The organism is Rhodococcus sp. UFZ-B548 (assembly GCF_903819475.1).
Classification (GTDB): Bacteria; Actinomycetota; Actinomycetes; order Mycobacteriales; family Mycobacteriaceae; genus Rhodococcus_F; species Rhodococcus_F erythropolis.
On the sequence record NZ_CAIJDS010000013.1, the window covers coordinates 56,088 to 140,099 of the forward strand.

The following is an 84,012-nucleotide window of genomic DNA, read 5'->3' on the forward strand; positions in this document are numbered from 1 at the left end:
GGACCGAGCAGCATCGGGATACCGAGAACTGCCATGACACGACCGACACGGTCCGGACCGGCGGCCCGGGTCATGATCGTCATACCGAGCGGCATCAACATGCCGCCGCCGAGACCCTGGAGCACGCGGAAGCCGATGAGCGAGGTGATGTCCCACGCCATCGCACAAGCGACCGAACCGAGCACGAACAGCACCAGGGCCGTCATGTACAGGCGCTTGGTGCCGAAACGGTCGGCAGCCCAACCGGTAACCGGAATGACCGTCGCCAAGGCGAGCGTGTAGGCCGTCATCGTCCACGCGACGGTGGCGTACGAAGTTTCGAAGTCCTCGGCAAAAGTGGTGAGCGCGACGCTCACCACGGTTACGTCGAGAATCGACATGATGGCGCCGAGCACCACCACGGAAGCGATCTTGAGGACCGCCCCGTCAAGTTTGTCGGACGCCGGTGCCGGCGTGTTCGGCGATGTCATCGCGAAGTCTCCTGGTTAAGTGCTCGCAGATAGTCACCCGCGAGAATGGGCTTGAGAGCCTCGAACAAACGAATCCGCTCTGGCTCAGGAACACGCGACGCGAATTCGCGAAGCTGGCCGCGCTTGCACTCGATGTGGTTGGTCGTCACCTTACGACCGGCCTCCGACAAGGAAACCCGCTTGACGCGTCGGTCCCGCTCGTCTTCACGGCGATCGACCAGACCCATGTTCACGAGCTGATCGATGTTCCGCCCCGTAGCTGCCACCGAGAGCCGAAGCTCGTCGGCAACCTCGTTGATCGGGATCGCCGCATCACGTTGTGCAAGTACGAACAGCACACGCACCTGAGAGAACGAGAGATCCAGTTCGATCAACGCATCGATCGACTCCGAATCACCGGCGCTCATCAGGCGAGTGAACAACTCGTCGAGTGCTCCATACAGGTCATCAGAATCGGAAGCGATCACCTGGCAAATGGTAGTGCGGTTGCAACTATTGCCCAAATGAAAACATGTTGCAACTTATTATTTGGTGAGCACCATCACGTTGCGAAGAATCATTCCTGCAGCAAGATGGCCTTTCCGAGAACTTTGCCGCTTTCGAGATCAGCCAGGGCAACTGCTGCGTCGGCAAGCGGATACCGTGCCTTGACCAGCGGACGCAAGCCGTTCCGGACGTGTTCTACCAGCGATGCATGCACCTCGGCTACCGCTTCGGGATTGGTGCGCGTGAACTCGCCCCACGCCGCGCCGACAATGCTGATATTGCGGAACAGCACCCGGTTCACCTTGACCTGAGGAATGCCGCCGCCGGCAAAACCGATAACCACAAGACGCCCCTCCGGCGCCAGAACCCGGACCGCGTCGTCGAACGCATCCCCGCCTACCGGATCTACCACGATCTGAGCGCCGACGCCGTCGGTCAGTTCCCGAATCCGCTCTCCCCATCCCGGAGCCAGCGCGACAACCTCGTCGGCACCGAGCTCACGCAAGAAGTCCTCGACGCCTTCGCGTCGTACCACGGCGATCACCCGAGCGCCGTGCGCCTTGGCCAGCTGGATGGTTGCCGTTCCGACTCCGCCCGCAGCGCCGAGCACGACGACCGTCTCCCCCGCGACGATCTTCGCGCGACGAGCCAGCGCGAACTCCATCGTCTGATAGTTGATGATCAGAGAGGCCGCCTCGTCGAAGGCGAGTCCGTCCGGAATTCGGAGTACCTGCGCCGGGTTGACGGCAATCCGCTCTGCATAGCCGCCCAGATACGCGGCCGCGAGAACACGATCGCCCGGAGCGAAACCCGACCCTTCCGGCGCGGAGACCACGACGCCCGAGATCTCCGCGCCGGGAATGAACGGCGGTTCCGGGCGGATCTGATACTTGCCGTAGGTGATGAGTAGGTCCGGAAAGCAGACGCCACTGGCCTTCACATCGATGAGAACAAGACCTTCGGCTGCGGGCTCGGGAACCTCCTGCGCGACAATTCCTTCGGGACCGGACAGTTCCGTAACCACCATGGCGCGCACAGAAAGCTCCTCTTCGGGACATCTGAAGTCTGGACCGGTAACCCGGTTTTCTCGACTTTAACCCGGTACTCACGTCAGATCATCGTTCGCTCCCGATGTGCAGACGTTCGAGTCCGTCGAGAATCAGATCAAGACCGAAAGCGAATTCGGCGGCGTAGCTGTATCCCGGAGCTAGGACGTGCTCGGTGGTCAGCTCGGCCAGGTGCGGATACTGACCGCTCTCGAACGAGCCCATGATCGCCTTCGCCAGTTCCGTCGTTTCCTGCGCTGTTTCGAACGGCAAGCTCACCTCTTGCAGCACGAAGCCGTAGATGTACGCATCCATGATCGAAAAGGCATGCGCAGCAAGGGCGACCGGAAAGTCGGCAGCGCGTAGTGTTCCGATGACGGCGTCGTGGTGGCGCAGGGTCGCGGGACCAGGCGTCGTTCGGGACTCCATCAACGGAGTTGCCCACGGGTGCCTCCCCAGCACCTCCCGAGTCGATACCGCTCGCGCGTGAACTTCCGTTCGCCACGGCAGTCCCGGCGTCGGAAGATCGATCTCCGCAAAGACCGCGTCGACCATTCCGTCGAGCAGATCCCCCTTGTCCGAAACATGGTTGTACAGAGACATCGCCTCGACGCCAAGTTCGGTCCCCAGCTTCCGCATGGTCATCGAATCGATTCCGACGGAATCTGCAAGCGCCACGGCAGCGCGTACAACGTGATCTCGGGTCAATCTTGTGCGCTTCTCCACATTGACAGAACTTACAGCGTAAGTGCAATACTTACGGTGTAAGCATTCGACGAACGGAGACTCGCATGCCGCAGGAACTGATGACCGCCGTCGTACAGGATCGCTACGGCGAAGCCGACGTTCTCTACCTCGACCACATTCCGCGCCCCACTGTCGCCGACAACGAAGTGCTGATTCGCGTCGAGGCCGCGTCCGTCGACCGCGGGGCATGGCATCTCATGGCCGGACTGCCATATCCGTTGCGCCTCGCGGGATTTGGACTGCGCAGACCTGAGAACCGGGTCCGCGGACTGGACGTGTCCGGCCGAGTCGAGGCCGTCGGCAGTTCGGTGACCCGCGTGGCAGTCGGCCAGGAGGTATACGGGATCGCGGTCGGTTCGTTTGCGGAGTACGCGTGCGCACTCGAGACGAAGATTGCCGCAAAACCTGCCCGGTTGTCGTTCGCACAAGCAGCAGCGGTGCCGGTCTCCGCCCTCACAGCGCTGCAAGCCGTGCGCGACCACGGCCGTGTGCAGGCGGGGCAATCCGTCCTCGTTCTCGGTGCATCCGGTGGCGTCGGGATCTACGCGGTGCAGGTGGCAAAAGCCATGGGCGCGCTCGTCACCGGCGTATGCAGCACCTCGAAAACCGATACCGTCCGCTCCCTCGGTGCCGACGAGGTTCTCGACTACCGCTTCGACGACGCCACCGACGGATCGCATCGGTACGACGTCATCATCGACACCGGCGGCAACCGCCGACTGCGAGATCTTCGACGGGCGCTCACACGCACCGGAAGGCTCGTGATCGTGGGCGGCGAGAACGGCGGACGGTGGCTCGGCGGAATCGATCGCCAAATCCGCGCACTGTGCTTGTCTCCGTTCGTATCTCAGAAGCTCGGGTCTTTGATGGCTTCGGAGAACGCCGAGGATCTGGAGGTGCTGACGGCAATGATCGACGCAGGTGTCATCACCCCGGTGATCGACTCCGTTCATCCCCTTGCCGACACCGCCGTCGCCGTGGCACGAATGGTCGACGGTTCCGGCTGCGGAAAGCAGATAATCGCCACTCGCTGAAAAGCCTGACAGAATCGGCTCACTCCAGCGAACAGGAATCTCACGTGAACCCAGATCTCACGCTCGCGCCGCAGCCAGACAGAGGACCGATCTTCGTCAAGTCCCGCCCGGTCCGTACCGGCGACATCGACGTCGCCAAGCAGGTCAGGCTCGACGCCGTCGCCCGTTATCTGCAGGACATCGGCAACGACAACATCGAAGCCGCCGACGCCATCGACACTCATCCGCTCTGGATAGTGCGTCGTACGGTCGTCGATGTCGTACGCCCGGCGATCTGGCCGGAAGAGTTGACGATGACTCGCTGGTGCTCCGGCTTCTCCACGAGATGGGCGAACATGCGCGTGCGCTTCGACGGCAGCAACGGCGCGCTGATGGAAACCGAAGGCTTCTGGATCAACATCAGCGCCGAGTCAGGCATGCCCACCAGGATGAGCGACGACTTCATGCGGCCGTTGGAAGAATCCACCGACGAGCATCGCCTGAAGTGGAAGCGTGTCCTCGCCGAGAACGCACCGGAGGCAGACGACGCGGGTGTTCTGGACACGCCGTTCGCTCTGCGCGCCACGGATATCGACCCGTTCGACCACGTGAACAACGCCGTCTACTGGCAGGCAGTCGAAGAGGTCCTCAGCGCGCGCACCGAACTGCGTACAGTTCCGCATCGAGCACTGATCGAGTACCTCTCCCCCATCGTCTCCAGTGACGACGTCGTCCTGCGCAGCCGCGTCGACGACAAGACCGTCACGGTCTGGTTCCTGGTCGGCGAAGCGCTCCGCGCAGTTGCGCAGGTGAGCGCCCTCTAACGCAGTTTCTGGGTCGCGACAGCCGCGACACCGAACACCAACGCAAGAAGAATCGCGGCCCAGAAACCGAAGAGCCACCACACCACGCCGAACACGACCACTGCCGGGGCAACGGTGATGAAAGCGATGGTGGGGCTTTCGCGTACCACCTCGAGTGCAGTTCGGGCATTAGTTCGATCGAGCTTCTTACCGGCCATCGAAACCTCCTTCAAGGTCCTGACCATCCAGAGTAACCGGACTGACGGGCACAAAGCGGATACCGTGAACGCATGGCCGACCACCGCACCCTCGTCCTCATGCGACACGGCAAGTCCAGCTACCCCGAGGGCATCCGTGATCACGAGCGTCCGCTCGCCGAACGGGGCCTGCGCGAGGCCCGCATCGGCGGCGAATGGATCCGCGAAAACGTCCCGCCCGTAGACGCCGTTCTGTGCTCCACCTCCCGGCGGACCGTCGAAACCCTTGCCTCGACGGGAATCGAAGCTCCCGCCGGATTCGAGAAGTCCATCTACGGCGGCTCACCCGCAGACGTCATTGCAGCTGCGCGAACCACGTCCGACCACGTCAAGACGCTCCTGATCGTCGGACACGAACCCGGAATTCCCTGGACTGCACTCGATCTCGCGTCGAACGAAAACTCCGAAGCGGCCCAACGTATCCGCGACAAGTTCCCGACTTCGGCGATCGCCGTCCTCTCCGTACCGGTGCCGTGGACCGAACTCGACGACTCCGTCGCCACTCTGCTCGAGTTTCACGTGCCCCGTTAGATCAACCACACCGCTAAAGCACCTCACGTAGCAGGCGGTCCGAAAGTGCAAGCGTGTCACGGTCGTACGTCGACGTCGACGCCAGCACTTCGTCGGCACCGGTCCGCTCGGCGAGATCGTGAAGCTGTTGTTTCACCTCGACAGGTGTGCCGTGCAGCGCCGACGCCATGAACGACTCGATACGCCTGGCATTTCGATCACTGCGCGGGGCGCACCTGATCTCGTCCAGCGACGCGAGCGGCGGAAACTCCCCCGTCCGTGACGATTCTGCGAGCGCGTATGCCTCCGGGATCAGCAACTCACGCGCCGCGTCGGTGGTATCGGCAACCGCCACTTCGAGAGAAACCACCACATAGGGTTCGGGATGAGCGTCGGTGGCCCGGAAAGCTCGGCGGTACTCGTCCAATGCCTCCACCCGGTCGGTGCTCCCGATTCCGAGTATCGGCCCACCCACGACCACCGGAAGCCCGAGCTGCGCTGCCACTTTCAGACCTGTACGCGTCGCGAGCACGAAGATCGGCACCCCGGTCTCCGACGCCGGCCGTGCCGTCACTGCCGCGGATCCGTCCAGGTAGCGCCTCACCTCTTCGAGATCTGACGCAAACGTGTCCGAAGCATCCTTGCTGCGTCGTAGTGCCTGACGAACAGGCTCCGTGAATCCCAGCGATCGGCCGAGGCCGAGATCGATTCGCCCCGGGTACAGAGCCTCCAGCATCAAGAACTGCTCGGCGACGATCAGCGGTTGGTGATTCGGCAGCATGACCCCACCGCTCCCGAGTCTGATATCGCGCGTATGCGCGCCGATCGCGGCAAGCAGCACTGCCGGTGACCCGCTCCCGATCCCGGGCACCGCGTGATGCTCGGCCACCCAGAACCGGTGGTAGCCGAGAGCGTCGGCGTGCGCGGCGCGTTCGACGGAATGCGTCAGAGCTGCGGAGTCGGGGTATCCGCTCCTGGTTCGGGATCGGTCGAGCAGTGAGAGAAGCACTCTCGGAGCAACAAGGAATTCGGAAAGTTTCATCCGGACGCCTAATGAGGACCGTTTCTGACCGCAATACCCGCAACACTGGACCTGTCGCCGGAATCCACCATCACATGAAGGGCACGTCATGGACATCAAGCTCGAACTGGTCGCCATTCCCGTCACCGACATCGACCGCGCCAAGGACTTCTACGTCCGCCTCGGCTTCAACGCCGACCACGATCACACGGTCAGCGAGGACCTGCGCTTCGTCCAGCTGACCCCACCCGGTTCGGCCTGCTCGATCTGCATCGGCAAGGGAATCACCGACGCCGAGCCCGGTTCCGTCGTCGGCATGCAGGTAGTGGTCAAGGACATCGAAGAGGCTGAGCGCGAGTTCAAGGGCCGCGGCATCGACATCAGCCCGATCGACGACCAGGCTTGGGGCAGATTCATCTACTTCGCCGACCCCGACGGCAACAAGTGGGCTGTCCAGGAGATCGTCATCCCGGACCTCAGCGGCAGCAACTCCTGAAACGAGCGACATGAAAAATCCCCCCACCTCTTTCGAGGTGGGGGGATTTTCTACGAACTAACGCTTAGCGGTAGTCGTTGCTGAAGCCGTAGTCGTCCAGCGGAACTGCAGCACCGGTGTTCTGGCCGAAGCCGTCCGGGCTGTAGTACTGGTCGTCGTACGACGGCACTGCGTAAGCAGCGGCGCGTGCCTCTTCGGTGGGCTGAACCTGGATGTTGCGGTAACGGTTGATACCGGTACCGGCAGGGATCAGCTTACCGATGATGACATTTTCCTTCAGACCGATCAGCTTGTCCGAGCGGCAGTTGATAGCCGCGTCGGTCAAGACACGAGTGGTCTCCTGGAACGATGCCGCGGACAGCCACGAATCCGTCGCGAGCGACGCCTTCGTGATACCCATGAGCACCGGACGGCCGGCTGCGGGCTCGCCACCCTCGGCGACAACGCGGCGGTTTGCCGACTCGAACTCGGCGCGCTCGGTGAGCGAACCGGGCAGGAACTCGGTGGCACCGGAATCGATGATCGTCACGCGACGAAGCATCTGGCGCACGATGACCTCGATGTGCTTGTCGTGGATCGACACACCCTGGCTCCGGTACACCTCCTGGACCTCGTTGACCAAGTGGATCTGAACCTGACGCGGACCCATGACTCGCAGGACCTCGTGGGGATCGGCAGCACCTTCCATGAGCTGCTGTCCGACCTCGACGTGGTCACCGTCAGCCAAGAGGCTTTCGCGACCATCGGCATGCTTGAAGACGCGCAGACGCTGACGCTTGCTGAGCTTGTCGTAGACAACCTCTTCGCCGCCGTCGTCCGGAACGATGGTGATCTTGTAGAAACGATCGCCGTCTTCGAGCTGTACCCGACCGGTGACGTCCGCGATAGGAGCCTTGCCCTTGGGCACACGTGCCTCGAACAGCTCCTGGACACGCGGCAGACCGCCGGTGATGTCATCTCCTGCGACACCACCCTGGTGGAAGGTACGCATGGTCAGCTGGGTACCGGGCTCACCGATCGACTGTGCGGCGACGATACCGACAGCCTCACCGATGTCGACCAGCTTGCCGGTGGCCATCGAACGGCCGTAGCAAGTGGCGCAAACGCCGGTGCCGGTGGTGCAGGTCAGGACCGAGCGGACCTTGACCGTCGTGATGCCGGCTTCGAGCAGAGCATCGATCGCGGGGTCACCGAGATCGTGGCCACGCTCGACGATGACGGTGCCGTTCGCGTCGACTGCATCGGCCGCCAAGGTACGGGCGTACGTGCTGGTCTCCACGTGAGCATCGCGGATCATCGTGCCGTCGGCCTGCTTCTCGGCGATCGTGGTGACGATGCCGCGCTCAGTTCCACAGTCGACCTCGCGGACGATGACGTCCTGCGATACGTCCACCAGACGACGGGTCAGGTAACCCGAGTCGGCGGTGCGGAGTGCGGTATCGGCCAGACCCTTACGAGCACCGTGCGTGTTGATGAAGTACTCGAGAACGGTCAGGCCTTCCTTGAAGGAAGACTTGATCGGACGCGGGATGAACTCACCCTTCGGGTTTGTCACCAGACCCTTCATACCGGCGAGCGAACGAACCTGAGTCATGTTGCCGGCTGCGCCGGACTTCACGATCATCGGGATCGGGTTGCTGTCGGGGAAGTGAGCCTCCATGGCCTTGCCGACCTTGTCGGTCGCTTCCTGCCAAATGGTGACCAGAGCGCTGTTGCGCTCCTTCTTGTCCAGAGCACCACGCTGGTACTGCTTCTCGATCTTGTCGGCCTGAGCCTCGAAGTCCTCGATGATGGCAGGCTTCTCCGGCGGCACGAGCACGTCGGAAATCGAGACCGTGACACCCGAACGGGTGGCCCAGTAGAACCCGACGTCCTTGAGCTTGTCGACGGTCTGAGCAACCACGATCATCGGGTACCGCTCGGCGAGATCGTTGATGATCGTCGCCTGGCGCTTCTTCGGCATCTGCTCGTTGACGAACGGGTAGTCCGCCGGAAGCAGCTCGTTGAAGAGCACACGGCCGAGTGTCGTGGTGGCGGTCCAGCCGTCACCGTATTTCCAGCCCTCGGGGAACAGTTCGTTCTCGAGGTCGCGCGGCGGACGCTGCTGCGTCAGACGCACCTTGATCTGAGCCTGAACCGAGAGCGCGCCGCGGTCGACTGCCATCTGAGCCTCGGCGGGCGAGGAGTACACGCCCTGCTCTGCCTCGTCGTTGGTCGGAGCAACGAGCTCACCGGTGACACCCTCGTCGAGACGGGTCAGGTGGAACAGACCCGTGACCATGTCCAGACGCGGCATGGCGAGCGGGCGACCCGAAGCAGGCGAGAGGATGTTGTTCGAGGACAGCATCAGGATGCGGGCCTCGGCCTGAGCCTCTGCCGACAGCGGGAGGTGAACAGCCATCTGGTCACCGTCGAAGTCGGCGTTGAAGGCCTCACACACCAGCGGGTGGAGCTGAATGGCCTTGCCCTCGACGAGCTGCGGCTCGAATGCCTGGATACCCAGACGGTGCAGCGTAGGTGCACGGTTGAGCAGCACGGGGTGCTCGGCGATGACCTCTTCGAGGACGTCCCACACCTGGACGCGCTTGCGCTCGACCATGCGCTTGGCCGACTTGATGTTCTGCGCGTGGTTGAGATCGACCAGACGCTTCATCACGAACGGCTTGAACAGCTCGAGAGCCATCAGCTTGGGCAGACCACACTGGTGCAGCTTGAGCTGAGGACCGACGACGATCACGGAACGACCCGAGTAGTCGACGCGCTTACCGAGCAGGTTCTGACGGAAACGACCCTGCTTGCCCTTGAGCAGATCGCTCAGGGACTTCAGCGGGCGGTTACCCGGTCCGGTGACCGGACGTCCACGACGACCGTTGTCGAACAGGGCGTCGACCGACTCCTGCAGCATCCGCTTCTCGTTGTTGACGATGATCTCGGGAGCACCGAGGTCGATCAGTCGCTTGAGGCGGTTGTTGCGGTTGATGACGCGGCGGTACAGGTCGTTGAGGTCGGACGTCGCGAAACGTCCACCGTCGAGCTGAACCATCGGGCGAAGCTCCGGCGGGATCACCGGAACAGCGTTGAGGACCATGCCCATCGGCGAGTTGCCGTTGGTCTGGAATGCCGCAACCACCTTGAGGCGCTTGAGTGCACGCAGCTTCTTCTGGCCCTTGCCGCTGCGGATGGTCTCACGGAGAGACTCTGCCTCGGCGTCGAGGTCGAAGTTCTGCATCAGGATCTGGATGGACTCTGCGCCCATCGCACCCGTGAAGTACTCGCCGTAACGGTCGACCAGCTCGCGGTACAGGAGCTCGTCGATGATGAGCTGCTTGACGCTCAGCTTGGTGAAGGTGGTCCAGATCTCGTCGAGACGATCCAGCTCACGCTGCGCGCGGTCACGGAGCTGACGCATTTCGCGCTCGCCGCCGTCCTTGACCTTGCGGCGGACATCGGACTTCGCGCCCTCTGCCTCGAGCTCGGCGATGTCGGCTTCGAGCTTCTGCGCACGTGCCTCGAGATCGGCGTCGCGCTGATCTGCGACGGTCTTCTTCTCGACCTGCATCTCGGCTTCGAGAGTGGACAGCTCGTTGTGACGGAGCTCCTCGTCGACGCCGACGATGACGTAGGCAGCGAAGTAGATGATCTTTTCGAGATCCTTCGGAGCCAGGTCGAGCAGGTAACCGAGACGGCTCGGAACACCCTTGAAGTACCAGATGTGCGTGACCGGTGCGGCCAGTTCGATGTGACCCATACGCTCACGACGAACCTTGGCGCGAGTGACCTCGACGCCACAGCGCTCACAGATGATGCCCTTGAAGCGGACACGCTTGTACTTACCGCAGTAGCACTCCCAGTCCCGGGTGGGGCCGAAGATCTTCTCGCAGAAGAGGCCGTCCTTCTCGGGCTTGAGCGTGCGGTAGTTGATGGTCTCCGGCTTCTTGACCTCGCCGTAGGACCAATTGCGGATGTCCTCTGCACTGGCCAAGCCAATGCGGAGTTCATCGAAGAAGTTGACGTCGAGCACGTAACTTCCTTTCCCCGTTGGGGTTACGGTTGCCGGTCACCCGGCAACCTGACTGCCAATTCAAATGTGAACTACGCCCCCGGGCCGCTCTTTCAAGAGCAACCCGGGGACCGAAACCTAGTTCGCGAGGTCGTCGACCGTCGCAGCTTCGTTCCTGGACAGGTTGATGCCCAGGTTCGCTGCGGCCCGCTCCAAGTCCTCGTCGTCGCCGTCCGCCATCGTGATGGCCGCGCCGTCCGAGGACAGCACCTCCACGTTGAGGCAGAGCGACTGGAGCTCCTTGAGGAGCACCTTGAACGACTCGGGGATGCCGGGTTCGGGGATGTTCTCGCCCTTGACGATGGCTTCGTACACCTTGACTCGACCGACCACGTCGTCCGACTTGATGGTCAGCAGTTCCTGCAGCGTGTAAGCCGCGCCGTAGGCCTGCATCGCCCAGCACTCCATCTCACCGAAGCGCTGGCCACCGAACTGGGCCTTACCACCGAGAGGCTGCTGCGTGATCATCGAGTACGGACCGGTCGAACGAGCGTGGATCTTGTCGTCGACCAAGTGGTGCAGCTTGATGATGTACATGTAACCGACCGAGACCGGGTACGGGAACGGCTCGCCGGAGCGGCCGTCGAACAAGGTGGCCTTTCCGTCGGGTCCGACCATCTGCTCGCCGTCACGGTTAGGCAGCGTCGCGCCGAGGAGACCGGTGAGCTCGTCTTCCTTCGCACCGTCGAACACCGGGGTGGCGATGTTCGAGTCGGCCGGAGCGGACAGCATCTCTTCCGGCAGGGTCGCAGCCCAGTCGGGACGAGTGCCGTCGGACGCGATCTGAATGTTCCAGCCGGTCTTGCCGATCCACCCGAGGTGGGTCTCCAAGACCTGACCGATGTTCATACGACGCGGGACACCGTGCGTGTTCAAGATGATGTCGACAGGCGTGCCGTCCGAGAGGAACGGCATGTCTTCCTGCGGCAGGATCTTGCCGATGACGCCCTTGTTACCGTGGCGGCCGGCGAGCTTGTCGCCGTCCTGGATCTTGCGCTTCTGTGCCACGTAGACGCGGACCAACTCGTTGACACCGGGAGGCAGATCGTCGTCTTCGTCACGTGAGAACACGCGGATTCCGATGACCTTGCCGGTCTCACCGTGAGGAACCTTGAGGGACGTGTCACGAACCTCGCGAGCCTTCTCACCGAAGATGGCGCGAAGGAGGCGCTCTTCGGGGGTCAGCTCGGTCTCGCCCTTCGGCGTGACCTTTCCGACCAGCACGTCGCCGTCACGAACCTCGGCACCGATACGGATGATGCCGCGCTCGTCGAGGTCGGCGAGGACCTCGTCGGAGACGTTCGGGATGTCGCGAGTGATTTCCTCGGCACCGAGCTTGGTGTCGCGGGCATCGATCTCGTGCTCCTCGATGTGAATCGAGGTCAGGACGTCCTCTTCCACGAGACGCTGCGACAGAATGATCGCGTCCTCGTAGTTGTGGCCTTCCCACGGCATGATCGCGACGAGCAAGTTCTTGCCCAGCGCCATCTCACCGTTCTCGGTGCAAGGGCCGTCGGCCAGAACCTGGCCGGCCTCGACACGCTGTCCCTCGTCCACGATCGGACGCTGGTTGGCGCACGTGCCCTGGTTGGAACGCGCGAACTTGCGCATCCGGTACGTCTTGCGGCTTCCGTCGTCAGCCATCACCGTGACGTAGTCCGCGGAGATCTCCTCCACGACACCGGTCTTCTCGGTGATGATGACGTCGCCGGCATCCACAGCTGCACGCAGCTCCATGCCGGTTCCGACGAGAGGTGCCTCGCTGCGAACCAGCGGGACAGCCTGACGCTGCATGTTCGCGCCCATCAGGGCACGGTTTGCATCGTCGTGCTCGAGGAACGGAATCATCGCGGTTGCGACGGACACCATCTGACGCGGCGAAACGTCCATGTAGTCGATGTCGGAGGACGCGACGAACTCGACCTCGCCACCCTTACGGCGGACGAGAATCTTCGAGTCGGTGAAGCGACCCTCGCGGTCGATGGCCGAGTTGGCCTGCGCGACTACGTGGCGGTCTTCTTCGTCAGCGGTCAGGTAGTCGACCTCGTCGGTCACCTGTCCGTCGACGACGCGACGGTACGGGGTCTCGATGAAACCGAACGGGTTGACGCGGGCGTAGACCGACAGCGAACCGATCAGGCCGATGTTCGGGCCTTCCGGGGTCTCGATCGGGCACATGCGGCCGTAGTGCGACGGGTGAACGTCGCGAACCTCGAGGCCGGCGCGCTCACGGGACAGACCACCCGGGCCGAGGGCGGACAGACGACGCTTGTGCGTCAGCCCCGACAGCGGGTTGTTCTGGTCCATGAACTGCGACAGCTGGGAGGTTCCGAAGAACTCCCTGATCGCAGCGACGACGGGACGGATGTTGATCAGCGTCTGAGGCGTGATTGCCTCGACGTCCTGCGTGGTCATGCGCTCACGAACCACACGCTCCATGCGGGACAGGCCCACGCGGATCTGGTTCTGGATGAGCTCGCCGACGGTACGCAGACGACGGTTGCCGAAGTGGTCGATGTCGTCGACCTCGACGGGAACCTCGACGCCGCCCGGAGCCGTCATCGAGGTGTCACCTGCGTGCAGACGCACGAGGTACTCGACGGTGGCGACGATGTCTTCTTCGGTGAGCGTGGATGCAACGATCGGCTGACCCGCGTTCAGGCCGAGCTTCTTGTTGATCTTGTAACGACCCACGCGAGCGAGGTCGTAGCGCTTGTCCTTGAAGAACAGGTTCTCCAGCAGGGTCTGCGCGCTCTCCTTGGTGGGGGGCTCGCCCGGACGCAGCTTGCGGTAGATGTCGAGCAACGCCTCATCGGTGCCGGCGGTGTTGTCCTTCTCCAGCGTGGCCATGAGGATCTCGGAGAAGCCGAAGCGCTCCGTGATCTGCTCGGTGGTCCAGCCGAGTGCCTTGAGCAGGACGGTGACAGGCTGACGACGCTTGCGGTCGATACGGACACCAACGGTGTCGCGCTTGTCGACGTCGAACTCGAGCCATGCGCCGCGACCCGGGATCACCTTGACGCTGTGCAGATCCTTCTCGGTGCTCTTGTCGACGCTCATGTCGAAGTACACACCGGGGGAACGCACGAGCTGCGAGACGACCACACGCTCGGTGCCGTTGATGATGAAGGTGCCCTTGTCGGTCATCATCGGGAAATCTCCCATGAAGACCGTCTGGCTCTTGATCTCACCAGTGTTGTTGTTGATGAACTCCGCGGTGACGAACAACGGCGCCGCGTAGGTCATGTCCTTGTCTTTGCACTCGTCCGTCGAGGCCTTGACCTCGTCGAATCGAGGGTCGGAGAAGGACAGCGACATAGTGCCGTTGAAATCCTCGATCGGAGAAAGCTCCGCGAGGATGTCCTCGAGACCACCGGACACTGCATTGTCGCCGAGTGCCGCTGCTCGTTCACGCCAACTCTGCGCGCCGATCAGCCACTCGAACGAATCTGTCTGTACGTCAAGAAGCCCGGGAACTTCGAGGGGTTCGCGAACTTTCGCGAACGAAACCCTCTTCGGGGCTCCGGGGATTCCGGAAACTGCCTTGGTCTGGCTAGAGACTGCCAAGATGCGTCCTTCCAGCACCTCACGCGGGCCGCTCCGTGCTGTTGCGACCGCCGCTGTATCTGCTTCGAATTTCGCTGGTTACAACCCGAACGAAACCCGTCGCAGAAAGCAAGAAGTACTTGACTTCGCAGCGGTTGAGACGAGGGGTGGACAGGAGGCAGCCAGCGCAACGTCCAAAAGTACACCCTTACTCTGGAAATGTCGAGTCGGGTGTAACTGAGGGTCGAATTCAGATACTGACGTGAGACTGCCGATCACTCGTCCGTGCATGTTCACCGATCAGAGTGGACCTTGCGGACCGCTCCGTCAAGGGCGAGAGCGCGTGTCGCAGCATTCGAACATTCGTGACGAGCATTCGAACACTGCCACCGGAAGTGTAGCCAGCAACGGCGTCACATACGAAAAATCTGGACCGACATCGTGCGTCGGTCCAGATCTTCGCGCTGGTACTGGTCGCGAATCTCCGAGCTACTGGTCGCGAATCTCCGAGATCAGCCAGTTTCCGTCCTGCTTCTCCAGACTCACGATGACCATTCCGGAGCGAGAGTCTGCCGCCACGCCGTTCTGCGTCGAGCTGACGTTCAGTTGGGCGAGCAACTGCGCCCGGTCCTTCTCGAGTCGTGTGATCCCGATCAGCGGGACATCAGCGGTCGTTGCCGTCTGAGTTTGTTCGACGCCGGCCTTCTGCGTGTCCTTGTACTGGGTCAGCTGATCGCGCATCGACTGGTTCAGGCCCTGGACACCCTTGTCGAAATCGGCGTCGAACGTGTCGGGCGAGAACGTGAAGACTGCAGCCAACGCCGACGGCGTCACACGAAGAACCTCAGCCGTGGCGCCTTCGTCCACCCAGGCGATGTCGTCCGTCTTCGCGCCGACTTTGAAGAAGGCGATGCCGGCGAGGATCGCGACGATGACCGCTGCGGCCCCCAGGATCGCGACCAGGCGCCAACCGGCCTTGGATTGTGTAGGTGTTGTCGCCGACTCCCCCGCGCCCGTCTCCGGGGTAGCAGGGGCCTTGGGCTCGTCTGCGTCGGTTTTCGCCGGTTTGGTCAGATCGGGGCCTGGTGTGGATTCCGGAGCGTCGGTTTCCGTCTTCGGCGGCTCGATGTCTCCGGACTCGGCCTTCGTGAGCGTCGGCTTCGCAACCTCCGGCTTCGCAACCTCCGGCTTCACAGCCTCCTGTGTCTCTTCTTCCGGCTGTTCGATCGTGGGCTCGACCGGGTCCGAATCGGACGTCCCCGCGGGGACGTTGAGCGAACGAGCGCTTCCAGCGATCTTCGGCCGACGGTTCTGTGGGGAGGACGGTCCGCCGGTACGACGTTTGGGTGGCATTACGCGCTTCTCCTTCGAGGGATGTCGGTGTGCAGGTTCGACGAACTACTGGCCACCGGAATCACCACCCTCGGTTGTCGGTGCAGGAGCACCGGATGCAGGTGCTTCGGTCCCCGAACCGGGTGCGGGCGTTGCGTCAGGAGCAGGCGTGGAGCCGTCGGCAGCCGGCAGAGTGCCCGAGCCGAGATCGAGCCGCGATCCGATCGGATCAGCGGACTGCGCCTTCCAGACCCCGTCGACCTCGACCATGCCCAGCCGCATGCCGAGCTGATTCTTGACGAACTGGTTGCCCTGGGTCGTGGTGACTCGAACGACGACCAGTGCCGTGGCGGTCCGGTCATCGGTATTGAGCTCGGTCAGCGCGGACTGCACAACTTCGGTGTCAGCCTTCGAACCCGAGTTACGCAACTCGTCGGTGATCGAATCCTGAACGGTCTGCAGATACGTCGTCATCTCGTCACCGGTCACCGAAGAACGCATGTTCTCGATCGACTGGTCGAGATTGGCCGAATCCGCGTTGTTGAGGTTGATCGCGACTTGCTGCGCACCGATCAGCGCGTCGTCACGCATCTCGGCTGTGGTGCGGTCGGTGGTGAGCGCCCGAACGTACGGGACGCCGAACACACCGAGCGCAACCACTGCCGCCAGAAGCAAGACACCGACCGCAATCAGAGACGCTGTCAGCCCCTTCGGTCTACCGGTTGTCGGCGCTCCCGATTCGACTTGCTCGGGCCCGCCGGACTGCGGGGAACTGTTTCTCTGAATCACACTCACTACCCTACTTACCTGTTTTGCCCAGCCTCTGGCCGCGAATCGTCAACTGCCACAACTCAGTAGCCTGAACTGCACAAACTCGACCACATTCGGATCGGTCTACTTCGGTGTCACTCCGAGCAACGGCGCCAACTGCGTCGCGATCGGGTTGAGGTTCAACTTGTCCGGATCGACCTTCGGCTTGAAGTCCCAAGGCTGGATCGTGTCGGGATCGGCGTACACCACGCGGTTGGCACTGCGGACGCCCGTCTCGCTGCCCAGCGGCGTCTCACACGACGCGGCGGTGTTGAGCGGGAAGTCCTGCTGGGTGTCGTCGAAATTGGGATTCTGACGCTTCATCTCGTCCAGGATCGCCATGGTGCCTTCGTAACCCACCGTGCACGAGAGCGGATTGTTGGTCTCGAGCACCAAGCCCTGATGGACCGTTCCGTCGCCGGGAGCAACCGTCGGTGCGGCAGCGGCCAGGCCGGGAAGGAAGATCAGGAACGGCTGCAGCGCGATCGTTCGGGGTGCAAGCGTCTTGGTGGTCGCGGCAAGATTGGTCAGGTCAGTCGTCAGGCTCGGGCCCGCCTCGTTGATGAGGGCACCGATCTGATCGCTGGCCGGGATGCCGTTGTCGATCAAGCGACGGATGTCCGGATCGCTGGTCCGCAACTGCGCCGTGACAGCATCGAGATCGGTACTGAACTGCTTGATCGCGGAGGACTGATCCGACTGCGTCGTCAGTACCGTCTCACTGTTCCGAATCAGCGCGAGCGTCTGAGGCAGAGTGTCGAGCCCGGACTGCGAGAGACCGGACAGCGAATCGGCCAGGACCTGAATGTCCTCGCCCTTGCCGTTGAATGCGGCACCGAGTTCGACGGCGACGGTGTGGAGCGCGTCGACCGGCACGGACTTGACCAAGCCGTTGGCGCTGGTCAGCACATCCTCGATCGGGATCGGAGTTGTGGTGTCCCCCACCGCGATCACCGAGCCGTCCGCGAGGAACGGTCCCTGATCGGTATCGGGCTGAAGGTCGACGTACTGCTCACCGATGGCGGAGCGGTTGGCCACGACTGCACGGGCCGACGCGGGAATCTCCGGAGCACTGTTGTCGATCTTCAGGTCGACCTGAATTCCGTCCTCGGTCAACGACATGTCGCCCACTCGACCGACCGGCACACCGCGATACGTCACCTCGGCGTTGGTGAAAATTCCACCGGACGTGGCCAATTCGGTCTTGACCGTGTACTGACCGAACCCCATGAGGTTGTCCAGACGCACGTACTTGGCGCCGACGTAGATGAGACCCAGAAGCGCGACCACCACGAAGCCGACGAGCTGCCATCTGACCAGAGCTGATCTCACTGTCCATCACCACCGATTCCGAACTGTTCCAGCATTCCCTGGATGGGGTTGAGTGGGTCCGCTGCCGGAGCCGGTGTTGCCGGGTCACCGGCGGTGGTGGCGGGTAGACCGGCGACGACGGGGATCTGCGGCAGGATCGGAGCGATCGGCAGCAGCGACACCGTCGGCCAACCCGGCCGCGGTCCGTTTCCGTTGTAGTACGGGTTGGACGGATCGACTACCGGCTTGGGATTGCCGAACTTCGGCTGACGGTATTCCGGTTCACCCTGTCCGACACCGAGACCCGAGAGAGTGTTGCCGATCTGCAAGTCGACGCTCAGGAAGAGGTTCACGGAACCACCCTGCGCAATCTTCTCGACACCGTCCGGGAACGGGAACGTCGGAAGGAAAGGAAGTGCCCCGACGAAGTCGTCACCGGAGTCTGCGAGCGCCTGCAGCGTTGGACGCAGAGCCTGAAGATCAGCGATCAGATCGTCCTTGGACTGCGTGAGGACGTCGGTTCCCACTGTTCCGAGTCGATCCACCTGAGCAAGCATCTGCGTCAGCTGCGGGCGCTGCTCGTTGAGAACCTGTGTCGCAACGGGGAGTTCCTCGAGAATCTTCCCGATCTTCTCGTTCTGATCGTTGACGCGGGTCGAGAGCACATCCAGGCCGTCGAGCGCGCGGGTGATGTCGTCACGCTGTTCGTTGAGTCCACCGATGAGTGTGTTCGCCTGCTCCAGAAGACTTCTCGTCTTGCCCTCGCGACCGTCGAATGCGGCCCCGAGTTCTTCGACGATGGGTTGCAACTGGCCCACACCGCCGCCGTTGAGCAGCAGCGACAATGCGCCGAGAACCTGCTCGATCTCCGTGGCGTGGCGAGTGCGATCGAGCGGAATCAGGTCTCCGTCGGCCAGCTTCGCAGAGTCCGGTCCGGACGGCGGGGCCGACAACTGGATGAACTTCTCGCCGAGCAGGTTGGTCTGCTCGACCGCGGCAATTGCGTTGGCGGGTAGATCAACCGACGAGTCGAGGATGATTCCGACGTCCGCGGTCCATCCGTCCGGTCCGACCGACACGTCGTCGACTCGACCGACCGGAACACCGTCGACCTTCACAGCGGACTGCGGAACAAGGTCCAAGACATCGTCGAACTGAATGGTCAAGTGCATCGGATCAGAACCCACATCGGGACCGCCGGGAAGCGGAACCGCGTAGATTCCCTCGGACGAGCAGGCTGTTGCCGAGATCAGGACGGCGCACAAGCCGGCGCCGACTATCAATGAACGCTTCACTCGCCCTCCCCGTTTCCACTGGTCAGTCGCGGTGACACGACGCCGGGCACAGTGCCCGGAACTACCTGCATCTGTCGTTCGGAACCGGCAAGGATGCCGAAGGGAAGGTTCAGGCCTGCAGCCTGATTGGCTGCGTCGGTCATCGCCGCGACGTTTGCGCACTGGTCGATAGCCGGTTGCATCTGCCTTCCCAATGCCTCGAACCGAGGATCACCGGGCAACAGCTTGCCGAGGTCCATCAACTTGCAGAGCACGCCGGCCGGGTTCTGAAGATCAGGGAACGCCAGACGTGAAGCCAGCACACCTGATTCGGCGTCGTACGAGTTGACCAGGTTGGAGATCGCCAACGGAAGCATGGTGAGCGTGTTGGCCAGGGCTTCCTTGTTGTTCGCCAATGTCTGTGTCGGTTCGACGAGACCCTCGGTTGTCTGGACCAGTTGATCACGGTTGTCTGCCACGAACTTCGCGACGTCGCCGAGAGCAATCGAGAGCTGGTTCAGAGCGGCACCGAGATCGTCGCGCTCACCTGCCAAGAATCCGGTCAGGTCCGACAGCTGGGTGTTGAACTGACGCACCTGCTGATCGTTGGCCGCGAGAGCGCCCACGAAAGTATCCAGGTTCTTGATGGTGAGCGAGATGTTGTCACGCGAATCATTGAGCGTCCGTGCGGCATCCGAGAGGTTGGTGATGCTGTCTCCCAACGCTTCACCGTTGCCCTCGAGGTTGGCCGCACCCGTCTCGACGAAATCGGACAGCGCGCCGTTCTTGTTGGCACCTTCGGGACCGAGCGCCGACGCGAGTTCGTCGATGCTGGAGTACAACTGGTCGACCTCGACGGGCGTCGCAGTCTTCTCGATCGGAATGACTGCACCGCTGGCCATCTTGTCGCCGCCGGTGAAGACCGGTGTCAGCTGGATGTAGCGGTCGGCAACCACCGAAGGCGTGATCTGAGCGGCACTGGCACCGGCGGGGATGTCGATCCCACGATCGACGCGCAACTCGACCTTGACCTGATCTCCCTGAGGTTCGACGGATTCGACGGTGCCGACCTTGACACCGAGAACACGAACGTCGGAACCGTCGTAGATACCCACCGACTTGTCGAAGTAGGCGGTGATCTTGGTGGTACCGGCGCGAGTGAACACCCACCACAGCGCGCCACCGATTACGAGTAACCCGATCAGAACAGCGGCGATGATCGCGACCGAGCGCTTCTTGGAGCCGCTTCCGGCTTCGGCAGTATCAGCCATCAGTTGCCTCCCAACGTACGAACGGGGTCACGGTAGCCCGGAATATCCGGCAGACCCGGCGGAAGGAGGTTCACGACGACCTGGTCGAACCAACGGCCGTTGCCGACCACGTTGGCGTACAAGCGAATGAAGGGTTCGTAGAGCTTCAGTGCCTTGTCCAAGTTCTCGTTGTTGGCCTTCAAGATGTCGATGACGCCGTTGAGCTGCGTCAGCGCCGGCCCGATTGCCGCCTCGTTGTCACGAACGAGACCGGTGAGCTGCTGAGAGACGCGCTGAGTTCCGGTGAGCAGCTGCGAAATCGCTTGCTGGCGATTGTTGAGTTCCTGCACCAGAAGTCCGCCGTCACGGATCAGCTGGGTGAATTCCTTGTTGCGATCCGCAAGAATCTGCGACGTCTTCCCGGTGGCGGCGAAGAGCTTCTGCAGGTCCTGATCGCGGCTCGCGATCGTCTGCGACAGCCGGCTGACACCGTCGAGCGAAGCGCGGACATCGCCAGGTGTCTCGGAGAATGCCTGGGACAACGTCTCCATGCTCTTCGCCAACTGGTCGGTGTCGATGTCGCCGACGGTGTCCGCCGCTGCCGAGAAGGCCTGAACGACGTCGTACGGAGAGGTGGTGCGCTCGAGCGGAATCCGGTCCTTGGGATCGAGGTTGTCGGTTCCGCGCGGATCGAGTGCGAGGTACTTCTGTCCCAGAATCGTCTTGATCTGAATGGACGCAGAGGTTTGATCTCCCACCCACGCGTCACTGACCTTGAAGTCGACGAGAACACGGTCACCGTCGAGATCGACGGAAGTGACCTTGCCGACCTTCACGCCGGCGATACGAACCTCGTTGCCAGGCTTGAGACCCGCAGCTTCGGAGAACTCGGCGGAGTAGGACGAGCCTGCTCCCACGAACGGAAGCGAATCGAGGAAGAACGCGGACAAAGTGGCCAACAGCACCACGAAGATACCGATGGCTCCGGCCATTGCCGGACTGCGACGTTTACTCATCGACCTTGCAACTCCCTCATACCGTCTTGAGTGCATCGCGTGGCCGCGTTGGTGTAAATCGGCTGATTGACCGTCGGCAGGCCGGTGGGCAGATTCAGCGAGGCAGACTGTCCTGGACCGGCAACGATGTCGATTCCGCACAGGTAGAACTGGAACCAGGAACCGTAACTGGCTACGCGAGCGAGCTTGTCGAGCTTGACCGGCAAGGTCTCGAGCACCGCGTTCACGTCGTCACTACGACGGTTGAGTGTGGTCGCCAGCGTGTTGAGCGCCGTGATCGAGCCCTGAATCGACGGCCGCGTCGGCTCGAGCAGATCTGCCGTGGCATCGGTCAACCCGGCGAGTGAGGTGACGGCCGAACCGACGACACCGCGCTCGTTGGCCAACCCGGTGACGAGTTGCTGGGTGTTGACGATCAGCGAATCGAGGTTCTTGTCGTTCGCGTTGACGGTGTCGAGAACGTCGTTGAGGTTCTTGATCACCGCCCCGATGACGGCGTCCTTGTCCGCGACGGTGTTGGTCAAACTCGCTGTGTTGCGGACGAGTTCGCTGATGGTGCCGGACTCCCCCTGGAAGACCTGGATGATCTGGTAGGACAGCTTGTTGACGTCGTCAGCGCTCAGGGTGGTGAAGAGCGGCTTGAATCCGTTGAACAGCGTCGTGAGATTGACTGCCGGGCGAGTCTGCGCCAACGGCAGGGTATCGCCGCCGGTGATCTTCTGTCCCTGGCTGCCTTCACCTTGCGAGAGCGAAATGTATCGCTGCCCGACCAGGTTGCGGAACCGGATCGTGGCGATGGAACTGGCAGGCAACCAATCACGGTCGGACACCGAGAACTGCACCTCGGCCTGGTTGTCGTTGACGATCGCGATCTTCTCGACCTGTCCGACACGAACACCGGCGATGCGCACCTCGTCACCCTCGTTCAGCGAAGTGACGTCGGAGAAGACGGCGTTGAACTTGGTGCCTCCGCCGCCGCCGAGGTTGGCGATGCTGGCGGCCAGCAATCCTGTTGCCAGGACGGTGACCACCACGAAGATGATGAGCTTTGTCAGTGGAGCTGCGAGTCCTCTCATTGGACGCTCACCTCCGCACCGGAAAATGCCGGAGCACTGACCATCGTGGTCCACGCCGGAACATCGTCCGGCGCAACACCGTTGGCCTGTCCGTAGATCACCTTCAACGTATCCTCTTCGAGTTTCGAGCCCGCGTAGCCGGCCTGCTGAGCAGGGCCGCTGTTGTTGGTCGAGAACAACTGAGGTCCTGAGCCCTCGGGTGCAGGCAGGAATTCCATGGTGGCGGGACCGGGATTGCGGGAAGGAACCTGGTAGGAACCGTCACCGTACGAACCACCGGGGTACTGCGGGAACGGACGACCTGGCTCGGTGACGTTGTCGTAGCAAACCGGGCCGCGGTTGTCGACGAGCCGTGGCTCGTCCTGGTTGGGCAGGTAGCGACCCTTGGGGTTCACGATCTGAATACTCGCACGCACACCAGGATTGGGCGCGTCGGTGGACAGGATCTTGGCAGCTTCCGGGGCGGTGTCCGAGAAGCCCTTGAACGTGCACCCGAACGTCGGTGAGTACTGAGCCAGAAGCTGGAGAGCTTCCTTCGAATCCGCAGCGAGCGTGATGATCGAGGACGAGTTCGCTTCGAGGAAGGCTGCGGTGTCCGACGATGTCACGGTGAGCGACGCCAGCAGAGTCCGCAACTGGTCCTGCTTCTGAACCACCGTGTTACCCGTGGTCCGCAGATTGTCGAGAGCGTTGATCAGATCGGGCGCAGCGTCCGAGTACGTCTGGGAGAAGTCCGCGAACTTGCGCAGATCCTCTTGCACCGCGGGCAGCTCGGTGTTGACGCCGCGGAAGATCTCCTCGAGACGATCGACCGTCAGACCGAGCTCAGCGCCGCGTCCCGTCAGACCCTGCGCGAGAGAACCGAGAGTGTTCGCCAGATCCTGCGGCGGAATCGCCTGCAGAAGTGGGAGCAGTCCGTCCAGAACGTCGCCGACCTCGACAGCGTTTCCGCTCTTGTCCTGCTGGATCACCGTTCCCGCGGAAATCGGCGCAGCGGTGGTTCCCTCCGGAATGATCAGGGAGACGTATCGCTCACCGAAAAGCGTCTTCGGGAGCAGACGTGCCGTCACGTTCGACGGAATCAGATCAGCCTTGTCCGGTTCGATCGCGAGGACCGAGGTGACCTGGCCGTCTTTTGTCGACGCGGATCGCACCTCGCCGACCAGCAGACCACGAACCTTGACGTCCGCGTTGGGTGGCAATGCATTTCCGACGGTGTCGGTGACGAGGTCGATCTTCACGACGTCCTTGAACGTCTTGTTGAAGGTTCCGATGGTGAAGGCCAGGAACAGTGCCAACACCACGAAGAACACGAGTCCGAGCACACGGCGGCGCAGGACTGACGGAGCCTCGATCATCCGGCCACCCTCACTGTCGTCGTGGTGCCCCAGATTGCGAGGCTGAGGAAGAAGTCGAGAACGGCGATCGTGACGATTGCGGCGCGAACAGCGCGGCCGACGGCCACGCCGACGCCTGCGGGACCACCCGAGGCATGGAACCCGTAGTAGCAGTGGATCAGAATCAGCACGAAGGCGAAGACCAGGACTTTCGCAAACGAATACAGCACGTCCTGCGGTGGCAGGAACAGATTGAAGTAGTGGTCGTACGAGCCCGTCGACTGCCCGTTGAACACGGTACTGATCACTCGCGACGCGAGGTACGCCGCAAGCAGACCCACGATGTACAGCGGGATGACGGCGACGAAGCCGGCGATCATGCGGGTCGTGACCAGGAACGGCACTGACGGAACTGCCATGACCTCCAGTGCGTCGATCTCTTCGGAGATTCGCATGGCACCGAGTTGAGCGGTGAAACCACAACCCACCGTCGCCGAGAGCGCAAGAGCCGCAACGATCGGAGCGATCTCACGGGTGTTGACGTATGCGGACAGGAAGCCGGTCAGGACCGAGCTACCCAACTGCTCCAGAGCGGCGAAGCCCTGCAGACCGACGACGACACCGGTGAATCCCGACATCATCGCGATGACACCGATCGTTCCGCCGATGACTGCGAGCGCACCGCTACCGAAGGTCACTTCGGCGAGCAGCCGAAGCGTCTCCTTCCGGTACCGATGCAGGGTGCGCGGGGTCCATGCGATGGCGCGCGCGTAGAACGACATCTGCTCGCCCGCGCGGTCCAACGCGTTCACTGGAATTCTGGCAATTTTGCGGCTCTTCAGCAGGAACTGATCGCCGCGGCCTCGTGCGATGGTCATTTAGGTCAAGATCCCTTCGCCGGCACGATCTGGAGGTACACCATCGTCAGAATCAGATTGGCGAAGAACAACAGCAGGAACGTGATGACGACGGCCTGGTTCACCGCCTCACCGACGCCCTTCGGGCCACCGGATGGGTGGAGTCCCTTGTACGCGGAGATCACACCGGCGATGACACCGAACACCGCGGCTTTGATCTCACCGCTCCAAATGTCCGGTAGCTGCGCAAAAGCTGAGAACGACGAGATGTAGGCACCGGGGTTACCGCCCTGCAGGATCACGTTGAAGAAGTAACCACCCGCGATACCGACGACGGACACCAGTCCGTTGAGCAGCACAGCGATCAGCACCATCGCGAGTACACGCGGAACCACCAGGCGCTGAATCGGATTGATTCCGAGGACTTCCATCGCGTCGATCTCTTCGCGAATGGTTCGTGAACCGAGGTCGGCCGTCACGGCCGATCCGGCCGCACCGGCGACCAACAATGCTGTCACCAGAGGGCTACCCTGCTGGATCACCGCCAGGACGCTGGCAGCGCCGGTGAACGATTCTGCACCCAACTGCTTGATCAGCGAACCGGTCTGCAGTGAGACGACGGCGCCGAAAGGGATGGCTACCAATGCCGTCGGCAAAATTGTCACGCTGGCGATGAACCAGGCCTGCTCGATGAACTCACGGAACTGAAATGGACGCCGGAACGTATTCCTGACGACGTCGACAAACAGTTCGACGATGTTTCCGGCCTGAGTTAATGCTCCGTTGACCGGACTCAGAACCGAGTTGCGGGTAACCCCCATCCGATATGCCTACCCTTGCCCGTGTGTCGTGTTTCCGTAGGGATCGCCCTCGTATGCAGGAATGACCTGCGTGTCTTGCGAGTTGTCGTTCCACTCCCCCTGATAGCCGCTCGCGTCGGCGTACTGGGGAGCGTACTGCCCAGTTCCGTCAACCTCGTCGAGGCTGTCCTGAATTGCCGCCTGAGCGTTAGCTGGGAGGGTGTGCATGATCTGGCGGACGCGCTCCTGGCGACGACGAACAGCCTGACGCTCCGGGTTTCCGGGGGTGGCCTTCATCTGCGGCACGATGCCCTCGACGTCGTCGACACCACCGGCGTGGTGACCGGCGTCGACGAGCGCCTGCTCGTGCGCCATCTGAGCCTCGTCCTTTTCCTCCGACATACCGATCGGACCGATCATCGTTCCGTTGAGGAACTGCTTGACGACGGGCTCGTCAGAGGTGAGCAGCACCTCACGAGGACCGAACATCACCAACTGACGACGGAAGAGCATGCCGATGTTGTCCGGCACCGTGCGTGCGAGGTTGATGTTGTGCGAGACGATCAGAATCGTCGCGTCCGACTGGGCGTTGATGTCGATCAGCGTCTGGCTGATGTACGTCGTACGCACCGGATCCAGACCGGAGTCAGGCTCGTCGACGAGGATGATCTCGGGATCGAGAACGAGTGCACGCGCAAGACCGGCACGCTTGCGCATACCGCCGGAGATCTCACCGGGAAGCTTGTCCTCGGCGCCGACCAGACCCGTGAGATCGAGCTTCTCCATCACGATCTTGCGGATATCGGATTCCGACTTCTTGGTGTGCTCACGAAGCGGGAATGCGATGTTGTCGTACAAGTTCATCGAGCCGAACAGTGCGCCGTCCTGGAACAGAACGCCGAACAGCTTGCGGATCTCGTAGAGCTCCTTGGAGGAGCACTGCAGGATGTCCGTGCCGTCGATGACAATGGAGCCTTGTTCAGGGCGGAGCAGTCCGATCAGGGACTTCAGGAACACCGACTTACCGGTACCCGAAGGCCCGAGCAGTGCGCTGACCTCACCCGCGGGAAGTGTCAACGACACGTCCTGCCAAATCCTCTGCGACCCGAAAGACTTTGTCAGTCCTTGTACCGCTACCTCGACTCCCACCATTACCTCCGCGACGTCCGTTGCATGCATGCACCCGTGTGGGTTGGGTCACTCTATCGCATGGGAGTGGTACCCGTGACTGCGAATACTACTAACGAGTAGGGAAGAAGCATAATTCAGGTCACAGCCTAGTTCGGGCACCCCTCCCACCTGCATGGATTCCGACATATCACCCGCGAAAAAAGTTCAAAAAAGAGGGCCACTCCCCGTGGGGAGTGGCCCTCTTCGTTACTACTCGCGAAGAGCAGCGGGAAAACCGTCTTACTTGATGACGATCTTTGCGCCGGCAGCTTCGAGCTTTTCCTTGGCAGCCTCTGCGGCGTCCTTGGCAACCTTCTCGAGGATGGCCTTCGGAGCGCTCTCGACGAGGTCCTTGGCTTCCTTCAGGCCGAGGCCGGAAACGACCTCACGGACGACCTTGATGACCTGGATCTTCTTGTCGCCAGCCGACTCGAGGACGACGTCGAACTCGTCCTGCTCTTCAGCAGCTTCTGCGCCGGCAGCCGGTGCGCCTGCAGCGGCGACGGCGACGGGAGCAGCAGCGGTGACCTCGAAGGTCTCCTCGAATGCCTTAACGAACTCCGAGAGCTCGAGGAGGGTGAGCTCCTTGAACTGGTCCAACAACTCTTCGGTGCTGAGCTTCGCCATTGTGGCGGTCCTTCCTGTAAGTCCCATGTCGCTGATCCGCGACCGGGCGGGGTTATAGCAGTGATGCGCGGGTGCGGATCAGCTTTCGGCTTCGGCCTCGGCCGGAGCCTCGGTGGCAGCCTCTGCGGCTCCGCCTTCTGCGGCCTTCTTCTCCTGCAGGGCAGCGGCCAAACGGGCCATCTGCGAAGCGGGAGCATTGAACAGGCCTGCGGCCTTTGCCAAGTTGCCCTTCATCGCGCCGGCAAGCTTTGCCAACAGGATTTCGCGGGATTCGAGATCCGCGATCTTGTTGACCTCTTCCACGGACAGCGCAGCGCCGTCCATGTAGCCGCCCTTGATGATGAGCGCCTTGTTGTCCTTAGCGAAGTTCTTCAGAGCCTTCGCAGCGTCGACCGGTTCGCCCTTGATGAATGCAATGGCGGTCGGACCAACGAACAGGTCATCAAGGCCCTCGATGCCAGCCTCTGCGGCGGCACGCTTGACCAGGGTGTTCTTGGCGACGGAGTAGGTGGCACCTTCTCCGAGAGCGCGTCGCAGTGTCGTGATGTTGCCAACCGAAAGGCCACGGTATTCCGTGACCACAGCGGCGGTCGAACCCTTGAACTGCTCGGTGATTTCCGCAACTGCGGAAACCTTCTCAGGCTTTGCCATACTTCGCCTCCTCTCGTGACAGTCGTTGTCCCACTCAGGAACCGCTGCACCTCATCGGGTGAACCCGAGAAGACACAGTCCGCGACATGCAAAACGCCCCGGCGCAAGCGCACGGGGCGTACAGAGGAAACATGAAGAAGAGGCTTACGAATCAGCGTAACGATGCAACGCAAAGCAGTGCATAACCAGGCAAACTGTAGAACCACTACATCAAGCTATCCCCCTACCTCGTTCACCTACGTGGGCCGCCGGGCACTCCCGGACTTTCAACCACACTCATTACTGAGTGCAATCACCAACGGTCTTGGGTAGAACATGATTTTGGGGTGAAGTTCATATCCAGCACTGAACTCCGCGTCGAAGACTACCTGACTACTCGCTGCATAACCAAATCGGCCTCGTCACGCAGCTGGTTTCTTCACGCACCGATGGCCCTGGCGATCTTGTGTTCGATCTCTGCCCGAGCTCGGTCCGGCAGCACCAGCAGCCCGTCGAGTTCCTTGTGAGCCTTCCGATACGCACTCTGACGTTCCTGTGGCGTCGCGCCATCGTCCATGGCCAGGCGCAGCAGACGTTGCGCCCTTACCAGGCGCTCTTGTTCGTCGAGGGTGAATCCGCTCCGTCGGCGACGCTTCGCCTCCGCTTCCGCGATCTCGAAGGCGATCGAGTAAGTGTGCACCGCCTCGCGGTACTCGGTTTGCGCCTGCTGGTTGCCGATCATCGTCTCCGGATTGCCTGGACGGAGCAGATCGGCACGATATTTGGCTCGATGAAAATCGGCCGTCAAAGGCTCACGCATGTCCGTCATCATCGGAGTGTCGAGCAGTGTGACCGGATCGAGCTCGTACGAGAACCATCGGGCGTCGACCGCATCGTGCTGCTCGATGGCCTTGGCCAGCTCTCGGCGCTGCGTTTCTTCGTCGGCGTGATGTTGTGCGTTGGCCTGCGCGACGGCGACCTTGGTCTGCTGTTTGAGCCGGAAGCGCTCTTGCCGGCGCTCGATCCGCCTTTCGTTGGCAACCGCGACACCTTTCAGCGCCCCACCGATGGTGCCGCCGAAAACGAAGATCAGCCACCAAAAGTTTCCGAGGAACTGGAACGCTTCGTGCATACCCCGATGATGCCACCGTTAGATCGATACCACCGTTGGATCGATACCCCCGTTGGACCGATACCACCGGCAGGGATCACCCTCTCCCGAAACAGACAAGAAGGCCGGCAGGGAGTGATCCCTGCCGGCCTTCTTGTTCGTATGCGGACTGCTTACGCGTCTGCAGCATCCTCGAGGAGGTTGCGAGTACGGTTCGGATCCACCGGGATGCCCGGACCGGTGGTGGTCGAGACCGTGATCTTCTTCACGTAGCGACCCTTGGCCGACGAGGGCTTCGCACGCAGGATCTCGTCCAGGGCTGCGCCGTAGTTCTCCACCAGCTTCTCATCGTCGAACGATGCCTTGCCGATGACGAAGTGCAGGTTGGCCTGCTTGTCGACGCGGAAGTTGATCTTTCCGCCCTTGATGTCGTTGACAGCCTTGGTGACATCCGCCGTGACGGTGCCCGTCTTCGGGTTCGGCATCAGGCCACGCGGTCCGAGGACACGGGCGATGCGGCCGACCTTGGCCATCTGATCAGGAGTCGCGATTGCGGCGTCGAAATCGACCCATCCACCCTGGATGCGCTCGATCAGGTCTTCTGCACCGACTACGTCAGCGCCTGCAGCCTCGGCTTCTGCTGCCTTCTCGCCAACAGCGAACACGATGACGCGAGCGGTCTTACCGGTGCCGTGGGGCAGGTTGACCGTTCCGCGGACCATCTGGTCAGCCTTACGGGGGTCGACGCCCAGACGAACTGCAACCTCAACGGTTGCATCCATCTTGGTGGACGACGTCTCCTTGGCGAGCTTTGCAGCCTGAAGCGGGCTGTAGAGCTTGTCTGCGTCGATCTTCTCAGCGGCGGCGAGGTACGCCTTGCTGCGCTTTGCCATTTGTTCTGTCCTTACTTATCACTGCAGCGAATTACCTGTGCAGTGGTGAATGGTTCAGTTGTGGTCGGGGCCTGGCCGGCCCTCCCACGTAGTGCTGTGGAGCGGACTATTAGCCCTGGACCGTGATGCCCATGGAACGAGCGGTGCCGGCGATGATCTTCGCGGCCTGCTCGATGTCATTGGCATTGAGGTCTTCAGCCTTGGTCTTCGCGATTTCGCGCACCTGATCCATGGTCACCGAGGCAACCTTGGTCTTGTGCGGTTCGCCGGAGCCCTTGGCGACGCCGGCTGCCTTGAGGAGCAGCTTGGCGGCGGGAGGGGTCTTCAGCTTGAAATCGAAGGTCCGGTCTTCGTAGACCGAGATCTCGACCGGCACAACGTTGCCGCGCTGGGACTCAGTCGCCGCGTTGTAGGCCTTGCAGAACTCCATGATGTTCACGCCGTGCTGACCGAGCGCGGGACCCACGGGAGGTGCAGGGTTAGCCTGACCTGCCTGGATCTGCAGCTTGATGAGCCCGGCGAGCTTCTTCTTCTTTGGGGGCATCTCTAGTTCCTAGTTTCTAGCTTGGGTGTGTGTCTTGCGTCGAACAAATTGCAAGTTTTGGGGTGGTCAGATCTTCGCGACCTGGTTGAAGTTGAGCTCAACCGGGGTTTCACGACCGAAGATCGACACGAGAACCTTGAGCTTCTGCTGCTCGCCGTTGACCTCGCTGATGCTGGCCGGAAGGGTTGCGAACGGGCCGTCCATGACGGTGACCGACTCGCCGACCTCGAAGTCGACCTCGATGAGGGGCTTGCCGAAGGACTCGGACGGTGCCTCGCCTGCTGCGACGGCGGCCGCTGCAGCCTGCTGCTTCTTCTGCTCCTGCTGCGGGAGCAGGAACTTGACGACCTCGTTGAGGGTCAGCGGCGAGGGACGCGACGTGGCACCGACAAAACCGGTGACGCCAGGCGTGTTGCGCACTGCGCCCCACGACTCGTCGTTGAGCTCCATGCGAACGAGGATGTATCCGGGCAGAACCTTGCGATTGACCTGCTTGCGCTGGCCGTTCTTGATCTCGGTGACCTCTTCGGTGGGAACTTCCACCTGGAAGATGTAGTCACCGACGTCGAGGTTCTGAACGCGAGTCTCGAGGTTGGTCTTGACCTTGTTCTCGTAACCGGCGTACGAGTGGATGACGTACCAGTCACCCGGGGCGCGACGCAGCGCAGCCTTGAGTTCGGCAACGGGATCCTCGACCTCGAGCTCGGCGGCGGGAGCGGCCTCGTCGGAGTTCTCGGCCTCGTCGGAGATGACGTCCTCGGTCGCTGCAGCGTCTGCATCAGTGCCTTCGGCAACGTCTGCATCGGTGCCTTCGGCAACCACGACGTCTACTTCGGCTGCCGCCTCGGCAGAAACACGCTCTTCGGCCAAAGCCTCATTCGTGTCGTTCTCGGGGGTGCTCACTGGGGCACTCGCTTCCTCTCGTTACTCGGACCCGGGTCGGGTCTTGTCGCGCTCGCAGGCAAAGACGCCCGACTGCTACGGCGATCAGCCGAACAGCCAGGTGACACCCTTGATCACAGCGATATCGACGCCGCTGATGAAAGCGACCATGAAGACCACGAACGTCAGCACGACGCTGGTGTAGGTGATCATCTGCTTGCGGTTCGGCCAGATGACCTTACGGAGTTCTGCGATGACCTCGCGGAAGAATTTGCGCAGGCGCTTGAAGATGTTGTCCTTCTTCGCCTTGGGCTTCTTGCCGGGGTTCGTTGCAGTCGGCTTGGCCGAAGATGTCCGGGATGCCGTCCGGGCCGGAGTCTTCACGGTGGACGCGCTGACCGAGGCGCCGCGTGCAGCGCGCTTGCCGGTCGGCTTGTTGGAAACCCCACTGGATGCGGAGGGAGCCTTCTCGGCACCGTCCTTGTCCAACGACAGATCGGAACGCGTAGTCGCGTCAGCTGCAGTGTCGTCGACACCGGTCGAATCGGCAGACGTTGAAGTCTCCGCATCCGAAGTGTCGGCGTCGCGCTTGGCGCGCTCCTCGCTCACGTCGTTCCTCTCAGTCGCTGGCATCCGGGGGCAGGGGCGACAGGACTTGAACCTGCAACCTGCGGTTTTGGAGACCGCTGCTCTGCCAGTTGAGCTACGCCCCTTTGGTTGACATCGACAGGTGGACCCTGCCTGAATCAACCGTTCTGCGATCACACAACATACGCGCTACCCGAGGTGAATGTCTTGCAACATTCAGGGCAGCGCGCAGCGCTGAGGAATCCCAGAAATCTCAGTGTACTTCAAAGCCCCGGAACAAACACAATCCGCCCTGCGATCAGGCTAGACGGATCGTGGCGGTGGCACGACCGAAGATCTTCTTACCTTCGGACTTGGCCACGATTGCCAGTACTGCGGTCTTGCTTTCTTCGTCGATCGACTTCACCTTGGCGGTGAACTCGATCTCGGCAGCCTTGTCGGCTGCCACGATCACCGGGCTCGTGAACCGTACGTTGTACTCGGTCACTGCACCCGGATCCCCCAGCCATTCGGTGACGTAGCCGGCACCGATGCCCATGGAGAGCATGCCGTGCGCGACGACGTCCGGCAAGCCGGCAAGTCGTGCGACCTCGTCACTGAAGTGAATCGGATTGGGATCTCCCGAAACACCCGCGTAGTTGGCGAGGTTTCCACGCGTCAGGGTGACGGACTTCTCGGGGAGAAGTTCGCCGACACTCACGTCGGAAAATTTACGAAGCGACATGCATCATCACGTCCTTGACTGCGTGGGCAATGTTCTCGTCCACTTCCCCACCCGTTCGAGCAACAAGCGTTGTCCACGTGGTGACAACTGCTTCGTCGTTCTGATCGGTGATGATGTTCTTGGTCACGATGATGTCGCTACCTGCGGCCTGCCTGAACGAATCCAGGAAAACATCGCAGAAGAGTCGGTCACCGACCTGCATGGGCTTGTGCAGCACCAGTCGCTGATCGGTCTGAAGAATCTGACTCAAGTCGTAGCCGGTGACGATCTCTTCGAACAGACGTCGCTGAGCAATGGCACCCACGATGGCGACGAACGTAATGGGAGCAATCAGGCCGTCGTATCCGAGGCCTTTGGCTGCCGATTCGTCGTAGTGCGCAGGATGCGCGTCCTGGACGGCGCGAGCGAACTCGCGCACCTTCTCGCGTCCGACCTCGTAGAAGTCTTCGACACGATAGTGGTGACCGACCATCTGGACGGCATGAGCGGCCGGGTCCGTAGGGACCTCGGCCGCTGCCTGGTTCTCTTGCAAATCTGTCACGCGGTGAGACTCTCTTCTAGCTAGGACCCGAAGACGCAGGCCCAGAGAGGGTCTTCCGCGAAAATCGTCGTCCTGTTAAGGACTTACTACTTCGACTCGCGATGCGACTGGTGGGTTCCGCAGTTGGGGCAGAACTTCTTGAGCTCCAGGCGATCGGGGTCGTTGCGCCGATTCTTCTTGGTGATGTAGTTGCGATGCTTGCATACCTCGCAGGCCAAGGTGATCTTGGGCCGAACGTCGGTCGAGGAGGCCACGGGATGCCTTCTTTCGGGTGTATCTGATTACGAGCAATCAGGGTGGATCATGCATATTGTGTAGCGGTGACCGGACTTGAACCGGCGACGCAACGATTATGAGTCGTTTGCTCTACCAACTGAGCTACACCGCCTCGGTGTCGAGTGTCGCGCGGAAAGCACGGCACCACAATCCAGCGAGCCCCCTAACGGAATCGAACCGTTGACCTTTTCCTTACCATGGAAACGCTCTACCGACTGAGCTAAGGGGGCGTGGCTCAGGAGTGCGTTGCCGCTCTCTTGAAGCCTCCGAAAGATTACACACGAACGAGCGCCAGCACCAAATCCGCTGGTCATCGGGGCAAAAATGGTGCCGGAGCCCATTGTTGCACCGATCGGGGCCGCTGGCGAGGGCTTTGCGGGAACCAACTTGACCCCGCACTCCCCCGAAGCCATCCCAAGAAGCACTCCCGAGACCCCTGAGCCGCAGCCGATGCCGGCGTCACCAACGCGCACCCGACCTCGGAACAAGCACAAAAAAGTCAGCCCCGACTCTCTAAAAGAGAATCGGGGCTGACTTGGTGTGGCAGATGTAGGATTCGAACCTACGTAGGCATAAGCCGACGGATTTACAGTCCGCTCCCATTGGCCGCTCGGGCAATCTGCCGTGCTTGCACCAGGCTTCGATCCGGCGCATTCGCAAGTATATCGCGACGTGCGGCGGCCGAAAACGGCTTCCTCGGTGCGGTGAGAAGAATACAACGAACACACCCCCATTTTGCAAACCGGGTGGTAACGGGCGGTGCCGACCCGATAACGTCGAGGTGTCCACCGGTATGGAAGGTGGGCAGAACTCGATGTTCGTGAACTACCGGAAAGCGGGAGTGTGAAGTGGCTGATTCGTCCTTCGACGTGGTGAGCAAGGTTGACCGTCAAGAGGTGGACAACGCCCTGCATCAGGCTGCCAAGGAGTTGACCACGCGTTTCGACTTCCGAAACACGGGAGCGTCGATCGAGTGGTCTGGTGAAGAGACGATCACGTTGAACGCCGACACCGAGGAGCGACTGCTGGCCGCCCTCGACGTGTTCAAGGAGAAGTTGATCCGTCGTGACATCTCGCTGAAGGCATTCGATGCCGGCGAGCCGGCGCAGTCCGGAAAGATCTACAAGCTGTCCGGAACCTTGGTCCAGGGCATCAGCAGCGAGAACGCGAAGAAGATCACCAAGAAGATTCGCGACGAGGGCCCCAAGGGCGTCAAGGCGCAGATCCAGGGTGAGGAACTTCGTGTGAGCAGCAAGAAGCGCGACGACCTCCAGGGCGTCATCTCCCTGCTCAAGGGTGAGGACTTCGGGATCGCCCTGCAGTTCGTGAACTACCGGTAGTAGGGGCTGCGCCCCTGTGCGCGGTTAAGGAGTCCTGGGACTACCTAACCGCGCACAGGGGCCGACGGCCCTACATCCCGGCCATCTTCTCCAAACGCTCGATCCGGTCCGCCATGGGCGGATGCGTCGAGAACAGCTTGCTCACCTTGTCCCCCGCCCTGAAGGGGTTGGCAATCATCAGGTGGGACTGCGCCGCGAGCTTGGGCTCAGGCGGCAACGGCGCGGCTGCCACGCCCGACTCGAGCTTGCGCAGCGCCGACGCCAACGCCAGCGGGTCACCGGTGAGCTCGGCTCCCGATTGATCAGCCTGATACTCGCGAGAGCGCGAGACGGCCAGCTTGACCACGGTTGCCGCGATCGGTCCCAGTAGGGAGACGAGCAGCAAGGCGATCGGATTACTTCCCTGCCCGTTCCCTCGGCCACCGAAGATGCTCGCGTACATCGCGAAGTTGGCCAGGCCAGAGATGACGCTGGCCATCGCGCCGGCCACGGACGAGATCAAAATGTCCCGGTTGTAGACGTGGGAGAGTTCGTGCCCGAGTACGGCGCGCAGTTCGCGTTCGTTCAGGATCTGCATGATGCCGCTGGTCACGCACACCGCGGCGTGCCGAGGGCTACGACCGGTGGCAAACGCGTTCGGGGCGTTCGTGGGGCTGACGTACAGCCTGGGCATCGGTTGGTGCGCCGTCGTGGCGAGTTCGCGCACGATCCGGTAGATCGCCGGTGCCTCGACCTCGGTGATGGGCTGGGCGCGCATCGATCGAAGCGCCAGCTTGTCGCTGTTGAAGTACACGTAGGCATTCATGCCGACGGCAAACAGAACGGATCCCCACAGAAGGAACGGGCTGTTGAACAGCGAGCCGATGAAGACGATCAGCGCCGACATCCCCACCAACAACCCGAATGTCTTCGCACCGTTCGCGTAGCCGTGCAAACTGCTCACCTCTTGCCTCGCTGGAGCCGAAGGGCTCACCCGAACTCCCGGCGTATGCACCGGTTCTGTTCGGTCAACGAAGGACAGGGTCATCAGGGTTCCCACCCAGGGTCGTCAGGGTTTCACCCCAGGTGTGTCAGCCGACTCGTTCGATCGTGTAGTCCACGAGGCGCACGAGCGCTTCGTTCGCCGGTCCCTGCGGGAGCTCGGCCAACTGGGCCTTTGCCGAGACTGCGTACTCGCCCAGCTTTGCCTTCGCCTTGACCATGCCCGGCGAACGCTCGAGCAGTTCGAGAGCTTCTTCTACCAGTGCGTCTTCGGTGACCGGGCCCGCGAGCAGCTCCCGCAGGCGATCTGCGTCGGCTCCTTCTTCGCGGAACGCGTACAGGACGGGCAGGGTGTGGACACCCTCGCGCAGGTCGGTGCCCGGAGTCTTGCCGGACTGCGCCGATACGGAGGAGATGTCGATGATGTCGTCGGAGATCTGGAACGCGGTGCCGACGGCGTCACCCAGGCGCTCGAGGCGCTCGATGTGAGCTGCGTCGGCGCCGGAGAAGGTGCCGCCGAATCGTCCGGATGCAGCGATGAGCGAACCGGTCTTCTCCCACACGACCTTGAGGTAATGCTCGACCGGATCCTGTTCCTTCTTGACGCCGATCGTCTCGCGCATCTGGCCGGTGACCAGCTCGGCGAAGGTTTCGGCGATGATCCGAACGGCTTCAGGTCCGAGCGTCGATACCAGGCGTGATGCGTGCGCGAACAGATAGTCGCCGGCCAGGATCGCCACGCTGTTTCCCCAGCGGGCGTTGGCGCTGGGTGCTCCGCGCCGCATGGACGCCTCGTCCATGACGTCGTCGTGATAGAGCGTCGCCAGGTGAACGAGTTCGGTGACAGTCGCTGCGGTGATGATCGACGGATCGTTCGGCACCGGTCCGAGTTGCGCGGTCAGGATCGTGAACAACGGACGGAAGCGCTTTCCCCCGGCTCGCGCGAGATGCAGCGCGGCCTCGGTGAGGAAGTCTTCGCCGTCGGACAGCTCGCTGACCAACAACTCCTCGACATCGGAGAGTCCACCACGCACTACTGCGGCGAGCTGTTCGTCGCCCAGGTCGATGCCTGCAACGACGGTGCTCGATGCGGTTGCGTCGGCAGCAGTCTTTTCGGTGCTCACGATGTCAGTACCCATTCCTGTCGTCAGTGACGGCTCGGTTCCCACGGTAGTGAACCTAGCGGTTCGCACTCGGGACGGCCTCGCCACGGTGGCGATCGCGAGCCTGGGAAGATGTGAGTGTGTCCGTAGAAGAGCAGTCCCCCGTCGTCGATTCGCTTCCGACCGAAACCGACATTGTGGTCATCGGCGCAGGTCCCGCGGGTTCTTCGGCCGCGGCATGGGCCGCCCGCAGCGGCCGAGACGTCGTGCTGGTGGACGCTGCCGTGTTCCCGCGAGACAAGACTTGTGGTGATGGACTCACTCCGCGCGCCGTGGCCGAACTGGATCTCCTCGGCCTCGGCGAGTGGGTTCGGTCACATACGACGAACAAGGGCCTGCGGTTGTCCGGCTTCGGCCAAGAACTCGAACTCGAGTGGCCAGGGACGTCGTTCCCGCCGATCGGCAGTGCGATCCCCCGGACCGAACTCGACGACGCCATTCGCCGGTGCGCCGTCGAATCCGGCGCGGTCATGGTCGAGGGCACCAAGGCCGTCGACGTCGAACTCGACGGTGATCGAGTAGCCGCCGTCGTACTCGCCGGCCCCTCGGGACGCAGCACTCTTCGTTGCCGGACGCTGATCATCGCCGACGGCGTTCGCTCGACGCTCGGCAAGAAGCTGGGACGGCAGTGGCACCGGGACACCGCGTACGGCGTCGCGGCACGCGCTTACGTCGCGACGCCGCGCAGCGCCGACCCGTGGATCACCTCGCATCTGGAACTGCGGGACGCCGAGGGCACGTTGCAGGCGGGGTACGGCTGGATCTTCCCGCTCGGCACCGGCGAGGTGAACATCGGCGTCGGGACACTGGCGACGTCCAAGCGCCCGGCGCCGGGTGCTCTGCGTCCCTTGCTCGACTTGTACACCGACCAGCGCCGAACCGAGTGGCAGTGGAGCAGCGAAATTCATTCCGTCGCTTCGGCTTTGCTACCCATGGGCGGCGCCGTCTCCAACATCGCCGGACGCAACTGGGCCGTGATCGGCGACGCCGCAGCGTGCGTGAACCCGCTCAACGGTGAGGGCATCGACTACGGCCTCGAAGGCGGACGTCTGGTGGTCGAACAGCTCGGCGCCGACGACCTCACGGAGCTGTGGCCGACCGTGCTTCGGGAGCATTACGGGCAGGCGTTCTCGGTCGCGCGCCGACTCGCAGGCCTGCTGACGGTTCCGCAATTCCTGCCCGCCTCGGGCCCGATCGCGATGCGCTCACGGGCACTGATGACGGTCGCCGTTCGGGTGATGGGGAACCTCGTCACCGACGCCGACGCCGATCTGACGGCGAAGGCATGGCGTGCGTCGGGGGCCGCGTCGAGAAAGATCGACTCCCGACCGCTGTTCGGCTGAGCAACTGCTGTGCGCCTTTATTAACCGCCGGGGGTTAATAAAGGCGCACAGCAGTTCAGGCAGTGGCGTAATGCAGCGCCACGATGCCGCCGGTGAGGTTGCGCCACTTGACGTTCTTCCACCCGGCAGCCTCGATCTTGCGAGCCAACTCTTCCTGGGTCGGCCAGGCACGGATCGATTCCGCGAGGTAGACGTAGGCGTCGGGGTTGCTGCTGACGGTGCGTGCGACCTGCGGGAGCGCCTTCATGAGGTACTCCATGTAGACCGTGCGGAAGGGCCCGAAGACGGGCGTCGAGAACTCGCTGACGACGAGACGTCCGCCCGGCTTGGTGACGCGGGCGATCTCGCGCAGTCCGGCTTCGAAGTCGGAGACGTTGCGCAGGCCGAAGGAAATCGTCGCGGCATCGAACACGTTGTCGGCATAGGGCAGGTACATCGCGTCACCTGCGACCATCGGAACTTTGCGCGAGATTCCGGCCTTGAGCATTCCCTTGGAGAAGTCGGTGGCGACGCACCAGGCACCGGATCGCCCCAGTTCGACGGTCGAGACTCCGGTTCCGGCGGCGAGGTCGAGTACCTTCTCGCCCGGCTTGAGGTCGAGGGCTTCGCGGGTGGCCTTGCGCCAACCCTTGTCCTGGCCGAAGGACAGCACGGTGTTGGTGAGGTCGTATCGCTCCGCGACGTCGTCGAACATCGACGCGACTTCGTGCGGTTGCTTCTCGAGAGTTGCTCGGGTTCCGTGTGTAGTGGCCACACCCGAAACGCTACCAACCCTCGGGCAGCGAAGGCGTTCAGGCTGCTCTGGCACCCGTTCGCCGCCCGAGGCCCTGCACGTCCTCGTAGTGACGGAGCAACTCTTCGCAGATTGCCGGCCAGGTCCGGTGCAGCACCGAGCGCCTCGCCGCGGAGCCGAACTGCACCCGCAGATCACGCTGACGAAGTGCGTCGACGGCGCTTGGCAGGAGTTCGGTGAACCTGTCCGTCGGCAGGAGGTAGCCGTTGCGGCAATGCGAGATCAGGTCACGCGGGCCACCGGCGTCCGGTCCGACGACAGGTACACCGCTCGCGAGGGCTTCCTGAACCGCCTGGCAGAAAGTTTCGTGCTCGCCGGGGTGAACGAATACGTCCAGGCTCGCATAGGCGTCGGCCAGCGCGGTACCGCCGAGTTGTCCGGTGAAGATCGCATCCGGCATCAGTCGTCGTAGGTTCTCGCGATCCGGGCCGTCTCCGACGATCACGATCTGCACGCTGGGATCGGCCGCCAGCACGGCCAGTCGCTCGACATGCTTTTCGGGCGCGAGGCGACCGACGAAGCCGACCACCAACCTGTCGCTGTCGCCGATCCAGGACTGCCGCAACGCCGAGCTACGACGCGAAGGCGCGAATCGTTGTGCGTCGACGCCGCGGGCCCATCGGTGCACGCGCGGAATGCCGTGCTCTTCGAGGGCGTCGACTGCCGACGTGGAGGGTGCAAGGGTCCTGTTGCAGCTCTTGTGGATTCGACGGGTCCACGCCCACGCGGCGCGACTGGTGACGCCGAGACCGTAGCTTTCGGCAAATCCGGCGACGTCGGTCTGGTAAACCGCGACGGTGGGTATCGCGAGCCGCTTGGCGACGGCCACTCCCCCGGCGCCGAGCAGGAACGGCGACGCCAGATGGACGACGTCGGGCGCGAAGGTCCGCACGGCCGTCGTCAGACGCGGTTGTGGCAGGCCGACGGGGAGTGAACTGACTTTGGGCACCATGACGGCGGGCACCCGAACCACCTGAACACCTTCGTGTTCGGTGGCGGCAGAGGTGTCGGATCCGACAGTGTCCGGCGCAATGACCATGGCGTCGTGGCCAGTGCGATCGAGGTGTTCGAGCACGCGTAGTACCGAGTTGGTGACGCCGTTCATGTTGGGCAGGAATGACTCCGCAACGATGGCTACTCTCACACCGAGAACGGTGACAGGGCCAGGAAAAGTCCACGTCATGTTCGTGTGAAGTTCCGGCGAAGCGCGAACTAACTCGAAGCGACCGACGCCGATCCCGGAGCTCCCGCTTCCCGCTTGCGCAGGTACCAGATCGACGGTCCAGCCAGGAGCCACGTCACGACGATCACCGATCCCGCCGGGATCAGCGCCACCGTCGCGTTGCGTCCCGCTACCCGGACCAAATCAGGGTCGGCTTTGGAGTACTCCACCTCGATGCGTTGTCCCACAGTCAGATTGGTGGGGTAGAGCACGCCGAGTTCAGGGTTGTGATTCGCGCCGTCTGGTGTCACGAAGCTGATCGCCGAACGTAGCGAGCCTGCCGAGAGCACCTCGGCGGTTGCGGTCCCCATGTTCGATTCGATGGTCCGATCGTTGCGCCAGGCACCGAGAACCAGGATCACCGCGAGCACCGAAATGCCGACCGCAACCACGAGTACGCCGATGCGGAAGCGCCGCAGAACCGTTTGCGTCACAACTGTGCTCGCACGGAAGCGTGGAGTTCGCGCAGTCCACTGCGATCTGTCGCGACTTCGAGCACACGAATGCCGTTTGCGGGTTGCGCCAGCGTCGTTGCCAGGGCGTCGACGGTGACGGCTGCGTGCGGCACGCGGTAGGCCGCGCACAGCGCAGCGAGGTCCATGCCGTGCGGTGTTCCGAACACTCGCTCGAAGACACCGGCGTACTGCGGGTCGCCTTGTTCGAGGAGTTCGAAGATGCCGCCGCCGTCGTCGTTGGCCACGACGATGGTGAGGTCGCTCGGCCTCGGCTCACCGGTCCCGATCAGCAGCCCGGACGCGTCGTGCAGGAAGGTCAGGTCGCCCATGAGCGCGACGGTCCGGCCGCCCTCGTATGCCAGTGCGGCACCGACCGCCGCCGAGACGGTGCCGTCGATACCTGCGACCCCGCGATTGGACAGCACCCGCACGGCGGGCTTGGGATAGCTCACGAGGGCCGCGTCGCGAACGGGGTTGGACGCGCCGAGCAGAAGCTGGTCGCCGTCCGCGAGTGCATCCATCACGGCAGCTGCCACGTGCAGACCAGTGGCTTTGGGGTGGGCGTCGAGTTGCTTGCGGACGGCAGTTTCGGCGTGTTCGGTCAGCGCGGCGCATCGAGCAATCCAGGCGGGATCGGGCGTCCCGGTGACCACTGCCCTGGTTCCCGTGGCGAGCACGTTGCCGGATACGTCGGGCCAGCGCGGCCCGGTGGTCAGCGCGTAGACGTCGACGCTCGGATCGGCCAAAACCTTCGAGACCTGACGATGCAACGTCGGGCGGCCGGTGATGATCGCCTGCTTGGGCTTGAGTTGCGAGAGCGCGAGTGGATGCAGTGCGATCCCGTGCATCGGAGCCGTCGGCTCGGCCACCGTCGGCAGGCCGGCCAGCTCAGGCCGAAGTGCGCTGCCGTGTCCGGAAATGACCACAGTATCTGCGGTGAGGTCCAGATCGACCGGAACATCGAGCGTCGCGTTCTGCGTGGTGGTCCAGGCTGCACCGCCGGGACGGCCCTCCGGAACCGGGCCATGGACGTGCACGTCCGGCACCAGCGGCTCACGGAGCGGGATGTCGAAATGCACCGGACCCGCGTTTCCGGATCTGGTTCCGCGGGCAGCGGCGAGGACCCGGCAGACCGCCGAGCGCCACTGGCTGTTCTGCGTCGAATCGTCCTCGGCCAATCCCAGGCTGATGGTTGCGCGAACTTGACTGCCGAAGAGCCCGAGCTGCTCGACGGTCTGGTTGGCGCCGGTGCCGAGCATCTCGTACGGCCGGTTGGCGCTCAGGACCACCAGCGGCACTCGCGCGTAGTTCGCCTCGAGGACAGCCGGTCCGAGGTTTGCGACGGCGGTCCCGGAGGTCATCACGATGGGGACCGGTCGTTTCCCGGCGATTGCCAGTCCGAGTGCCAGAAAGCCTGCTGTCCGCTCGTCGATCCGCATGTGCAGACGCAACCGGCCGTCGAGATCGGCGGCCTGGAGGGCAAATGCGAGGGGCGCGTTGCGAGAGCCTGGACACAGCACGACTTCACGCACGCCACCACGAACCAGTTCGTCGACGACGGCTGTGGCTTGTGCAGTGGACGGATTCACGCCTTCAAGAGTGTCAGATGTTCGGGTGCAAGCATGCCCAGGGGCGGGGACAGCGGCATTATGTGTGGGTGCGCACACTCTTCGATCCAGCCGAGCTCGAACCCCGCCGGTTCTATCAGTTACTCACCGCTTCGGTGGTCCCCCGGCCGATTGCCTGGGTGTCCACCCTGTCGGCGGACGGCGTCGGCAATCTGGCTCCGTACAGCTTTTTCACCGTGGCAAGTTCGGCGCCGCCGATCGTGCAGTTCACGTCGGTCGGACGCAAGGACAGTCTGCGCAACATCGAAGCGACCGGCGAATTCGTGATCAACCTGGCGACCGCCACGCTCGCAGACGTGGTGAACAAGAGTTCGGCCTTCTACGACGCCGAGGCCGACGAATTTCTCGAGTTGAACATCCGTAGCGAACCGAGCGAGCGGGTTCGCCCCGTCCGGGTCGCCGACTCCCCGATCGCCATCGAATGCACGCTTCACCAGGTCATCGAGGTCGGTAATTCATTTGTCGTGATGGGAAATGTGGTCGCGGTCGCAGTACGTCCCGAGGCTGTCGCCGACGACGGGTTACCGGACTTCGCGGCAATCGCACCGATGAGCCGACTTGGCCGAGCGCAGTGGGGTCTTCCTCCCGAAGTCGTCGAAAAGGACAGACCCACCACTCCACACCGGCCGTAAATCAGGTTAGGGTTACCTGATTAGGTACGAGTAACAGCTAATCAGGGAGCAACCAGTCATGGCCAAGCGCGCCAAGTTCGTGAAACCGGCCTCACGCAGCATCGTGTCGGCGCAGGTCGTGGCGAACAAACGAATCAGCCCGAGCTTCATCCGGGTGACCATTGCCGGCGAAGAGCTGTCCACCATCGCACCGATGGGTGCCGATCAGTGGTTCCGCATGTTCATCCCGCAGGTCGGCCAGAGCGAACTCCGGTTGCCGAGCGCGGCAAGCAATCTCTGGTACGCGCAGTACCTGTTGATGTCCAAGGACACGCGACCCGTCGTGCGCAACTACACGATTCGCGCCTACCGTGCTGCCGGATCCGGTCTCTTCGGCGAGACCACGGAGATCGACATCGACTTCGCTTATCACGGCGACATCGGCCCGGCATCCGCGTGGGCGGACACCGCGTCGACCGGCGACAATGTCGCCCTCCTCGACGAAGGCTGCATCTACAACCCCACACCCGAGGCCAAGTGGCAACTGCTCGTCGGCGACGAGAGCGCACTTCCGGCGATCATCGGCATTCTGGAAACCGCGCCGGCAGACCTGCGTGCCGAGGTCTTCGTCGAGATTCCGAACATCGAAGACAAGCAAGACATTCCGGAGTTGGCGAACGTCAACGTGCATTGGCTCGTTCGCGAGGACGAACACGCAACGCCGGGTGTTCTGACCCTCGAGACCGTCCGCGCCGCCGAACTGCCCGAGGGGCCGTCCTACACGTTTGTCGCCGGCGAACAGGCACTCACCACCGGGCTGCGTCGGCATCTCGTGAACGACCGAAAGTTCGCCAAGACGGACATCACCTTCACCGGCTTCTGGCGCCACGGACATTCGGCTCACTGACAAACGAATGCAAAAAAACGAGCGGCCCGGGAGAAACTCCCGGGCCGCTCGTTGTCTTACGTTCGCTTATGCAGCGTGCTTCTGGATCACATCGCCCAGACGCGGCAGAGCTGCAGTCACATGCTTCTTGGCCGAACCGCGCAGCTTCGAGTACATCGACTTGACGACGGCCTTGTCGCTACCTTCGATACGCTCGTCCGTCACCTCGAGGAGGGAATCGGCAACCGCGTCACCGCGGGCGCTGATGAAATCGGCGAAGCTGCCTTCACCGGAAGCCGAGAATTCCTGCCAGTACGGCTCGAGCTTTGCCACGAAAGCCGGCAGAAGCGCGGTGACGGCGTCCGGCACGATGGACGGGCTCACCTTCTTGACCGCGCCGTAGCCACCCTTGAGAGCCAGCCCTGAGGCCCCCGACTTATCCGAAACCTCTGCGTCGATCAAGGTCTGCACGTCCGCGACGACCGCGGGAACCCGTGATTCCTCGAGCAGGGTTTCGTTCAGAGCTGCAACCACTTTCGATCCCTTCATTCTTCACTGATGTTCATCAGGTCGCGCCCGAGACTATACGAAATTCGGCAGGTCTCTACTGCCGAGTATCCGATGGCAGCGCCTGGCCCTCTCCAACCACCAGTCGCGCCGGTCCGCGGGCGCGGCCAGCGTCTCGAGCAGAACCGGATCAGGCTCGACGGCACCAACGGACAAAGCGCCATCGACGGCTGCTCCGGTGACCGCGACATCCCGGACGAACAGGCCACCCGTGCCGAGTCCGCAGGCAAACGGAAGCGTGGGCAAGGCTGCCGCGGCCGCCAGTCCCGCGGACATCCCCACAGCCGTGTCCAGCGCACTCGAGACCACCACCGGCACCCCGTAGTCCGCCAGCTGCGCCGACAGCGCCACCACAGCACGCATTCCGCCCAGCGGCGGCACCTTCACGACGGCTACGTCCGCTCCCCCGGCTCGTACGACGCGCAACGGGTCCTCGGCACGGCGAATGCTCTCGTCGGCAGCGATCCGCACACCGGTCCCCGCGGTGCGGACGCTGACCAGTTCCTCGACGCTTGCACACGGCTGCTCCGCGTATTCGAGTTCACCGTCTTCGGTGATCGCTCGCAAAGCCGTGATCGCCTCGTCCACACTCCACCCGCCGTTGGCGTCGACGCGCACGTTCGGGATGTGCCGACGCACCTCGTTCACCCGGGCGACGTCCTGCGCCAACGACTGCCCCTTCTCGGCGACCTTGACCTTGGCGGTCCGGGCCCCGGGGAAGCGCTCCAACAATTGCGGAACGGCCGAGGCGTCGATCGCCGGCACGGTGGCGTTGACGGGAACGGCGTGACGAAGCGCAGGCGGCGGACCCAGCCACGCCGCCTCGATCCCGGCGAGCAGCCACTGCGACGCCTCGTCGTCGTCGTACTCGACGAAGGGTGCGAATTCTCCCCACCCGGCCGGGCCACGAACGAGCAGAGCCTCACGAGTCATGATGCCGCGAAAGCGAACTCGCATCGGCAGCGCGAGCACCACGGCGTCCGAGATCAGATCGTCGAACGAGGGGAACATGTCAGGGCTGTCCTGGAAGCAGTTCGATCATGAGCGCCTCACCGTCGGCGAGGAGCTTGCCGTCGAGGTCGGTCAGGCGTGCGCTGACAAAGGTCTTGCGACCCTCGACCCGATCCACCTTCCCTTCGATCACCAGTTGCGTGTTGAGCGGAGTGATCGCGCGGTAGTTGATGTGGAGGTAGCCGGTCCGGGAAATCGGACGACCACCCGCGTGGACCGTCATCCCGAAGACGTCGTCGAACAGCAAGGGCAGGACACCGCCGTGAGCGGCACCGTTGCCGCCCAGGTGGTAGCGGCGGAAGACGCCGGTACTGCGGACTCCTTCGGTGTCGAACTTCTCGACCATCCACGGGAGCATGAGGAGGCTGCCGCGTCCGGGCAGTTGGATGTTCGAGCCCGCGGGCGACTTGCCCTCCGGCACCTCGTACGGAGTCAACCGATCGGCAAGCTCCTCGGCCTGCGTAGCGATGTCTGCGAGTACGTCGTCGGGAACATTGGTCGAGACGGCAAGGTCCTGCAACCTGCGCATCGCTTCGACGAAGCGGCCGAAGTCCGGACCTGCGGGAGTGTGCCGGAACCGTGGAAATCCGCCCCGCTTCTCACCGTCTGTGACGATCTCCGTGCCGTCTGCGGTTTGTTCGCTCATGACCTGCACGTTAGCGCGCCCGGGAACGTGTTCTACCTCAGGCATCCGTTAGACACGCAAGGCGTGCCTCTATCGTGACTGAGGTGACCTTCAACCCGCAGCTCTGGCGCCCTGTTCCCGGATTCGAGAACCTCACCGACATCACGTACCACCGGCACGTCAGTCAAGGCACCGTTCGCGTCGCCTTCGACCGACCGGAAGTACGTAATGCGTTCCGCCCGCACACCGTCGACGAGTTGTACCGCGCGCTCGATCACGCCCGTATGACCTCCGACGTGGGAGCGGTCCTGCTCACCGGCAACGGACCGAGCGAGAAGGACGGCGGCTGGGCGTTCTGCTCGGGCGGAGACCAGCGCATCCGTGGCCGCAGCGGCTACCAGTACGCCGAAGGTGAAACGGCGGACACCGTCGACAAAGCACGCGCCGGACGCCTTCACATCCTCGAGGTCCAGCGCCTGATCCGCTTCATGCCGAAGGTCGTAATCTGCCTGGTCAACGGTTGGGCTGCGGGCGGCGGTCACAGCCTGCACGTGGTGTGCGACCTGACGCTCGCCAGCCGCGAGCACGCACGGTTCAAGCAGACCGACGCCGACGTCGGAAGCTTCGACGGCGGCTACGGCAGCGCCTATCTGGCAAAGATGGTGGGCCAGAAGTTCGCTCGCGAGATCTTCTTCCTGGGTGAGACGTACACCGCCGAGGAAATGCATCAGATGGGCGCGGTCAACAAGGTTGTCGACCACGCGGAACTCGAAAACGTCGCGATCGACTGGGCAGGCAAGATCAACGGCAAGTCGCCGCAGGCACAGCGGATGCTCAAGTACGCGTTCAACCTGCAGGACGACGGGTTGGTCGGCCAGCAGCTGTTCGCCGGTGAGGCAACACGTTTGGCGTACATGACCGACGAGGCCGTCGAGGGTCGCGACTCGTTCCTCGAAAAGCGTGATCCCGATTGGTCACCATATCCCTGGTACTTCTGAGACAGTAGGTGCGAGAGGGAGGTCGGACGTGGAGATTCTGAGTAGCCGTACGATATTGCGCCCGAGCGAGTACGAACGAACGCTGAGCTTCTACCGAGACACCCTCGGTCTGGCGATCGCTCGTGAATATCCCGGCGGCACAGTCTTCTTCGCCGGCCAAGGGCTGATCGAAGTCGCTGCGCACGGCGGCACCGGCGAAGGTGGCTTTCGCGGCGCGATCTGGCTGCAGGTCCGTGACCTCACTGCCGCTCAGACCGAACTGGTTCTCGCCGGAGTCAAGATCGCCCGCGAGGCCAGGCAAGAACCGTGGGGTCTGCACGAGATGTGGATCGCCGACCCCGACGGGACACCGATCGTGATGGTGCAGATCCCGGAGGACCATCCGATCCGACGCGATTCCCGGCCACCGTCCGCGTAGTCGAGACACAGCTGTAGCCGAGCAGTGACAGATGCCCGCCACGACTTTCGTGGCGGGCATCTGTCGGTTCTTCGCAGAGATCAGTTGCGCGTGCTCAGCGCCTGAGAGATCTGATCTGTCTGGGCCTGACCCTCGAGCAGTTGGCGAACCAACCACAGCCGCAGCACCTTTGCCACCGATGCGGCCAGGAAGAGTGCGGCACCGACCACTGTCAGGGCGAGGAAAACCACGGTGAGGATCTGGTACGACACCAGATCCCGCAGGTCCGAGAGCGTCAGCGAAGAGATGTAGACGACGAAGGCGCCGACCACACCGACGACCATGAGCACCAGGCCGGCGATGCGCGTCGCAGCGTCGCCGCCTGCCTGCTTCTTGTCCAGCTTCAACTCTGCGATGTTCTTCTTGAATTCCTCACGGCGATCTTCGGCGAGAGTAGTCATCGTCATCCTCCTAGATAACTGGTAGAAAGTTCGTTTTCGATGTCGAGGGGATCGCCGGTCTTCACGACGCGTCCCTGCAACATCAGTGCGGCCGAGGTCGCGATGGGCAGTACCGCTCGTGCGAACTGCTCGGCGACGAGAATGGAAATGCCTTCGGCTGCAAGCGAGCCGACGACGTCGTACATCTGCGAGACGATTCGCGGTGCGAGACCCATCGACAGCTCGTCGAGCAGGAGCACCGTCGGGTGAGTGCCGAGCGCCCGTGACAGCGCCAGCATCTGCTGCTCGCCGCCGGACATCGATCCGGCCAACTGCCCGCGCCGCTCCCCCAGGATCGGGAACCTGCTGTACGCAACCTCTTCGAGTTCGGCCAACCCGACGCCCGTTCCCGTGGCGATCCACAGATTTTCGCGCACGGTCAGGTTTGCGAAGATCCCGCGTCCCTCGGGGATGGAGCAGACGCCCAGCCTCGCCAACTCCGAAGGCTCGACGCCGTTCACGACCTGGCCCGCGAGCCGGAACTCGCCGCGGGTGACCGGCAGGACGCCTGAGCAGATCTTGAGCGTCGACGTCTTGCCACCACCGTTGGGTCCGAGCAGCGCCACCACTGCGCCCGGTTCGAGTACCAGATCCACCCCGTGCAGAACCTCGATGGATCCGTAACCGGCACGGACACCGGACAGTTCGAGCAACGGTTCGGCGCGGTCGGGGCCGCGTATGCCCTCGTCGATTTTCGCCTCGCCAATTTTCGCTGAAGTCATACCGCCTCCTCCTCGGTCCCGATGTAGGCCGCGATCACTTCCGGATCCGTCCGGATCTTCTCCGGATCGCCCGATGCGAGGACTGCGCCGTAGTCGAGCACGTGAATGGTCGAGCACACCTTCATCACCAGCGGAATGTCGTGCTCCACCAGACAGATTCCGAGTCCACCCGCCGCCAGCTCGGTGAGCATCTCGGCAAAGACCTCGGTTTCCTGCTCGGTCTGGCCCGAGGCCGGTTCGTCGAGCAGCAGCACTCGCGGGTCGGTCATGAGCGCCCGTGCAACTTCGACTACGCGGGCGCGTCCGGTGGGGATGTCCGCGACGTCCTTGTCCGCGACATCCGTCAGCCCGGTCAGCTCCAGCAGACGATCCGTCTCGCTGTCCACGTCGATCTTGTTGCGGCCGTTCGCCTTGTGGATGTCTCCCGCGACACGCAGGTTGTCACGCACCGACAGCGAGACGAACAGTTCGAGCCGCTGGAAGGTACGCGCAAGCCCGCGACCTGCCCGCTTGTGCGGCGGCAGCTTCGTCACGTCGACGCCGCCGAGGAACACCTGACCGGACGTGGGTTTCTGCAGCCCGGTGATGGTGTTGAAGAGCGTCGTCTTGCCCGCACCATTCGGTCCGATCAGTCCCGTCACGGTTCCGGGTTGCACGGTGAGCGAAACGTCCTTGACCGCGACGTGCCCACCGAAACGAACGCTCACACCGCGTGTTTCGAGAAGAGGTGCATCAGACATGGGCGGTCAACTCCTTCGGCGAGCCGCCCTGGTACTGAGGAATCCCCAGTTCGCGGTCGATCTCGTCACGGATCTCGGGGCTGTACGGGACGTCGATCCCGACGTCTTCGGGAACGACTGTCGCCTTGGCTGCCAATTCTTCCGGAGTGAGAACCGCACGGGGCATGACCATCTCGCCGATCACGGGCAGCATGAACACCACCGCGATCGTGATGGATGCGAACCACCAGTTGCCGAGTACGCCGGTCAGAGCAAGGACGTAGGTCAGCAGAACGACTGCGGCGCCGCCGATCAGAACCGGCCTGGCATCGGAGAGTCGACGGTATCCCTCGATCACGCTGTGCACGGTGCCACTGGGGTTCGCGCCGACACCGATGCCGATCAGGGCCGGGCTGACGGCCGCGATGTTGCCCAGCAGCAGCCACATTCCCTCCAACTCCGGTTGCGCCGAAGCCAGATTGGTGAACGAGACCATGATGACGGCAAAGCCGATTCCGGCCATGAGGCCACCGAACAGCGCGCCGGTGACGTATCCGATGCCCGCGACGACGGTCAGCATGAGCAGCGAGAGGCTGACCATGATGGCAAAGCTCTCACCCGAGACCGAACCCATCGCGCTCGACATCAGAATGCCGCCGAGACCGGCGATCCCCGAAGAGATCATGAAGACGCTCAGCTTGAGCCGAACCAGGCTCTGGCCGAGCATGGCCGAACCGGCCGGGCTGTCCTTCATCGCAGCGAGACGGCGCCCGTAGCCGCTGTTACGCAACGCGATGACGCCGACGCCGAGTACCGAGAACAGCGCGGTCACGGTCATCAGGAACACCGTTTCGTTGCTCAGATCGAGCGGGCCGATCTTCAGCGGCGGGAGGGCGATGTTGCCGTCTTTGAACAGCGAATACTTCATGCCGAACATCTCGTGTTCGGTGGTGTCGCGAAGGACCATGTTGGAGAGGAACACTCCGAATGCCATGGTCGCAAGCGCGAGATACAGCCCTCTGAGCCGCAGCGCCGGCAGGGCGACGAGGCCACCGATCACTGCGGTGACGAGGACTCCGACGACGATGCCCCACAGGTTGAGGTGCGCAGCCAACCCGGAACCTGAGATCCCGAAGTGGAAGGCCACGATGGTCGCGATAGCGCCGAAAGATACCGGCGCCAAGTTCAATTCACCCGCGTAGCCGGTGAGGAGCGTGAGCGAGAGTGCGATGATCGCGAAAGTCATTCCGATGGTCAGTGTCGTGACCGCCGACGTCACCATCAGCAGACGGATCAGGTACACGATGACGATCAGTGCCACGCCCCAGACGACGGCCTTGCGTACGCTCGGAACGTGGTACCGCTCGCGAGTGCGAGTGACCGCGCCGCGCAGGCGGTCCTGAGGTAGGACGATGAGTACGACGAACAGCGCGATCATCGGCAGGGAGACACGGAAATTCGACGTCCAACTCCAACTGGTCGGGAAGTACGCCAATACGTACGTACCGGCAAGCCCGAGAACCACGGCGCCGACAAACGTGCGTGGGATGCTGCGCAACCGACCGAACATGGCCGCGGCAAACGCGTCGATCACCAAGAGCGTCAACATGTTCGCCTCGAGTGTGCCGCCACTGATCGGGGTGATCAGGATGCCGGCCAGGACTGCGAGCGTCGAACCCATCGCCCAGGACAGTGCCGCGAGACGCTCCGGATTGTGGCCGTTGAGGCGCAGTAGTTCCGGATCGTCGACGACGCCGCGCATCGCAACACCGGCACGGGTGCGCGTGAAAAGAATACGCAGACCGACGGCGATAGCGATCGCAACGAGGATGCAGATCAGCTCGTGGTAGCGGATGCTCGCGCCGAACACCGTGATCTTGGACTGGTCACCGAAGAACATCTGCATCGTTCGGGCGGTCTCGGGATGCCAGAACCAGTGAGAAATCGAGAGCATTCCGAGCAGGATCGATACCGTCACAACGATTTTGGTGACCTCGGCGGTATCGCGTAGCCCCTTCATGATCAGGACGTAGAGGCCGAGACCCATCAGCGGACCGACCAGGACCAACGAGATCAGCAAGGCAACGACAGTGGGAAGTTCCCAGCCGTAGCGCAACTGCCAGTAGATGAACGCACCGAGCATTGCCTGTGCACCGTGCGCGAAGTTGAAGATGCCTGACGTGTTGTACGTGAGTACAAGCCCGGAGGCGGCGATCGCGTACACCGATCCCAGGACCAGGCCCAGGATCGTGAAAGTGACAAAAGTGTTCATGGCTGAACCCTCGTTAGGGACTCGGACGGCGGTTGGCGCTCGCCGCCCGAGTCGGAAGAATCAGGACTGCGGCTTGATGACGTTGGCGTTCTGGTACTTCGTCGAGACGCGGTCAGCGCCGAGCTCGGTTCCCCAGGTGCTCTTGTCGGTCGCGACGAGGTACTTGGGGTCGCACTTGAATTCGCCCGCGGTGGACGGGAACGCCTGCGAGTAGGTACTGCCCTTCAGCGAGGTCATGAGTCCGCAGGTGGCCGGCATGTTCTTGCCGGGATCGGTGGCGGCATGCAATCCGCCGCCGTCCCACTCGTGAATGTTCGAGAGTTCGTCGACCATGCACTGACGCGTCAGATCGCTGCCGCACTCGTCCGCGGCGGCCGCCCACAGCAGGAACGACGACGCCGCCTGCATACCGAGAAGCGCAGTCTTGCCACCCTGCTCGGAAACCAGATCCACGTACTTCTTCACTGCGGGCACCTTGTCCGCGTTCTCGAGCATCTGGAAGGTCATGCCCGCGTTGAGGTTGTCGAGCAGTCCGGTGTCCTTGTTCCAATCGGAGACGGTCGCGCCGTACCAGGTGGCTTCACCGAAGAAGATGGGATCGATCCCGACCTGGTCGAGGGCCTTCACGAAGTTCAGCTCCGACGGGCTTGCCGATCGTGACGTCCAGATACCCTTCGCACCGCACTCCTTGTACTTCTCGGCAAACGGCACGTAGCTCGATTCGCCCTCGTAGTTGAGTGTGACGCCGCAATCCTTGAGCTTGAAGCCCGCAGCCTCGGCGATCGAACGAATCTTCGTGGTGGAGCTGATGATCGTGGGCATCGTGCTGTTGACGACGTCGAAGTCGTTCACCAAGTCGGGATGCATCTCGGCCATCTGGAACCACTGCGAACCGTTCGCGTAGTCGACGGGGAACGGAACTCCCTGGAACGTCATGGGTCCGTTCGCGGCGTCCGGCGAGACGGTGAAGCCTGGCACTGACACCAGGTTGCACGCGACACGCGTCTGCTCGGCGGTCTGATCCATCGCGAAGCCGTAGCCGACCATCATGAACTGACTCGCGCACGCTTCCTGCATGACCGAGTTGGCCTGCGTCATCGCGGCGTCGTAGTCGGTACCGACAACCTTGCGGCCGTTGATACCGCCTTGATCGTTGCACCACGAGATGAGCGCGTTCACCGCATCGCTCATTTCCTTGTTCAGCCCGGGAGACTTCACGTACCCGCGGTCGTCACCGAACCCGATCTTGATCTCGGTGTCGCTGACGCCTTGATCGGTTGCGCCGGTGGCATCGCCTTCGCCACACGGCGAATCGAGGGTGCCGAACTTCGCGTCGGATGTGCTCGACGCAAGATCGGCGCTGACGCCTGATCCGCCGACAGCGACGGCGTAGGGATCGTCACCACGATTCGATGCGCAGGCTGATGCCAGAACGGCGGTCGCTGCGAGTGCCACGATCAGCTTCGTGGACTTGTTGGGCTTCACGGTCGGAGCTCTCCTTCTCACTGACAGACACCGAGATACAGAGGTGAAACCCCTGTTCCGGTGCGCTCGGTGCCCGTAGGTAATCAGCGTTTAAAACGGTCCGAATGTGCCTTCCCGGTGAGTGAGACCAAAAAGTGAGGTCCCACACAGGGTTCGGATTTCGTGGCGCTGAACACATCGCGAACGGCAGCGCCGCAGCCCACGCGCGGGGACGTACTCCACGGAGGCCCTGTTCGCATCCCGTTCGCTGTACTTTTACGCGTTCGATACGCACAATTCACGTTGTGACCGCAGAGCTCGTAATCCTCCTGGTGGTAGTTGTCACCGCCCTCGCGTTCGATTTCACGAATGGTTTTCACGACACGGGTAACGCAATGGCCACCTCCATCGCGACCGGTGCACTCAAGCCCAAAGTTGCGGTCACACTTTCCGCGATCCTGAACCTGGTCGGTGCGTTCCTGTCCGTCGAGGTTGCCGCGACGGTAGCCAAAGGTGTCGTCAACCTGGGCGCCGTCAGTGGGCAGGATCTGCTGCTGATCGTGTTCGCCGGTCTTGTCGGCGGAATCATCTGGAACCTGGCGACCTGGCTGCTCGGATTGCCGTCGAGCTCCTCGCACGCGCTGTTCGGCGGATTGATCGGCGCCGCGATCGCCTCCATCGGTATGGGCGGAGTCGAGTGGGGCGGAGTGCTGACCAAGGTCGTCGTCCCCGCAATCCTCGCGCCGGTCGTCGCTGCTCTGGTCGCGGGCGTCGGCACCAAGCTCGTGTACCGCATCACCGCATCCGTCAAGGAAGACGAGCGCGAGCGCGGTTTCCGTTTCGGCCAGATCGGCACCGCCTCCCTGATCTCACTTGCACACGGCACCAATGACGCCCAGAAGACGATGGGCGTCATCTTTTTGGCCCTGGTCGCTCACGGCACCATCACCGCCGAGACCGAGATGCCGTTCTGGGTGAAGTTCACCTGTGCCGTCGCGATCGCCCTCGGCACCTACCTCGGCGGTTGGCGCATCATCCGCACCCTGGGCAAGGGTCTTGTCGAGATTGCCGCGCCGCAGGGTCTGGCAGCCGAAGCGTCGTCCGCCGCCATCATCCTCACGTCGAGCCACCTCGGACTCCCCCTCTCGACCACCCACGTCGCCACCGGCTCGATCCTCGGTACGGGTATCGGTCGCAAGGGCGCCGAGGTCCGTTGGGGTGTCGCCGGCCGAATGGCCGCAGCCTGGCTGATCACATTGCCGTCGGCTGCCGTCGTCGGAGCTATCTGCTGGGCTCTTGCGCATCTGGTCGGCGGACTCGCCGGCGTGCTCGTCGTCTTCGCCGCGCTCATCGCCTTCGCGATCTTCATGTACATACGCTCGCGTAAGGAACCCGTGGACGCGGCGAACGTCACCGCCGAATGGGACGAGAATTCAGATGCGGCAATTGCCGAGATCCCGGCAGCCGAACCCACGCCGTCCACCGAAGCCACCCGCAACTCCTGAAAGGGGCGCAAGAGAATGCATCTACTCACCGATACCCTCGATTCGCTCTGGCAGGTAGTGGCAGTAGGACTGCTCTTCGGAGCGGGACTGCCGGCGATCTTCGCATTCGGCCTCAAGTCGCTGAGCCTGCCGAATCCCGACGGCACCGAAGGACCGACCACCCTGGGTAAAATGGGTGCGTACCTCTGTTTTGCGATCGTGCTCGTCACGATCTTCGCCGGAATTCTGTTGTTGATGAAGAACTTCTTGGCCAGCACGTTCGGAATCCACGTCTTCTGAGTGGTCGTCGCTGCACACCACTGAAACCACCGAAACGAAAATGAGGCCGAGGATTTGAGCAAGTATTCATTGCGCAGCGTGCTCGACTGGCTACGCGCCGGGTACCCCGAGGGCATCCCGGACAAGGATCATTTCGCCCTGCTCGCGGTTCTCCGTCGACGTCTGACCGACGAGGAGATCGAGCAGGTCGTTTCGATGTCCATCGAGTCCGCGCACGAGGTACCGGACCGCCACGTCGACTACGACACGATTCGCGCCATCATCGAGGGGATCCTCAACGAGGAGCCGTCCGAGGACGACGTCGATCGTGTCACCGAAAGACTGCGCGCAGGTGGGTGGCCGGTTATCGAGGACGTGGACGCCGACAACGAAGTTCGAGATGTGAGCTGACGTCATGGCTCTTCCGCCCTTCCTCACGTCGATAGTCGGCTGGTTGCGGGCCGGCTATCCCAATGGCGTCCCCGAACAGGACTACATCCCGCTCTTCGCACTCCTCACTCGCAGACTTTCCGAAGCCGAGGTCGACGCCGTCGCCGACGCGTTGATCGAGGACGGCGATCTGCCCATCGAGAAGACCGACATCCAGGTCCTCATCACGAAGATCACCAACGAGATGCCTCTCGAAACCGACGTCGACCGCGTGCGAAACCATCTGGCTGACGGTGGTTGGCCCCTTGCCGGGCCGGACATCCGGTGAACGTTCTTCGCACACTCGCGGTTCCGCAGGGCGAGGCGGCTTTCGAGGTATTGCCTGCCGTCGCGCAGATCCTGGGCGGCGAGCACGACGCCGTGCTCCCCGTCCCGGCTGCCGACGCACGCGAGACGGCCCGACTGAGCGACGCTCTGCACCCCGATCAGCCCATCGACGACGGCATCTCGCTGGTGGTCGCCACGTCGGGAACCACGGGAACGCCGAAGGGCGCGATGCTCGGTGCTGATGCCCTGCGTGCCAGCGGCGACGCGACCCACGAACGCCTCGGCGGCACAGGATCCTGGTTGCTCGTTCTCCCTCCGCACCACATCGCCGGGATGCAAGTTCTGTTGCGCAGTGTCCTCGCCGGAACACAACCGGTGATCGTCGACGTCAGTGCGGGTTTCGACCCGGCAGCGCTTCCGGGCGCCGTCGCCGCGATGAGCGGACCGCGCCGCTACACCTCCTTGGTGCCGACGCAGTTGGTCAAGGCGCTCGGTGATCGCGCCGCGGTCGAGGCGCTGGCGTCACTCGACGCGGTTCTGCTCGGCGGCGCTGCGACTCCCGCGCCGGTACTCGCGCAGGCAACCGAAGCGGGCATCACCGTCGTCCGTACCTACGGGATGAGTGAAACCTCCGGCGGTTGCGTCTACGACGGAATCCCGTTGTCCGGAGCGCAGATTCGTATCGACGACGGGCGAGTGCTGCTGGGCGGGCCGATGCTCGCGTCCGGGTACCGCGGGCTTCCCGACCACCCCGCTTTCGCCGAACCCGGATGGTTCCGGACCGACGACGCCGGAGCTGTGGTCGACGGAGTCCTGCGCATCAGCGGCCGGTTGGACGAGGCAATCTCCACCGGCGGGCTGACCGTCGTACCGCAGGTGGTCGAGGCCGCGCTGGCCGATCACCCCGCCGTTCGCGAGTGCGCGGTGATCGGCGTCGAGGACCAGCGGCTGGGGCAGCGGGTGGTGGCCGTGGTCGTACCCGAGGGCAAAGCTCCGACGCTCGACGAACTACGCACACATGCTCAGCGGACACTCGACGTGACCGCGGCGCCGCGCGAGCTGTTCGTCGTGGACGCACTGCCGCTCCGGGGGCCGGGCAAGCTCGACCGCGCCGCCCTGGTGGCTCGGTTCAGCTAGCAGCCGCAGCCCGATTGTTCAGCCGCAGGCCTGATCAGCGCCGCGGCTGCACAATCAGCGCGCGGCTCCGCGGAGGCAAGTCCGCTCGAACCTTTCGCGGACACGTTCGAAGTCGCGAAGATCCGCCCATACCCACCGGAACACCTCGAACCCCGCGTCCCGGATCGCGTCCTCCCGCAGTTTCTCGCGCTCTACCGCCCTCCCCGGATTGTCGCCGCGATACTTGACCATCCCGTCGAACTCGCCCACCACACCGTGCTCTTTCCAGAAGAAATCGACTCTCCCGATGAACCGGCCACCGTGACGGATCTCGTGCTGCAGGGTCGGCATCGGCCAACCGTCGTCGCGCATGCGTACCCGGCTGATGGACTCCCCCGGACTCTCGGCACCTGGTTCGATGAACGTCGCCGCCACTCGAGCGCGACTCATTCCCAGCCGTCCGCGCGCATGATCGAGCGAAGCGTCGACGTTCTCACGCCTCATCCCACGTCGCAGGGCGCAATCACCGATCACCACGGCGGTCTCGAACGGCGTCGTCCGTGCGAGGTCGACGAACGTTCGCGCAAGCGACGTGGTTGCGACGCCGTCGATCAGCACGACCTCCTCGGCCGGGACCACTGCCGGATGAAGATGCAAGGTTTGACTCTTCCGCCCACCCGAGCACCGGTTACGCGTCATGTGCACGGTGCCCAATCGCAATCCGCCGCAATCCAATCCGTGCATGACCGCTGCCGAAGCGTGGCTCACGATTGCGCCTGGTCCACAGCTTTCGGTGGCTACCATGACAGCGCAGCGGTGGCGTGCTCTCGCATCGAGTTCGCGGAAGTGATCGGCGCGCATGTAGATCCCCGCTGCGATTCGGTGCAGCTCGCCGCGCCTGACCGCTCGCTGCAACTGCGCGTCGCTGGTGCCGTCGCGGTGAGCCTGTGCCCGCGTGAGAATCTCCATGCAGCGAGCGTGATGCCGCCGCGCCCGCACACCGACAAGCAAGATCCGTCTGGGGATTGTTTGCCGGTTGTGGAGCACCGACCTCGCGCGCTGTGCAAGTAACCGCAAGTTCCACGCAAGGTCCATGCAAGATCGATCTGCCAAGCTTCATCCCATGAACCACACAGCTTCGCCTCTTGCCATCGAGGCCGACGGACTCGTCAAGAAGTTCGGCGAGCACCGCGCGGTCGACGGCGTCAGCCTCACCGTCCCCACCGGCTCGGTGTTCGGCGTCCTCGGGCCGAACGGCGCCGGCAAGACCACCACTGTCCGCATGCTCGCCACCCTCCTTCGCCCCGACGGCGGTGAGGCGCGCATCTTCGGTCACGACGTCAGCCGTGAACCCACCGCGGTCCGCTCCCTGATCGGCGTCACCGGGCAGTACGCCTCCGTCGACGAGGACCTGACCGCGACCGAGAACCTCGTGATCTTCTCCCGGTTGCTCGGCCTGAGCCGCCGCGATGCGCGCACCAAGTCCCTCGAACTCCTCGAGGAGTTCGACCTGGTCGAGGCCGCAACCAAGCCGCTGAAGAACTTCTCCGGCGGTATGCGTCGGCGCCTGGATCTGGCGGCCAGTCTGATCGCTCGCCCGCCGCTCCTGTTCCTCGACGAGCCCACCACCGGCCTCGATCCGCGCACCCGCGCCCAGATGTGGGTGACCATCCGGCGACTCGTCGCCGAGGGCTCGACGGTGTTGCTCACCACGCAGTACCTCGACGAGGCCGATCAGTTGGCCGATCGCATCGCAGTGATCGACCGAGGTCGCGTGATCGCGAACGGCACCGCCGACGAACTCAAGGCTTCGGTCGGGATCTCCTCCCTCCAGCTCAAGTTGGTCGACCGTGACCGAACCGAGGAAGCTCGCTCGCTCATCGCGGCTGCGCTGAGCGTCGAGGTGGGTGTCACCCCCGAAGTCGGGCGGATCACCGCACCACTGAGCGACCCGTCGATCACCGCAGACCTGTTGATCCGCCTGCGTGAGCAAGGAATTGCCGTCGACGAGATCAACGTACAGAAACCCAGCCTGGACGAAGTGTTCCTGACCATTACCGGGCACCAGCCCGAAGACGGTGGACGCAACGACGCCCAGTCCGACAACGACTCCGATCGGAGCGTCGCATGACAACCACCCTCACAAAACCCCGGTCGCCGATAGCCCAGCCGGATGCCGCACCCCGCCGAATCAGCCTGCAGCAGAGCTTCGCGAACACGTTCACGATGGCGTACCGCGGAATTCTCAAGATCAAGCACAACCCCGAGCAACTGTTCGACGTCGTCATCCAGCCGATCATCTTCACGTTGATGTTCACGTACATCTTCGGCGGCGCGATCGCCGGTGACGTGACGGCATATCTGCCGACGATCATCCCCGGCATCCTCGTCCAGACCGTCATCACCGGTTCCATCGTCACGGGCACTCAGCTTCGTGAGGACATGGACAAGGGCGTGTTCGACCGCTTCAAATCCCTTCCCATCGCTCGTATCGCCCCGCTGTCCGGCGCATTGCTCGCCGACGTCGTGCGCTACGGCATCGCAACGACCATCACGTTCATCGTCGGTTTCGCGATGGGATACCGCCCCGCAGGCGGCGTGGTCGGCATTCTGTCTGCCGCGATCCTGGTCATGGTGTGCGCGTTCTCCATCAGCTGGATCTTCGCTCTCATGGGCGTGCTGATGAACAAAGCGTCCACGGTACAGGGTGTTTCGATGCTCGTGCTGTTCCCGCTGACGTTCCTGTCGAATGCGTTCGTCGATCCTGCCACCATGCCGAGTTGGCTTCAGAAGTTCGTGAACGTCAATCCGGTCTCACACTTGGTGACCGCGGTTCGCGAGCTGGCCAACGACGGTCACTTCGGTATCCACGTCGTGTGGTCGTTGGTCGGCGCCGCGGTGATCGTTGCCGTCATGGCGCCCCTGACCGTCCGGATGTACATGCGCAAGACATAAGTCCCGCAACATCGTCCAGCTCTAATCCAGCACCGGTCCGCGAAGCGCAGCCAACACTGCTTCGCGGACCGCTCTGCGTGAGTAGCCCGACACCTTCTCGGTTTCCACAGACCACCTGTCGGCTCCGACTACACCAACCGCGAAGTCGGAGAGGCGCGCATGGTGGAGCGAGACGAAGTCCTGTCTCCCTGGCATTTTCAACGACAGAGCCATCAGTTCGACCCCTCGATCGATGTTGCCCGTGACAAGATCGAACGACCCGATCGCCGACGCCAAGGAACCCGCGAGCGGCAGGTCCGCATAACCGTTGGGATCGAACTTGAGAGCACTCGAATCCTTCATCTGCAGAACACGACTTGCCACGAGTTCATGTCGGCCGTGAACGACGTGAGCACACACGGCCGCAGCACCGAGCAGAACGACGAAGGGATCACCGAAGATGTTCTCGATCGCAGAGCCCAACAACTCCAGTGCTTCTCGATACCTGGCCAACCCTTCGTCGATTCGGCCATCGGCGAGATCCGCCTCGGCGATGCTCGCTATGAGCGCCGCGCGCCGTTGATCGGTTTCGATGGCACCGGTCCCACCCGAGTGCGCCAAGGCCGGGCGTGCCCGATCGAGAAGTGTTCGCCCGCCGGCGGTGTCACCGGATGCGATCATTGCTCCGGCTTGAAAGCAGATGAGCTGCATCGCCTCGTCACGTGCACCGAGGCGTTCCATCGACGCCGCCGCAATCGCGTAGAACTCGATGGCCTCGCCATATCGCGCGGATTGGCTGTGGACCGACCCGACATGCTGGGCCGCCATCGCAAGGCCCCACTCGTCACCGGCATTGGTCGCGTAGTCGAACAACGCTTCCCCGTCCAGCAATGCGCCCCGCAGATCCCCGATGTTCTCGCGCATATTCGAACGCGCGGACAGCGCAGCCATTCGGGTCTCGGGGTCGGAACTGCGAACGCCTTCCGCAACCAAACGCGCAAGTCTGTGGTTGGCGATCCCACTCGTGGTCAGCTTGATCAGAAATGCGAACAACGGACCGAGATCATCGCGATCACGCAACAGCTTTCGAAGACGAACCCGCGCGCGGGCATGGTTTCGATCGGTCTCCGCGAAAAACAGATGCATCGCCACCAGAATGAACGTCGCGCCCACCAATTCTGCATTTACATCGCGTAGATCGTTGTCCGCGGTCGCCCCGACGATCTTCGACGCCCAGTTCGAGACTTCCGAATTCGATCCTCGTACGGCCCACAGAATCGCGAGGACAGGAAAGACGTTGGCTACGGTCACCGCGTCGCCGCGCTCGACAGCCCAGCGAAGAACAGCCAGAAGGTTGTCGTGCTCGGCGTCGAGGTCGGCAATCAGGCGCAACTGATCCGTGCGTGCACGCACGACGGCGTCCTCTGCGATCGCGATTGCCCAGACATCCAGGCGCCGGATCACTTCCGGCCCCTCTCCGGACGCGGCGAGCTGCTCCTCGCCGTATTCGCGGACCGTCTCGAGCATGTAGTACCGAAGCTCACCCTGCCCGTCGCTGACGGAAAGAAGTGACTGATTGACCAGCGCTTCGACAGCGCCGGCCACATCGTTCAACTGTCCCCACCCGGCAACGGCCTGCGCCGAGGAAAGAGTGAAACCTGCCGGGAATCGGCACAACCGACGCAGCGCAATCTGATCCCCGCTGCCCAACAGATTCCAGCTCCAGTCGATCACCGCGTGCAGAGTTCGATGCCGATCTGGAGACGTCGGATCATCGGAGCGCAACAATGCGAACCGATCTCGCAGTCTCGAACCGATTTCGTCGACGCTCATCGTCCGGACCCGGGCAGCCGCGAGTTCGATCGCCAACGGGAGTCCGTCGAGCGTCGTACACAGCTTGACGACCGCGTCGACGTCCAGATGAACGGACGGCCGCACCGCACGGGCTCTCGCCGAGAAGAGTTCGACTGCCGAGCCGGTTCCGTCGTCGATCGCCAACGGCGGCAACGGGTACACCACCTCGGCACTGATCATGAGCGGCGAACGACTGGTGGTCAGTACCGTCAGCTGACGACCGGCCGCGATCATCTCGGCCACGATCTCCGAGCACGCGCCGATCACGTGCTCACAATTGTCGAGGATGAGCAACATCGGGCCGGCGGACAGCGCCTCTTTGAGTCGCTCTCGCGCCGAATGCGTCCGGCCGACGGTCAATTTGCCTGGCGCCAGATCGGATTCGCTGATTCCGAGGGTGCCGCCGATGGCCGCGATGACATCTTCGCTGCTGCGCAACGACGCCAACTCCACGAGTACCACCGCGACGCCAGGCTGGTTCACGGATCCGCGTAGGCCCAATTCGTGTGCGAGACGGGTTTTTCCGGCGCCACCGGGTCCGAGAATGGTGACCACACGTGAGCGAGCCAGCAAGGATTCGATCTGGTCGATGTCGCTGTCGCGACCGAGCAAGGTGTTGGGGGCGGCGCGTAGACCGATCGCCCGCGCAGCTCGCGGTGTTGCCGCAGGTGCCCCGAGAAGTTCCGTGTTCAGAGTCACCAGTGCGGGTGACGGATCAGCGCCCAGGCGATTGGCGAGGTGGTTGCGGAACTCCGCGAACACGTCGAGTGCCTCGTTGACTCGGCCGGCTCCGGCGAGCGCACGCATCAACGCTTCGGCCGCTGTGTCGTCGAACGGGCTCGACAGATGGCGTCCGCGCACCAGCGGAATGGCGGCCGCGTACTCCCCCAACGTGAGCAACGCGTCGATCTGCGCGGACTCCAGTTCGTCGTACACGCGGCCCGCGTCGAGCGCCAGACGATCTGCGACGTCGCCGACCACGTCGCTCCCGGGGGTACCGCGCCACAGGCGCAGCGCCGCGGTCGTGACGGCGAGTGCCTCGGACGCGTCAGCGCCGCCGGCGCGCAGACGACGGACGGCGTCCGCTGCCCGGGCCAGGTCGACACGCTCCCGAGCGAGAGTGAGCCGGTATCCGGCCGCCGTGACTTCGAGCGCCCCGTCCGGAAGTGCAGATCGCAGGCGCGAGACCTGAGTGTGGAGGGCGTTCATCGGTGAGCGCGGCGGCTCCAGCCCCCAGACGTCGTCGATCAGGCTCTGCGCGGTACGTGGCTCACCCGGATTGCGAGCCAGCGCAACCAGCAGAGTTCGAGCTCGCGGACCCGGCAACGGAACCAGACGATCGCCCACTTTGGTCGAAATGGGTCCGAGCAAGGCAATGTCTGCCGGGTCTTCGCCCGACTGCGCGTACCTGGCGCGCTCACTCACGTCTCGAGTCATGTGCTGATCCACCGCGTTCGATCGTATTGCACAGTGCAAAGATCGTTGTATGGCAACAGCTGCTCAATGGATCGAAGGCGCGAGGCCGCGCACACTCCCGAACGCGATTGCGCCCGTGCTGGTCGGCACCGGAGCCGCGGCGTCCCTGGACCTCGCAGTGTGGTGGAAGGCGCTCCTGGCACTGATCGTCTCCTTGGCCTTGATCGTCGGGGTGAATTTCGCGAACGACTACTCCGACGGAATCCGCGGAACGGACGACGACCGCGTCGGGCCACTGCGCTTGGTCGGATCGAAGTTGGTCAGTCCCGGAGCTGTGAAGGCCGCAGCGATCAGCTGCTTCACCGTTGCCGCGGTAGCCGGGTTCGTTCTGGCGGCGACCACAGCCTGGTGGCTGGTTGCGGTCGGCGTGTTCTGCATCATCGGTGCCTGGTTCTACACCGGCGGCAAGAAGCCGTACGGATACAGCGGGTTCGGCGAGATCGCCGTGTTCATCTTCTTCGGGCTGATCGCAGTGCTGGGAACTCAATTCGTACAGGCCGAACGGGTGGATCTGGCCGGGCTGGCCGGCGCGATCGCCATCGGTTCATTCTCGAGCGCGGTGCTCGTTGCCAACAATCTTCGAGACATCCCGACCGACACCGAGTCCGGAAAGATCACTCTCGCAGTCCGGCTCGGCGACGCGAAGACCCGCACGCTGCACGTGATCCTGCTGGCCGTCCCGTTCGTCGCGACCTTGCTGCTGATCCTGCGTACTCCGTGGGCCCTGCTCGGATTGCTGGCGTTGCCACTGGCAATCCGAGCCAACGCCCCGCTGCGTTCAGGGGGTCAGGGAATGGCTCTGATCCCCGCGTTGCGCGACACCGGACTCGCCATGCTCGTCTGGGGTGCCGCGACCGCAGTTGCGCTCAGTCTCGCCTGAACGTCGACGTACTCAACGGTTGTCGGGGACGAACGCGCTGAGCAGAAAGTTCACGATCGAGATGATCAGCGCGCCCCAGACTGCCGTCCAGAAGCCGTCGACCGTCAAGCCGTAGGACGTACCGGACGAGATCCACGCCGTCAGCATCAGCATCAGGGCGTTGATCACCAGCGTGAACAGTCCGAGGGTCAGGATGAGCAGCGGTAGTGAGAGAAGCTGCACTACCGGCTTGATGAAGGCGTTGACCACCGTGAAGATCAAAGCGATCACCGCGATCACGAGAACCGTGCCCCAGGTGCCGTTGTCGTGGTTGGCGATCGTGATGCCGGTGACCCACGCCGACGCCAGCCAGATGGCTATGCCGTTGATGATGAGACGTGCCAGAAATGTCATGTCTGAATGCTGGCACATCCCGCCCCGTGCATGCGGAGCCGTGCCGAATCTAGGCGGCGCGATTCATCTTCGCTTCCAAGCGCTCACGGATCACCGACATCGTGACCTGCGTTTCGAGGGCCTGACGGGTAGGCCCGTCGGCGACACGCAGGATGCCGAGCAGGATGTGTTCGGCACCGATTCGATTGTCCTTGTGCGCGAGCGCTTCACGAAGCGAGAGTTCCAACACCTTCTTGGAGTCCTTCTCGAATCGTGAACGAGGAAACCCGAATCGGCCTTTCCGCGAAGTATCGACACCGTCCGGCACGGACGTCTCGTCCAGCACACCTTCACCGAACGACTGCTCGAGGCTTTCCCGAACCGCATCGAGATCGATGCCGATCGACTTGAGTATCTCGGCGTCGTCGTCGAGATTGTTCGAGCTACCTTCGTTCGATCCGGCGCCGGCGTGGTGGATCACGTCGAGGGAGACACCGGACTCGGTGAGCACCTCGGTGGCGATGCCCCGATCAGAGGTGAGCAGCGCGGTCAGAAGTTCCATCGGCGTGACCGGACCGGATCCGGCGACAGCATCGACAACGACGCCACGAGCCTGTGCGGAGAACCTTTCGAACATGGCAATTACCTGCCCTTCTCGCGCAGTGAACGCAGCATCGATTCCGACTGCGCGGACGCATATTTCTTGTGGACGGCTTGACGGCTGACCTCGAGAGCTTCCGCGATCGCCTGCCAGGACCATCCGTGACGGCGCGCGTTGGCGACCTGAATGGCCTCGAGTTTTTCGAGTAGACGACGCAGCGCTCGAACAGCACGCAATCCCTCGGTGGGATCCGGGCTACCGGCGGCAGCAGCGAGAGAGGTTGCTTCGGTCATGATGTCAATTTAGGTTGACTACCGGAATCTGTCAGCCAAAATTGACAGGCACGCCTAGTATCCGGCGACGGCTCCGTTCACTGCCACCTGCAAGTCAGCCTGCACAGTTCGGGCGATATCCATCGGTTTGTCCGGAAGTTCGGTCACCGGCATTCCGACAAAGACACTCGCAGCCTTGACGTCGCCGGCCACCGGACCGTAATTGATGCCGATCGACACCAGGGCCGGTGAGCATCCCAACTTCTCGGCGCGCGCGACGATGTGGCCGATTCCGCTGTTGACGTGCTGCAGCCGCGTCGGATCTTCGGTGTTGCACGTCCCTTCCGGGAAAATCGCCAGACAGTCCCCGTTGCCCAGCCGCTCGGCCGCGACGTCCATCATCACTCGGCCGGCATCCGAAACTGCACGGAGGCCGTAGTTCTTGCTGCGAAAAACCGGGATGCTGCCCATCATGTCGACCTTCTTGCGCTGTGAAGGATCAACGAAGAGTTCGTCTTTGGCGAGGACCCGTGTCCGTCCGATCACTCGACGCAACGGAGTACGCCACGCGGTCGCGGCGAGCGTGAACTGGTCGCTCTCGGTCAGATGATTGACTGCCACGACCAACTGCGTCTTACGTTCCAGCAGAGTCTTCAGCGCGGCTTCCGCACCCGGCGCGTACCTCACTCGCGGGCGGTACTTCAGCGCCAACGCGGCATAAGCGAGCTTCGCCACAAATCGGTTCTGCTGATGACTGCGGTAGTACTCGTACACAGCCTCGTAATTGTCGAGTGAAACTTCAGGATTGCCCATGATCCGCCCTCGCTGGAGAAGTGCCCCTTGACCAAACGATACACAACCTACGGTTGCGTAGGTTTGGGTTACAGAAGGCGTAGCGCTGGGAGAAACTCCGCTCTCGAGGTAAAACGGTTTCTGTGATCCGCTCGGCCATATCCACCGACCTACCCGCACTGCAACAGATCGAGATCGCCGCGGGCGAACCGTTCCGAGACATCGGTATGGACGCCATCGCAGACGATCCACCGCCGACGCTCGACGAGTTGAACGATTTTCTCGCAGCCGAGCACATCTGGGTTCAGACCGACGCAAACGACGTACCCGTTGCGTATGCGCTCGTCGAGATCGTGGACGGCGGTGCACATATCGAACAGGTTTCCGTTCACCCCGATCATGCCCGCAAAGGCCTCGGAGCTCAGCTGATCGACGCCGTCACCGAATGGGCGGCGGACCATCACCACGATCTCGTGACTCTGACGACGTTTGTCGACGTTCCGTGGAACGCGCCGTACTACGAGCGACTCGGGTTCGTGCGTCTGGCCGAGAACACGCTCTCTCCCGGCCTGATACGCATCAGAACGGACGAGCAGTCGTCCGGGCTGGACGCCTGGCCGCGGGTGACGATGAGCCGCCCGTCACACGGTCCGGCGCCGGCGATTCAGGAACTGGCCGTCCACGCACCCGAACGTACGAACTCGTCCAGCACTGCCGTCGGACCGAGCAGGTCGATCCCTTCCGACGCCACCCATTCGTCGTTGTAGTACGTCCCCGAGTAACGCTCTCCGCCGTCACACAGCAGCGTGACGACGCTGCCGCTGCGCCCGGCTGCCATCATCTCGGCAATCAACGCAAAAGCTCCCCACAGGTTCGTCCCCGTCGAGCCACCTACTTTGCGCCCCAGGGCTGTGCTGGCGTGCCGGGCGGCCGCGATCGAGCCTGCGTCCGGCACCTTGATCATTCGGTCGACCACCTGACCGACAAACGACGGTTCGACGCGCGGACGGCCGATGCCCTCGATCCGGGAACCCCGTGTACCGACGATCGACGGATCGCTCGCTCGCCACGCGTCGAAGAACACGGAGTGCTCCGGATCTACCACGCACAGCCCCGTGTCGAATTTCCGATAGCGAAGAAAGCGGCCGATCGTAGCGCCGGTTCCGCCCGTCCCGGCTCCGACGACCACCCAGTCGGGAATCGGATGTTCCTCGTGCTCGAGCTGAGTGAAGATCGATTCGGCGATGTTGTTGTTTCCACGCCAGTCCGTCGCGCGCTCGGCGTGGGTGAACTGGTCCATGTAGTGACCGTTCAACTCACTCGCGAGCCGATGCGATTCCGAGTAGATCGAGGACGGATCGCTCACGAAATGACAACGTCCACCCTGCGCCTCGATCAGTGCGATCTTGGCGGGACTCGTGCTCGCGGGCATCACCGCGACAAAATCCAGGCCGAGCAACTTCGCGAAATACGCCTCGCTGACAGCCGTCGAACCGGACGACGCTTCGATGACAGTGGTCTCTTCGGTAACCCAGCCGTTGCAGATCGCGTAGAGGAAAAGCGACCGTGCGAGTCGATGCTTGAGACTTCCCGTGATGTGGGTCGACTCGTCCTTCAGATAGAGCTGGACGGTCCAGTTACTCGGCAGCGGATAGCGCAGTAGGTGAGTGTCCGCGCTGCGTTGCGCGTCGGCTTCGATCAGCCGCACCGCGTTGTCGACCCACTGGCGCGAGGTCCGACGGTCGACGTCGAGCGACTCCGTGGTCACCGCCCGTCTCCGCGCAGCTTGGAGCGAAGATCGTCACGATCGGACCGACGCTGGGCGTCGACCGCCGCGATGCCCGCATTGACACGCTTGCGCAGTTTCGCGAAGAGCAGCAGCGACAGCGGCAGCGCGATCAGAACTGCGAACAGTGCCGCGACGATCAGGGGAACGTCGGTGCCGGCGAGCTTTCCGCCACCGATGATGACGGCACCGATCACGACGACAAGCAGCAGCCGAGCGACCGAGTACAGCACCACGTCGCGGGCCAGTTGACCCTTGGTCACCGGCCCGGCAGCCGACTTTGCTTGCCCAGAGTTTGCGGAGGGTTTACTGGCCTTGACCGGCTCAGAAGGAACATTTTCGGGGTTTTCAGACAACTGACTCACCCTCTCAGGTTACCCATTCCGAATACGGGTGGGACTGAGCCCGCTATATCCATTTTATCCTTTACTTAAACATTACTTTATCTTGAAAGATCGACTACCCGGCTATATCTGTGCAAACATTGCGCTACCACTCAGAAAACGGTCGAATGTGAGCGAAGGACTTCGAAACAAACTCGACGCAGGTTTTTGGCAACTGGTCGACACAACGGTTCGGAACCAAAGTTCGGAATCACTGCTCGGTTCGGAATCACTGTTCGTCAAACGTTCGACATCAACATGGAGGACCTAACAATGAGCGCACCAACCTTCAATACCGCCGCAGACGCACTCATGACGCCCGGACAGGTAGCGGCATTGTTTCATGTCGATCCCAAGACCGTGACCCGCTGGGCACACGCAGGACGACTGGGCTCGCTTCGCACACCAGGAGGACATCGTCGATTCCGTGAGACCGAGGTCATGCAGCTTCTGCGCTCGCTGACCACCGAAGCGGACAACAACTGAGCAACTTCAGCTCACGTCGAAGTACTTGTAGTACCCGACAGATCTTGCAGTACCCGACAGATACAGCACTAGCGCACTGAGCCAAAACGCTTGTCCGCACCACTTCTGGTGAAGCGGGCCGGAGACTGAGTAGGCTCGACTTCAGTTCCCTGAGGAGGTGCGCCGTGTTGTATCTGTTGGCGTTGGTGGGTTTGGTGACATTGATCGTTCTGATGTGGAAGGCGTTCGGGCCCGATCCGTCGACGCGTACCCCAGTGAGCGGCGTACGCGGGCCGGACGACGATCCCGAATTCCTGTGGAATGTGAACCAGCAAACACGACGCAAGCGCACGGAAGGGCCGGACGTACCGCCGACTGACACGTCGACGTAGCGTCCGGGCTCACCCGGCTATCCGATTACCGCCCCGGCAACGCGAACGGGGAGGCAGGAAAGTCCTGCGCAACCACCGCAGCCAACTCCAGCACCGCTTCCCGAGTACCTGGACGCAGCCGGTCCAGATCGATTTCGGCGCCCTCTTCCAAATGCGGATCGAACGGAATCAGTCTCACCGCTCGACAGCGCTGCTCGAAATGCTCGACGACCCGGGGCAGATCAACCTTGCCCGAGCGAGGCCGTACCGCGTTGATGACGGCTACGGACGTGGCGACCAGCCTGCTGTAACCGTGAGCGTCGAGCCAATCAAGTGTTGCGGAGGCGCTACGTGCACCGTCGACGGATCCGGAACTGACGACGATCAACGAATCTGCACCTTCGAGAATGGCCTGCATCGCCGAGTGCATCAATCCGGTGCCGCAGTCGGTCAGAACTATGCTGTAGAACTTCTCGAGCATGTCGACCGTGCGCGTGTAGTCCCCACCGCTGAAGGCCTCTGAAACTGCTGGATCGCTGTCGGAGGCAAGCACTTCGAGCCGGTGTCGATTTTGCGATGTGTAGCCACGGACGTCGCTGTACTTCTCGATGCTGTTCTCGTCGCGCAGCAGGTTTCGCACTGTTGCCGGAGTTTCGAGCGGGATCTTCTGGCTCAGCGTTCCCCGGTCGGGGTTTGCATCGACAGCGACGACGCGATCGCCGCGGATCGAGCCGAACATCGACCCCAGTGTCGCTGTGGTCGTGGTCTTTCCGACGCCGCCTTTGAGACTGAGCACCGCAACCTTGTAGCAGCCCTGCAGCGGCTGGTTGATCTGGCGCGTCAACTCGACGAGGTGCTGCTCTTTTGCACCGTTTCCGAGGTTCACCGATCGGCCGGACAACGTGTACAGCGCCTTGCGCCAGCCACCCACCGGGGCAGGCCGGACAGGCCGCTTGACGAGGAGCGCAGCCGAGAGATCTTGCGCAGTCATCGGGAGAGCGGACTCGAAGCGACTGTCCGGAGCCGAGGTGAGTCCGGTCTGCGGCATCGGAGCGCGAGTAGGTGGCGCCGTCGGCGGGGCCATCGGCACGGCCTGACCATTCTGGAGGGCGTGGCCGTTCTGCACCGGCGCAGCGCCGGGATGACCGAACTGCCGAATCGCGGGATTGGGCGGATGGACGCCGGGCGAAAAAGGTGCCTGCGGGTGCTGGAGCGGTCTCGCGGATCCATGCGCGGTCGGACTGGGCTGCGAATTCTGGACAGGCTGCGGATTCTGGACAGGCATCGGATTCTGGACAGGCTGCGAATTCTGGACAGGCTGCGGAGCGCCAGTTCGCGAATCCGGAACCGACCCAGCACGATTCGTAGGTTCGTAGGTCTGCATCGGCATCGCGGGCGAGGTCGAGAACTGGCCGTTGATCGGGCCGGGCTGTGCTGCCGGATACTGGATGACCGGCGTCTTGGGACCTGGTACCGGCGCCGCCGGAGCCGCTGGGGTCGTCGTCGGCGGCGGAGCGGCGGGTGCACCGGGCGCCTGGCCGGCGACTTGCTGGAGCGGCCCGGAGTCGACCGGGGCCACGAAGAGACTACGAACGTCGCTGGGAACCGAGTCCGATGACGGCTCGGGCGCGGATGCGCGCGGCTCGCGCCGCGTCGGCTCGGCAGGGCGCACCGGCTCCCACAATCCTGCTCCGGCGTCTTCAATCTTGTCGGCCATCTCGCCGCTCCCCCTCGTCGATCCCACAGCTACCAGACAGCTAGTAATTCGCCAAGCTGCATCGTAACTGTTGCCCGCCCCTGACGTACCTACCGGTAATACCTACAGACCGGTCGGCAGCCACCCACGGTACCTCGAGAGGATCAGGTGAGTCCCGCGTAGGAGTGCAAGCCGGAGACGACCATGTTGATGATGAAGAGATTGAACAGCATCGCAACAAAACCGGCGATGTTGATCCAGGCGGCCTTCGTCTCCCGCCACCCGGACGTTGCCCTCGCATGCAGGTAGGCCGCGTAGATCACCCAGGCGATGAAGGACATCGTCTCCTTCGGATCCCAACCCCAGAAGCGTCCCCACGCAGCTTCCGCCCAGATGGCACCGAGGATGACGCCGGCGCCGAACAGCGGAAACGCGATGATCGTGCTCTTGTATGCCAAGCGGTCGAGCGTCTGGGCGTCCGGCAGTCGCTCCGCGATCCGGCCGCCGATGCTCGTGCCTTCGTCACCGGGCGGGAACTTCAGTCGCAACAGGAACAGGAGGCTGGCGATACCGCCGATCATGAAGATGCCGGAGCCGACGCTGACGATCGTCACGTGAATCGGCAGCCAGTACGAGCGCAGCGCCGGCACCACGGGAGCCGCGTCGGCGTAGAGGACTGTGCCGGCGAGGAACATCAAGATCAGAACCGGTACCAGCAGGAAGACCCACATCGGACGGTACGCCGGCTTGATCAGCAGGACGTGCCCGACCAGCAACGACGCCGCACACGCCATCGCCACGAATTCGTACATGTTGCCGAGTGGGAATCGTTCCGTCGCAAATCCGCGGAGCACGATCGACGCGATGATCAGTACCGTTCCGACAACCAAGACAGCTCGGCCCATTCCGCCGAATCGCTCCGAGAGCGACTTGGTCGGAGTCTCCGCGACCCTGCCAGGCACGGACGCGTCGACACCGCCGGCGGAGACCAGTTCCTTGTCCTGAACCGCCTTGGCTCTGGCCGACGCGTACTGCACGATGAGCAGCACAAACGCCAGCACGAGCACGGTGAAGGCGGACTTGAAGGCCCAGTCGCTGTACTGCGCGAGTGTCTCGTTGGTTGTCATCGGGCATTCTCCTGCGCGTGCGGTTGGTTCACCGCGGTGGTCGGATTGCTTTTCAGCAAGCGGTCGGCGAGGCGGTCGAACTCGTCGCCCCAGCCTGCGTGGTCGGTGCGGGCAAGCCCACCAAGTTCTACTACAGTACGTCGTTCGTCATCTGGATAGATACGTGCCCAGACGCGGCGACGCTTGATCACGAGCGAGACGAGTAGCCCCGCCATCATCGTCAACGCTGAAACCAGTACCCACACCTGAGCGGGATCGTGGGAGACCTGCAGGTTGACGAAGTCGACGGCACCATCGAATCGCACCTGAGTTCCGTCGGCAAGCGTCGCGCTCTCACCCGGGAACAGATTGACTCGGTCCTGCTTGACCAGCCGGCCCTGATTGATCAGTTCGGTGTTGAGTTCGAACAGCGATTGCGGGTTACCGGTATCGAGTCCGGTATCACCCTTGTAGATGTCGATGGCGACTGCCGGATCGTTCATCGCCGGGTAACTCGACGACAGCAGGTTGCCGTGGAACAGCGCTGTGGGCGCGAACAATCCTTCGATGGCAATCTGGTTCTTCCGGCGCTCGTCCGTATCGGGATACATGCCGCCCGGCGGGTCGAAACGCATCGCGCCACTACTCAGGAACGTCGTGGCGTCGTCCGGACGCCACTGGAGCGTCTCGGTGCGGGTCTCACCGTTCGGGAACGTGACGGTGAATGTCGGCGCGTATCCGTGTCCCTGCAGGTACACACGATCGCCGGCGATCCGCAGCGGGTGGTTCACCTGGATGGTCGTGTCCCGCCAGGTATCGGACTCGAGGTCGTCGCCTGCCTGGTACGAGATGTCCGAGGTGAACATCTCGGCCTGACCGGTCTCGAGGTAGTCGGCCTGGAAATTCTTCACACGGACACACAGCGGAGTCATGCCGGTGCCGTCGAGGCTCAGGCCCGCGACGAACGAGTCGAACACTGCCGGCGAAGTCGTGCAGAATCCGGGGCCGTCGTTGGCGATGACGATGCGATTGCCCTCGTAGCCGAACAACTTGCCCGCGGCAATCGCGATCAACAATCCGACCAGGGACAGGTGGAACACGAGGTTGCCGAATTCGCGGAGGTATCCCTTCTCCGCCGAGATGGTGATCTCGCCTTCGCGTCGTGATTTCGTATCGCCGCGACGCGTTTCGACGCGCCACCCACGCAGTTCTTTCGACACCCGGGCAGCAAGTTCGTCGGGAGTCTCGCCGTCGACGACGCTCTGGGTGTGGTGCGGCAGGCGAGCAAGATTGCGCGGCGCATTCACCGGACGGGTGCGCAGCGCCTTCGCGTGCTCCACGCAACGCGGCAGGATGCAGCCGACCAGCGAGATGAAGAGCAAAGCGTAGATCGCGGTGAACCAGAAGCTGCTGAACACGTCGAACAGTTCGAGGCGGTCCATCCACGGACCGAGCGTCGGACGCGCGGCGATGTAGTCGGCGACCTTGCCCTCGTTGAGGGTTCGCTGTGGCAGCAGGGCACCGGGGATCGCAGCGAGTGCGAGGAGGAACAGCAGAACCAGTGCGGTCCGCATCGAGGTGAGCCCGCGCCAGGTGTTGCGCCCGAGTGCAACGATTCGACCGATCACCGACTGCTTCGGCAGCACGGGTGTCGGGTTGTCGTTATTGTCGTCAGCTGTCATATCGGCAGCGTCACCTCCGAGATAAATGCGTCGCGAACCCAGCCGACGAACTGGTCCCACGCGCCTGTGACGAGGGCGATTCCCACTGCCACCAACATGATTCCGCCGAAAATTTGAATGGTGCGTGCATTACGACGCAACCAGCCGACGCCGGTCAGCGCACGCGCCGATCCCAGCGCCAAGATGATGAACGGCAGGCCGAGTCCGATGCAGTACGCGACGATCAAGGTGACACCGCGCGCGGCGGTCATCCCGTCGGTTCCCGCGGCTACGGACATCACGCCTGCCAACGTCGGCCCGAGGCATGGCGTCCACCCCAGCGCGAACACTCCCCCGAGCAGCGGCGCCCCCACCAGCGACGACACACGACGCGGTTCGAAACGGACGTCTTTCTGCAGCGCCGGGATGAGTCCGATGAACACCAGGCCCATCGCGATCGTGACCACACCGCCCACGCGCATCAGGACCTCGCGGTTGACGAGCAGAGTCGAGATCACGCCAAACACCGACGCGGTCGCGAGAACGAAGACGACGGTGAAGCCGGCGACGAACAGTCCGGCCGCACCGGCGACCCTCAGGCGGCTGCTCCGGGTGATCGTCCGGGTCCTCGCCTCGTCCGCGGTGATCGCGGGGGCGTCGGCACCGACGACGCCGGCCAGGTAGGACAGGTAGCCGGGAACGAGCGGCACGACGCACGGTGAAGCGAACGACACCAGACCGGCGAGCACACAGGCGCCGAGGGCCAGCAGAAGCGGACCGGACGACGCCGCGTTCTGAAACGCTTCGCCCACACCGGCACTCAGTGTGTCGCTGCCTGCCAGCAGCGTGGTGGTCGTGGTTGTCATCTTTACTGCGCGTCTTCCTGAGCTACTCGCTGGACGACGGGCAGCAAATCCTCGGCGAGAAGTTCTTGGAGGAACACCGCGGCGACGCGATGCTGGCGGTCCAGGACGATCGTCGTCGGAATGACCGACGTGGGGTAGCCGTCACCGAGGGCGATCAGCGAACGCATCGACGGGTCGTAGATCGACGGGTACGAGACCTTGTTGTCGACCACGAAGTCCTGCGCTTTGTTCTTGGTGTCGTCGCGGACGTTGATGCCGAGGAACTGCACGCCCGAATCCTTGGTCTGCTCGTAGACCTGTTCCAGGTCGTCGGCTTCGGCGCGGCACGGCCCGCACCACTGACCCCAGACGTTGAGGACGACGACCTTGCCCTCGAAGTCGTCGACGCCGACCTTCTGACCTTCGTTCATCAGATCGGGCCCGGAGAGCTTGCCGATGGTGCCTCGGTCGGACGGTGGATCGTAGAAGATCTTGGTCTGCCCGCCCGGTGAGACGAAGTCGAAAGTTCCGCCCTGTGCGACGGCGTCATCGCCGGTCGCGCAGGACGAGAGAAGAAGCATCGCCGACGCAGCGGCTGCGAATGCTGCGGCGATGCGGCGCGAAATCATGCTCCTGTCACTCTCGGGTCGGAGGCACCGGCAGGTTCGGAGTAGACGATGTCGACCAGGGTGTCGCCTTCGTAGACCAGTGAGGTCAACGAGGCCAGTCCACACTGACGGTGACGGGGATCGTGCCAGAGACGCTCGCCCTGCAGGAATCGACGCAGTGTCCAGACCGGAAGCTGATGGCTGACGACGACGGCTTCGTGTCCGACTGCCGCGACGCGTGCGGCGTTGACGGCTGCGAGCATGCGATGAGCGATCTGCAGGTAGGGCTCGCCCCAGGACGGGGTGAACGGGTCACGCAATTTCCACCAGTGACGCGGACGTGAGAGCGCACCGTCCCCGACGGCAACCTTGAGACCCTCGAACTCGTTGCCTGCCTCGATGAGGTTTTCGTCGGTGACGATGTCGAGCTTGTGTGCCTCGGCGATCGGCGTCGCGGTCTCTTGTGCGCGCTGCAGCGGCGACGCGACCACGTGGGTGATGTCGTGATCGGCGAGCACCGACGCGACCGCACGAGCCTGGGCTTCGCCCGCCACCGACAACCGGAAGCCCGGGAGCCGTCCGTAGAGGATCCCGCGCGGGTTGTGAACTTCGCCGTGGCGAAGGACGTGGACGATGGTGCGGGTGGACGTGTGGTCGGGGTGATCGGCGTCGGTCACAGTCGAGGGTCCTCGCTGAAGAAGATGGATGTCGGAAGCGTGCGGTTGTTGCTCGAGCTTGAACGTGTCAGGGCTTGACGGCAGCAGCTGCGGCCTTGGCGGCGTGCGGCATGGCGTCGGCGATGATCGAGAATGCTCGATCGTCGAGTGCAGCGGAGACGAACCACGCTTCGAACGCGCTCGGCGGCGGGTACACGCCGCGGGAGAGCAACGCGTGGAAGAAGGCGGGGAATCGCCAGGTCTGCGCGGCTTTGGCTTCGTCGTAGTTGGTCACCGTGTTCTCGGTGAAGAACACGCTCACCAAGGTTCCGGCGTACTGCACACGGTGTTCGACGCCTTCGGCGGTGAGGGCTTGGGTCATGAGGTCGCCGAGGGCGGTCGCGTTCCGGCCGAGCTTGGCGTACACCTCGGCGTCGGCGGCGCGCAGACTCGCGAGTCCGGCGGCGACGGCCACTGGGTTACCCGAGAGGGTGCCGGCCTGGTAGACGGGACCGTCCGGCGCGAGGTGACCCATGATGTCGGCGCGGCCGCCGAATGCTGCGGCAGGCAGGCCGCCGCTCATGACCTTGCCGAAGGTGTAGAGGTCGCCTGCGACGTTGTCGATGCCGTACCAACCCGAGGTGCTGACGCGGAATCCCGTCATCACCTCGTCCATGATCAGGAGTGCGCCGTGCTCACGGGTGAGACGACGCAGACCCTCGTTGAAACCGGGAAGCGGTGCGACGGCGCCCATGTTTCCGGCGGCAGCTTCGGTGATGACGCACGCGATGGCGCCGGGGTTGGCGGCGAACGCCGCGGCGACTGCATCTAGATCGTTGTAGCGGACGACGATGGTGTCTTCGGCTTGAGCGCCGGTCACGCCGGGCGAGGTCGGCAGCCCGAACGTCGCGAGGCCCGATCCGGCGTCGGCGAGAAGGGCGTCGACGTGGCCGTGGTAGCAACCGGAGAACTTGATGATCTTGGTGCGTCCGGTGAATCCGCGGGCGAGGCGGACTGCGCTCATCGTGGCTTCGGTTCCGGAGTTGACCAGGCGAACCTTTTCCACGGGCGCGACGCGGGCGACGATTTCCTCGGCGAGGGCAACTTCGCCTTCGGTCGGCGCACCGAAGGAGAGACCGCCGAGCGCTGCTTCGCGAACGGCTTCGACGACTGCCGGGTGAGCGTGCCCGAGAATCATCGGACCCCAGGACGACACCAGGTCGACGTAGTTGTTTCCGTCGACGTCGGTGAGGGTGTAGCCGGATGCTTCGCGAATGAATCGCGGTGTTCCGCCGACCGAACCGAACGCGCGGACGGGCGAGTTGACGCCACCCGGAATCACGTTGCCGGCACGTTCGAAGAGCCGAGCGGAGTTCGTTGCATGCACGTCGGGATCACCGGAAGACACAGTCACGGCTTCCAGTGTCCCAGTTCTGTCGAATCTGACAACGACAGGGTGTAGGACTTCGGTGCTCGAGGCGAGTTTTCCGGTCGAACCGGGCCCCACGTGAGACGATTCCGAGCATGAAGCGACTGTTGACGACGCTGATGGTCTCGGCTGCGATTCTTCTCACATCGTGTGGTTCGGACGCTTCGAACGACGACAAGGCGACAGTTTCGTCGCCGCCGAACGCCACAGACTCGGCTCGAACCACCGCGGCAACGAGCACCGACCCGGCGTTTCTCGGCGGGTGTTCGGCAGTGTCCGTCTACGTTCAGCAGCGTGTTCAGAGCGGCGACACGTCGACACAGACAGCGGGCGCCGACTTCCTGAAGATCGTCGAGAACGACCCTTCGTACCAGGCTATGTCCGAGAGCGAGAAGGAACTCTTCCGCCAAGGAATCGAAGCGGGTGCCGCGGGCTCCTGCTGAATGTGAGGTTGGGATCGAACCGGGTTGCCCGCGGTGCGCTACGCGCTATCGTCGGTTCCATGGCCACCACAGCGGACCACCTCAGGACAACACTCGACGGACGCTGGCGGGAGGTGCGTGAGCGCGTTCGCGGCGAATTGAACGACGAACGTTTTGCTCCGCACTACACACCCAACACCGCCATTGCGCGCTCCAAGGCTCTCGAACAGATGCGGGTCCTCGCCGATCTCGGCTACGCCGCAAACGGTTTCGCGGTCTCTCACGGCGGAACGGGCGACGCGGGTGGCGCCGTCACCAGCATCGAGATGCTCGCGATGTCCGACCTCTCACTGATGGTCAAGGCCGGCGTGCAGTGGGGACTGTTCGGCGGCGCCATCGAAAACCTCGGCACCGAGCGTCACCACCAGGCGTACGTCAAGCCGCTGATCGACCTGGACCTGCTCGGTTGCTTTGCGATGACCGAGACCGGTCACGGCAGCGACGTCCAGGAACTCGAAACCACGGCAACCTACGACGTCGAGACGGGCGAGTTCGTCGTCAACTCCCCCACTCCGTCTTCTCGCAAGGACTACATCGGCGGCGCTGCCCAGCACGCCACTGTCGCGGCAGTGTTCGCACAGCTGATCACCGGAGGCGAAAGCCAGGGCGTCCACTGCTTTGTCGTGCCGATTCGTGACGACGCCGGCAACGACCTCCCCGGAGTGACGACGTCCGACTGCGGGCTCAAGGGTGGACTGCCCGGAGTCGACAACGGCCGCATCGTCTTCGACCAGGTCCGCATCCCGCGTGAGAACCTGCTCAACCGTTACGCCGACGTCGCCGAGGACGGCACGTACACTTCGGCGATCGAGAACCCGAACCGTCGGTTCTTCACGATGGTCGGCACATTGGTTCGTGGACGTGTCACCGTCGGTGGTTCGGCGGCAGCGGCCGCCCGCGTGGGATTGGCCATTGCCGGTCGATATGCCCTGCAGCGCAGGCAGTTCAGTGCTCCGAAGAGTGACGACGAGGTCCTGATCATGGACTACCTCGTCCATCAGAAGCGTCTGCTGCCGTTGATCGCCCGCTCGTACGCTCTGCAGTTCGCACAGAACGAACTCGTCGCCGCGATGCACGACATCCAGAGCAGCGACGACCCGGATCCGCAGGAGCAGCGCGAACTCGAAGGTCGCGCCGCCGGACTCAAGGCCGCCAACACGTGGCATGCCACCCGGGCAATCCAAGAAGCACGCGAAGCCTGTGGTGGCGCAGGCTATCTCGCCGAGAACCGCCTCACCGCACTCAAGGCTGACACCGACGTCTTCACCACGTTCGAGGGTGACAACCACGTTCTGACGCAGTTGGTCGCAAAAGAACTCCTCACCTCGTACGCCGACGAAGTCCGCGGCATGAGCCCGGTCGACTGGATGCGGTTCGCGGCAACGACGGTCTCCGACGTGGTCAAGAAGCGCACGGCGGCGCAGCAGATCCTGCAGACGATCGTCGACACTCGCCAGGACAACGAAGAGGACGGCAGCCTCTTCAACCGCGGCACCCAGATGAAGATGTTCGAGGACCGCGAGGAGTACCTACTCGCCACTGCGGCAAGGCGATTGCAGGCAGCGCAGAAGCGCGAGGAGAACCCGTTCGACGCGTTCAACTTCGTGCAGGACCACGTACTCAAAGCCGCTCAGGCGCACATCGAGCGCGTCATCCTGGAAGCATTCGTCGCCGGCATCGACTCGTGTGAGGACGAGACCGCAAAGGAACTCTTCGGCGAGGTGTGCGACCTCTACGCACTGTCCGTCATCGAGGAGGACAAGGCCTGGTTCATGGAGCACCGGCATCTGTCGGTGGAGCGTTCGAAGGCCGTGACGCGCGGGATCAACGAGCGGTGCCGCACCCTGCGTCCCCACGTCGAGACGCTGATCGACGGGTTCGGCATTCCGGACATCCTGCTGGGGTCCGCGATGCTCGACGGACCGGGCACGGACGCGGTACGGCTGAAGTAAAGGGTTCGGGTGGGGTCGGCAGTCGCCGGCCCCACCACATTTATTGCGCTGCCGTCTTTTTCGACTGCCGAGAGGCAAGCAGTCCGGTCAGGCCGAGTGCCGCGACCAGCCAGATACCCAGAACGAGCAGGTGCGGTCCGGCGCCGTTCCCATCGAAGTAGATGACGGAGCGGATGGGCTCCATGGCCGCTGATCCGAGCCAGAACGAATGGATGTGCTGCCAGAATCCGGGCAGGAACGACACCGGAATGGCACCACCCGAACTCGGGAAGTTGATGAAGACGAGCACCGTCAGCACCGCGAAGATCGCGGCTTGGCCGAGCAGTCGATTGAGCAGGATGCTCACCGCACCGACGGTGAACGTGTAGAGCATCGAGATCCCCAGCAGTTGCAGGATCTGACCGACCGACGCCCCGAAGGCGTGCATGAAGATGCTGGTGATTCCGAAGGCTATGAGCGGGGTGAGTATCGCCGCACCGGCCAGGATCGAATACTGCTCTCGCAGCCGCATTCTCGGCGCAACCTGACTGAGCACCGTGATGGTCAGGTAGCCACCGAGGGTGCAGACGATCAGGAAGTAGAAGAGCCCGACGGTCGAGGAGTCGCGCGCCGTGACGGGCGCCGAGTCGATCACCGTGACCTGCTGCCCCGTCTGCTCCGCGACGGAATGCGCCAAGCTGATCACCACGGAAACCGTCGAGGCGCCCGCACCGGTGGCGATATGTGCGGTCACGGTGTCACCGATCTCGACGGCGCCGATAGCGTCACGGTTGTCGATGCGCGAGATCGCGTCAGCCGAGTTCTCTGTGGCGACGAGGTCGAATTTGTCGCCAGACGTGGCTTCGATTCCCTCGATCAACGACGCCGTCACAGATGCTGGACCAACCACCACGATCGGTGCCTGGTTCGGCATCGGCGAGTGGAACGCGCTGACGTAACACAGGCAGAACATGATGACGAAGAACAGCGGAAACGCGAGTCCACTGCCCACCATCTTCCAGTTGGTCGGCGGATCGACGACCTCTTCACTGGGAACGCGGACATCGGTATCTATCATATTTCACACTCTCTTCACTAACCGCATCTAGCTGTCAACACCGTTGACAGACTCAACAGTCAACACTGTTGACACGTTAGAGTCAACGCCGTTGACAACGAGGTCGGCGAGCGAGCACAGAGGTCGATGTCGTGACATCCACGAAGCACACACCAGAGCAGGAACAGCCCTCGACGTCCGAGGCGATTCGCGCCGCAGCGTTCCAACTATTCGGTGAGCACGGGTTCGGCGGCACGTCAGTTCGCGCCATCGCCAAAGTTGCCGGAATCGATCCGGCCCTGGTCATCCGGCATTTCGGGTCGAAGGAAGCGCTGTTCCTGGAAACCACTCCGGTTGCGGACTACTTCGAAGGTCAGTTCGACGGCCCACTCGACACCCTCGGTGAGCGGATCGCAGTCTTCGTCCTGGGCAAGGCCGACGCCCGGATGCTGTCGGTGTACACAGCGCTCACGCGAGCGTCGGACAGTCCACGCATCCGGGAGCGACTGCGCGAGATGACAGGCACGTTTGCCACCAATCTCGCCGCTCGCCTCGACGGCGAAGACGCGTACACCCGCGCACTCCTGGTCTCCGCCCAGGTGTCCGGCCTGTTGAGCGTCCTCAGCGACGAGAGCATCCCCCAGTCCGCAGATCGCGACGAGTTGTCAAAACTCTACGGCCGGGCGATGCAGACGCTGATCGATCAGTACTGAGTGATGACCTCCTCGGCAAACCGCCGAATGGAGTCGAGTCGCCCCTGACGATCACCGGCGTCAACTCCGTAGCGATACCAGGGCAACACTCTGATTTCCGTGACTCCGAGAGTCTCGAGTTCGCGATATCCGTCCAGCTCACGAACATCCGTCGGCGAGACGTTGACGCCGAAAGGAACATCGGCACGACCGTACTCGACCCGCAATTCCGTGAGGCGATCGATAGCGCAGGCTAATTCGGCTTTGGTCGTGTTCACCGACATCCAACCGTCAGCCAGCCTGGCTGCACGACGCAACCCCGGTTCGCTGTGCCCACCGATGTAGATCGGAACCGGAATCTCCGGAGCCGGACTGATCATCAGAGCGTCGAAATCGTAGTGCTTGCCGTGGTATTCGACCCATTCCGGTCCACGTCCCGCACACACCGCCTTGATGATCTCGATGGCTTCGTCGGTACGCGCACCGCGGGTGCGCATCTCGGTCCCGGTGAAGGTGAATTCCTCGGGAATCCAGGACAAACCGACGCCGAGAGCGACGCGGTTTCGCGACATCACGGCCATGGTCGATACCTGCTTGGCCGTCAACAGCGGATCGCGCAGTGGAAGTTTGAACACATTGGTGTAAAACCGAATTCGCGACGTGACGGCTGCCATTGCCGTCATCGCAATGAACGGATCGGGCATCGGCGTCTCGGGTGCCCACATCCGCTTGCCGTCAGCGGTGTACGGATACGGAGCCGACACCTGCTCCGGATAGAACACGGAATCCGGCATCGCGATTCCGTCGAACCCCACCTCTTCGGCGACCTGCGCCAACTCGCACAGTTCCAGGGCGTCGATCATCGCACCGGCCAAGGACCACTTCATCGTTCCACCGTTTCGCCGTTAGGCGAGATCCAAGCGCCGCCCAAGAACATGATGTCGGTGATGTTGCGAACGACGCCGTGAACGTTGCCGTCCCATGCGGTCAACACCGACGCCGGCCCCCAGATCACGTAAGGCGCAGTCGCGTTGGCGTACTCCTGCACCTTGCTGATCGCCTCACGGACAGCATCGTCCGTCGGCGCCGTCTGCACAGCTGTGATCAGTGCGTCCATCTCCGGGTCCGCGAAGCCGGACGGGTTGTTCTTCGAATCACTGGCCATACTGTTGTACAAATTGAGGTACGGCGCTTCTTCTCCGACCGGAGCGCCACCTCTGGTCATGTCGAAATCGTGGTCCTTGTATACCCGTCGAACCAGATCGGTCACATCGGTCGCGTAGTCGATGGTGACGTCGAAACCGATCGCGTTCAGCGACGCCTGAACCGTCAGTGCCGTCGCCTGTTGGCTCGGCTCCGAGGTGGTGAGGTAGCGGAGTTTCCCGTCGTACCCGTCGGACTTCGCTTGATCGAGCAGCGCCTTTGCCTTCACCTGATCGAACGGAATGCCTGCTGTGTTGTTGTACCAACGTGACGTCTGCGGGACCAGTTCGGAACTGGCGGTGCCCAATCCGTTGTTCGCCCGGGTATTGACCGCCGCCGGATCCACCCCGTAGGCGATCGCCTGACGGACGCGAACATCGGCCCCGGGCTTGCCCTCACGGTTGTTGATCGTGCCGATCCCGTTCTGTCCGGTCGGACTGAGGTAACCCGAGTATCCGTCGTCGAGAGCTTGTTCGATCACGGCCTCGTCGCGGAGGATGTACGTCATGTCGATCTGGCCGCTCTTCAACGATTCGTACTGAGACTGCGCACCCGACGTGGGAACAAACCGCACTGTGTCCAGTGGAGGTTTACCGCCCTGATAATCCGTGCGTGCGGCGAGTACCAGTTCTTCGTGCGGGGCGAACTTGGCCAAGGTGAACGGACCCGCCCCGATCGGTGTGAACGCTCCCTCCCCGGTTCCTGAAACCGACCCTGCCTCTCCCCCTGAACTTCGCGCAACGATCATTCCGGGCCCGAGCGACAACAGCGCCGGGAATTGACGCCAGGGCCGCTCGAGCACGAATTCGACTGTGGTGGCGTCGGGCGTCTCTATCCGGTCCACGATGTTGAGCCAGGTCTGCGATACATCACCCTTGCCTGCCACGAATCGATCGATACTCCACTTGACTGCTTCCGCGTCGAGCGGACTTCCGTCGCTGAAGGTGAGGCCATCAGCCAAAGTGACGGTGTACGAAGTGAAGTCGCTGTTGTTCGACAGTGTCTTCGCGAGTTGTGGCACGAAGCTCCCGTTTGTGGAGTCGCTGCGTACCAACGTGTCGTAAATCGCGGCCATTTCGGTTCCGCCGGTCGAACCGGCGGCTTGCGTTCTCGTGGGGTCCAACGAGGAAGGGAACGAATAGGACCCGAAGGTGAGAACACCGCCGTCGATCCGCTCCCCCACATCTGGGGCGCCCACAAAACCAGCTGCGCCACTACTGCTCGGTGAAGCCGATCCCGAGTTGTCCCCACTGCTCGACGCGCAGCCGGCCAACATCAATGCACCGGCGAGCCCGAGCGCGACAAAGCGAGGGCCGAACCTAATCTTCTTGGTGTACATACGTTCCCAATCTCCGTCAGCGTGTCAGATCTTGACTACCTTCGACGTCGGGATCGGGTGCGAGTCCGCCTTGATCCAGCGCAGCGCCCATGTGCCCTCGGCATGCGAATCGGTGTCGATCCAGTTGCCGTAACCCGGATCCTTCGCCGCTACGACGATTGTCATGGTGCCGTCGTCGTTGAGCTTCGCGGTGTGATTGTTGATGTAGATGTTCGTGCGGTTGTAGTCGAGAGACTCGACCCAGAAGTTCTGCAGCACGAAGTTGAAGTTTATCTCTAGCGCCGCATCAGGATGAAGGCACGGTAGGCACGGCGTGTCGGTCGC

General features: G+C 63.0%; 85 protein-coding genes, 4 tRNA genes and 1 pseudogene (1 of these 90 cut by a window edge). 24 read left to right on the forward strand and 66 right to left on the reverse strand.

Translation table 11 applies throughout. The features are described from left to right. The 4 genes from H7C86_RS13860 to H7C86_RS13875 form a co-directional block, all read right to left on the reverse strand. On the reverse strand, window positions 1-470 hold the 5' end (the start) of the coding sequence (locus tag H7C86_RS13860; RefSeq protein WP_182261692.1) for a DHA2 family efflux MFS transporter permease subunit. The gene continues 1,063 nt to the left of window position 1, outside the view; 470 of the gene's 1,533 nt are visible here — the first part of the coding sequence; it begins with the start codon at window positions 468-470; its stop codon lies off the left edge, out of view. Further along, window positions 467-937 carry a MarR family winged helix-turn-helix transcriptional regulator gene (locus H7C86_RS13865; protein WP_003941890.1) on the reverse strand — a complete coding sequence of 157 codons (471 nt, stop codon included), beginning with the start codon at window positions 935-937 and terminating at the stop codon, window positions 467-469. The genes H7C86_RS13860 and H7C86_RS13865 overlap by 4 nt, the downstream gene beginning before the upstream one ends. An 89-nt stretch (window positions 938-1,026) precedes the next feature. Further along, window positions 1,027-1,992 (reverse strand): NADPH:quinone oxidoreductase family protein, encoded by a 966-nt coding sequence (locus tag H7C86_RS13870; protein ID WP_019744299.1) that lies wholly within the window; start codon window positions 1,990-1,992, stop codon window positions 1,027-1,029. A gap of 79 nt (window positions 1,993-2,071) precedes the next feature. Further along, window positions 2,072-2,728 (reverse strand): TetR/AcrR family transcriptional regulator, encoded by a 657-nt coding sequence (locus H7C86_RS13875; RefSeq protein WP_019744300.1) that lies wholly within the window; start codon window positions 2,726-2,728, stop codon window positions 2,072-2,074. Window positions 2,729-2,793: 65 nt separating this feature from the next. Between H7C86_RS13875 and H7C86_RS13880 the strand changes: the two genes are divergently transcribed. Continuing rightward, entirely contained in the window at window positions 2,794-3,783 is a 990-nt protein-coding gene (locus H7C86_RS13880) for an NAD(P)-dependent alcohol dehydrogenase (RefSeq protein ID WP_182261693.1), read from the forward strand. Window positions 3,784-3,827: 44 nt separating this feature from the next. Continuing rightward, on the forward strand, window positions 3,828-4,586 hold the full coding sequence (locus tag H7C86_RS13885) for an acyl-[acyl-carrier-protein] thioesterase (protein ID WP_182261694.1): 759 nt from the start codon (window positions 3,828-3,830) through the stop codon (window positions 4,584-4,586). On the opposite strand, the gene H7C86_RS13890 is transcribed toward H7C86_RS13885, so the two are convergent. Beyond that, a complete protein-coding gene (locus H7C86_RS13890; protein WP_003941897.1) occupies window positions 4,583-4,783 on the reverse strand; it encodes a hypothetical protein in 201 nt (66 codons plus the stop codon). The two genes, H7C86_RS13885 and H7C86_RS13890, sit on opposite strands and share 4 nt — an antisense overlap. Before the next feature lie 72 nt (window positions 4,784-4,855). On the opposite strand from H7C86_RS13890, the gene H7C86_RS13895 reads away from it, so the two are divergent. Next, window positions 4,856-5,353: a histidine phosphatase family protein gene (locus H7C86_RS13895; RefSeq protein WP_007728426.1), complete on the forward strand. Its 498-nt coding sequence runs from the start codon at window positions 4,856-4,858 to the stop codon at window positions 5,351-5,353. A 13-nt stretch (window positions 5,354-5,366) separates the two neighbouring features. Here the strand turns inward: H7C86_RS13895 and H7C86_RS13900 are convergent, their stop codons facing one another. Beyond that, entirely contained in the window at window positions 5,367-6,374 is a 1,008-nt protein-coding gene (locus H7C86_RS13900) for an LLM class flavin-dependent oxidoreductase (protein WP_182261695.1), read from the reverse strand. Between the two features lie 88 nt (window positions 6,375-6,462). Between H7C86_RS13900 and H7C86_RS13905 the strand changes: the two genes are divergently transcribed. Next, entirely contained in the window at window positions 6,463-6,849 is a 387-nt protein-coding gene (locus H7C86_RS13905) for a glyoxalase superfamily protein (protein WP_182261696.1), read from the forward strand. Window positions 6,850-6,913: 64 nt separating this feature from the next. Here the strand turns inward: H7C86_RS13905 and H7C86_RS13910 are convergent, their stop codons facing one another. From H7C86_RS13910 to H7C86_RS14040, 27 genes are all read right to left on the reverse strand, one after another. After that, window positions 6,914-10,870, reverse strand: a complete 3,957-nt coding sequence (locus tag H7C86_RS13910) for a DNA-directed RNA polymerase subunit beta' (protein WP_019744304.1) — start codon at window positions 10,868-10,870, stop codon at window positions 6,914-6,916. 117 nt (window positions 10,871-10,987) lie between these two features. Then, on the reverse strand, window positions 10,988-14,494 hold the full coding sequence (gene rpoB, locus H7C86_RS13915) for a DNA-directed RNA polymerase subunit beta (RefSeq protein ID WP_019744305.1): 3,507 nt from the start codon (window positions 14,492-14,494) through the stop codon (window positions 10,988-10,990). 450 nt (window positions 14,495-14,944) lie between these two features. After that, window positions 14,945-15,808, reverse strand: a complete 864-nt coding sequence (locus tag H7C86_RS13920; protein ID WP_046378227.1) for a hypothetical protein — start codon at window positions 15,806-15,808, stop codon at window positions 14,945-14,947. Window positions 15,809-15,853: 45 nt separating this feature from the next. Beyond that, window positions 15,854-16,582, reverse strand: a complete 729-nt coding sequence (locus H7C86_RS13925) for a hypothetical protein (protein ID WP_019744307.1) — start codon at window positions 16,580-16,582, stop codon at window positions 15,854-15,856. 99 nt (window positions 16,583-16,681) lie between these two features. Next, a complete protein-coding gene (locus tag H7C86_RS13930) occupies window positions 16,682-17,929 on the reverse strand; it encodes an MCE family protein (protein ID WP_019744308.1) in 1,248 nt (415 codons plus the stop codon). Beyond that, window positions 17,926-19,203, reverse strand: coding sequence for an MCE family protein (locus tag H7C86_RS13935; protein WP_020906821.1), 1,278 nt, complete (start codon window positions 19,201-19,203; stop codon window positions 17,926-17,928). The genes H7C86_RS13930 and H7C86_RS13935 overlap by 4 nt, the downstream gene beginning before the upstream one ends. Beyond that, window positions 19,200-20,453, reverse strand: a complete 1,254-nt coding sequence (locus tag H7C86_RS13940; RefSeq protein WP_003941941.1) for an MCE family protein — start codon at window positions 20,451-20,453, stop codon at window positions 19,200-19,202. The genes H7C86_RS13935 and H7C86_RS13940 overlap by 4 nt, the downstream gene beginning before the upstream one ends. Continuing rightward, window positions 20,453-21,448, reverse strand: coding sequence for an MCE family protein (locus H7C86_RS13945; RefSeq protein ID WP_003942053.1), 996 nt, complete (start codon window positions 21,446-21,448; stop codon window positions 20,453-20,455). Before H7C86_RS13945 ends, H7C86_RS13940 begins: the two co-directional genes overlap by 1 nt. Continuing rightward, window positions 21,445-22,524 (reverse strand): MCE family protein, encoded by a 1,080-nt coding sequence (locus tag H7C86_RS13950; protein WP_019744310.1) that lies wholly within the window; start codon window positions 22,522-22,524, stop codon window positions 21,445-21,447. Before H7C86_RS13950 ends, H7C86_RS13945 begins: the two co-directional genes overlap by 4 nt. Beyond that, window positions 22,521-23,882: an MCE family protein gene (locus H7C86_RS13955; protein WP_019744311.1), complete on the reverse strand. Its 1,362-nt coding sequence runs from the start codon at window positions 23,880-23,882 to the stop codon at window positions 22,521-22,523. Before H7C86_RS13955 ends, H7C86_RS13950 begins: the two co-directional genes overlap by 4 nt. After that, a complete protein-coding gene (locus H7C86_RS13960) occupies window positions 23,879-24,739 on the reverse strand; it encodes an ABC transporter permease (RefSeq protein WP_047268907.1) in 861 nt (286 codons plus the stop codon). The genes H7C86_RS13955 and H7C86_RS13960 overlap by 4 nt, the downstream gene beginning before the upstream one ends. Before the next feature lie 5 nt (window positions 24,740-24,744). Then, the gene (locus H7C86_RS13965; protein ID WP_003942038.1) at window positions 24,745-25,539 is read right to left on the reverse strand and encodes an ABC transporter permease; all 795 of its coding nucleotides are present in this window, start codon (window positions 25,537-25,539) and stop codon (window positions 24,745-24,747) included. Between the two features lie 9 nt (window positions 25,540-25,548). After that, a complete protein-coding gene (locus tag H7C86_RS13970) occupies window positions 25,549-26,670 on the reverse strand; it encodes an ABC transporter ATP-binding protein (protein ID WP_024487305.1) in 1,122 nt (373 codons plus the stop codon). A 258-nt stretch (window positions 26,671-26,928) separates the two neighbouring features. Next, a complete protein-coding gene (rplL, locus tag H7C86_RS13975; RefSeq protein WP_003941857.1) occupies window positions 26,929-27,315 on the reverse strand; it encodes a 50S ribosomal protein L7/L12 in 387 nt (128 codons plus the stop codon). 78 nt (window positions 27,316-27,393) lie between these two features. Continuing rightward, window positions 27,394-27,966 (reverse strand): 50S ribosomal protein L10, encoded by a 573-nt coding sequence (rplJ, locus tag H7C86_RS13980; RefSeq protein ID WP_182261697.1) that lies wholly within the window; start codon window positions 27,964-27,966, stop codon window positions 27,394-27,396. A gap of 418 nt (window positions 27,967-28,384) precedes the next feature. Then, window positions 28,385-29,077, reverse strand: a complete 693-nt coding sequence (locus H7C86_RS13985) for a hypothetical protein (RefSeq protein ID WP_046378226.1) — start codon at window positions 29,075-29,077, stop codon at window positions 28,385-28,387. A gap of 152 nt (window positions 29,078-29,229) precedes the next feature. Then, a complete protein-coding gene (rplA, locus tag H7C86_RS13990) occupies window positions 29,230-29,949 on the reverse strand; it encodes a 50S ribosomal protein L1 (protein ID WP_003941982.1) in 720 nt (239 codons plus the stop codon). Between the two features lie 109 nt (window positions 29,950-30,058). Then, a complete protein-coding gene (gene rplK / locus H7C86_RS13995; protein WP_003941896.1) occupies window positions 30,059-30,493 on the reverse strand; it encodes a 50S ribosomal protein L11 in 435 nt (144 codons plus the stop codon). 66 nt (window positions 30,494-30,559) lie between these two features. Further along, window positions 30,560-31,396, reverse strand: coding sequence for a transcription termination/antitermination protein NusG (gene nusG, locus H7C86_RS14000; RefSeq protein ID WP_182261698.1), 837 nt, complete (start codon window positions 31,394-31,396; stop codon window positions 30,560-30,562). Between the two features lie 84 nt (window positions 31,397-31,480). Further along, the gene (secE, locus tag H7C86_RS14005; RefSeq protein ID WP_020968963.1) at window positions 31,481-31,984 is read right to left on the reverse strand and encodes a preprotein translocase subunit SecE; all 504 of its coding nucleotides are present in this window, start codon (window positions 31,982-31,984) and stop codon (window positions 31,481-31,483) included. Window positions 31,985-32,015: 31 nt separating this feature from the next. Next, window positions 32,016-32,088 (reverse strand) — tRNA-Trp (locus H7C86_RS14010). 173 nt (window positions 32,089-32,261) lie between these two features. Continuing rightward, complete coding sequence (hadB, locus tag H7C86_RS14015; protein ID WP_182261699.1) at window positions 32,262-32,687, reverse strand: (3R)-hydroxyacyl-ACP dehydratase subunit HadB; 426 nt, start codon at window positions 32,685-32,687, stop codon at window positions 32,262-32,264. Continuing rightward, window positions 32,674-33,228 (reverse strand): (3R)-hydroxyacyl-ACP dehydratase subunit HadA, encoded by a 555-nt coding sequence (gene hadA, locus H7C86_RS14020; RefSeq protein WP_019744315.1) that lies wholly within the window; start codon window positions 33,226-33,228, stop codon window positions 32,674-32,676. Before hadA ends, hadB begins: the two co-directional genes overlap by 14 nt. A gap of 86 nt (window positions 33,229-33,314) precedes the next feature. Further along, window positions 33,315-33,482, reverse strand: coding sequence for a 50S ribosomal protein L33 (gene rpmG, locus H7C86_RS14025; RefSeq protein WP_003941903.1), 168 nt, complete (start codon window positions 33,480-33,482; stop codon window positions 33,315-33,317). Between the two features lie 61 nt (window positions 33,483-33,543). Then, window positions 33,544-33,616 (reverse strand) — tRNA-Met (locus H7C86_RS14030). 45 nt (window positions 33,617-33,661) lie between these two features. Next, window positions 33,662-33,734, reverse strand: a tRNA-Thr gene (locus H7C86_RS14035). A gap of 311 nt (window positions 33,735-34,045) precedes the next feature. After that, window positions 34,046-34,128: transfer RNA gene (locus H7C86_RS14040), tRNA-Tyr, on the reverse strand. 224 nt (window positions 34,129-34,352) lie between these two features. Here H7C86_RS14040 and H7C86_RS14045 point away from each other — a divergent pair. Continuing rightward, window positions 34,353-34,844: a YajQ family cyclic di-GMP-binding protein gene (locus H7C86_RS14045; RefSeq protein ID WP_003941854.1), complete on the forward strand. Its 492-nt coding sequence runs from the start codon at window positions 34,353-34,355 to the stop codon at window positions 34,842-34,844. Between the two features lie 70 nt (window positions 34,845-34,914). On the opposite strand, the gene htpX is transcribed toward H7C86_RS14045, so the two are convergent. Together htpX and H7C86_RS14055 are read right to left on the reverse strand one after the other, a co-directional pair. Further along, window positions 34,915-35,778, reverse strand: a complete 864-nt coding sequence (htpX, locus tag H7C86_RS14050; protein WP_007728460.1) for a zinc metalloprotease HtpX — start codon at window positions 35,776-35,778, stop codon at window positions 34,915-34,917. 136 nt (window positions 35,779-35,914) lie between these two features. Continuing rightward, window positions 35,915-36,964: a polyprenyl synthetase family protein gene (locus H7C86_RS14055; RefSeq protein WP_020906817.1), complete on the reverse strand. Its 1,050-nt coding sequence runs from the start codon at window positions 36,962-36,964 to the stop codon at window positions 35,915-35,917. 104 nt (window positions 36,965-37,068) lie between these two features. Here H7C86_RS14055 and H7C86_RS14060 point away from each other — a divergent pair, with 104 nt between their 5' ends. Next, the gene (locus H7C86_RS14060) at window positions 37,069-38,331 is read left to right on the forward strand and encodes a geranylgeranyl reductase family protein (protein ID WP_370627643.1); all 1,263 of its coding nucleotides are present in this window, start codon (window positions 37,069-37,071) and stop codon (window positions 38,329-38,331) included. A gap of 55 nt (window positions 38,332-38,386) precedes the next feature. Here H7C86_RS14060 and H7C86_RS14065 read toward each other — a convergent pair whose 3' ends face one another. The 4 genes from H7C86_RS14065 to menD form a co-directional block, all read right to left on the reverse strand. Further along, window positions 38,387-39,085, reverse strand: a complete 699-nt coding sequence (locus tag H7C86_RS14065; RefSeq protein ID WP_003941879.1) for a demethylmenaquinone methyltransferase — start codon at window positions 39,083-39,085, stop codon at window positions 38,387-38,389. Between the two features lie 37 nt (window positions 39,086-39,122). After that, window positions 39,123-40,268 (reverse strand): glycosyltransferase family 1 protein, encoded by a 1,146-nt coding sequence (locus H7C86_RS14070; protein WP_029536746.1) that lies wholly within the window; start codon window positions 40,266-40,268, stop codon window positions 39,123-39,125. 68 nt (window positions 40,269-40,336) lie between these two features. Next, entirely contained in the window at window positions 40,337-40,780 is a 444-nt protein-coding gene (locus H7C86_RS14075; RefSeq protein WP_019744321.1) for a DUF3592 domain-containing protein, read from the reverse strand. Further along, window positions 40,777-42,390 carry a 2-succinyl-5-enolpyruvyl-6-hydroxy-3-cyclohexene-1-carboxylic-acid synthase gene (gene menD / locus H7C86_RS14080; RefSeq protein ID WP_020906813.1) on the reverse strand — a complete coding sequence of 538 codons (1,614 nt, stop codon included), beginning with the start codon at window positions 42,388-42,390 and terminating at the stop codon, window positions 40,777-40,779. Before menD ends, H7C86_RS14075 begins: the two co-directional genes overlap by 4 nt. A gap of 68 nt (window positions 42,391-42,458) precedes the next feature. Between menD and H7C86_RS14085 the strand changes: the two genes are divergently transcribed. Then, window positions 42,459-43,061 carry a flavin reductase family protein gene (locus H7C86_RS14085; protein ID WP_021343457.1) on the forward strand — a complete coding sequence of 201 codons (603 nt, stop codon included), beginning with the start codon at window positions 42,459-42,461 and terminating at the stop codon, window positions 43,059-43,061. 58 nt (window positions 43,062-43,119) lie between these two features. Beyond that, window positions 43,120-43,947, forward strand: coding sequence for a siderophore-interacting protein (locus H7C86_RS14090; RefSeq protein ID WP_020968957.1), 828 nt, complete (start codon window positions 43,120-43,122; stop codon window positions 43,945-43,947). A gap of 66 nt (window positions 43,948-44,013) precedes the next feature. Here the strand turns inward: H7C86_RS14090 and H7C86_RS14095 are convergent, their stop codons facing one another. The 3 genes from H7C86_RS14095 to H7C86_RS14105 are packed head-to-tail and all read right to left on the reverse strand — an operon-like array spanning window position 44,014 to window position 46,150. Beyond that, window positions 44,014-44,460: a DUF6918 family protein gene (locus tag H7C86_RS14095; RefSeq protein WP_003941973.1), complete on the reverse strand. Its 447-nt coding sequence runs from the start codon at window positions 44,458-44,460 to the stop codon at window positions 44,014-44,016. A 48-nt stretch (window positions 44,461-44,508) separates the two neighbouring features. Continuing rightward, window positions 44,509-45,504: an o-succinylbenzoate synthase gene (locus H7C86_RS14100; RefSeq protein WP_182261700.1), complete on the reverse strand. Its 996-nt coding sequence runs from the start codon at window positions 45,502-45,504 to the stop codon at window positions 44,509-44,511. 1 nt (window position 45,505) lies between these two features. Continuing rightward, window positions 45,506-46,150 (reverse strand): PaaI family thioesterase, encoded by a 645-nt coding sequence (locus H7C86_RS14105; protein WP_024487302.1) that lies wholly within the window; start codon window positions 46,148-46,150, stop codon window positions 45,506-45,508. A gap of 83 nt (window positions 46,151-46,233) precedes the next feature. Between H7C86_RS14105 and H7C86_RS14110 the strand changes: the two genes are divergently transcribed. Continuing rightward, the gene (locus H7C86_RS14110; RefSeq protein ID WP_024487301.1) at window positions 46,234-47,127 is read left to right on the forward strand and encodes a 1,4-dihydroxy-2-naphthoyl-CoA synthase; all 894 of its coding nucleotides are present in this window, start codon (window positions 46,234-46,236) and stop codon (window positions 47,125-47,127) included. Between the two features lie 28 nt (window positions 47,128-47,155). Continuing rightward, window positions 47,156-47,545: a VOC family protein gene (locus tag H7C86_RS14115; protein WP_019744328.1), complete on the forward strand. Its 390-nt coding sequence runs from the start codon at window positions 47,156-47,158 to the stop codon at window positions 47,543-47,545. Between the two features lie 80 nt (window positions 47,546-47,625). Here H7C86_RS14115 and H7C86_RS14120 read toward each other — a convergent pair whose 3' ends face one another. Genes H7C86_RS14120 through H7C86_RS14140 form a run of 5 tightly spaced genes read right to left on the reverse strand, consistent with a single transcriptional unit; the run spans window position 47,626 to window position 53,222 of the window. Next, complete coding sequence (locus H7C86_RS14120) at window positions 47,626-47,985, reverse strand: hypothetical protein (RefSeq protein WP_003942018.1); 360 nt, start codon at window positions 47,983-47,985, stop codon at window positions 47,626-47,628. A gap of 2 nt (window positions 47,986-47,987) precedes the next feature. After that, on the reverse strand, window positions 47,988-48,746 hold the full coding sequence (locus H7C86_RS14125) for an ABC transporter ATP-binding protein (RefSeq protein WP_259349122.1): 759 nt from the start codon (window positions 48,744-48,746) through the stop codon (window positions 47,988-47,990). Next, entirely contained in the window at window positions 48,743-49,486 is a 744-nt protein-coding gene (locus H7C86_RS14130; protein WP_020968954.1) for an ABC transporter ATP-binding protein, read from the reverse strand. The genes H7C86_RS14125 and H7C86_RS14130 overlap by 4 nt, the downstream gene beginning before the upstream one ends. Further along, a complete protein-coding gene (locus tag H7C86_RS14135; RefSeq protein ID WP_030535486.1) occupies window positions 49,479-51,737 on the reverse strand; it encodes an ABC transporter permease in 2,259 nt (752 codons plus the stop codon). The genes H7C86_RS14130 and H7C86_RS14135 overlap by 8 nt, the downstream gene beginning before the upstream one ends. 60 nt (window positions 51,738-51,797) lie before the next feature. Further along, the gene (locus tag H7C86_RS14140; protein WP_021343451.1) at window positions 51,798-53,222 is read right to left on the reverse strand and encodes an ABC transporter substrate-binding protein; all 1,425 of its coding nucleotides are present in this window, start codon (window positions 53,220-53,222) and stop codon (window positions 51,798-51,800) included. A 284-nt stretch (window positions 53,223-53,506) separates the two neighbouring features. Between H7C86_RS14140 and H7C86_RS14145 the strand changes: the two genes are divergently transcribed. The 5 genes from H7C86_RS14145 to menE are packed head-to-tail and all read left to right on the forward strand — an operon-like array spanning window position 53,507 to window position 56,818. Beyond that, entirely contained in the window at window positions 53,507-54,706 is a 1,200-nt protein-coding gene (locus H7C86_RS14145; protein ID WP_019744333.1) for an inorganic phosphate transporter, read from the forward strand. Between the two features lie 15 nt (window positions 54,707-54,721). After that, window positions 54,722-54,985, forward strand: a complete 264-nt coding sequence (locus H7C86_RS14150) for a membrane protein (RefSeq protein WP_019744334.1) — start codon at window positions 54,722-54,724, stop codon at window positions 54,983-54,985. A 54-nt stretch (window positions 54,986-55,039) separates the two neighbouring features. Continuing rightward, complete coding sequence (locus H7C86_RS14155) at window positions 55,040-55,375, forward strand: DUF3349 domain-containing protein (RefSeq protein ID WP_019744335.1); 336 nt, start codon at window positions 55,040-55,042, stop codon at window positions 55,373-55,375. Between the two features lie 4 nt (window positions 55,376-55,379). Further along, complete coding sequence (locus H7C86_RS14160; RefSeq protein WP_021334072.1) at window positions 55,380-55,682, forward strand: DUF3349 domain-containing protein; 303 nt, start codon at window positions 55,380-55,382, stop codon at window positions 55,680-55,682. Then, complete coding sequence (gene menE, locus H7C86_RS14165; RefSeq protein WP_182261701.1) at window positions 55,679-56,818, forward strand: o-succinylbenzoate--CoA ligase; 1,140 nt, start codon at window positions 55,679-55,681, stop codon at window positions 56,816-56,818. Before H7C86_RS14160 ends, menE begins: the two co-directional genes overlap by 4 nt. Before the next feature lie 54 nt (window positions 56,819-56,872). Here the strand turns inward: menE and H7C86_RS14170 are convergent, their stop codons facing one another. Next, window positions 56,873-57,766 carry a hypothetical protein gene (locus tag H7C86_RS14170; RefSeq protein ID WP_220463458.1) on the reverse strand — a complete coding sequence of 298 codons (894 nt, stop codon included), beginning with the start codon at window positions 57,764-57,766 and terminating at the stop codon, window positions 56,873-56,875. Between the two features lie 154 nt (window positions 57,767-57,920). On the opposite strand from H7C86_RS14170, the gene H7C86_RS14175 reads away from it, so the two are divergent. Together H7C86_RS14175 and H7C86_RS14180 are read left to right on the forward strand one after the other, a co-directional pair. Continuing rightward, the gene (locus H7C86_RS14175) at window positions 57,921-58,928 is read left to right on the forward strand and encodes a daunorubicin resistance protein DrrA family ABC transporter ATP-binding protein (RefSeq protein ID WP_003941960.1); all 1,008 of its coding nucleotides are present in this window, start codon (window positions 57,921-57,923) and stop codon (window positions 58,926-58,928) included. Beyond that, window positions 58,925-59,752, forward strand: coding sequence for an ABC transporter permease (locus tag H7C86_RS14180; protein ID WP_003941848.1), 828 nt, complete (start codon window positions 58,925-58,927; stop codon window positions 59,750-59,752). The genes H7C86_RS14175 and H7C86_RS14180 overlap by 4 nt, the downstream gene beginning before the upstream one ends. 21 nt (window positions 59,753-59,773) lie before the next feature. On the opposite strand, the gene H7C86_RS14185 is transcribed toward H7C86_RS14180, so the two are convergent. After that, complete coding sequence (locus H7C86_RS14185; RefSeq protein ID WP_182261703.1) at window positions 59,774-63,022, reverse strand: BTAD domain-containing putative transcriptional regulator; 3,249 nt, start codon at window positions 63,020-63,022, stop codon at window positions 59,774-59,776. 49 nt (window positions 63,023-63,071) lie between these two features. Here H7C86_RS14185 and H7C86_RS14190 point away from each other — a divergent pair, with 49 nt between their 5' ends. After that, window positions 63,072-63,941, forward strand: a complete 870-nt coding sequence (locus H7C86_RS14190; protein WP_019744341.1) for a 1,4-dihydroxy-2-naphthoate polyprenyltransferase — start codon at window positions 63,072-63,074, stop codon at window positions 63,939-63,941. A gap of 12 nt (window positions 63,942-63,953) precedes the next feature. On the opposite strand, the gene H7C86_RS14195 is transcribed toward H7C86_RS14190, so the two are convergent. From H7C86_RS14195 to H7C86_RS14210, 4 genes are read right to left on the reverse strand one after another with little or no spacing between them, the layout of a single operon-like run. Further along, window positions 63,954-64,334, reverse strand: coding sequence for a phage holin family protein (locus tag H7C86_RS14195; RefSeq protein WP_003941998.1), 381 nt, complete (start codon window positions 64,332-64,334; stop codon window positions 63,954-63,956). Between the two features lie 49 nt (window positions 64,335-64,383). Further along, a complete protein-coding gene (locus H7C86_RS14200) occupies window positions 64,384-64,950 on the reverse strand; it encodes a Clp protease N-terminal domain-containing protein (RefSeq protein ID WP_182261704.1) in 567 nt (188 codons plus the stop codon). Between the two features lie 5 nt (window positions 64,951-64,955). Next, window positions 64,956-65,207: an HTH domain-containing protein gene (locus tag H7C86_RS14205; protein WP_003941869.1), complete on the reverse strand. Its 252-nt coding sequence runs from the start codon at window positions 65,205-65,207 to the stop codon at window positions 64,956-64,958. Window positions 65,208-65,261: 54 nt separating this feature from the next. Next, window positions 65,262-65,999 carry a 1-acyl-sn-glycerol-3-phosphate acyltransferase gene (locus H7C86_RS14210; protein WP_003941959.1) on the reverse strand — a complete coding sequence of 246 codons (738 nt, stop codon included), beginning with the start codon at window positions 65,997-65,999 and terminating at the stop codon, window positions 65,262-65,264. Between the two features lie 122 nt (window positions 66,000-66,121). On the opposite strand from H7C86_RS14210, the gene H7C86_RS14215 reads away from it, so the two are divergent. Further along, window positions 66,122-66,745, forward strand: a complete 624-nt coding sequence (locus H7C86_RS14215) for a GNAT family N-acetyltransferase (protein ID WP_063314764.1) — start codon at window positions 66,122-66,124, stop codon at window positions 66,743-66,745. On the opposite strand, the gene H7C86_RS14220 is transcribed toward H7C86_RS14215, so the two are convergent. Next, window positions 66,643-67,746, reverse strand: a complete 1,104-nt coding sequence (locus tag H7C86_RS14220; RefSeq protein ID WP_019744346.1) for a PLP-dependent cysteine synthase family protein — start codon at window positions 67,744-67,746, stop codon at window positions 66,643-66,645. The two genes, H7C86_RS14215 and H7C86_RS14220, sit on opposite strands and share 103 nt — an antisense overlap. After that, the gene (locus H7C86_RS14225) at window positions 67,743-68,129 is read right to left on the reverse strand and encodes a DUF4229 domain-containing protein (RefSeq protein ID WP_019744347.1); all 387 of its coding nucleotides are present in this window, start codon (window positions 68,127-68,129) and stop codon (window positions 67,743-67,745) included. Before H7C86_RS14225 ends, H7C86_RS14220 begins: the two co-directional genes overlap by 4 nt. Before the next feature lie 291 nt (window positions 68,130-68,420). Here H7C86_RS14225 and H7C86_RS14230 point away from each other — a divergent pair, with 291 nt between their 5' ends. Together H7C86_RS14230 and H7C86_RS14235 are read left to right on the forward strand one after the other, a co-directional pair. Then, window positions 68,421-68,633 (forward strand): BldC family transcriptional regulator, encoded by a 213-nt coding sequence (locus H7C86_RS14230; protein ID WP_003942029.1) that lies wholly within the window; start codon window positions 68,421-68,423, stop codon window positions 68,631-68,633. Window positions 68,634-68,797: 164 nt separating this feature from the next. Further along, window positions 68,798-69,004 (forward strand): hypothetical protein, encoded by a 207-nt coding sequence (locus H7C86_RS14235; RefSeq protein ID WP_019744349.1) that lies wholly within the window; start codon window positions 68,798-68,800, stop codon window positions 69,002-69,004. A 25-nt stretch (window positions 69,005-69,029) separates the two neighbouring features. Here H7C86_RS14235 and H7C86_RS14240 read toward each other — a convergent pair whose 3' ends face one another. The 7 genes from H7C86_RS14240 to hemL all read right to left on the reverse strand — a co-directional run bounded on the left by H7C86_RS14240 (window position 69,030) and on the right by hemL (window position 76,969). Continuing rightward, a complete protein-coding gene (locus tag H7C86_RS14240; protein ID WP_372461247.1) occupies window positions 69,030-70,373 on the reverse strand; it encodes an AAA family ATPase in 1,344 nt (447 codons plus the stop codon). A gap of 470 nt (window positions 70,374-70,843) precedes the next feature. Continuing rightward, on the reverse strand, window positions 70,844-71,806 hold the full coding sequence (gene ccsB, locus H7C86_RS14245; RefSeq protein WP_182261706.1) for a c-type cytochrome biogenesis protein CcsB: 963 nt from the start codon (window positions 71,804-71,806) through the stop codon (window positions 70,844-70,846). Beyond that, window positions 71,803-73,467: a cytochrome c biogenesis protein ResB gene (locus H7C86_RS14250; protein ID WP_182261707.1), complete on the reverse strand. Its 1,665-nt coding sequence runs from the start codon at window positions 73,465-73,467 to the stop codon at window positions 71,803-71,805. The genes ccsB and H7C86_RS14250 overlap by 4 nt, the downstream gene beginning before the upstream one ends. Beyond that, window positions 73,464-74,312, reverse strand: coding sequence for a cytochrome c biogenesis CcdA family protein (locus H7C86_RS14255; protein WP_003941906.1), 849 nt, complete (start codon window positions 74,310-74,312; stop codon window positions 73,464-73,466). The genes H7C86_RS14250 and H7C86_RS14255 overlap by 4 nt, the downstream gene beginning before the upstream one ends. A gap of 2 nt (window positions 74,313-74,314) precedes the next feature. Beyond that, the gene (locus H7C86_RS14260; protein ID WP_003942071.1) at window positions 74,315-74,920 is read right to left on the reverse strand and encodes a TlpA disulfide reductase family protein; all 606 of its coding nucleotides are present in this window, start codon (window positions 74,918-74,920) and stop codon (window positions 74,315-74,317) included. Further along, window positions 74,917-75,576, reverse strand: coding sequence for a histidine phosphatase family protein (locus tag H7C86_RS14265; RefSeq protein WP_003941868.1), 660 nt, complete (start codon window positions 75,574-75,576; stop codon window positions 74,917-74,919). The genes H7C86_RS14260 and H7C86_RS14265 overlap by 4 nt, the downstream gene beginning before the upstream one ends. Window positions 75,577-75,643: 67 nt before the next feature. Next, window positions 75,644-76,969 (reverse strand): glutamate-1-semialdehyde 2,1-aminomutase, encoded by a 1,326-nt coding sequence (gene hemL, locus H7C86_RS14270; protein ID WP_046379831.1) that lies wholly within the window; start codon window positions 76,967-76,969, stop codon window positions 75,644-75,646. A gap of 110 nt (window positions 76,970-77,079) precedes the next feature. Between hemL and H7C86_RS14275 the strand changes: the two genes are divergently transcribed. Then, the gene (locus H7C86_RS14275) at window positions 77,080-77,427 is read left to right on the forward strand and encodes a hypothetical protein (protein WP_046378214.1); all 348 of its coding nucleotides are present in this window, start codon (window positions 77,080-77,082) and stop codon (window positions 77,425-77,427) included. Between the two features lie 59 nt (window positions 77,428-77,486). Beyond that, window positions 77,487-79,418 (forward strand): acyl-CoA dehydrogenase, encoded by a 1,932-nt coding sequence (locus H7C86_RS14280; RefSeq protein ID WP_046379830.1) that lies wholly within the window; start codon window positions 77,487-77,489, stop codon window positions 79,416-79,418. 40 nt (window positions 79,419-79,458) lie between these two features. Here H7C86_RS14280 and H7C86_RS14285 read toward each other — a convergent pair whose 3' ends face one another. Beyond that, window positions 79,459-80,475: a hypothetical protein gene (locus tag H7C86_RS14285; RefSeq protein WP_182261708.1), complete on the reverse strand. Its 1,017-nt coding sequence runs from the start codon at window positions 80,473-80,475 to the stop codon at window positions 79,459-79,461. 131 nt (window positions 80,476-80,606) lie between these two features. Between H7C86_RS14285 and H7C86_RS14290 the strand changes: the two genes are divergently transcribed. Then, the gene (locus tag H7C86_RS14290; protein ID WP_021333934.1) at window positions 80,607-81,167 is read left to right on the forward strand and encodes a TetR/AcrR family transcriptional regulator; all 561 of its coding nucleotides are present in this window, start codon (window positions 80,607-80,609) and stop codon (window positions 81,165-81,167) included. Here the strand turns inward: H7C86_RS14290 and H7C86_RS14295 are convergent. The 3 genes and pseudogenes from H7C86_RS14295 to H7C86_RS14305 all read right to left on the reverse strand — a co-directional run. Further along, entirely contained in the window at window positions 81,158-82,033 is an 876-nt protein-coding gene (locus H7C86_RS14295) for a TIGR03619 family F420-dependent LLM class oxidoreductase (protein ID WP_182261709.1), read from the reverse strand. The two genes, H7C86_RS14290 and H7C86_RS14295, sit on opposite strands and share 10 nt — an antisense overlap. Then, a complete protein-coding gene (locus tag H7C86_RS14300) occupies window positions 82,030-83,688 on the reverse strand; it encodes an ABC transporter substrate-binding protein (RefSeq protein WP_182261710.1) in 1,659 nt (552 codons plus the stop codon). The genes H7C86_RS14295 and H7C86_RS14300 overlap by 4 nt, the downstream gene beginning before the upstream one ends. Before the next feature lie 24 nt (window positions 83,689-83,712). Beyond that, window positions 83,713-84,012: pseudogene (locus H7C86_RS14305) on the reverse strand (hypothetical protein); the annotation flags it as partial.

Excerpts from the sequence above, each read along its gene's own strand:
- H7C86_RS13880 (WP_182261693.1), top strand. The coding sequence starts at position 2,794 with ATGCCGCAGGAACTGATGACCGCCGTCGTACAGGATCGCTACGGCGAA.
- H7C86_RS13890 (WP_003941897.1), bottom strand. The coding sequence starts at position 4,783 with ATGGCCGGTAAGAAGCTCGATCGAACTAATGCCCGAACTGCACTCGAG.
- H7C86_RS13895 (WP_007728426.1), top strand. The coding sequence starts at position 4,856 with ATGGCCGACCACCGCACCCTCGTCCTCATGCGACACGGCAAGTCCAGC.
- H7C86_RS13900 (WP_182261695.1), bottom strand. The coding sequence starts at position 6,374 with ATGAAACTTTCCGAATTCCTTGTTGCTCCGAGAGTGCTTCTCTCACTG.
- H7C86_RS13905 (WP_182261696.1), top strand. The coding sequence starts at position 6,463 with ATGGACATCAAGCTCGAACTGGTCGCCATTCCCGTCACCGACATCGAC.
- H7C86_RS13920 (WP_046378227.1), bottom strand. The coding sequence starts at position 15,808 with ATGCCACCCAAACGTCGTACCGGCGGACCGTCCTCCCCACAGAACCGT.
- H7C86_RS13940 (WP_003941941.1), bottom strand. The coding sequence starts at position 20,453 with ATGGCTGATACTGCCGAAGCCGGAAGCGGCTCCAAGAAGCGCTCGGTC.
- H7C86_RS13945 (WP_003942053.1), bottom strand. The coding sequence starts at position 21,448 with ATGAGTAAACGTCGCAGTCCGGCAATGGCCGGAGCCATCGGTATCTTC.
- H7C86_RS13950 (WP_019744310.1), bottom strand. The coding sequence starts at position 22,524 with ATGAGAGGACTCGCAGCTCCACTGACAAAGCTCATCATCTTCGTGGTG.
- H7C86_RS13955 (WP_019744311.1), bottom strand. The coding sequence starts at position 23,882 with ATGATCGAGGCTCCGTCAGTCCTGCGCCGCCGTGTGCTCGGACTCGTG.
- H7C86_RS13960 (WP_047268907.1), bottom strand. The coding sequence starts at position 24,739 with ATGACCATCGCACGAGGCCGCGGCGATCAGTTCCTGCTGAAGAGCCGC.
- H7C86_RS13965 (WP_003942038.1), bottom strand. The coding sequence starts at position 25,539 with ATGGGGGTTACCCGCAACTCGGTTCTGAGTCCGGTCAACGGAGCATTA.
- H7C86_RS13970 (WP_024487305.1), bottom strand. The coding sequence starts at position 26,670 with ATGGTGGGAGTCGAGGTAGCGGTACAAGGACTGACAAAGTCTTTCGGG.
- rplL (WP_003941857.1), bottom strand. The coding sequence starts at position 27,315 with ATGGCGAAGCTCAGCACCGAAGAGTTGTTGGACCAGTTCAAGGAGCTC.
- rplJ (WP_182261697.1), bottom strand. The coding sequence starts at position 27,966 with ATGGCAAAGCCTGAGAAGGTTTCCGCAGTTGCGGAAATCACCGAGCAG.
- H7C86_RS13985 (WP_046378226.1), bottom strand. The coding sequence starts at position 29,077 with ATGCACGAAGCGTTCCAGTTCCTCGGAAACTTTTGGTGGCTGATCTTC.
- rplA (WP_003941982.1), bottom strand. The coding sequence starts at position 29,949 with ATGGCAAAGCGCAGCAAGGCGTACCTCGCCGCCGCTGAGAAGATCGAC.
- rplK (WP_003941896.1), bottom strand. The coding sequence starts at position 30,493 with ATGCCCCCAAAGAAGAAGAAGCTCGCCGGGCTCATCAAGCTGCAGATC.
- hadB (WP_182261699.1), bottom strand. The coding sequence starts at position 32,687 with ATGTCGCTTCGTAAATTTTCCGACGTGAGTGTCGGCGAACTTCTCCCC.
- H7C86_RS14055 (WP_020906817.1), bottom strand. The coding sequence starts at position 36,964 with ATGGGTACTGACATCGTGAGCACCGAAAAGACTGCTGCCGACGCAACC.
- H7C86_RS14090 (WP_020968957.1), top strand. The coding sequence starts at position 43,120 with ATGGCCAAGCGCGCCAAGTTCGTGAAACCGGCCTCACGCAGCATCGTG.
- H7C86_RS14100 (WP_182261700.1), bottom strand. The coding sequence starts at position 45,504 with ATGTTCCCCTCGTTCGACGATCTGATCTCGGACGCCGTGGTGCTCGCG.
- H7C86_RS14105 (WP_024487302.1), bottom strand. The coding sequence starts at position 46,150 with ATGAGCGAACAAACCGCAGACGGCACGGAGATCGTCACAGACGGTGAG.
- H7C86_RS14120 (WP_003942018.1), bottom strand. The coding sequence starts at position 47,985 with ATGACTACTCTCGCCGAAGATCGCCGTGAGGAATTCAAGAAGAACATC.
- H7C86_RS14125 (WP_259349122.1), bottom strand. The coding sequence starts at position 48,746 with ATGACTTCAGCGAAAATTGGCGAGGCGAAAATCGACGAGGGCATACGC.
- H7C86_RS14130 (WP_020968954.1), bottom strand. The coding sequence starts at position 49,486 with ATGTCTGATGCACCTCTTCTCGAAACACGCGGTGTGAGCGTTCGTTTC.
- H7C86_RS14135 (WP_030535486.1), bottom strand. The coding sequence starts at position 51,737 with ATGAACACTTTTGTCACTTTCACGATCCTGGGCCTGGTCCTGGGATCG.
- H7C86_RS14150 (WP_019744334.1), top strand. The coding sequence starts at position 54,722 with ATGCATCTACTCACCGATACCCTCGATTCGCTCTGGCAGGTAGTGGCA.
- H7C86_RS14160 (WP_021334072.1), top strand. The coding sequence starts at position 55,380 with ATGGCTCTTCCGCCCTTCCTCACGTCGATAGTCGGCTGGTTGCGGGCC.
- H7C86_RS14170 (WP_220463458.1), bottom strand. The coding sequence starts at position 57,766 with ATGGAGATTCTCACGCGGGCACAGGCTCACCGCGACGGCACCAGCGAC.
- H7C86_RS14175 (WP_003941960.1), top strand. The coding sequence starts at position 57,921 with ATGAACCACACAGCTTCGCCTCTTGCCATCGAGGCCGACGGACTCGTC.
- H7C86_RS14180 (WP_003941848.1), top strand. The coding sequence starts at position 58,925 with ATGACAACCACCCTCACAAAACCCCGGTCGCCGATAGCCCAGCCGGAT.
- H7C86_RS14185 (WP_182261703.1), bottom strand. The coding sequence starts at position 63,022 with ATGACTCGAGACGTGAGTGAGCGCGCCAGGTACGCGCAGTCGGGCGAA.
- H7C86_RS14190 (WP_019744341.1), top strand. The coding sequence starts at position 63,072 with ATGGCAACAGCTGCTCAATGGATCGAAGGCGCGAGGCCGCGCACACTC.
- H7C86_RS14195 (WP_003941998.1), bottom strand. The coding sequence starts at position 64,334 with ATGACATTTCTGGCACGTCTCATCATCAACGGCATAGCCATCTGGCTG.
- H7C86_RS14200 (WP_182261704.1), bottom strand. The coding sequence starts at position 64,950 with ATGTTCGAAAGGTTCTCCGCACAGGCTCGTGGCGTCGTTGTCGATGCT.
- H7C86_RS14205 (WP_003941869.1), bottom strand. The coding sequence starts at position 65,207 with ATGACCGAAGCAACCTCTCTCGCTGCTGCCGCCGGTAGCCCGGATCCC.
- H7C86_RS14210 (WP_003941959.1), bottom strand. The coding sequence starts at position 65,999 with ATGGGCAATCCTGAAGTTTCACTCGACAATTACGAGGCTGTGTACGAG.
- H7C86_RS14230 (WP_003942029.1), top strand. The coding sequence starts at position 68,421 with ATGAGCGCACCAACCTTCAATACCGCCGCAGACGCACTCATGACGCCC.
- H7C86_RS14240 (WP_372461247.1), bottom strand. The coding sequence starts at position 70,373 with ATGCCGATGCAGACCTACGAACCTACGAATCGTGCTGGGTCGGTTCCG.
- ccsB (WP_182261706.1), bottom strand. The coding sequence starts at position 71,806 with ATGACAACCAACGAGACACTCGCGCAGTACAGCGACTGGGCCTTCAAG.
- H7C86_RS14250 (WP_182261707.1), bottom strand. The coding sequence starts at position 73,467 with ATGACAGCTGACGACAATAACGACAACCCGACACCCGTGCTGCCGAAG.
- H7C86_RS14255 (WP_003941906.1), bottom strand. The coding sequence starts at position 74,312 with ATGACAACCACGACCACCACGCTGCTGGCAGGCAGCGACACACTGAGT.
- H7C86_RS14260 (WP_003942071.1), bottom strand. The coding sequence starts at position 74,920 with ATGATTTCGCGCCGCATCGCCGCAGCATTCGCAGCCGCTGCGTCGGCG.
- H7C86_RS14275 (WP_046378214.1), top strand. The coding sequence starts at position 77,080 with ATGAAGCGACTGTTGACGACGCTGATGGTCTCGGCTGCGATTCTTCTC.
- H7C86_RS14280 (WP_046379830.1), top strand. The coding sequence starts at position 77,487 with ATGGCCACCACAGCGGACCACCTCAGGACAACACTCGACGGACGCTGG.
- H7C86_RS14285 (WP_182261708.1), bottom strand. The coding sequence starts at position 80,475 with ATGATAGATACCGATGTCCGCGTTCCCAGTGAAGAGGTCGTCGATCCG.
- H7C86_RS14295 (WP_182261709.1), bottom strand. The coding sequence starts at position 82,033 with ATGAAGTGGTCCTTGGCCGGTGCGATGATCGACGCCCTGGAACTGTGC.
- H7C86_RS14300 (WP_182261710.1), bottom strand. The coding sequence starts at position 83,688 with ATGTACACCAAGAAGATTAGGTTCGGCCCTCGCTTTGTCGCGCTCGGG.